Consider the following 115,343-nt stretch of genomic DNA (forward strand, 5'->3'; position numbering starts at 1 on the left):
GCCGAGGGATTTTAAATCCCTTGTGTCTACCGATTTCACCACCCGGGCTCAAAACTTATTACGTAAGGTAATTCGCTTTGAATGCAGTGCATTTTACCTATCTTGAGATTTCAGTCAACATAAATTTTGGATTAATTGTTTAATTGCTCAATGTTTAGCTTATTGTTGGTTTAATATTGAGTTTTTGGGGATTGAGAAGTGTAATTTTGTGAACTTACATAAGATAACAAAATTACACTAAAACTAACGATTATCGACTTTCCGATAAATTATTCTTCATCTAACAAATCACTTTGTGCTATCCATAAATATTGGAACATGGACAATAAAGTTAGAACTGTAGCTAAGAAAAGCGCTGCCAGCCCCGCATAGATGACAAGATCGCATGGACGCCAAAGTAGCCAGGTTAGTGCAGTCATTTGGGCAATGGTCTTGATTTTACCTATCGATGAGACGGCAACGTTACTGCGTTTACCAATTTCAGCCATCCATTCACGTAAAGCGGATATAATAATTTCTCTGGAAACGATAATGATTGCCGGAATTGAGATCCACCAAGCTTGATAATATTGGGTAATGAGTACCAAAGCGATAGTGACCATAATTTTATCGGCAACAGGATCAAGAAAAGCACCAAATTTTGTCGTTTGTCCTAAACGACGAGCAAGATATCCATCTAACACATCAGTAACGGCAGCGATTAAAAATATTAATGCTGAAAAAAAACCAGACCAATCATGAGGAAAAAGGTAAAAAGCTAGCACAAAAAAAGGTATTAATATAACGCGAAACAGTGTTAAGAAAGTAGGGAAGTTGATTTTCATGTGACATAAGCTCTTTTTTTTGTTTTATTAATCAATAGAATAGCAATAATTAAAAAACAGTGATTCTTTATGATTATGTTGCCTGAAATATGTTAATTTTTCAATGTGCTATTGTTGTAAATTTAGATAAATTTTTTCAGCTAAAGATTTTGAAATACCTTGTACTTGAGCAATTTCATCAATACTTGCATTTTTCAACTCTCTTAATCCGCCAAAATGTTTAAGAAGAGCTTGTCGTCTTTTACCGCCTATGCCTTCAATATGCTCTAAAGCACTATCAGTTAGCTGCTTCACGCCTTTTTTGCGTTGCCCAACGATAGCATGATCGTGTGAAGCATTGCGAATTTGCTGGATAAGCAACAGAGCAGGGGAGTGATCATCAAGGTAATGACCTGTTCCATGTGCTTCAAAGAAAAGTGTCTCTAATCCCTCTTTGCGTTCCGCACCTTTGGCAACACCAATTAAAATAGGATGATTTTTATCCCAATTAACATTCAAGTTTTCAAAAACTTGTAATGCTTGATTGAGTTGTCCTTTTCCGCCGTCAATAAAAATGATGTCCGGAATTTTCTCTTCCGGTAAATCTTTTTTGTTATATCGACGAGTAAGAACTTGGTCCATAGCCGCATAATCATCGCCTGGCGTAATGCCGGTGATGTTATAACGGCGAAATTCTGATTTAACCGGGCCTTTATCATCAAACACGACACAAGATGCAATCGTATTTTTCCCCATAAAATGGCTGATATCAAAGCATTCCATACGCTTAATTTTTTCAATCCCTAAAAACGCTTTTAAGGCATCATATTTTTGCTTAATGGTCGAGTTTTCTAATAGCTTATTTTTCACTTCGGTTCGAGCGTTAACGGTGGCTATATTTAATAGCTTAAGATTGTCACCTTTTGGCTCATCAACCAGCTTAACTTGGTGTTCAGCGATAAGTGACAGGGTCTCTTCCATTGGCTGTTTATCAGACAATGAAAAATTAAGTAAGATCTTTTTCGGGATATTTCTATTTTGGTTACCCTGAAGATAGAATTGCCCTAAAAATGTTTCAATAACTTCTTCAAGCTCAGTGTTTGAAGGCACTTTAGGGAAATAAGAACGGTGACCAAAAGTTTGCCCGTTACGAATAAATAACACGTAAATACAAGCTAAACCCAACTCATAATGGAATCCAATCACATCGAGATTATCATTATTATTATAAATTGCTTGTTTTTCATTTATGTGCTTAATAGCTTGTAGCTGATCACGTAACACAGCTGCTTTTTCAAAATTTAGGTCACTGCTTGCCTTTTGCATATCTTCAGTAATTTTCTGCAAGATTTGCTCGGATTGCCCGGACAAGAACAGTCGGACATAGTTAACTTGTTCATTATAATCCTCATCACTGACCAATCCCGCTACACAAGGCCCAAGACAGCGTTTGATTTGATATTGCAGGCAAGGGCGAGTTCGATTTCGATAGGTCGTATTAAGGCATTGCCTTATTGGAAAGGTTTTTTGTAATAAGGCTAATATTTGTTTGACCGCATATCCACTAGGATAAGGGCCAAAAAATTCATCTTTTTTCCGATTAACTGCACCTCGATACAGCGATAGTTGTGGATGACGTTCCTTGCTTAATTTGATAAAAGGATAGCTTTTGTCATCTTTTAACAAAACATTATAACGAGGCTGATGTTTTTTAATATAAGTCTGTTCAAGCAGTAAGGCTTCGGTTTCGGTATTGGTAATAGTAAATTCAACCCGATTGATATGGCTTACTAGCATATCGGTTTTTAATGTTTTTTTACTGCTGTTAAAATAGCTTTTTAATCGGTTATTAAGATCTTTAGCTTTTCCCACATAAATAATCGTATCTTTATCATTAAACATCTGATAAATACCCGGTTTATGCGGGACTGTTTTTAGAAAAGATGCAGAATCAAATTGGCTCATATTAGTTTTCGAATGTGAGGGCTTTTTTCTCTATAATCCTCATAATGGTGCTTAAAATACCATTTATCAAGAGGTAGATTAATCCAGCGACAATAAAAATAGAGAAATCGTAATAATCTCCATTGAGCTCATTACTGTATCCCATAATATCCATTACCGGAATCATGGAAGCTAACGCAGTGCCTTTGACCACAAAAACCACTTCATTGGAATAGGTGGAAAGTGAACGTTTTAAAGCATATGGCATAACTATTTTTAAGCTTTGTAGCTTATTCATGCCTAACGCTTCACATGCTTGCCATTGTCCCTTAGGCACTGATTTTAGTGCACCGTAAAATATTTGGGTGGTATAAGCCGCACTATTTAAGGTTAATGCCAAATAAGCACAGAACCAAGGGGATGAGATGAATGCGTAAAAATTTGGCATTTTACTTAAAATATCACCAAATTGAGAAGGCCCGTAGTAAATTAAAAACAGTTGCACTAATAAAGGCGAACCGGTAAAGATGATAATGTAAGTTCGAATAACCTTAGTTAAAATTGACGAATTTAATGATAATAAGCAAGAAAAACAGATAGCTAAAAGTCCTGCCGATAATATCCCCAAAATTCCCAAACTCAATGTATCAGGAAGTCCTTTAAGAATAACGCTAAGATAATAGATAAAATTATCAGACATAATATGACCTTACTAACTATTTGTTGATGTTGGTTGTTCGAAATAAGTTGCTCGTTTTTCAATTCGTGTTATCACTTTCTGACTCAAAATCGAAATAATCAGATAGATAATCATTGCAATGAAATACCATAAAAACGGTTGATTAGTCCGGGCTATAATGGTTTTGGTTTGCATCATAAGATCATCGATTGCAATTGCCGATACTAAAGCGGTATCTTTTAATAAAATTAGCCATTGATTACTTAAACCAGGTATGGCATGGCGCCACATTTGCGGCATAATAATGCGAAAAAATGTCCTTGTTTTGCTAAGCCCTAAAACTTGAGCTGCTTGCTTCTGTCCGTTTGATATGGCTTTAAAAGCGCCACGAAGTGTTTGAGAAGCGTAAACTGCATAGAGTAGCGACAACGCTATAACACCACACAAAAATGGAGACGGTTGAGTGTTTTCAATGTGCATTTTTACAGTAAAAGAGGTAAAACCGAGTGAAACAGTGAAACCGTCATCTAATGCGATTAACAATAGAGGCAAACCGGTGTAGATAGCGACAACGATCAATAATTCCGGTAACGCTCTAATTGTCAAATTAAAAAGAGACATCAGCCATGCAACCGGTTTAACCGGTACCGATTCTAAAATGGTAAATATAAAGGCAAAAAACATTCCAATAATCAGCGACACAAAAGCCAATGATAATGTGATTGCTGTCGCTTGGGTAAGCGGCAATATATACCCATCCATTGAAGAGAGTATTGAGTCTATACCGTGTGCAAAAAAATCTGACATAAAAAAACCGTAGTTAAATTAAAAAATAAACTCGCCGCAGAATATGCGGCGAGATCACAATAAGACAGTAGCTAAGTGGTTAATAATTATTTATTAAACCATTTTTTATAAATCGCATCTAATTCGCCATTGGCTTTCAGTTTATCAATGGCGTTATTAAATTGCTCAAGTAATTGATCATTACCTTTTCGTAAGGCAATACCTAAGCCTTCACCAAAAAATTCATGGTCGGTGATTTTATCGCCTAATGCAACAATATCCGCATCTTTACCTAACCAGTCACCAGCAACAAAAGAGCTTGAAACAATAGCATCAATACGTTTGGCTTTTAAATCTAAGAAAGCAAATTGATAGCTATCGTAGCTTACAGCTTTAACATCCGGGAATTTTTCAGCTAAGTATTTTGAATAAGTTGTCCCTTTTTGAATACCAACACGTTTACCTTTTAATTGATCAAGGCTAGTTAATGTATCTTTTAACGTGATGAACTGGATCGAACTGTCATCATAATAAATTTTCGTGAAATCGACTTGTTTTTGACGCTCAGGAGTGATGTCTATGCCGGCAATTGCCGCATCAATACGACGGGTTTTTAAGCTTGGAATTAAACCGTCAAAAGATTGATTAACAATTTTGCAAGATACTTTCATTTCTTCACAAACTTTGTTAATTACATCAATATCAAATCCAACAATTTCATTTTTATCATTGGTAAATTCAAACGGCGCATAAGTTGCTTCTGTACCGATTGTTAAGTTTTCTGCTGCTTGAGCTGTCAATGCAGCACCGGCAAGAAAAATGGCTAGTAATGTTTTTTTCATATATCCACCCAAATTGATTATTATTAATGTGATAAATAAGCTTTAAATGCTTCGGTTTTTGGATGAGCAAAACATTCAAGTTGTCCTTGCTCAACAATTTTACCATGCTCCATGTAAATTACTTGTGATGCCACTTTGCGAGCAAAATCAACTTCATGCGTGACAATAATTTGAGTAATACCTGTTTGTGACAGCTCGTTAATAATTTCCGCAATTTGTGATGTAATTGCGGGATCTAAAGCCGCAGTAGGCTCATCAAATAATAAAATTTGTGGCTCCATCATTAATGCTCTAGCAATCGCAACTCGTTGTTGTTGTCCTCCGGAAAGGTGGAGAGGGTAGCGATCTGCCATTTCTGCTATCTGTAACCGATTTAAAATTGCCATCGCTTTATCACTTGCTTCTTTTTTTGAAAGCTTTAATACCTGACAAGGTGCTTCAATTAAGTTTTCAAGCACAGTTAAATGTGGCCATAAATTATAATTTTGAAAAACCATGCCGACATTTTTACGCAATGATCGAATCGCTGATTCGCTTATTTTTTTGGAAAAATCAAAATGTGAATCGGCAATTGTCATTTCGCCTGAGGTTGGTATTTCAAGCAAATTAAATACTTTTAATAACGAGCTTTTACCTGCACCACTTTGACCAAGTAATACGATCGTTTCACCTAATGGATAACACAGTGAGACATCATTCAATGCCTGATGATCACCATAAAAACAGTTAATATGGCTTAATTCAATATTCATTATTCGTTTAACATAAATTTCAATTGACTAAATATTACTTTTTTTTGCATAAAAATGCAATCTAAAATTTGAGACTCAATAAAATTTAAATTGGTTTTTATACTAAAACGTATATATTTTCTGAAAGTTCTTGACAGGATTTTTTGTTACTAGCAAGTGACGATTATTAATAATAGTAAAGGCATTGCCAGTTATTTTGATTGTTTAGGTATCATGGAGCTTTCAATTGATGTGTTAACCTCAGTTGCTAATTGTGAAATATGCATTAAATTCAGTCGTAGAACTTATAAAGCAGTCAACCGTTATCCTAAGATTCCTTAAACATAAGAGCTGGAAGTCAATTTTCAAGATTAAACCTTTTTAATTGCGATGATTTAATCATTTTTATACTTAAACGTATATATTTTCTGAAAGTTCTTGACAAGATTTTAACGTTCTAATTATTGATCATCAGTAATGATAGGCATGGCAGGTCCAAGGTATTTCGGTTGATTATCCAGTATGTACAGATCGATAAATGCTTTAACTCGCGCAAATATTTCACGGATTCGAACTAATTTCATGCTGCTTGGCGACGGAACAGCAAAACACTGTGCTTGAATCCCTTGAGCAAGGGCAATAAAGATTGCTCGTTCACAATGAAATTCTTGAGTGATAATAGTGAAATCATCAGCATTAAATACTTTATTGGCTCTTACCACTGAGTCTAAAGTTCGAAAACCGGCATAATCTAAAACAATCGATTCTTGAGGGATCCCGGCTTTTATTAAATCTTTTTTCATCGTAATTGGTTCATTATAACTTAGCAGGGCGTTATCACCGCTAAGAATTAAATAATCGACTTTTTTTTGCCAATAGAGATTGATCGCTCCCTCTATTCGGCTTCGATAAAAACCGTTAATACCGCCACCTTGAACATATTTTGACGTGCCGAGAACAACGCCGATTGCTCGATGAGGTAGTTTGTCTACATCATGATAGATGTATGGCGCTGTTTTATAGCTAATCCAGCGATCTAGGCCGATAATTATCACTATGATTAATATGCAAAACCCGACCAAACCGCCAATAAATTTTTTCAACGTCATACTAAAACCAATTAAAAATAAATACCATTATTGGAAATAAAAAAGGTGCTGTCAATGATGTCATGATACCGCAGAGAACTAATGACAAAGAGCTATAGGCACCTTCATTGTAATTTACCTCAATGCAACGAGCTGTACCAACAGCATGTGATACTGCACCTATTGATAAACCTCTTGCTGACGCTGATTTTATTTTCGCAAAATTGAGTATTTGATGTCCGAATATACCACCAAGCGTACCGACAAGTATTACGCACAATGCAGCAATAGACGGAACACCACCTTGATCACTTGCAATCGTCACGGCAATGGCAGTTGTCACTGATTTAGGTAAAACTGATGCCGCCACTTCATTATCTCCACCTAACCAAAATGCAATACAAACACCTGTAATCATTGAAGCAATGGAAGCCGTGAAGGTGATTATCATTATCGATTTCCAGCGAGCTTTGATTTGAGGTATTAACTCATACAATGGATAGGCTAAGGCAACTACGGAGTAAGGCAGCAAATCGTTGATAATTTTTACATTGCTCAGATATTGTGTATAGGTGGTTTGGGTTACAAGTAAAATTGGAATTAAAACAATGACCGAAATAACCAAAGGATTAAATAACGGTGTTTTAATTTTAAAAGCGATTTTACGGATAATAAGAAAAATAAATAGTGTAAGAGGTAACATCCATATCATGATTGTTTTTCCTCGTTTGGTGTTTGATGAAGTGATGATTTTTCTGGTTTATGTAAAAACTCAGTTAAATAAGCAGTTAAGAGCAATACTATAAATGAACCACCAACACTAGCAAAGATAATCGGTACCCAGTTTTTTAACAACAAAGCGTAATTATCCATGATGCCCATAGCTGCGGGAATAAAAAGCACTGTCATATAACGCATAAACAGATTACAACTGTTTTTAATCCAACATGTTGGGATCAATTGAAAAGCCAATAAGAAAAATAAAATTAATAAACCGATAATACTGCCGGGTATCATGATCGGTAACAGCTCAGAGAGAATATTCCCTGCCCACAAACAAAGGGTTAATATGATTAGACCTCGTCCGTAACTGAAAAGTGTATAGTATAAAGAATAAAGCCGATGTTTTACCGTGGCATGTTTGGCTAAAAAATGTTTCATAACGTCAATGCTATTATTTTTAAACTTTAATGATGATCATCATTCCGGTCGCTGTGAATGACACAAATATTTTTAGGCGTATGATACGCCCGTAAAATTGAATTATCCAACTAAATAATGGCAATAATGATAAAGTTGTTTAATTATTGCGATTTTATCTGGTTGTTGATAGCTAGCTTCTGCAAGCTGTTCGAGTGTTAATAGATAGTCTTGGACTTTTGCTGATGTGAGCTTGTCACGACAATGATCTCGCCAAATCATTTGTTCTTGTTCTGTTAAAGTTTGAGGATAATTTCTCGCTTTATACCTAAAAAATAGCTTACTCAGACGAGGATCATCAAAATCCAATGATAAACTTGTCAATAATTCAATAGGTGTTGTTCGAATGGTCTGGCACCGCAGTTTATCCTGACTATTTAAAAAACCGTTATAAATTTGGGCATCGACATCATCACTTATCGGGTAGTCCTGCTGAGTATCAAATAATGCGCGCATTTTGTCTTGCAGTACAATTTGATGTTGTAATAGTTTTTGTTGCTTTGCTAAGCACTGGTCAATATCGATATTAAATCGCTGAGCATTTTGTGGTAACAATGTTTTTAACGGTGCCACGATAGGGCATTTGTTGCTGTGTATTAATTTTAGCGGAATGCGAGATTCATTAAGTTCTAAATCTTCTGTTTTGGTATAAAGCTTTTCTTTAATTTGCTCAACGGGTAAATTGATGATTGAATCCACATCCCCGGTGAGATCACAAACAATAACGGCATTACTGTTACTTGGATGCCAGGCGATAGGGCAGACTAAAGACAGATTGCCTCGATAGCTGCCTAACATCCCTGAAACATGGACTATTGGTGTCATATTGATTACATCAATAAGTTCGGCAACTTTGTTTTTATGTCGCATTGAGAGAAAATATTGAAAAAGTTTTGGTTGTTTCTCTTTTATCAGTTTCGCCATGGCAATGGTGGCATAAACATCAGACATGGCATCATGCGCATGTTCGTGAGCAATATTATTGGCTTTTGTTAAATGTTCTAACCTAAAGCTGGGTAAACCTAAATCGTTAGTTGGCCAGTTAATTCCATCCGGTCTTAAGGCATAACAAGCTCGAACAACATCAAGAAGATCCCATCTGGAATTGCCATTTTGCCAACTATACGCATAGGGATCATAAAAATTACGGTATAAAATATTACGAGTAACTTCATCATCAAAGCGAATATTGTTATAACCTAAAATACAGGTATTAGCTTTGCTAAACGCTTGATAAATTAATTGGGTAAATTCAGCTTCGCACACACCTTTTTGATTGGCAATTTGTGGTGTAATACCAGTAATTAGTGCAGCTTCTGGATTGGGTAAATAGTCTGGCGCTAATTGACAGTAAATGACCAAAGGCTCTTCAATTATATTAAAATCACAATCGGTTCTAACGCCGGCAAATTGAGCGGGGCGGTCTAAAGCAGGGTTGATACCAAAAGTTTCATAATCATGAAAATAAAATGTTGGCTGTTCTGAATTGTTTTTCATTGTGTAACTTTGCCCGTGATTGTTATTTTTATTTAAATTTTATTAGATATAATCTGTTTAGCACATTTTTGTTTTTTGGCTGTTTAACTGTTTTTATCTGTTCACTTGCAAATGTGTACAAATTGAGTTCCGAACTATCTTTTTAATACCCGATAAAAACTGAAAGTCTATGGTATAACATGATAGCTATTTGACTTAATAATGAATAAGCGTGTTTCGCCGTCTTCTCAGAATAGAATTCTAGTTATCCATTCACGCTAAGCATAGCATAAAATGTCACAATTGCCTTTCAAATTTGTCATTAGAAGAGTTTGAGTGCCGATAAATAGCCAGATTAAATCCCTTTGCTATCAAAAAAAGCCCTCATTAACGAGGGCAAAAAGGATGTAGTATATCGCTGTCTTTCCAGCTGTCAGATTTTTCAAGCTATTTTGGAAGGATAGCTTTTATCGGAATGAAACTCGTTTTGATTTCAGAAATGACTAACGAAAAGCGAATAATAAAGAATAACTAATTAACTGATTTTGTTTTTCTTTCATTTTTCACTTTAAGTAAACCTATCTAAAATTCAAAACGAGTTGTCTATTTAAGACATCTAAAATTAAATGTCAATAATAAATTTAAGATTTCTAAATTTAATTAACATTTTTATCAAATTTGAAAAATAAATAAGGGATTTTTATAAAAAAAATTTTAAAAGTATAAAACGCTGTTTGAAATTGAACGGAATTAAATACGATTTTTTAAATAATTATCTAAAATGATAAGCACATAACTCCCAGTTTTGTTGGAGTTATGATCTATACTTTTTAGTGTTGGTTATTTGAAGTGATTTGTTGGTATGGGGTATGTTTTTGATTTGATGTCTTTATCATTAAACTATACCGATTATCTGTTTTGGTGTAATAAAAAAATTTTTATCTTTTTCTTCTAAATATTCTATGCTCAACCATTGTGCCAACAATACTAATTTGTTGTTTTTTATTGCTCATTGCCGTGTAATCGCGATTAAGTGGCATAATTTCAAACAGCATTTTTTCGTCGCTATCCTGACCTAATTCACGATATTTTCGAAAAGTGGCTTGCCACTCCGGAATAATTGCTACGATAAATTCGCCGGGGGTAGGTTGTATATCGGGATCAATGATAACAACATCACCTTCTTTAAATTCTGGCTCCATTGAATCGCCAACTATTTCAATGGCAAATGCTTTATTGGATAATTTCAATGATGTCATAATATGAGTTAAAACAGTGACATTTTTCTGTTCTTTTGAATCTATCCATATTCTAACTTGGGAGTAATCGATAAGCGGGACTTTATGGGATTTGAATGAAGCAGGAATCACGCTTGATTCTTCACCACCATTAAGTAACCACACAAAATCGCATTCTAATGCTTTAGATAAATCATATAAATTTTTGGCACTTGGTGATGTTGTATCTGATTCCCATTGAGATATAGAACCATGAGTTGCGTCATTTAATGTTTTTGCTAAGTTTTTTTGAGTTAAATTTAAAGCTTTTCTTCGTTTACGTATTCGTTGACCTATTGTTTCTGTTGCCATATGACACCTCATTTAATATTTGAGATATCTTAAATCATGTTGACTTAAGATTTCTAATAATATGATTTTTAAGAAAACTAAAATGAAAGTACTGAAAATGTCACATAAACCAGCGTTTATTTGTTTTCAGAGAGTTGAAAATAATGATGTTCACATGATTCGAAATAGGGTCACTTTTATGTATTAATGGCAATAGTTAAAATTATCTGATTTTAACCATATTATATCGTCTCAGATTATTGGTATCTCCTCTCTTTATTATTGATAAAATTTATTGTGGTGGCTTATCTGATCAGTAAATGATCAAATATTTATAATTTTTTTTATATGTTTTATTTCAGCCAAATGGTAAGTTTTCAAAATTAATTGATTTAACAAAAGCAGACAGATAATCAAGATCAAAAATCATTAATCTTCGTTAAAACACCTAAGAAAAATAACCTTTAGTTTATGAGTATAGGGTGTTAAAAAACTATTTAAATCGTTAAATAGAAAAGGGGAGTTTTGTGTCAAATAGCCCCCAATAACTGAGGGCAATATATTAATGGGTTGGCGAGGTTTGGATAATATCTGCTAGTTTTTCAAGCGTGAGCCTTAAGAATTTAGGCATTGCTTCGAGTTCAATAGAATCCATTAGGTTTTTCACATATAACCCTAATTCAGTGTCTCCTTCAACAATTAATCGGCGTTGAAAGAAAAGGGTATCCGGGTCTTGGCGTCGGGTGGCTATCATGATTAAATCATTAGCATTACCGATAAAAGAGACATCTGCAATTTCTTCCCGACTGACTACCAATTTGTTTTCAATAAGGCTAACAAACCAAATAAGATCTAAATCGGTCACTTGAATTTTCAACCAACGATCTTCTAAAAAATCAAGGTCACCATCTTCAAGCGATTGTTTAAATTGCAACTGTAATAATTGCTCAATAGTGCGTTTTTTAACTTCAAAAGGCACGCATTTGAGTGTAAGCCCCAGCATTTGAGGGGCTTTATCGACAAATTGTGAATGGATTTTGCTTAGAAATTGATGCTTGTTTCCAATCATTTAGGCATCTCCGGAAATCATTTTTTCATAAATATCTAAGTCAGTATTTAAATGTTCAAATGTTTCTTCACTTACTTCATTACGAACTTTCATTTGTAATAAAGCTGTACGCTCAGCGCCGATAGCAACTAAACGCATACGTCTTTCTAAGTTTTCTGCTTCTAACGCCTTTTGTTCTAAATCTTTAAGGCCTGTTCTTCGTCTTAATGAACCAATAACACGTGAACCAACTTCATGGATAATTTCTTGATCCAGACCTGCTTCAGAAGTTTCTTGCAGTAAATTGCTTTGCATCTTTTCCAGACTAACAATCGCTTCTTCTGCCATTTGGCCTTTAACGGTTAAAATTTCATTATCTTGTTCTGAATTATCTAAAATCACACTACCACGTAATAAAATAGGTAATACAATGACCGCTACAATCAATGAAACTAAGATAATACCCGTTGCAATAAAGACTAACTGGTAACGGCCACCAATAGTCATCGGAATGGATAAAACACCAGCCAATGTAATGGCACCGCGCACACCAGCAAAGGTTGAAACTAAAAGATCTCTTGTCGTGTATGATCTAAATGCAAGAGGGCGTTTTGTACCAAATGGCATCGTCGGCATGTGTTTCATTGCCCATAACCAGGCAAATCTGGTGGACATTAACACAATAAATACAAACAACACAATTAAGCATAATTGCCATAATTCAATTGAGGCATCAGTTTGGTTTTCAGCAAAAGTATTATCTAAAATACTCGGTAACTGAATGCCTAATAAAATAAACACAAAGCCATTAAAGACAAAGGTTAACATAGACCAAGTGCTATCGGATTGTAACCGAGCAGTTAATGGAGCATTTCGCATCATATTGGAGTGGTTAACTGTCATACCGGCACTCACTGCGGCTAAAATGCCTGAACAATGGCACTCTTCAGCGATGATATAAGCGGCAAAAGGGAGTAAGAATAATAGAACAATTTGAATTGCCGGGTCATTGTGAGTGAGCTGATTAATTTTACGTAAAATACGTGCATATAACCAGGTAAATAATACACCGACAGCCAAACCACCAATAGCAACAATAAAGAATGTAATACTAATTTGAATTAAATTAAATTGTAAAACTCCAGCGGCAATGGCAATAGCAAATTTTAACGATACCAAGCCTGAAGCATCATTCATTAACGCTTCACCTTCAATGATTTCCATTTTTTCTTTATCAATGCGGCCTTTACCCACAATACCACTTAATGCGACCGCATCGGTTGGGGATAATACTGCTGCTAAAGCTAAAGCTGCCGCTAATTGTACGTTTGGTAACATCCAATATAAAAAATAGCCTAAAGCGATAATCGATATAACAACTAATACAAGTGCTAGTCCAACAATCTCTCTAAAATTGTACACAAAGTCTTTAACTGAAGTTTTTCGACCATCAGCAAAAAGTAATGGTGGAATAAATAAGACAAGGAATAGTTCCGGATCAAATTTCAAATAAACACCAAAAGCAGCTAACATACAACCTAATAGGATTTGCATTAGCGGTAGTGGAATTTGTATTGGTAGCATTTTTATAACGACACCGGAAAGTGATACAATTAATACAAGAAGTAAGATTGTTGAAAATAGTTCCATAGTTTTTAATTTTTCTTTTAGTTATCCCATAATTAGTTATTGATTATATCGGATTTTCAGCAGAAGTTCAGTTGAAAATTTCATAAAATTACTCAAATTTTGGTCAGATACTATTTTTAATTAAATAAACTAGGTAATTAAAAGGTTTTTTGAATGGAAAATTGGCAAAGAGCATTTGTGCTACATACAAGAACTTATAGCGAAAGCAGCTTATTGGTTGACTTGTTTGTAGAAAATGTCGGGAAAATTACCATATTGGCAAAAGGTGCAAGGCGAAAAAAATCGTCTCTTAAAGGCATATTACAACCTTTTACGCCATTAATTGTGCAGTATTCTGGGCACGGTGAAATCAAAAACTTACGTCAGGTTGAGGCGATTTCGCTCACGCTACCTTTGGTCTCGATTTGGCTATATAGCGCTTTTTATCTAAATGAATTATTACACCGGGTGTTAGTCGCTGAAACCGAAATGACAACCCTGTTTGATAATTATCTTAAAAGTATCCAACAATTGGCTCAACAAACCCCTGCCGAAAAGGTATTAAGAGTTTTTGAATTAGCATTATTAGAGAATCTGGGTTATCACGTTGATTTTTTCCATTGCAGTGTAACCGGCGATGAAATTGTTGAATCAATGTCCTATCAATATCAATCAGAAAAAGGATTTATCAGTAGCTTAATGCAAAATAGTACCAGTTTTACAGGTAAACAAGTATTAGCATTAGGTCATAGGCAGTTTGATGATGAAGATACCCTCAAAGCGGCCAAACGATTTACCCGTATGGCGATGAAACCTTATGTCGGTTCAAAGCCGTTCAAAAGTAGAGAATTATTTTTAAAAATTTAGCTGTTTTAATCGAATGTTTTTTAAACCTGACTGTAAAAGCTGCTTATTGTGGTGACACTGTCACTTTATGTTTAACATGATTATCACATATTTGCTGCATATCGGTATTTTTATTAAAAGCCGATATCAATACGGGCGATATTAAGTTCCACTTGATGCCCGAATCACTAATTCTCCATTGACATAGATCGTACGAATCGGTAGTGCCGGGTTATTGACTCGCTGAATTAACGTTTCAACCGCCGTTAAGGCAATACTTGCCAACGGTTGCCTGTATGTTGAAAGTGGGGTAGCAAGATGACAAGCGTAATCTGCATCATCAAAGCTGATGGTAAATAATTTATGTTTTGGATTGATTCTCTGATTTAATGAAATTAATTGCATTGCGGTGAAGTCGTTACCACAAACAACATGCTTAATATTTAATTTTGCTAATTGATTTATTACTTTTTCATCTATTTGTGGAATTTGAATAATCCAATCTTTGGTAATTCCTGCATCAACCAGCGCTTGTTTATAGCCGATAATTCTTAATGCAATAGTATTGGCTGAATCACTTTTGGAAACGAAAGCAATTTGCTTATGATTCTGTTCAAGAAAATGCTGAGTAACAATATATCCGGCAGCAATATTGTCAATACTGACTAAGTCGGCCATGCCTCGATGAGGAAACCGACAATAATCACGCTCAAGCAATATACAAGGTATCTCATATTGATTAAGGAGATCGATAATTTTTTGATTAATAACGCTTGCATAAGGATGAAATTCTAAAGGTGTAAAAAAGATGCCATGGATATTATTTTTGGTGTAATTAATGATAACCTTCTCTACATCATTCAAAATAGATTGAATATCTTGGCTTTTAGTTAGCATACCCGCCCATAAAAGAGAAAACTGATAATCATTTGCTAAACTAGCGATTTGAGAATATAAACTATCAAGAATCATGCGACTTTCATCTTGTTCTAGCCTTGGTGCTAAGATGCCAAAAATATATTTTGTTACTTGTTCATTTTCCGGTTGTCTAACATAAAACTTTCCGCCTTGTTTGCCTTCAATGTAGCCTTCATTTTTTAACTTTGAAAATACTTTGCTTATTGTTGGTCGAGATGTTTTATAAACCAGACTTAAATCGGATGAAGAGGGCAGAGCACTATGACAATCTAAAACGCCACTTTTGATTTGCAACAATATTTCTTGATATATCTGCTCACTTTTATTTGCCATAGTAATCCCTAATCAATTTTGAATAATATATATAGTATGACATAACCGCTAAACTTGATAAATTACATTTTACAAGTTTTTAAAAAAAGTGACTTTGATATCATAAATAATAAAAAAGTAAAGATTAATATTGTCAAGATCATCTCGGGTAATTAGGCTGGATTTGCTCAAAATATTTCAGCATTATTTTAATGCTTTAACTTTATGAGTAAATTTTGTTTATAAATCATTTGATTATCCGAGGTGGCTTTATGAAAAAATTCATAACAACATGCTTAACAATTTTAATTGTATTTTTTACAGGTTGTTTTCAACTTGTAAATGCTGATGATAATAAGCCGATCAAGTTTGCTTTTATCACTTCAACTTTGAACAACTCATTTTTTACTGCTATCTCCGATACTTTTTCTGAAATAGCTAAACAAAATAATGATCAATATATTCTGATTGACCCTCAATATGACCAAGCCAAACAGATATCTATGATGGAAGATGTTATCAACCAAAAAGTAGACATCATTTATTTAATTGCTGTCGATTCAGAAGGAATCAGACAAGGCTTACTGGCAGCTAAACAAAAACAAATTCCTGTTGTCGTTATTGATAACCCGATTAGTGATGATGACTTAGTTGTCAGTACTGTAGCGTCAGATAATTTCCTGGCAGGTAAAATTAATGGTGAACAAATGGCCAAAGATTTTCCAAATGGTGCAAAAATTGCAGTAATTGATTGCCCATTTAACCGTGCCAGTGTGTTAAGAGCGGATGGTTTTTATGCCGGCTTAGGTGATAATAAAAGTAAATTTGAGGTTGTATCTCAACAAAATGGAAAATGTGCTTTAGAAGTAACTATGCCAATTGCTGAAGATATTATTCAAGCTCACCCCGATTTACAGGCTTTCTTTGCCGTAAATGATCCTTCTGCATTAGGTGTCGTTGTTGCTTTAAAAGCATCTAATAAACTAAAAAATGTCAAAGTTTACACAGTTGATGGCTCACCCGACGGTAAAAAAGCGTTCAGCGATGGTGATTTAACATTAACGGTTGCACAAGCGCCAATTCAGTTGGCTAAAGAGACATATAAAATCGGCAAGCAAGTCTTAGCAGGAGAGCCTGTAGCTAAAGAGATCTTAGTACCAACTTTTCCTATCACCAAAGAGATGATTGAAAAAAATGGCGTAAAAGTTTGGCAGTAGCAATCTGCTTAAGCCTTTTCCAGCGATTGCTATCAATAAGGTGATATTACTATGGAACAAGTTGTATTACGACTATCTCATATCGAAAAGAAGTTTGCTGGTGTTCATGCATTAAAAGACATGCATTTTAATTTAAAACAATGTGAAGTGCATGGATTATTAGGCGAAAATGGTGCCGGCAAATCAACATTAATCAAAATTATCGGCGGCATCTATAAACCCGATGCCGGTGAAATTATGATTTACAGTAAAACCGAAATAATTAATGGTATTAAAGATGCACAATCAAGAGGAATTAATGTCATTCATCAAGAAATTGTATTAGTTCCTTATATTAGTGTATATGAAAACATCTTTTTAGGGCGTGAGCCTAGGACTAAATTAGGTTTTAAAGATCATCGTCAAATGATCGCCAAAGCACAAATCATGATGCAAAGCATGGGGTTAACCATTGATGTATTGCGTCCTGTTCATGAATTAACCATTGCACAACAACAACTTATCGAAATCATTAAAGCCATTTCATTTAATGTGCGCATACTGATTATGGATGAGCCTACTTCTTCTTTAACCGATAAAGAAGTCGCACAGCTTTTTGTAATGATTAAAAAGTTAACCGAACATAACGTTAGTATCATCTATATTTCACACCGTATGGATGAGTTATTTGCTATCACTGACCGAATTACTGTTATACGTGACGGAAGTTATGTCGATACAGTCAATACCAATGAAACCAATATTGATGAATTGGTCAAAATGATGGTCGGTCGTCATTTAAATAATTACTATCAACGACATTATCAATCAAATGGTCAATGCCTATTAGAGGTAAAGAATTTCACTAAGAAAGGGTTTTTTAGTGATGTCAATTTCAAATTGAAGAAAGGAGAAATTCTAGGCTTTTCTGGCCTTATGGGTGCAGGAAGAAGTGAAATCATGCAGGCCATTTTTGGTGCAGACAAATATGATAGTGGAGAAATTTATTTTGATAATAAGCTGGTTAAGATCAATTCTCCTCAAGATGCGATTGATATTGGTATCGCATTAATACCTGAAGATAGGAAAAAACAGGGGCTGATATTATCTCATAGTATAGCATTTAATCTCACACTCACGGTATTGAAACAATTTATGCATGGTTGCTTTGTTAATCAACACAAGCAGAAGGAGATGATTCAATACTATATTAAAAAACTCAATATAAAAACGCCAAGTGCTGACAAAATAGTTGGCCAATTAAGTGGTGGTAATCAACAAAAAGTGGTCATAGCTAAATGGTTAGCCACTCACCCTAAAGTCATCATTTTAGACGAGCCGACTCGCGGAATAGATATTGGCGCTAAAGCCGAAATCTATCAAATCATCGATGAACTTTGTTCAAACGGTATAGCCATTATTATGATTTCATCAGAACTACCCGAGATTATCAATATGTGTGACAGAGTTTATGTGGTCGCTAATGGCCAAATCCAAGGTGAACTATCTCATGATGAACTTACACAGGAAAAGATTATGAAATTAGCAACAGGGAGAGCTTAAAAATGGCTAGCCAATCTATCAAACAATCAGATGATACGCTCTATCATCGATCGGTAATAACCAATAATTTTATTATCAGAAGTTTTAAAAATTTCATTACGCATAATATAGGGATATTAATTGCGCTTTTATTGATTAGTGTCATTTTAACTTTTGCAAGCCCTGTATTTCTGACTCAAGAAAATATGTTATCTGTGTTACGACAAGTATCTACCAATATGTGCTTAGCATTAGGAATGACGTTGATCATCATATTAGGTGGAATCGATTTATCGGTGGGGTCTATTGTTGCAATGGCTGGCACGCTGACGGTTGGATTTATCTCAATAGGCGAAATGGGCATCATTCCGGCAATTTTCTTAGGCTTGCTTATCGGTACGCTTTGTGGTGCAGCTAACGGCGTTGCTATTGCTTATACCGGTATTCCGCCCTTTATCGTTACTTTAGCGATGATGATGATCGCACGTGGTGTTGGTTACATTTATAGTGGCGGTCAATCCATTCGCATTTTTGATGAGAGTTTTACTCGCATTGGTACGGGTTATTTGGGAATAATTCCATACCCGGTAATTTATATGTTGGTATTTATTGTCATTATGTTAGTTCTGGTAAATCGTACTCGTTTAGGCACCTATATTTACGCGTTGGGTGGTAATCGTGAAGCAGCAAGATTATCTGGTATTGCTATTAAACGGATTGAAATCGTTGTTTATACCATTGCCGGTTTTTTAGCAGCTTTCGCCGGAATCGTTCTTGCTGCTCGAATGTATTCCGGGCAACCTTCAGTGGCACAAGGATATGAAATGGATGCAATAGCCGCTTGTGTACTTGGCGGCATATCTATGTCAGGCGGTATAGGTCGTATTAGTGGCACCATTTTAGGTGTCATTGTTATCGGCATTATTAATAATGGCTTGAATCTATTAGGTGTCAATTCATTTTGGCAATTGGTTGCCAAAGGCGTAATTATCTTCTTAGCGGTATATGTCGATATGTTAAAACGAAAAAGATCTCAATAAGCCATAAAAAATTGATTTCTTTGCTTATGTGAATAATACCCAATTTAATTAATAGGACAATAAAATGAAAAAATGTACGTTGATGTTAAACAATCCGGACGGTATCTGTCGACATAATGAACCTGTCATTACCCGCCTTTTTTTTAAGCAACAGCCAGTTGATCCTGCTCAAATGAAACTTATCAATGAGCAAGGAGAGGTTGTACCACATCAATTATTCGATATGGTTTATGATCAAACGAATAAATTTATTACGGCTTGTTCCATTGCTTTTATCGTAACTAATTTAAAACAATTGGTTGAAAACTATACGTTGTATTTAGATGCAAACACGCAATCAAATACTTTTACAGGAATAAAACAATTAGCGCCTACATTAGCAGACGGAATTAAAAGGTTGGATACCGGGCATTATATTTTAGAATTATGTCGTGGCACGGCTGATGGTACATCATATGGAAAATGGGGGATTCGCTATTTTGCAGCGAAAGCTCAAGGACTCAATTTGATTAAAGATTGCTCTAATGCTATTGGTGGATTTTATGGACCATTTTTTACACCTGCAAATGGCTTAATCAATCCGCCAGAACATACGGTCGTTGAGTGTGAGACAGAAGTTGAAGGTGCGATTTATTGTCGTTATCGATTTAATGGTCAAATACCTAATGGATTAGATCCCGCTTTACGCAATAAATCATTCTCAATTGTCTGGGAATTTTTATATCAATCACCCTGGTTTAGACGTACTTATTATGTTGATGACTTTGAAACCTATGTTGATGGCATGCCGGTCATAAATAAGATCACTGTGGGCGATGAGTATGAAAGTGGTCAAAATAATTTGGTATTTTCTCGTTTTGCTAGTTACGGCGGCACTTATTATCGACAAGGAGATCGTTATGCCAATATTTTAGCCGATGAAGTTAACCGAATTTTATCCCAACCTCTTGATAAACTTTCTCCAAATGCGAGAAGTTATCGACAGTCAATTGGTGATAACATTAATGCCGTATCGTGGGATTACTTCTGGCGGCTATTTTGTGTGAAAGAGGGTATTTTAAGTGATGCAGAAATAAAAGCGCATGTTGAGACTATTTTGCGTAAAGCACATCATGTTGTTCATAACAGTGAACGTAATAAAGAAGTATTATTTGCCAAAGAAATTGATGTCAATCATGTACCAGATCAAACGATTTTTCCTCTAGCTGCAAATAAAACGGCTGAAATTAATCCGGAAACAGGGTATTGTATGGTTTGGTATACAAGCAATATTGTTGGGCGTTATCAAATTGTTCAGCGTAAAGATTCCGGTTGGGTGAATTGGGGGACCAATGGTGAAAATGAATACCCAGAATTACCAACTGGATCGACTATATATACTGCATATGATCAATTTGATGATTGGCAAAAGCAAGCCGACAGTATGGAAAAAAACATTGATGTCAAACAAGGACTAATTGAAGATGAATGATGTAAAAGTTGTCGCAATAGGTGAGTTTTTATGGGATTGTTTACCAAATGGCAAAAAAATTGGCGGAGCGGCTGCCAATTTTTGTTACCATGCTAAATCAGCTGGGGCAAATCCTATATTAGTTTCTGCTATTGGAAATGATGAAAACGGTAAAGAATTAAGTAATGAGCTTGAGAAGCTAAAAATTCCACATCAACTCCAAATATCAAACAGTTATCCAACAGGAACGGTATTAGTTGAATTAGATTCAGCAGGGAAACCGACTTATGACATAGTTAATCCTGTTGCGTGGGACGATATCGCCTTAACCGAGCAATTATTAGCGCTTATCAAACAAAATGATTTAGATGCAATTTATTTCGGTAGTTTAATTCAACGTAATCCACACAATCATGAATTACTAAAAAAAATTATTGCGCATCTATCGCCACAAACCAAAATTATTGTTGATATCAATCTACGACAAAATCATTATAATCCTTCAACATTACTTTTGTGTATTGAGCATGCCAATATCTTAAAGTTAAATGATGAAGAATTACCTATTATTTGCCAATTGTTGAAAATAAAATCTGATCCAAAAGAGCTGTTTAATTACCTTAACCAGCATTATCAATTAAGGTTATTAATTTATACTTGTGGCAGTGAGGGCAGTCATCTCATCACCCAAAGTGAGCAAAATTATCAGCCGGCTGAAAAAATCACAGCGATTGATACTGTTGGTGCCGGTGATTCATTTATGGCAATAAGTAGTATTTTATATTTGAAAGGTAAAGCGTTGCAGGAAATTAACAGTAAAGCAAATCATATAGCTGCTTACGTTTGTACGCAAAGTGGTCCAATGCCAATTTTGCCTGAAGCCTATTTATCTGAATTATAATTTATTATCACGCCTGGCTTTTTTCCCAAATGATTAAAGCTAGGCAATTTCACTTCTACTATGTCTTTTCACTTTATACTTATACGATAAGTTAAAAATCTATTTTTAAATCAAGTTTAAGCCTATTTAAAATGATTATGATAAGTGATAGTATACACGGTCTATTTATTTATGTACGCATGTGCGCTTTCGTGTGGCGCACCACTGTTATAAGGATTTATTATGCCAATTATTACTCTTCCTGACGGAAGCCAACGTCAATTTGATAAACCCGTAACTGTTTTAGAGGTTGCCCAAAGTATTGGTGCCGGACTGGCTAAAGCGTGTATTGCAGGTCGTGTTAATGGTGAACGTAAAGATGCTTGTGATGTTATTGATCATGATGCAACGGTAGCGATTATTACGGCTAAAGATGAAGACGGACTTGAAATCATCCGCCATTCATGTGCGCATTTATTAGGGCATGCTATCAAACAATTATGGCCAGATACTCAAATGGCTATTGGTCCAACAATTGACAATGGCTTTTATTATGATGTCGATTTAGATCACTCTTTAACTCAGGAAGATCTTGATGCATTAGAAAAACGAATGCATGAACTGGCTAAGAAAAATTATGATGTCATAAAAGAAGTCGTGAGCTGGGAACGAGCAAGAGAAGTCTTTTGGGAACGCCGTGAACCGTATAAAATCGCTATTTTAGATGAAAATATTCCAAAAGATTCAACCCCTGCGCTTTATCATCATGAAGAATATATTGATATGTGCCGTGGTCCACATGTACCAAATATGCGTTTTTGCCACCATTTTAAACTACAAAAAGTAGCCGGTGCCTATTGGCGTGGTAATAGCGAAAACAAAATGTTACAACGTATTTATGGTACTGCATGGGCTGATAAAAAACAGCTTGAAAGCTATTTACAGTTTTTAGAAGAAGCGGCAAAACGAGATCACCGTAAAATAGGTAAACAACTAGACCTTTATCATATGCAAGAAGAAGCGCCAGGCATGGTGTTTTGGCATAACGATGGTTGGATTATTTTCCGCGAACTTGAAGTATTTGTGCGTACCAAATTAAAAGAGTATGACTATCAAGAAGTTAAAGGTCCATTTATGATGGATCGGGTTTTATGGGAAAAAACAGGCCATTGGGGTAACTATAAAGAGTTAATGTTTGTTACGTCATCTGAAAATCGTGAATATTGTATCAAACCGATGAACTGTCCTGGACATGTTCAAATTTTCAATCAAGGTTTAAAATCTTATCGCGATTTACCACTAAGAATGGCTGAGTTTGGTAGTTGTCACCGAAACGAACCGTCAGGCTCATTACATGGTTTAATGCGTGTTCGTGGTTTTACTCAGGATGATGCACATATTTTCTGTACTGAAAATCAGATCCGCAGTGAAGTCAATAGCTGTATCAAAATGGTTTATGATACATATAGTACATTTGGCTTTACCGACATAACTGTTAAATTATCAACTCGACCAGAAAAACGAATTGGTAAAGATGAAACATGGGATCTGGCTGAAAAAGATTTAGCTGAGTGCCTAACGGAAAACGGAATTGAATTTGAATATTTACCGGGTGAAGGTGCATTTTATGGTCCAAAAATTGAATTTACCTTACATGATTGCTTAGGCCGTGCATGGCAATGTGGTACTGTTCAACTAGACTTTATGTTACCCGAACGCTTAGATGCGACCTATGTAGGTGAAGATAACGAACGCCATACCCCTGTTATGATCCACCGAGCTATTTTAGGTTCAATGGAACGCTTTATGGGGATTTTAATCGAAGACTGTGCCGGATTCTTCCCAACATGGCTTGCACCGTTACAAGTATCGGTTATGAATATCACCGATAAACAAGCTGATTATGCTAAACAATTAGCCGAGGAATTGCAAAAAGTTGGAATTAGAGCAAAAGCAGACTTGAGAAATGAGAAAATTGGGTTTAAAATTCGTGAGCATACTCTAAAACGTGTTCCATATATGTTTGTCTGTGGTGACAAAGAGATGGAATCTGGTACGATTTCAGTTCGAACTCGTCAAGGTAAAGATCTTGGTAGCTTTGAAGTGAAACATGTTATAGAATTGTTGCTTAACGAAATTCATACTCGTTCATTAGAACAAATGAATTAAAGATAAACTACTTTGGAGGAATGAGATATTAAAGTCAGTAAACGAATTCAGTCAACACGCGCGCATAAAATTAATGATGAAATAACTGCTCGCGAGGTGAGGTTAACCGGCGTTGACGGTGAACAGCTCGGTATTGTTAGCTTAGATGAAGCTTTAAAACAAGCTGAAGAAGCAACATTAGATTTAGTTGAAATAAGCCCTAATGCAGAGCCGCCTGTTTGTCGAATTATGGATTATGGCAAGTTCCTCTATGAAAAGAGTAAAGCAACAAAAGAACAGAAGAAGAAGCAAAAGGTTGTTCAGGTTAAGGAAATTAAATTCCGACCTGGTACAGATGAAGGCGACTATCAGGTAAAACTCCGCAGCCTGATTCGCTTTCTTGAAGATGGCGATAAAGCCAAAGTCACGTTACGTTTTCGTGGACGTGAAATGGCTCACCAACAGTTAGGAACTGAAATGCTTGATCGCATTAAAGAAGACTTAGCTGATTTGGCAATCATTGAATCTTATCCAACTAAGATCGAAGGTCGTCAAATGATTATGGTGCTAGCGCCGAAGAAGAAATAGTGGTTCAACAAGCTAATTTTTAGTTTACTAATCATTACACCATTATTTTATTTTTATTAACAATGCGAAGTGGAAATTATTAAAATGCCTAAAATTAAAACTGTAAAAGGCGCAGCAAAGCGCTTTAAAAAAACAGCTTCTGGTGGCTTCAAGCATAAACAAGCGAACAAAAGCCATATCCTAACTAAAAAATCAACTAAGCGTAAACGTCATTTACGTGGTTTGACTACTGTGTCAAAAGGCGATTTAGGTTTAGTTGTTGCGTGTGTTCCATACGCTTAATTTATTGGTTAATTATTTAGAGGATATAGTTTATGGCTCGTGTTAAACGTGGTGTTATTGCTCGTGCACGTCACAAGAAAATTTTAAAACAAGCAAAAGGTTATTATGGTGCTCGTTCACGTGTATATCGTGTTGCTTTCCAAGCAGTAATCAAAGCAGGACAATATGCTTACCGTGACCGCCGTCAACGTAAACGTCAATTCCGTCAATTATGGATTGTGCGTATCAATGCAGCTGCACGTCAATGTGGTCTTTCTTACAGCCGTTTTATTAATGGATTAAAGAAAGCATCTATTGAAATCGATCGTAAGATCCTTGCAGATATCGCTGTATTTGATAAAAATGCATTCGCTGCATTAGTTGAAAAAGCAAAAGCTGCACTTTAATAGCATTATAAGAGCCGAGTTATCTCGGCTTTTATGTTTATATTTAGAGTAAAATATTTTATTAAGAGTAGATTAAACATGAAATTAGTTATTTTTCGTTTCTTTTTTAGCTTTGTTAACAATCATCGTTCGTGAGGCATAAATAAAAAACGAAAAATAATTATAAAAGCCTCAGAAGAGGCTTTTTTTATGTAATGAACAATAAGCAGGAGAACTGTATGTCTCAATTAGTTGAACTGGTAAACAACGCCAAATCCGCTATTGAAAGTGCTAATGACATTAATACTATCGAACAGATTCGGGTGGAATATTTTGGTAAAAAAGGCTATTTTACAATGCAAATGGCTTCATTACGTGATGTTCCTGCTGATCAGCGCCCGGCTGTCGGTCAAAAAATTAATGATGCCAAACAAGAAGTCGTTGAAATATTAAATCAAAAACGCAGCTTTCTAGAGCGTCAAGCCCTTGATGCAAAATTAGCTAATGAAACAATCGATATCACCTTACCGGGTAAAACGCTTGAATTAGGTGGATTACATCCAGTTACTAAAACAATAAATCGTTTAGTTGAGTTTTTTGGCGAATTGGGATTTGCTGTTGAAACCGGTCCAGAAATTGAAGATGATTATCACAACTTTGATGCATTAAATATTCCTGCTCATCATCCTGCACGTGCCGATCACGATACATTTTGGTTTGATGCAAAACGTTTATTACGTACTCAAACTTCAACGGTACAAATTCGAACAATGGAAAGTCAAAAACCACCAATTCGAATTATTGCACCAGGAAGAACTTACCGTAATGATTATGATCAAACCCATACTCCAATGTTTCATCAAATGGAAGGGCTATTAGTTGATAAAGATATCAGCTTCACACACTTAAAAGGCCTTTTACATGATTTCCTCCATTGCTTTTTTGAAGAAGATATGGAAATACGTTTTAGACCGGGATACTTTCCGTTTACTGAACCGTCTGCCGAAGTCGATATTAAGGCTAAAAATGGTAAATGGCTAGAAGTGCTTGGTTGTGGAATGGTACATCCAAATGTCTTACGTAATGTGGGTATCGACCCAGACGTATATAGTGGTTTTGCCTTTGGTATGGGTATTGAACGGTTAACTATGTTACGTTACGGTGTCACTGATTTACGTTCTTTCTTTGAAAATGATTTACGTTTTTTAAAACAATTTAATTAATTCTGGAGATCAAAACATGAAATTTAGTGAAAGTTGGCTACGTGAATGGATCAATCCAGAAATTAGTAGCGAGATGTTAGCCGATCAATTAACCATGGCAGGATTGGAAGTCGATGATGTTGAAAAAGTTGCCGGTGATTTTTCGGGTGTCGTTGTTGGAAGGGTAGTTGAATGTAAACAACATCCTAACGCCGATAAACTACGGGTAACGAAAGTTGATATTGGCAAACCTGAATTACTGGATATTGTTTGTGGTGCACCAAATTGTCGTCAAGGTTTAACTGTTGCTTGTGCAACCATTGGAGCGGTGCTACCGGGTGATTTTAAAATTAAAGCGGCCAAATTACGTGGCGAACCTTCAGAAGGTATGCTTTGTTCATATTCAGAATTAGGTATTTCTGAAGATCACAATGGTATTATTGAACTGCCTGATGATGCACCTTTAGGACAAGATATCCGTGAATATCTAAACCTTAATGATGTTATGATCGATATTAGCGTTACGCCTAATCGGGCTGATTGTTTTGGTATCATTGGTGTTGCCCGAGATATCTCCGCAGTTAACAATATTCCAATGAAACAGCTTAATATTGAAAGTGTTCCAGCTACAATTGCTGATACATTACCAATTAACATCAATGAACCTAAAGCCGCTCCACGTTATCTTGGCCGAATAATAAAAAACATTGATGTTACTGCAACAACGCCACTTTGGATGAAAGAGAAATTACGTCGTGGTGGCATTCGCTCAATTGATGCGGTTGTTGATATTACTAATTATGTATTATTAGAGCTAGGTCACCCGATGCACGCATTTGATTTGGCACAAATTGATACAGGCGTTATTGTACGTTATGCTCAGCAAGGTGAAAAACTTGTTTTATTAAACGGTAACGAAGTAAAACTAAATGATAAAACACTCGTTATTGCCGATCATCAGAAAGTATTAGCAATGGCCGGTATTATGGGTGGCGATAAATCGGGTGTAACAAACTCAACCAAAGATATCTTCCTTGAATCAGCATTTTTTGCACCATTGGCAATAACCGGTAAAGCTCGTGAATATGGTTTACACACTGAAGCTTCACATCGTTATGAACGTGGGGTTGACCCGTATTTACAACATGCTGCAATGGAGCGAGCAACTCAGTTGCTTATCGAGATTTGTGGTGGTGAAGTGGCACCTATTGTTGATGTTACTAATCAAAATGAACTACCAACACAAGCAACCATAAAACTGCGTCGAGAAAAAATAGATCGCATTATTGGTTATGCAATTGAAACGCAAAAAATTACAGATATTTTAGTAAGATTAGGCTGCATTGTTGAATATACCAATGATCTTTGGACAGTTACTTCACCGAGTTGGCGTTTTGATTTACAGATTGAAGAAGATCTTGTTGAAGAAGTTGCTCGTATCTATGGATATAACAATATTCCGAATGAGCACATGAAAACTGAATCTGTCATGAAACCGAAACCGGAAAGCCAAATTTCATTGCGTCGAGTGAAAGATTTACTCGTAGATATGGGCTATCAAGAAGCAGTGACCTATAGTTTTGTCGATCCTAAAGTTCAACGAACGCTACACCCGGCTCAGCAAGACATAGTTTTACCTAACCCAATCTCAAGTGAAATGTCAGTAATGCGTTTATCATTATGGTCAGGATTATTAGACGCAGTAGCATATAATCAAAATCGTCAACAATCACGTATTCGTTTATTCGAAACGGGCTTGCGTTTTATACCGGATGAAAAATGTGAGTTTGGTGTTCGTCAAGAATTAATGTTATCCGGTGTTGTAACCGGTAATTTATATGATGAACATTGGGCATTACCTAAACAAAATGTTGATTTTTTTGATGTAAAAGGGGACTTAGAATCTATCTTTTCATTATTAGGTTGTACCGAAGAGATTGAGTTTAAGAAATCTGATCTTGAAGCACTACATCCGGGACAAAGTGCAGCAATTTACATAAACAACGAACTTATCGGACATTTAGGGGTTTTACATCCAGAAATCGAAAAAAAATTATCTTTAAATAGTAAATCGCTTGTTTTTGAAATAAATTTAGCTAAAATTAATGGTAAAGAAGTACCTGTTGCTCAAGACCTTTCTAAGTATCCGTCAAATAAGCGAGATATTGCTATTGTAGTTTCTAACAAAGTTCCAGCAGCAGATATTATTGCTGAGTGTAAGCGTGCCGGTGGCGAGCAACTTATCAAAGTTAGTTTATTTGATGTATATCAAGGTGATAATATCAAAGCTGATCAAAAGAGCCTTGCTATCAGTTTGATTTTACAAGACAAATCACGTACACTTGAAGAAGAAGATATAACAAACATTGTAAGCAAATGCGTTATTGCTTTACAAAATCGTTTCAAAGCCATATTAAGAGAATAATCATATGACATTAACTAAAGCTGATATAGCAGATCGTCTTGCCGAGAAATTTGATATCGATCGTCAAGAAGCTAAAGTCCTTGTTGAACTTTTTTTTGAAGAGATTCGAGTCGCTTTAGAAAAAGGCGAGCCAGTTAAATTATCAGGTTTCGGTAATTTTGCCATACGTGATAAAAATTCACGTCCTGGACGTAATCCTAAAACAGGTGAAAGTGTTGATATTTCAGCTCGTCGAGTGGTTACATTCAGACCTGGCATTAAATTTAGAGAGCGTATAGAAAAAAATCTAACAATTTAATATTGTTGAATTAATTCTATAAGCATTCTTGCAAATAATCGCCTTTCTTTTGTTTAAGGCTTAAGAAAGGCCGATTAGTCTTTTTATTCAAAAAAATAGTTGTAAAATTTCAAATATTCAAGCATAATACTGCCTCTTCTATGGAGGCTCTATGGGTCCTCTTGCAACATTTCTTTGCTCATCAGGTCAGGTCCGGAAGGAAGCAGCCAAAGTAAAAAATATGTGTGTGGGATGTGGCTGATAGAGTCTCCACCCAACCTATTTAATTTTGAATTTATTTCCTTCTTCATACACCTAATCATCATTGCATAATAAATCCGCAAATAATTAATTATATTTAAATTTGAAATTAAATCAGTTGTCGCTTTTGACCTTTTTTGAGATCATATAAAAAGCTAATTTAATATATTAATAACAACAATTATTGAGGATATGTTTATGATGCGAGTTGGATTATTTATTCTAACTAACTTAGCTGTTATGTTTGTATTTGGTATCATTTTAAGTTTATTACATGTTGATGCCCATAGTACCTTAGGATTGCTTATCTTTGCTGGCATTTTTGGTTTTGGTGGCTCTTTTATTTCTTTACTATTATCCAAAAAAATTGCTTTAAGTTCTGTTGGGGGGAAAATCATTACTCAGCCAAGAACGGCTCAAGAACAATGGTTAATTGATGTTGTGCGCCGTCAATCATCTGAGCTTAAGCTTAATATGCCCGATGTTGCTATTTACAATGCCTCTGATATCAATGCTTTTGCAACCGGTGCAACCAAAAATAACTCGCTTGTTGCGGTCAGTTCCGGACTATTAAATTCAATGACACAAGATGAAGCCGAGGCAGTAATTGGTCATGAAATGAGCCATATAGCCAATGGTGATATGGTAACAATGACTTTGTTACAAGGTGTGCTTAATACTTTTGTGATTTTTATCTCTCGCTTATTATCTTTTGCTGTTTCTCAAGCGCTTAATGAACGTGACAGCAAAGTTCCTTCTCATTTAGTTTATTTCCTAATTGTTATGGTATTTGAAACCATTTTTGGTATTTTAGCGAGTCTTATCGTAATGTGGTTTTCACGTTACAGAGAGTTTAAGGCTGATGCCGGGTCAGCGAAGTTAGTCGGCGCAACAAAAATGATCGCTGCTCTTGAAAAATTGAAAGTCAGCCATGAACCAACTGAACAAGCTTCAATCCTCGCATTTTGTATTAATGGTGCTAAAAAGATCAAATTTTCAGAACTGTTTATGTCACATCCACCTTTAGATAAACGTATTGATGCTTTACGTAATCAATCATTTATCGGTTAGTTTTTTACTTAAACGTATATGTTTTCTGAAACTTCTTGGCAAACATCGGTAATGTTCCCAATGTTTGCCAAATTGTATCTGTCCATTATTTACCATTCATGAGACGTAACTATGTTGCATCCTAAAAACGCTACGAATACATTAGAACTACTTAGCCCGGCTAAAAATATCGAAATTGCCAAACAAGCCATTTTACATGGTGCAGATGCTGTATATATTGGTGGGCCTAATTTTGGTGCACGCCATAACGCCGGTAATTCAGTTAGAGATATTGCGCAATTAGTCGAGTTTGCTCATCAGTATTACGCTAAAGTATTTGTCACTTTAAACACCATATTACATGACAATGAGCTAGAGCCGGCAAGGAAACTAATTTGGCAACTATATGATGCAGGCATTGATGCGTTAATTGTACAAGATATGGGGATTTTAAATTTAGATATTCCACCAATCGATTTACATGCCAGTACGCAAATGGATATCCGAACACCGGAGAAAGCAAAATTTTTATCGGATGTTGGTTTTTCTCAAATCGTTTTAGCCAGAGAGCTTAACTTAACCGAAATAGCAACCATTCATCAGCAAATCGATGCCAATATCGAGTTTTTTATTCATGGCGCACTTTGCGTGGCTTTTTCCGGTCAGTGTTATATTTCCCATGCACAAACAGGGCGGAGTGCAAATCGTGGTGATTGTTCTCAAGCATGTCGATTACCTTTCACTTTAAAAGATGATCAAGGGCGAATTGTCGCTTATGAAAAACATCTTTTATCAATGAAAGATAATAATCAGTCAAATAATTTAAAACAGCTTATAGAAGCAGGCGTAAGATCGTTCAAAATAGAAGGGCGGTATAAAGATGTAAGTTACGTCAAAAATATTACGTCATTTTATCGGCAAAAATTAGATGATATCTTATCTAATTCATCTGATTTTCGTCCAGCATCAAGTGGAAAAACTGAACACTTTTTCACCCCCGATCCTGATCGAACATTCCATAGAGGCAGTACCGATTACTTTGTTCGTGGCCGACAGCCAGATATAGGAGCATTTGATTCTCCAAAATTTGTCGGATTACAAATTGGTGAAATTATTAAAGTAACAAAGCAAAGTATCGACATCAGCACCAGCAAAAACTTAACCAATGGTGACGGGCTTAATGTACTGATTAAGCGTGAAAATTTTGGTTTTCGAGCCGATCGCGTGGAAAAACTATCAACTAATCTTTATCGAGTATTTCCTAATGAAATCCCAAAACCTCTTTTTTCGGTTAAATTGCCCTATGTCATCAATCGTAATTTAGATCACCTATGGCAACAAAATCTACTTAAAGATTCCAGCCAACGCCGTATAGGCTTAACCTTTACATTACGTAATTGCGATAAAGGTATCCAATTAGTCGCTAAAAGTGAAGAGGGGATAAGCGTTCAATTAGAGCTCCATGGCGAATTTGATCTTGCCCAACAACCTGAGAAAGCGATTAAAAATATTAAGGATAATTTATCCAAACTTGGACAGACTATTTATTATTTATCGCATTTAGAGATTGAACTTGAAACGGTCTATTTCATTCCTAGTAGCCAACTTAATCAACTAAGACGAGATATTATTACTAATCTCACTACAGCACGATTAGCAAATTATCAACCGAAAAAACGTAAACCCGAAATTCAACCAGCGCCAATATATCCGGAAAATCAGTTAACTTTTTTGGCCAATGTTTACAATCATAAAGCCAGAGAATTTTATAATCAGCATGGCGTGACATTGATTGAAAGTGCTTATGAAGCGCATCAAGTTAAAGATGATGCACCGTTGATGATTACCAAACATTGTTTACGATTTGCGTTCAATTTATGTCCAAAACAAGCCAAAGGAATTCAGGGCGTTAAAACCAAAGTTACGCCAATGAAATTAGTTCAAAATAACGAAGAATTGATTCTAAAATTCAATTGTAAAGCTTGTGAAATGCAGGTTTGGGGCAAAATCAAAAAGCATATTTTAAAAATGCCATTGCCTGGTAGTGAAGTTATTTTACTGACAAGTAATGATTAACATATTGATAATTATCGGATTATTATTTATTCGATAATTATTATAACCAATCATCTATATAAGAATTTTAACGATAAATAGCGAATATAAAAGGTGTTATTTTAGTTCGTAATAATGTTATTATTTAACATAATATACATTATTTGAATTTTAACTATTTGATTTAATTATAATTATTAAATTAAGTGCGTAATAATGGAAAATAGGGGACTTACTAACGTTTTTTTAAAAGAAAACACGCTAAAGAAATTTCTATTCATCTGCGAATTTAATTTATTTTTTCAATATGTATTGCTTCTTTCAAATTATCATTTAGCTGAATTATTTGATAACGATTCAAGATTTAATGTTATTAGTTCCCCACATTTAAGAGTGACTAGTGGTAATCAAGCTCGATTTAGTGTTGGTTCTGATGTTCCTGTTTTGGCTTCTGTAACTCATACAGATAACAACAAGTCAGTTCAATCGATAGAATATCGCTCATCAGGTGTAATATTTACTGTTAAACCATTGATTACAGAAAATATTATCACTTTAGATATTAATCAACAGTTATCTAATTTTGTTAAAACTGAAACAGGTGTAAATAATTCTCCGACTTTGATAAAAAGAGAAGTTAATACTAATATTAATTTAAATGACGGTGATATTGTTGTGCTTGGTGGTTTAACTGATAGTAAAGATTCAAATGCAAAAACTGGATTAAGTTTTTTACCAATTTTTAATAGTAAATCAAATGAAAAAAATAAAACCGATATTCTAGTTGCATTATCAGTATCAAGAATAAAATAATAGTTAATGCTTATACTGTGAAATTTAGTATAATCTATAGTTGGTTATAGACGAACAAATTTATAAAATGGAAAAAAGGCATTTATATATTTATTTTAAATATTTGGTTGATAATAAAAAGAGTTTATCAAATCTTACTTATTTTCAAATACAATTTATGTTTAATTTAATTTAATTTCAATTCTCGATGAGAATTATTGTTCACCCAATCTACTCTTCAAAAGTTCTTCTGTTAATTTTTTAGCCTTTAAATGCCAAACACATCCCATTAAAATTATTGAACTATTAAAAAAAATATCCGAGAAAGGTTTTTTAATTCAATGTTATCCGCAGTTTGGTTATTACTATACACTTCCTATAAGAAAGATATCTAAGTATTATTATAATCGATTAAAGAGAGATAAATCATTTAGTCATATTGTACATAACTCTGAAATTATTCATGATTTACTTCTTGACATAAGATTAGACTAAATGAGTAGTTTAATTAGTTCGCATAATGTATATTATGTTAAATAATGAAATTAGAAGTTAAATAATATCATTTCGTTTTAATCGATACTATCTTCGCAATCTGTTACATCATTTAGTTAAATAAACATGAGCGAACAAATTTCGTTTTATCTCAAAATATGGTAACCTTATCACCAAATTTAGAAACCACTCCCCTTAAGGATTGTATGCAAACTATAAATAAGACATTACGTTCAAAAAGTTGTGCTGTACCATGCGAGTTATGCAGTATGGGAGCATTTTGTATTCCAATGTTGCTTAATAATACGTTGGACAGTGTTTTAAAACGTAAGCAATCTTATTTAAAAAATGAAATTCTTATTAAAGCCAAAACACCTTTTACTAAATTCTTTATCATTCATTCCGGTGCATTAAAAACATTTGTTGTAACACCTGAAGGAAATGAACAAATTAATGGCTTTTATTTACCCGGCGATATTGTTGGCTTAGATGCTATTTCAACTAAGGTATATAACAACAATATTCAAGCTTTGAGTAATACTTTGGTTTGTGAACTCAATTATGATGAATTAATGTCGCTATTCCATACTCACAAAAATGTTAGAGATATGGTTTTAAACTTATTGAGTGCTGATATTCATAATTTTCAGAAATTAGTGCTATGTTATTCTCAGAAAAAATCTGATGAACGACTGGCGACTTTTATATACTCTCTTTACACACGTTACGAACAACGAGGCCATTCATCTTTAAACATTAAATTGTCGATGAGTCGTGCTGATATTGCTAATTATTTAGGATTAACCATCGAAACTGTTAGCCGTAATCTATCAAAATTTCAAGAGCAGAATATTTTATCGGCGAAAGGAAAATATATATTTATCAATAACCTAAATGCTCTAATGGATTTGGCTAAATAAATTTTTATTTTTATGCTAAAATTATCAACATATTTATTGTAAGGTCTTTATTTATGACAAGTTTAAAGAAAACATTTATTGCTGCTACACTCGCACTAGTCCCTATCTCTTCGTTTGCTGCCCAGCAACTAAATGAAGAACAAGCAAATAGCATGCAATCATTTAAAAGTATCACTATTCGTGGTGCATTTTATACAGATAGTGATTATATAATGGCTATGTCTAAAGCAGCTGATAAAGAAGGAGCCGCTTCTTTCTATATCACTACAACAAATATAAGCCCTTCAAATGATACATTACGTATAGTTTACGCCAAATTATATAAAGCAGATGCACCTAAAGCGATTGAGAAAGAAGAAAGTCTTCGTCAATTTGAAGGTGTGTATGAATATCCTAAATCAAAAGCTATTCGATTAGAACCTTTTGATATTGTCCGTATTCGTGGCTACTTCCCTACTGATTATGACATCAACCAAGCTATAGCTAAAGAAGCTGCAAGTCATGGCGCTTATGCCTTTTATATCGACTCACGATCAGAATTAGGAAGTAATTTACAAGTTGCAGCTTACTTATTTAAGAAAGATGCGCCGGAGCGTAAACTACAACCGGAAAATGCAATTCCTTATGATTCTGAAGCTGGTCAACAAGCATTAGCTCAAGGTGGTGAAGCTGCTATGCAGGTTGAAAAACCGGGCTATTACTCACCATCATCATTTAATGAAAAATTCTATGCTGAAAAATTCAATAATAAAGTTATTGATAAAACAACAACCACTCAAACAGCGACAACCTCGACTTCAACTCAAACTGCTTCAGCAGTTCCGGTTGAACCGCAACGCGTAAATCGTTACACTGTCACTCTTCCTGATGGTCGTAAAATTCAAGAGCTTAACGATGCTACAGCAGCTAAAATGGTGGCATTTAATACGATCAAGTTCAGAGGATACTATGTGACTGATCAAGAAATTTCTTATCAAGCAGGTAAACGAGCGATTGATGCTGGTGCTAAATATTACCATATAGCGCGAGTTGCTCACGATTCGAATGGACCAAATATCACTGTTTTTGTCGATCTATATCGATAATATCAAAACAAAAATGGGCGCCTGTGCGCCCTACTTTTTCTAACTTAATTTAATATCACCCACGGCTTTTAAAGCTCCGATTTGACCTGCTCAATCTGTTGTTTAATTCTTTTGGCTGAGATAGGATAAGGTGTACCAAGTTGTTGAGCAAATAAATTGACTCTTAATTCTTCAATCATCCATCTTATATTTACTACTTGCTGTTGTAATCGTTGATTTTCAGTCAAACTATTTAGCCAATTTTCATATAGATTTTTGACCTCTTCCACTGTATTCATCGCTTGCCTATCTTTTGACGCATTTTGCATTAATTTTTCAATACGCTTTTCAATGGCTAATAAGTAACGATGAATATCATTAAGTCGATGATAGCCCGATTTTGCGACAAATCCTTTATATATCAGATTATTTATTTGTTGTTTGATATCAGATAAAGCAAAAGCTAATGATAAATCAACTCGTCCTTTTAACTTTTTATTGATATTAAAGTGGAGAGTTAAAATAGATTCTACTTGTTTAGCAATATCCACGACGGTTTCATTAATGTGAGCCTTAGTATAATCTAAAAGCTGCTGATATTGTTCCTGATTCTCAATGGTTTGATTATTTTTTTCAATCAGATAATCAACAGCACAAGCTATACAATCATCAATTAGCGATAGCACTGTACCAAATGAATTAAAATATAATCCTAATTTTGATTTATTCGGCAATTTTTCATGCAAATATTTGATTGGCGAAGGAATATTTAATATAAGAAGACGCCTTAACCCCAATTTAGTTAAGCGTTGTTGCTCTTGTTTTGAATCAACCAATTTAATACTGACAGAGTTTTGATTATCTATAATAGTTGGATAAGCTTTAACGACATAATTTTTCTGCTTCGCTTCGTAGATGTGCGGTAGAGTACCAAAGTTCCAGTCAGTTAAATTATCTTGCTCTAATGATATCGATTTTTTTTCGGTTAATGAAGATAATGCTTGTTGTACTTGAGTTTTTAACTGTTCTTTAAGTTTATCTAAATCTTTGCAGAAAGCAATTTCCTTATTGTTATCAACAATACTGAAACTCATTTTTAAATAATCCGGGATTTGATCTAGTTGCCAATCTTCATTGGTAATTTTCACTCCAGTCATTTTCCTAAATTCAGTTTCTAAAGTTTCCAGTAATGGTTGATCAGTAGCCCCTACCCGATTTAAAAAAGCTTGAGCATAATTTGGTGCGGGTACCAGATTTTTTCTTAATGATTTAGGTAATGATTTGATTAAAGCTATTACTAGATCTTCTCGAAAACCAGGAACTTGCCAATCGAAACCTCGATTTTTAACTTGATTTAAAATATTAATGGGAATCGTTATTGTGACACCGTCACGTTTATCGCCGATTTCAAATTGATAACTTAGCGGTAATTTTAATTGGTCTTGATACCAAAAATCAGGAAAATCATTTAAGTTAACGGATTGAGCTGATTGATTTATCAGCATATTCTTCTCAAAATTAAGAAAATCCGGATCCGTTTTTTGCTTAGTTTTCCACCATGAATCAAAATGTTTTGCTGATATCACCGACTTATCAATACGCTGATCATAAAAATTAAATAGCTCATTATCATCAATTAAAATATCTTGACGTCGTGACTTATGTTCAAGATCTTCAACCTCTTCTATTAATTTCTGATTTTGTTTATAAAATTTATGATTAGTTAACCAATCCCCTTCAACAAGAGCATGTCGAATAAACAGGCTACGACTTAAAACCGGATCGATTTTGCTATAATTGACTATTCGGCTTGCAACAATAGGTAGACCAAACAAAGTGACCTTTTCATTAGCAATTGTCGTTCCTTGCTTTTTAGACCACCTTGGTTCACTGTAACTATATTTCACCAAATGTTTAGCGACAGGTTCAATCCATTCCGCTTCGATCTTGGCCGCCGTTCTTCCCCATAAGCGGCTGGTCTCAACTAATTCACTGGCAATGCACCATTTAGGCTGATTTTTGAAAATTGCCGAATTGGGAAAAATAGCAAACTTGATATTACGTGCGCCAATGTATTCATGTTTTTCCAGCTCTTTCATTCCAACATGTGAAAGTAATCCACATAATAAAGCAACATGCAGCGAGCGATAATCAGCTAACTGGCTATTTATCGGAAAAGCTAACTGTTTAATAGTTTGCCTAATTTGAGTGTAGACATCTTGCCATTCTCGAATTCGCAGATAATTTAAAAATTCTTTTTGACAAAGTCGCCTAAATTGATTTCCCGATAATTCTTGCTGTTGAGTTTTAATATAATTCCATAAATTAATATATGAAATGAAATCAGACTGTTTATCAGCAAAGCGGCGATGCTTCTCATCAGAAGCTTGTTGTTTATCAAATGGCCGTTCTCTTGGATCTTGAATAGACAAAGCTGCGGTGATAATCATGATCTCTTTAGTACAACCCAACCTTCTTGCTTCAACTAACATTCTGGCTAATCGAGGATCAATGGGTAATTGCGCTAAAATTTTACCGATATCAGTAAGATGATATCGATGATGTTTAGTATAAAGGGCACCAAGTTCTTCTAATAAACGAATACCGTCACGAATATATTTAGAATCCGGCGCCTGAACAAAAGGAAAAGCCGCTATATCGCCCAAACCTAAAGCAGTCATTTGTAAAATAACCGAAGCAAGATTAGTTCGAAGAATTTCCGGCTCTGTAAATTCCGGTCGTGATAGGAAATCTTGTTCATCATATAAACGTATACAGATCCCATCCGATGTTCGACCACAACGCCCCTTTCGTTGATTTGCTGAGGCTTGTGAAATTGGTTCAATAGGTAGACGTTGTACTTTTGTGCGGTAACTATATCGACTAATTCTAGCAAGTCCGGGATCAATCACATATTTAATACCCGGAACCGTCAATGATGTTTCAGCAACATTGGTGGCAAGCACGATTCGTCTTTTCGTATGAGATTGAAATATTCGATTCTGCTCAGAGTTTGACAGCCTTGCATATAGTGGTAATACATCAGTGTGACGAAGTTGCAACTTGTTAAGCGTATCGGCAAGATCTCGAATCTCACGTTCACCGGTTAGAAATATTAAAATATCGCCGTTACTTTCTGCAGAAAGTTCGTCAATAGCATCGATAATTGGCTGAAAATCACTATTTTTTTCAACTTCACTATCGTTATTGTCAAAAATTGGCGGTCTATATCTGACTTCTACCGGGTAGGTTCTACCTGATACTTCAACAACCGGAGCATGATTAAAGTGGTTTGAAAATCGCTCAACATCAATGGTTGCCGAGGTAATAATGACTTTTAAATCGGGTCGCTTAGGTAGTAATTGTTTTAAATAACCTAAGATAAAATCGATATTTAAACTTCTTTCATGTGCTTCATCGATGATAATAGTATCATACTGCAATAAAAGTTTATCTTTTTGAATTTCAGCCAATAAAATGCCGTCAGTCATTAATTTAATTAATGTTGTATCACTTACCTGATCAGAAAATCTTACTTTATAGCCGACTAGCTGCCCTATTTCTGTATGTAACTCTTCAGCAATCCGATTAGCGACAGAGCGTGCTGCCAATCGTCGAGGTTGTGTATGACCTATAAACCCTTTAACACCTAAACCTAACTCTAAACATATTTTGGGAATTTGAGTGGTTTTACCCGATCCGGTTTCGCCGGCAATAATAACAACTTGATTATCTCTTATCGCATTAAAGATATCCTGTCTTTTTTCGACAACCGGTAAATTTTCCGGAAAAACAATCTGTTTTGGTAACGTTTTAAGCCTTGTTTGGTAATGCAAAACAGCTTGATCAATAAGCGAATCAATTTCTGCCGTATTTTGATTATGTTTGGCCAGTTTAGAGATTTTAAATTTATCTAAGAAAGTCATCGATTCTAAGAATTTTAATTGCTGCTGAGATAACATAAGGAGTAAAATATAAGAATTATTTTTAATTAAACTAATTATAACAAATTTTATTTATCATTAGGAGTCAATATGAAAAAGACCTTATTGCTAATTACTTGTGCATTAATCATGTCAGGCTGTGGTGAATCAACAAAAGTTAAAGCCGAAGATTTACAACATCACCGTTTTATATTGGTCAAAGCAAATGGTGAAAGTATCACCCCGGAAAATCCTGCCGAAATCGTATTTGGCGAAAATATGCATATTATGGGTAACATGTGTAATCGTTTTGTTGCTAATGCAACTTTTGAAAATCAAATCCTTAAAGCTCCAGGCCTGGCCATGACAAAAATGCTATGTCCCGATACAAAACTTAATGAACTCGATGCAACCATTGAAGCGTTATTTACTGAAGGTGCCAATGTCGAATTAAATAAAGACACTTTAACCTTAAAAAATAAGAATAATGAATTAGTCTACCAATTAAAAGATTTGATGTAATTAAAAGTCAAACTTACCCTGTAACTTTTGCCAAAATGATTGAGTTGGCTGTATTTGGTAATATTGTGTTAAGAAATAATTAATGATAAAAAACTTTATTTAAAATAGAGTTAAGACTATAATGGCAAAAGTTTTTTTAGGATCCACATTTTGATGAAAATGACCAATTCTTCAAATATTTTAATTATGTTGAATAACTACTTATCAGTTATTTATAACCTCTTATATACCATTCATACCAATGCAAAGACATTGGTTTTTTTTTGTACAAAACCGATTTATATAAAATTTAAACATTAACCTTAACAACTAGTAGATAATATTATGAAAAAGACAAAAATAGTTTGTACCATTGGCCCTAAATCAGAATCAAAAGAGATGTTAGCAAAATTATTAAATGCAGGCATGAATGTCATGCGTTTAAACTTCTCTCATGGGGATTATGAAGAGCATGGTAATCGTATTAAAAATTTACGTGAAGTAATGCAAGAAACTGGCTTAAAAGCCGCTATTATGTTAGATACTAAAGGGCCTGAAATTCGGACTATCAAATTAGAAGGTGGTAATGACGTATCGCTTGTTGCAGGGCAAACTTTCACATTTACAACGGATGAAACTGTGGTCGGTAATTCAGAGCGTGTGGCTGTAACTTATAAAGGTTTTGCGCATGATCTTAAACCAGGCAACCGAGTTTTAGTCGATGACGGTTTGATCGCTATGGATGTTCAAGAAGTTAAAGGTAATGAAGTAATTTGTAAAGTATTGAACAACGGTGATTTAGGTGAAAATAAAGGTATCAACTTACCGGGTGTTTCAATCAAATTACCTGCCCTTGCTGAAAAAGATAAAAACGATCTTATTTTTGGTTGTGAACAAGGCGTAGACTTTATTGCTGCTTCTTTTATTCGTAAACGTTCTGATGTTGAAGATATCCGTGCTCATCTTAAAGCCCACGGTGGTGAAGATATCAAAATTATATCAAAAATTGAAAACCAAGAAGGTCTGGATAATTTTGATGAAATCCTTGAAGCATCTGACGGTATCATGGTTGCTCGTGGTGACTTAGGTGTTGAAATCGCTGTTGAAGAAGTTATTTTTGCACAAAAAATGATGATTAAAAAATGTAATAAAGCTTCTAAACCAGTGATCACTGCAACACAAATGCTAGATTCAATGATTAAAAACCCACGCCCAACTCGTGCCGAAGCTGGTGATGTGGCTAATGCGATCATCGACGGTACCGATGCAGTAATGTTATCTGGCGAAAGCGCTAAAGGTAAGTATCCGCTTGAAACGGTAAATGTAATGGCAACCATTTGTAAGCGTACCGATATCACCATTCCTGCTTCGTTAGAGTTAACAGCCAAAGAAGAAAAATTGCGCATCACTGCAGCTGTTTGTTGTGGTGCAGTTGAAATTGCTGAACGATTAAATGTACCACTCATTGTGGTTGCAACTCGCAGTGGTAAATCAGCACGCGAACTCCGTCACTATTTCCCTAAAGCTAAAATTTTAGCGCTATCTTCTAGCCAAAAAACAGTTAACCAATTAGCCTTATCTAAAGGTGTGCAACCAATCTTAATCGATGCCATTAATTCGACTGATGATTTTTATCGTTTAGGTAAAGAAATGGCCGTTAAGGTTTGTGGTTTACAACAAGGTGATACTATCGTTATGGTATCTGGTGCTTTAGTACCAAGTGGCACAACTAACACAACATCAGTACACCGTATCTAATTTTTGTTAAATAAATAATAAAAAGCTAGCGTATTGCTAGCTTTTTTTTTCACTTAAGTTATTCTGTAATACATCAAATAATTGTATGGTAAGAGATAACAAATGATAGAAGAAACAGTATATTTACCAAAAGAACTAAGTTGGTTATCATTTAATCAACGCGTATTACAAGAAGCTGCTGATGAAAGTAACCCGCTTATTGAACGTGTTCGATTTTTAGGAATATACTCAAGTAATCTTGATGAGTTTTATAAAGTACAATTTGCTAATTTAAAAAAGTATGTCTTAATTGAGCAAGAACAAGTTCAATCTTCCTCCACAGCAAAAAATTTATTACGTCAAGTTAATCAAAAAGTCATTCAGCTTGAATTACAATTCGATCAGCTTTATAACGAGCTGTTATTAGAAATGGCAAGAAATCAGATTTTTTTGATTAACGAAAGGCAACTCACCTCTTATCAAGAAAATTGGATAAAAAATTATTACAAACAAAACTTAAGGCAATACATCACCCCTATTCTACTCGATAGCCATACTGAACTCATTCAATTTTTAAAAGATGACCATGCCTATTTAGCTGTTGAAATCATATGTGAAGATAGCATTAGTTATGCCTTGCTTGAATTACCGACTGATAATGCACCACGTTTTGTATTGTTACCGTCTGAATTCTCAACCAAAAACAAATCAATTATCTTTCTTGATAATATTTTACGTTATTGTTTATCCGATATATTCAAAGTTTTTTTTGATGCTGTAGAATTAAACGCCTATTCAATCAATATAAATCGAGACGCCGAATACGAGTTGAATACGGAATTAGATAGCCTGCTTGAATTAATGTCACAAGGATTAAAACAACGATTAACCGCCCAGCCGGTTCGTTTTACTTATCAAAAAGATATGCCCAAAGCGCTTTTTGAATTACTCATTAATAAATTAAGATTAACTGAGCAAGATGCCATGCCCGGTGGGCGTTATCCAAATTTTAAAGATCTTGCTAATTTTCCGGATCTGGGCGTTAAACATCTGCTCAATAAACGTTTACCTAGTCTTGCCTATAATCGTTTTAAACAATTTAGAAATGCATTTGCCACAATCAACGATCGTGATGTTTTACTGTATTATCCTTATTACTCTTTTGGTCATGTTCTGGAAATAATGCGACAAGCATCTTTTGATCCGGCTGTTACGCATATTCGAATGAACATCTACCGTGTTGCTAAAGATTCAAGATTTATTCATGCTGCGATTAATGCGGCAAATAATGGTAAAAAAGTGACGGTTGTGGTTGAGTTACAAGCACGTTTTGATGAAGAAGCAAATATCAAATGGGCAAAACGATTAATTAGTAGCGGAATTAAAGTTATCTATTCTCAGCCAAAATTAAAAATTCATGCAAAACTATTTTTGATCGACCGAAAAGAAGACGACAGAATAGTAAGATATGCCCACATTGGTTCGGGAAATTTCAATGAAAAAACCGCAAGAGTTTATACCGATTTTTCGTTACTAACGGCAGATCCGGCAATTACGGGTGAAGTGCTAAAAGTATTTAACTTTATTGAAAACCCATTTAAGCCGGTAACTTTTCACCATTTATTAGTTTCGCCACAAAATACACGATTACGCTTTCATGAATTTATTGAAAGAGAAATCAATAATGCCAAAGCTGGGAAACCTTCAGGCATTTATCTCAAACTCAATGCAATAACTGATAAAGAGATGATAAATCAACTCTATAAAGCTTCATGTGCTGGCGTGAAAATACGCATGATTGTGCGAGGTACCTGTATACTCGTTCCTCAAATTCCTAATTTAAGTGAAAATATCTATGTAACCAGTATTGTTGACCAGTATCTCGAACATGCTCGAGTTTATATATTCGAAAATGACGGTAATAAAGATACCTACATATCATCTGCCGATTGGATGCCTAGAAATCTTGATAACCGGATTGAGGTCGGAGTAAAAATATTTGATCTGACATTAAAATCCACTATTCATAATATTTTCAATATTCAGTGTAATGACAATGTCAAAGCTCGAATTATCGATAAAGATAATATGAACAATTATGTCCAAAGAGGTAATAAAAAGAAAGTGCGAGCACAGCGGGCAATTTATGATTATCTAAAACAATTAGAATCGGCAAGTTAAGGATTTGAATGTGAATAAATTTGATGAATATGCAGTTATTGATCTCGGCTCGAATAGTTTTCATATGGTCATTGCACGTTGTATAGATGGTGCTACACAAATTATTTACAAAAATAAAAAGAATATTCATTTAGCTACCGGTTTAAATGAATTCTATGAGCTAAGTGAGTCAAGTATTAAAAGAGGTATTGAGTGCCTTGCGCTCTTTGCTGAACGGCTAAATGGATTTCCTCCGGAAAATGTTCGAATTGTTGCTACTTATACGCTGCGCATTGCCAGCAATCGGCATCAATTTCTAGCCGAAGCGGCTAAGGTTCTACCCTACCCGATTGAAATTATCTCTGGACAAGAAGAAGCCCGTTTAATCTATTTAGGTACCATGACAGCTGAAGCAACCGCCGAAGATGATACCAAATTTGTTATTGATATTGGTGGTGGATCGACTGAAATTGCCATTGGTCGAGGAAACGATCTCAAACCATTTATTGTGGCAAGTCGACCAATGGGCTGTGTGACTTACACTAAGCAATTTTTTCCACAAAAGACCATTGACCGATATTCATTTTTAAGAGCTAAACTGGCAGCTGAACAACAAATTGAAAATCTTATTACCACAATAAAAAGACAAAATATCAGTGCCGCATTTGGCACTTCCGGCACAATTAAAAGTATTTACAAAATATTATTAGATTTAGGTGTCAGCGACGGTATCATTACGCCTAAACGTTTGGATGATTTAATCAGTTATATCTTAGAATTCAAGTCTTTTCATGAAATTGACTATCCATCACTTTCGGAAGAAAGAAAAAACGTTTTCGTCAGCGGGTTAGCAATATTTAGTGGCGTTTTTAACGCATTAGGCCTACAAGAGCTTCAATTTAGCCCATGCGCATTACGTGAAGGGGTTTTGTATGAACTGATCGACGGTCCAAATTATCGGGATATAAGACAAACAACAGCTGAATCACTCTCTCAGCATTACAACATTGATGAGCGTCATGCTAAACAAGTGGTAAAAACGGCAAAGTATCTTTTTTCACAATGGAAAGCGCAAACTTCGACTAATATTCCGCAACATTTAGAATCTATCCTCTATTGGGCAGCGCAGCTCCATGAAGTGGGACTGAAAATAAATTTTTCATCAATACACAAACATTCGAGTTATATTCTGTTAAATAGTAACTTACCCGGATTCAATGAAGAACAACAACTTTTATTGTCTACCCTTGTTCGTTATCACCGAAAGTCAATTAACATTGATGAACTGCCCTATTTTAGTTTATTCGAATACAAACATATCATCTCGTTATTGCAGATTTTGCGGCTTGCCGTTTTATTTAATAACCAGCGTAATAACGATCTGGATCTCACTGCATTTAGATTAAAATTAAACAGTGATAAATTGAGCAAACTGACGATAGAACTCAACGAAAAGTTTGTTGAAAATAATAAATTAATCTTGCTTGATTTAGAGCAGGAGCAGAAATATTGGAAATCGGTTAACGATTGGAAATTATCGATTGAAATGTTTTAATCACTCAAAAAAACCGCCAGTTTAACTGGCGGTGATAAGCTAAGCTTTTAGCCTAATCCAATGATTTTCCACCATAAAATACCAATAGTGAAAACAATAATTAAATTTACTACGCTACAAATGAAACCGACTTTCCACCATGTTTTAACCGGTACAAAGCCTTCAGCAAACAGTAACGGGTTACGGGCATTAGCGAATTGGGTAATCGAACCAAAATAGTTAGTACAAATAACTAATGCAAAAATGGCAATCATTTGCGGCACGCCGAGTGCTAAAGCAACCGTTAAAAATACCGGGAATAAAGCAGCAATATGCGCATTACCACTCGCAAAGAAGTAATGGAGATAAACATAAGCTACACACAAAATCACAATGACTAAAACCCAGCTACTATCCCCTAAGTGACCTTTAACCGCATTACCAATTGTATCGCCTAGCCATTTAGTTACGCCAAGTTTATTCACTTGCCCCGCCATCATCAATAATGCAGCAAACCAAATCAAAGTATCCCAAGCGGCCTTTTCACCCTTGATGTCCTCCCAACTAAGTACGCCGGTTAAAATTAAAATTGTTAAACCGATAAATGCAGTAGTGGTTGAGTCAATACCGAAATTTTTACCAAAAATCCACAAGCCTAACAGTAATACAACTGTTGTACCCATAATAATTTCTTTAAAGGTCACATAACCCATTTTTTCAAGTTCTTCGGCGGCTAGTTTAGGCGCTTCTGGTGTCTTTTTAAGTTCAGGATTGGTTAAAAAGTAGATAACTAAAGGAATAACAATAAATGAGACTAAACAAGGTACGATAGCCGCCATAAACCATTGTCCCCAGCCTAAAGTAATACCAAGTTGACTTGTTACTAATTTGGCTGCCAGCAAATTGCCGGTAAAGGCAGTTAAAAACATTGCCGATGTAATATCATTTACATGACTAATGGTTAACATTAAGAAAGTGCCAATACGATTTCTTGATTCATCTTTTGGACTCGAATTAAAATTAATCGCTAACGCTTCAGCGATAGGATATATTACCCCACCTGCACGAGCAGTCGTACTAGGAATCGCTGGAGCTAATGCCATATCTGTTACTGACAGGCCATAAGCTAAACCTAACGTATTTTTACCTAAAATTTTAACCAGATAATAAGCTATACGCCTACTTAATCCTGTTTTGATAAAACCACGTGCAATCATAAAAGCAATAACAATAAGCCAAATAAGGCTACTGTTTAATTCGCTTAATGAAATTTTAATCGCATCTGTTGCTGTTGCCGCTCCTGACGGTCTTAAAACCGCAAATACTGTTATCGCTAATAGTCCAATTGCACCAATTGGCATAATTTCAGCGACAATACAGGCAATAGTAGCAACAAAGATGATACTGGTGTGCCAACCTTCAATACTAATTCCTTCTGGCGGAGAAACAAATTGCCATAATATTGCTGAAATAGCGGCAATAATTATGAGCGGTAACCATTTGACAGGTGGTTTTTTCACTGTGTTCATAGTATTTTCCTTTTTAATTAAAAATGACTTAATTTAATTCATTATAAAAACGATCCAGTTTGATATAAATTTTTTCGTTTCCAACAAAATGTTAAGGTAAAACATATTGTTGGCTAACTAGTTGAAAAGCAAAATTATCAGTATTAACTAGTTCGATTGTTTTATTTTTTAAAACAAATATGGCTGATAAATTCGGATGTTCAATCAAATAGTTACCCGCTTTTTTAACCCCTAATCCATAGAGAATAGTCGAAAAAATATCACCTTCAAGCGACGTATCTGAAATTACCGTTACACTTTCTAATTCATTATCCAAAGGATAACCGGTTGAAGGGTCAAAGATGTGATGATAGCGGTGATTATTTAAGGTAAAGTAACGCTCATAAATCCCTGATGTAACCACAGATTTATCGTTGACTTGAATAATCCCAACCAGTTCATTGTTGAGTGAAAATGGCTCTTTCAAACCTATTTGCCAATTGCCGTTCTTATCTAAAGGTGATTTGCCTAAAGTTAAGACGTTACCACCTAAATTGATAATAGCTTGATGTATGTTATTTTGCTGTAGAACAACTTTAACCACATCGGCTATATAGCCTTTGGCTATAGCACCTAAATCAATTTCCATTCCCTTTTTTTTCAAAAAAACTGCACAAGTTTTAGGATCAAGCTCAATTTCGTTAGGATCGGTTAATAATAGTTGATCATGAATTTGCTGTGGGGAGGGAACTTGCTGGCCTTGAAAACCGATTTTCCATAATTTGACTAAAGGACCAATAGCAAAATTGAAACAACTATTGGGCATTAAACTGACTTTATAAGCTTGCTCTATAAGCGAAAACACAGCACGGCTAACGATAACCGGATGTTTACCCGCAGCAGCGTTAATCGACATAACTTCTGAATGACGGCGGTTAACGGTCAATTTATCTTCAAGTAATTTTATGGTGTGAAACACCCTATGAACTACGGTTTCATTAGGCTCATAAAGCGTTAATGAAACCGTGGTACCCATTAATACTTGAGTATATTCATGGCTTGAATTAAGCATTTTAAACAAGCTTAAGTCATATTAGTCAATTAATGATTAATGTAATCAGTGGCTTTTCTACCTGCCTGCATACCAAATATAATGATATCAGCAACAGCGTTTCCACCGATACGATTGGCACCATGAACACCACCGACCACTTCGCCAGCAGCAAATACGCCTTGTATTACATGTTTATCCGTATCTAAAACTTGAGTTTCGGTATTAATCGTTACCCCACCCATAGTATGATGCACACCCGGTGCAATTTTAATCGCATAAAATGGTCCTTTGTTTATAGGATGTCGCATACCGGTTGTTCTTCCGAAGTCTTCGTCACGTTTTGTTTCAGCGAACTGATTATAACGCTCAATAGTTTGGGATAGAGTATTGCTGTCAATTGAGAGTTTATCAGCAAGATCTTTAATCGTATCAGCTTGAACGACTAAATCATGCGATACATATTCTTCAACAGCTTTGTTTTCATTACGCACTTGTTGATCAAATAGAATATACGCATAATGCTCTGGTAAATTAATAATTTCTGCTGAAACTTTATCACGGGTATCTAACTCATTGACAAAGCGCTGTCCTTTTTGGGAGACCAGTATCGCCCCGCCACCACGAATTGATTCGGAAATCAAATACGAAGTTGTTTGCTCTACAGTTGGATGAATCTGAATTTCTTTCATATCCACTGTGCCTGCGCCCAGTTTTTCTAAAATCATAATTCCGGAACCGGTTGCACCTTTATGGTTAGTGGTAACAAATCCTTTCAGATCAGGACGATATTTTTCAACCATTTCACGATTTGCACTAAATCCACCAGTAGCAATAATAACCGCTTTGGCTTTAATCGTTTGAACGGAACCGTCTTCTTCACTGACTTTAACACCGACAACTTTATGATTTTCCGTTAAAATTTCAGTTACATTGGTATCAAGCATAACTTCAATACCACGTCGGTTGATATTTTTTTGCAATCCACTAATTAAAAATCCGCCAACAGCCGCGCCACTTGCCGGACGATGCGTACGGTCAATGCTCATGCCACCCGTTGTTGTGATACCACTTAGTTCGATACCATTATTATCTAACCAGTCAATGGCATCAGGTGCATTTTCAACAAAATAACGAAGTAATTCAGGATTATTTTTGTTTTTACCACCTGTTAACGTTTCTTTATAGAACAGATCTTTACTGTCCACAATGCCTTTAAGTTTTTGGAATTTGGTTTCGGCCGCATTCATACCAGCGGAAGCTTTATTTGTATTGCCACCAATAACCGGCATTTTTTCAACCACAACCACACTTGCCCCTAAATCATGTGCTTGAATAGCGGCTGACAGTCCAGCGCCACCACTACCAACCACCACCACATCATAAGCTTTATCATTAGGATCTCCACCCTCAGCAAGGATAGCTTCTTTATTTGATTTCGCCATAGCTTTGGTTACCGCTTTTTTGAACGCTTCACATTGTGATGTCGCGCCAGAAATTGCATCGACGTGTGGGCTATTAGAGTCAATAATACGATGTTTGATTTCAGAAAAGTTGTTAACTACTTCACTATCAAAATCATTAGCATTAAGCAATTGCATGTCTTTAACGAAGTCTTTACCTAATTCAACATTAATTAAGTATTCATAAGACTCATCATTAACCTTTTCTTGATAATTGCCCGGCTTGAATTTTTTTACATTAAGATTCACATCACGAATCAAGCTTTCAACTAATGAAAAGTGCCAAAGTGGCTCAGGTATATTGAGTTCTTCACGTTTATCACTATTGATGAAAAGTTCAAGTTTTTCCCCTTTTTCGACTCGACTAAGCCAATCAGGGTAAGCAATACATGCCCGACCTACTGCAACCAGATCAAAGCCGTTATCCATAGCGGCTTCGACATCACTTATATTAACCACATTACCGACGCCAACAACCGGAATTTTAGCTAATGTCTGTGATCGCATTGCCACATATTTATTAATTAAAGGCGTTGGATCATTAGTTTCAACAATAGATGGTCTTAAGATAGCCCCCATAGAGAAGTGAACATAATCAAGACCTTTCTCAGCCAATTTTTCAAGTAAGTACATCGAATCATCAAAACGAATACCCGGTATTTCTAATTCTTCCGGTGAAAAACGATAACCAACAATAAAATCAGGGCTGGCGTATTTTTTAACCATATTATGAGTAATATCTAAAACAGCCAATGGGAATCGAGCTCGATTATCACGGCTACCACCCCATTTATCAGTTCGTTGATTTGAGTTAGGTGAGTAAAATTGTTGAATTAAGTAGGTATTAGCACCATGAATTTCGACCCCGTCAAATCCAGCTTGGATCGCTCGACGAACTGCTTGCCCAAACTTGTCAATCATCTCATCGACTTCATCTGCAGTTAATTCAATTGGGGTTGCTGCGCCCGGACGTGGTGCAGCGATCGCACTTGGCCCAACTGGGGATTGTCCACCAATGAGTTTAGGCTCAACCATACGGCCACCATGATAAACTTGGATAACGGCTTTGGAGCCTTTCTCTTTAATGGCTTTAGCGATCTTCGCTAATCCCTCTATTTTATCATCGTGATCTAAACCAATCGCTCCGGGAAAGGCTAAACCTTTATTGTCAACAAATCCACATTCAACAATAATAGTGCCTATTTCACCCGCTCTTGCTCGGTAATATTCAATTAAATCATGCGTGACAGAACCTTCATAAAATCCGGAACAAGTTGTCATCGGCGCCATCATTATTCGATTTTTTAATTCTACGCCGTTTGGTAAAGCTAATGGTTTAAAAATATTATCATTTCTCATTTTTCATTACCCAGTAATTTTCAAAATTGTTTTTTGTTACCGGTAATAATAACATTAGTTACTGGTATTCTCCACTTACATTAGTTTCATTAATAACCTTAGTATCAATTTTTGGACAATTTTTTCTGAATGTTTTTAATCAATTAGCTTTTTATGACTGAATTTGTTGGTTAGATTTTGCCTATTTTTGAATTTGATGCTTCAAATCAGCGTAGTGATAGGTGGTCAAAGTCTAAAAAAAAACACTGTAACTATTTCATTTACTTACATATTTTTTGAATATTATTCTTGAACTTTATTTTTATTCAGCTAGAATGTCTGACAGTTTGGATAAAAGAGAATTTGACCATGATTGTGGCATTTATACAACAAATCAAAACAACACCACATAATCGCTCTTTTTTCATTTCCTATATAAATCCTCCTTTATGGAGGATTTTTTATTTCTACCCCTTTGTATTTTTACCTCAATTTAATCAACAACACCATTTCAAGAATATTCATAAACAGGAGATAGCATGAAACCTTTGATCCCTTTTTATAATCCAAGTATTAGTTATGAAGATAATTATGCTCAAGGGCCTTTTGGACTTTTCGCGCAATTAGATAAAGCACAACAAGTACCAACCAAACCAACTCAATTTTTAAATATTGATGTCAACCTCCCTTTTGGCATGCCAGCAGGTCCATTATTAAATGCTAATTATATCAAGGCCGCTTTTGCTTATGGATTTGATTTATGTGTGTATAAAACAGTTAGAACTAAACTTCATAAATGCCACCCATTACCTAATGTACTATCTGTCCACCCAAATGGTAAATTATCCCCGAATCTTGATACCGTATTAGCTGATACAAACTATACTCAACCTTTGTCAATTACTAACTCTTTTGGTGTTCCGTCTTTTGCTCCGGATATTTGGCAACCCGATATGGCTGACGCCGTAAAATCAGCTGGCCATGGACAATGTGTTATCGGCAGTTTTCAAGGCACCCAAGGTAATGGCGAAATCGAAAAAGATTATGCGCTAGCGGCTAAATTAGTCAGAGAAACCAATGCCCCTATTTTAGAAGCAAACTTAAGCTGTCCAAATGAAGGTGCGAGCAAATTACTCTGTTTCGACATTGATCGCGTTGAACGTATTGTAAATGCTATTAAAACAGCCGTACCTGATCGCCCATTGATCTTAAAACTGGCTTATTTTCCTGATGATGAAAGAATTATTTCGTTATTAACTCGAGTCGGTTCGATAATTGACGGCTTAAGCGCAATAAATACACTATCAGCTAAACCTGTCGATGCTAACGGTAAACCGGCATTAGGTGAAAATAGAAAAGAAGGCGGGATTTGCGGTGAAGCGATTCGTTGGGCTGGTCTGGATATGGTTAGTCGATTAGCCAAATACCGTCAACAAATGGACTTAAAATTTGCTATTGTTGGTGTTGGTGGTGTGAGTAATAGTGAACATTATCATCAATTTATCAAAAGTGGAGCCGATGCGGTGATGAGTGCAACAGGTGCAATGTGGAATCCATTACTTGCTATTGAAATTAAAAAAAGTTTGAAATAATCCGAATAATAAATATCACTTCGCAATCAAACGCCATTATTTTTGTTACAGGGTAACTTATTTACCCTGTCCTCGCCTACTTTCAGCCGTGATGTAAATCACTTTTTATTAAAATAATAGTAGCCAAAAACAAGATGTGCTAAAAATACAATGGCTAAAATGATTCTTACATGTAAAGAATCAAAAATAATAAAAGGAATAAGAAGCACAACAAACACCATTGCCAACATCTTATATAAACTGGACTTGGTTGCTTTCTTTTCAATTAGCATTTTTTGGATATAAGTTTGATAGTAACTAGTTTGAGTAAAATAGTTATAAAGGCGCTCAGAACTATTTAACCATAGATATGCAGTTAAAAGATAAAAAGGTACGGTAGGTAATAATGGAACAAAAATGCCAATCGTTCCTAATGCAAATGAAATTCCACCCAGAACAACAAATATCGATTTTTTTAGCATGTCTGAATCAATTTAAGTAATATTTAGAGGCTATCGAAGATAACACAATTATATTAAACAAGGAAAGCATTAATAGGATAAGAATTGGCGGAACGGACGGGGCTCGAACCCGCGACCCCCTGCGTGACAGGCAGGTATTCTAACCAACTGAACTACCGCTCCGCTTTGTTTGATAGTTTTAATGTTAGAACATTAAAGTAGGCGTGATGTTAAAGATTATTTTTAATTACGTCAATATAAATTTTAAAATTAACGTCTGATTGAATATAAAACAATCATTAACGGTTATTCCACAACGCCCCGCCGCTTTTCTTATCAATTTTTGCTAAAATATCATCATGCTCAGTTAACTCTGATTGTGACGCTTTAATCACTTTTAAAGGTGTACCACTGCGAGTAATCTTTTTTATTGTTTGGCTTTGTGTTGAAGATGAAAGATTCTCATCAGAACTAAAAGATAGCGTTGTTTGCCCACCGGTCATCGCTAAATAGACTTCAGCTAAGATCTCGGCATCCAATAAAGCGCCATGAAGTGTTCGATGTGAATTATCAATTTGATAGCGTTCACAAAGTACATCTAAGTTATTTCGCTTACCCGGGAATAAGCGTCTTGCCATAGCCAATGTATCGGTAATGATACAGTGATCCGCAGTTTTAAAATCTAATCCACACAGGCGAAATTCATAGTCCATAAAGCCGACGTCGAACGATGCGTTATGGATAACTAACTCAGCACCGTCGATAAACTTAATAAAATCGTGAGCAATATTTTTAAAAATGGGTTTATCTTTAACAAATTCATCACTAATACCATGAACTCGAAACGCTTCTTCATCGATTAGACGCTCAGGATTAATATAAACATGAAAATGATTCCCCGTTAAACGGCGATTAATAATTTCAACAGCACCAATTTCAATAATCTTATGACCTTCATAATGATTATTACCACCTTGGTTCATACCGGTTGTTTCGGTATCTAAGACGATCTGACGAGTAGAATTAGTTATCACAATGCTCTCTTTTTGTTAGTAATTGGGAAATAAACAAATTAATGATATAGTCTATCACCAAAATACTTTAATGTTGATACCTACACGATTTAAACCCAATGAGCCACTTAGCAAAAAAAGGCTAAAATTAGGTTATATATTTCAGGTTAATCTTATGGATAACATTTTAATGACTCGGTAAAAAGTTTAATAAAATGCTAAAAAAAATTGAAATCTATACGGACGGCTCTTGTCTTGGTAATCCCGGACCCGGCGGCTATGCAGCTATTTTAAAATATAAACAGACAGAAAAAGTCTTATCAGAAGGCTACTTTAACACCACCAACAATCGCATGGAACTATTAGCGGCCATTGTCGCTTTAGAACAATTAAAACAATCTTGCCAAATTGAACTCTATTCAGACAGCCAATATCTACGTAATGGTATATCCAATTGGATACATGGTTGGAAAAAAAACGGCTGGCGTACATCGAATAAAAAGTCGGTTAAAAATGTTGATCTATGGAAACGTCTGGATCAATTAGTCCAGCACCATAAAATCAACTGGATATGGGTTAAAGGACATGCAGGACATATTGAAAATGAACGTTGTGATATATTAGCGAAAACGCAAGCCCAATCGCCTACTTTAACCGATACTGGATTTGAACAATCTATATCAGATCAGCAAATTGATAATTTAGATCTATTTTAAACATCGACTTTATTATCCTTAAACTTCTATCAAAGACTTATTACTAGCACTATATAGGAGTAAAAATTTTATGTTTCAATTGCATATTATTCCGATTTTGAAAGATAACTATGTTTGGTTATTAGAAAATAATGATAAACAAGTTGTTATCATTGATCCCGGTGAAGCAGAACCTGTCCTTGAATATCTAAAAAAACATCACTTAACCCCCCTTGCAATTTTATTAACTCACCACCATATCGATCACGTTGGTGGTGTACCTAAGTTACATCAAATTTATCCCGATATTGAAATTTACGGGCCAAGTGAAATAGATTTGCCAATTCACTATCTGAATGATAAGGAAATAGTATCTATTGCTGATTTTCAATTTGAGGTTATTTCAGTACCAGGGCATACTTTAGGTCATTTAGCTTATTATATTAAGCCGTACGTTTTTTGTGGTGACACACTATTTTCTGCTGGTTGTGGTAGAGTTGTTGACAATGCTTATCAACAGATGCTCAATTCTCTCAATAAGTTAAAGCAATTACCTGATGATACGTTAATTTGTGCAGGACATGAATACACTTTAGCTAATCTAAATTTTGCGCAAAAAATGGTGCCTAACGATAAACAAATCGTTAAGTATTTCGATAGTATTTGTAAAAAATCAATTACTTTGCCTTCTATTTTAACCAAAGAGAAACAAATTAACTTATTTTTAAGATGTAATGAAAAATCTTTACAAGATAAATTTAATTTTAACAATGAGTTAGACCTGTTCACTTATTTTAGGAGCCAAAAAGACATTTTTTAGGTATAATAACACGCTTAAATTGATGTCTAAACTTGAAAACTAATGAAAAAATTATTAATATTCACAATGTTATGTTCTTTTTTAGCTGCGTGTCAAAATCAAACTCCTCGACAAACTGTAAGTAGCAGCTATAAAAATTCAAACACGAAATCAATAGTTACTTCTAGTATTAAAAGTGGTGGTGTTAATTATGCATCGGTCACGCAAAATCCTTGGAAATTTATGTTAACCAAAATAAACGTAAATGTTCCGGAAAATAACCGTATTAAAGCGGAAAGAGAGCGTATTTTACGCAATCCTCAAGCGTTTGAAACAATCACGTTGCGTTCAGAGCCTTATGTTTATTACATCATCAACCAACTAAGAAAAAATAACTTACCGGTTGAATTAGCTTTAATTCCATTAATTGAAAGTGCCTATGACCCTTTAGCAACTTCGCCAGCTCAAGCCGCTGGTTTATGGCAATTTGTGCCGATTACAGCTAAAGAGTATGGATTAAAACAAAGTAGTCATTTTGATGAGCGTCGTGATCTTATTGCGTCAACAACGACTGCTATTAATCTTTTACAAAATTTAAATAGCCGTTTTGATGGCGATTGGTTATTAACTTTAGCTGCTTATAATGCCGGTGAAGGTAGAATAAGAAAAGCGATTGAGAAAAACCAAGCAAAGGGTTTACCAACCAACTATTGGTCACTTGATTTACCTGCTGAAACCATGCATTACGTTCCTAAAATTTTAGCGATCATCGATATTGTTAAAAATAGTAAACGTTATGGCATAAAATTGCCTGATTGTAACTATCAAAATTCGCTTGTAAGGATTGATATGTCTAAAAACGTTTCATTAACGAAAATTGCCCAATACACAGGGTTGTCGCTTAATGATTTGATGACATATAATGCTGGTTATGTTAAGCAAACAGTGAATGGCCCTTTCCATTTGCTTGTTCCTTATTCACATGCAGAATCTTTATTTAAAAAGTTAAAAGCAGAAAAGCTGGTTTCTAATCAAATCACTGAGCTTTTACAAGATGTACCACATAACACGATGCCATTTGAAGTGAAATCGACGACGATTCAATATAGTGGTATAAATAACAACATGAATTCGGTACTTACTGCCAACAAAAATCAGATAACCTATCAAGTTAAAGCGGGTGATAATCTTTACTCTATTGCGCAAAATTATCGGGTAAAAATCACCGATATTTTAGAGTGGAATAAGTTGAAAAACCCACGAGTAAAAGAAGGTGACGTTCTTAAAATTAAGCTAGTAAAAGCTAAATAATTTTAAAATTCACCAATAAAGGATTATGATCTGATGCGGCTGTGTTAATTATTTGCGCCGCATCAAGCTTTAACCCACGATAAAATACAAAATCTAATGGCCTACCCAAAAATGTTTTGCGAATATCATTAGTGAAGTTCACTGGTTTAAGTTCAATTGAACGAACTAAATGATAAAGTAAATTCACTCGCTGTCGACTCCATGCATTAAAATCTCCAGCTAAAATAACCGGTCCTTGATGTGTTTTAATGCGATTTAATAACATATGGATTTGTTGCCGATAAACTTTAATACCAATACTAAAATTTATCGCATGAACATTGGCAACTAAGAGTTGTTCTGACGAATTTTCAATAGGATAAAGCGTGATTAGCGCCGACTTAGGTACACGTATAAGCGGCTCTTTTTCACGAAACGACCACAAAGCACTTGGCAATGAATCGGAAATCGTCATGACACCTGCATAAATATCATTCAAACAATAGGCGGGGACATGGTCAGCGATTTTATTGTGCTGACTGATAAAGTTAAGCAGCAAAGGGGTATTTTGCGCTTCTTGTAACAATATCAATTTAGCCTTGCTGGCATACAGTTCAAGGATATGGATACAGTCAGCTCTTTTTTGCTTGAAAATATTCCACACTAAAACTGAAAACGACATCTGGTTAACCAATGGTGTGTTAACCATAATTTGATGATTGGGCAATATTAATTCAATATCACTATCACTTTGATATCGTAGTGTATAGTCACGCTGTTTAAACATTTTATATCGTCATTTTTTGTTTTAAATAATCATCAAATGATATTTTGTCACTTTGCTCGATCATCACCTGTTTTTCAAGCGATAAATTGCGTTGTTGAATAAAATCACTATCTGTAAGCAAGCTTAATGGTTCAGTGATAAGCTGTTTTTTATATTGAGTCGCTAAAGCTAAGCCAAATTTAGCCGTGCCTAAATCGCTGATAGCCTCAAGCGTTCTTGCAGAAAGCGTTAATTCAGGTTGATCAAACATCAAATCAAGCCGTTCGCAAACTTTACGATAATGTTGTTTATCATCTTGATGATCCAATACATCAGCAACACGGAGCAAATCTTTAAATAATTCGTGGCCGACTTTTGATAATGGCTCACGATAGCTATCACAGCCGATACCAATTTCAAGACCAGGTTTACGCCCTTCCATAATAACCCGATTCCAATTTAATTTTGTACACTCAAGCTCCTCACTACTCATTTCTGGGGCTGGCGCTAGCGCACACCATATTAAAAACAGATCAATAAAGCGAATCTGTTCTTCGGTAATGCCTATCGGTGAAAACGGATTAACATCGAGCGCTCGTACTTCAATATACTCTATTCCACCACGTAGTAAGGCATCAGAAGGTAACTCCCCTGCTCTAGGCACACGTTTAGGGCGAATTGGTGCATAAAACTCATTTTCAATCTGTAATACATTATCATTTAACTGCCGATAATGACCATCAACTTTAATGCCTAACTTTTTAAACGCTTCTGATTTAGTTTGAGTAGCACGTTTTAATCCTTCTACATAAGTATCAAGATGATTAAACGTAATACCCAGTTGTTTCTGAGCATTGTTGGTATAGCCGATATCACTTAATCTTAATGAAGTTGCATAAGGCAAGAAGCAGTTACCATTGGTTTGTTCAATAAAGGCCTTAGCTTTTTGCTTATCTTGTATAAATGAAGAGCACATGGAAGGCGATGCACCAAACAGGTAAGGAATCACCCAACCAAATCGATAATAATTACGTATTAAAGTAAAATAACCTTCAGAAATGACAGCCTTGCCTTCTTCGGCGTTTTTTACTCCAAATCGGGCTTGCCAAAATGCCATAGGCAAAGAGAAGTTATAATGCACGCCGGATATGGTTTGCATCATGGCGCCATAACGATTTTTCAATCCTTCCCGATAAACCGTTTTAAAACGCCCTTCATTTGAGCTGCCATATTGCGCCAAAATAATATCGTCTTCATTTGCCACAAAACAAGGCATACTTAATGGCCACATCATCTCATCGCCGATACTGACACTGGCATAACGATGTAAATCACGCAAAAACGTCAGCATATAATCAATATTTGTATTAACCGGAGTAATAAATTCAAGCATCGATTCGGCAAAATCGGTTGTTATCCAAGGGTGAGTTAAAGCTGAACCAATTTTATTAGGAAAAGGGGTTTTTGCTAAAGAGCCGTCTGGTAAAATACGAAGTGTTTCACGTTCAACACCCCGTTGAATTCCTTGTAAAATAGTATAGTGCTTTTCCAACCAATTGAGCGCTTTAGAAACGTCAGGAATCATAATATCTCATTTCCTAAATTCAGTTTAAATTGGCTTAATTTTAGCATAGTTTAAGGGTTTAGATAGGCTGTTTTGTGACTATCAAAAAGAAAATAGAAATCTATCAATCGACAAAATTATTTAGATTATTTGAAAATCGCCAACAATAAACCATTACCTATAAAATAGATAATGGTAAGTATCTTTGCGAGTAATTTAGCTTAGTTACTGGCTTGTTGGCTTTTTTGATTAGCGACATAATCTTCATCAACCGGTGTGATAAGATTATTTTGATGATCAACAATATAGGTTTTTCCAAAACCTAACACTAATCTACCGGCTGTCGGTGTGATTTTAAATAAATTAAAATCTTTCATTTCCGCTAACATATAGACCATTTTACTCACCCTTTTAGCAAGCTGGTCAATAATGTTATCAAATAGCTCAGTTTCTCTTTCAACAATGCTTGTTTTTGCATGGAAAGATAGTCGTCTACGAGCATAGATATTCTTAGTATTACTTTCATCATCAATGATTAAAAAAGAGATATTTGAATTATCTTTCATATTCTGACTATGAGGCGCTAAATCTGATATTAAAATATAATAATCATTACCGTCAAAATAATAAGGCGAATAACTCGTATCTACCTCTCCGTTTTTAGTCATTGTTGATAAGATGACTGTGCGGGTTGTTTCATGTAAATTTTCTATTGTCTTTTCAACAACATCATTTTTGGACTCAGCCATAATTACTCCTTGTTATTGTCAATATTGAGTTAATTCATCTAACTACATTGTTATAAATTCAATTGGTAGCATTTATCAAAATAGTTCGAAATATCAGTATGAGAAATTATAATAAAACTACTGTTCGGTAGGTTTGTCTTTAACAATTTCAGCAATTGTTTTTCGGACTGCTTATCTAATGCATTGGTTGTTTCATCCATAAAAATCCAATCAGGTTTATGCATTAAAATTCTTGCAATCATTAGACGTTGCTTTTCACCACCGGAAAGTGTTTTTAAATTATCACTGAGTAAATTTCTATCGATAAATTCTGTAGAAAAACCCACTTCTAATAGAAGTTGCTTAATCAAACTTAAATCTTTTTCAAACAACGGCTGCGGATAGCTTATTGCATGAGCTAATCCCCCAACCGGAAAATAGGTATTTTGCGATAAAAATAATGTCTTTAATTTTGGCACTTTAATCTTCCCCTCAAAATTGGGATAAAGGCCAGAAATTACTTTGAAAAATGTTGATTTACCTATACCCGATGCACCAGATATAACAACCGAATCGCCTTTATTAAGATAAAGATTGGGTAGTGTTAATAACACAGCGCCATCCGGTTTTTTTATAGTTAAATCGTCAATCGAAAATGCATCTTGATTTATCTCTAATTGGCTAGCTGATTGGTATTGACGAGCGGCTTGATTAGCTTTTTCAAAAAACTGGGTTAAACGATAACTACACGCAATAAGTTCAGCAAGTTTATGATAATTGAAAATAAACCAAGACAAGTTAGTCACAACATTACTAAATGATTTACTAATTTGCATTAAAGAACCTAAGCTAACTTTACCAATTAAATAGATAGGCAGAGAAAAGAAAATAGGCACACTTAACACCGTTAAATAATATGGCCGAGTAAAACAGCCTAAAATAAGTTGTCGTTTAATTAATAAATACCAATTTTTGATAATATGATTGAAATGCTGTTCAAATTGTTGTTTCTCCACTTTTTCACCATTGGCTAACGCGATTGGCTCTTTCGATTCACGAAATCGAGTTAAGGCAAAGCGATAATTTGCCTCTAAGTGTTGTTGTTCAATCAATAAGTTTTTTAATGGGCGCCCGAGCATGTGAGCGATGCAAGAAGTGAATAATACATAGATTGGTGCCAGCCAAATTAAATAATGAGAAATACTTATATCAATATTAAATAGACTAAAATTTAAAACAAAATTATCAGTAATTTGCCACAAAAGCATAAAATAGGAAAACAGACCAATACATTGAGTAATTAGCGAAAAGCCTTCATTAGTTAATCGCTCAATAAATAGCAGACAGTCTTCGGAAATACGCTGATCAGGATTATCAATTTCGTCTTGATGGTTATTTAAATACCAATATGCTTTGTTATTGAGCCACTTATCAAGTATCGAATCATTTAAAACCTTGCGCCATGTAATCACTAAAGTTTTTCTTAAAAACTCAATTATTAAGTAAGTTATTGCCCCCGAAATTGTTAACAACACAAAAACGATTAATTGGGTAATAACGCCTTGCATGTCATATTTTTCTAATGCATTAAAAAAGTTTTTATTCCAATTAATCATTTCAAGACTAATTTTAATTAAAACAATATTTAAACAAATAATAATTAAAGCATAACAGTAACCATATTTACCTTGTCTTGATTTGAAGCAAAGCTTCATAAGTAAGATTATATTTTTCAATGTTTGCACAACTTATACTCTCAAAACTGCTTTTTTCTACATCAACTCCTGCCAAAAATGTTTTATCAATTTGACAGAAGTATTTAACTTTAATGATTAAAAATTAATAACCGCACTAACGGCAAAAGTTCTTCCCGGTGCGGTTTGAAGCTCGATAGGATTTGTCACTTTTACATTATTTTGTGCATTTTTATAATAACTACTAAACATCGGCCATTTAAAATAACGGCGATCAAATATATTTAATACCGATCCCCGAATAGTAATATTTTTGCTAGGGTGCCAATTTAAATAGGCATCATAGATTGCATAACCGCTTGGTTTAAATATTTCATCTGATGACGATTTGTCTTTAGAAACGTGTGATACAGCCTTAGAAAAAGTCCCGACGACTTCAGTATCAAAATTAAAATCGGGAACATTCCATTTCAAACCGATATTACCTTGCAGTGGCATGGCTTCATTAAAATAAGTTTTTTTATCACCGGGAGAATCTTGTTTTTTTCCATATTGATATGAGCTTGAAGCATTCAAAGTCCAATTGGGCGCAAAATGCCACTCGCCCGATGCTTCAATTCCCCATAAATTGACGTTGGATAAATTTTTGTAGGTATAATCTTTCGGCCCAACCCGAATAAAATTCTTAATATAGTTACTATAATTAGCTTTGAATAAACCTACACTAAACCAACCTTCTGAAAAATCGCCTCTAATGCCGGTCTCATAAGATTTCACTTTTTCAGGTTTTAGTTTAGGGTTAGGAATCAGATTCATCGTTACCGAAGGCAATGACGTATAAAGCTGTTGAGCCGTTGGCATTTTGAATCCTTCAGCATAACGGGCATAAGCAGAGTATTGATCAGTGATGTTATATAATATGCCTAATTGCGGAATAAGGCGATGTGAACTCAAATCACGAGGCTCTTTGCCTTTAACCACCGCATAATGGCTATCGGTATTGGGTTTAATTTTATAGGTTGCGTATCGTAAACCCGGTTTAATTTTTAAATTTTCAGAGATAAAGTGAAATTCATCTTGAAGATAGATATCTGCACGTTGCGTTTTAGCATTAGCAAAATTAAAGCCACCACCTATGGTTTTTACGCCATTTTTGGTGCTCTCATTACGATAATAGCTATGGGTAATATCCCCTTGAAAACCATAAGTTAAATCATGCGTTATATTGAAAAAATCCACGTTCGAATTTAACTGAAGATCCAACTGCCAAAACTTTTCTTTATAATCATTAGTGGTATAGGTATTAATCGGATTTTGTCGTTTATCTTTTTGTTGACGATACGATTTTAAATAACGTTCTTGCGGCGAGTAAGAGAACATGGTTTTGATTTGATCGATAAACGATATTGGGGGCGTCCAACTGTCATCAATAGCATACCTTTTACGAGTTTGTATTTGCGTTCTTCGATAATCGCCATTAAATGTTCCGTTAGCTTGTAAACCATAATCATTCATCTGTTTAACAAATGAGTTAGACCGGAAATTTTCAAATGTTAACTTTGTTTCTCGCGTATCATTATGATAAACCAATTTGGTTAACATATTTTCTGCTTTGGCATCTAACGGATTGAGTTTATTACATCTAATGGCATCTTCGCCACGTGGACAGCCCCAAATACCGCCATTCGCTTTAGCTTTAGATAACTTGGCTTCTTGGTAATCTCTTCGGCTAAAGCTTATCAGCCCTTCTAAATTAGGCAGCAATTCAAGCGCTAACATGCTTGTTTTAGTATTTTGTTTATTCAAACTATCATAACCACCACTTAATCGCACTGCATAAGATTTACCTTTCAGCAAATCACTGGGATCTAAAGTTTTAAATGCAACTACCCCACCAACGGCATCAGCGCCCCATAATACCGATCCCGGTCCACGAATAACTTCAACAGCTTTTATGTTGGCTAAATCAATAAAATTTCTATTGCCGTCTTGGATACTTTCAATCACTCTTGCACCGTCGACTTGCATTTGAATACGATTACCTGCCATACCACGTATTCTAATACCGCCTAAATTACCAAAAGGGTCAGTACCTGAAGTTTGTCTGTTAACTGAGATTCCCGGTAAATATCTGACTAAATCTTCCATTGTTGACATTTGATGATCATCAATGTTCTTGCTAGTGATAACATCAACGGTTTCCGGAATAGCTAATTTGGCTCTCTTTTGTCTGGTAGCCGTAACCGTCATAGTTTCCAATTCATCATCAGCTGCAAAAACTGATAGTGGTAATGAAGCAGCTAAAACGGTTAAAAATATTTTACTTATTTTCATTTTTCACCATAAACTTATGTTATTGAACTGCTCGCATTAAATTTCCAATTTTTGATAATTATCATTTTTTCGTAAATCTATCAAAAATAATAAATAAGATCAACAATAATGATAACCATTACCATTTGCTAATAATTATCATTAACATTAAAACAAAAAACATAAAAATATTCGTAAGTTAGAGACGTGTTTGAAGATTAATTGATATCAAAGCGGCAAAGTTTAAGAGGTAAAATGAGGAAATTGATGATTAATACTGATTAATCATCAATTAATAAAAACTCGCCTAAATGTTTAAAAAGTTATTGAGATTTTTCCAATAAAACCAACACTTCCATATGTGAAGTATGAGGGAACATATCAAACAGTTGTACTTTACTAATTTGATAATCCGATAACAAGCGAACATCAGCAACTAACGATGATAAGTTACAGCTTGAATATAAGATAAAGTTGGGTGACATCTGTTGTAAATACTGTATCAATTGGCTCCCTGCCCCACGTCTGGGTGGATTAAGTAAGACTAAATCCGCTACAGCTTGCTCGGCAATTGCATATTGGGTTGCATCCAATGATTTAAATGTCAAATTATTAAATCCTAGTTGTTTGGCCGATTGGGTTGCGCAATCGATAGCATCGGCACTTATTTCAATACCCGTCAATTGAATCTGTTTATCCATTGCTTGAACACAATGCAAACCAAATCCACCGACACCACAAAATAGATCCCAAATGGACTTAATATCTAAATCAGCAATCCACTCACTTGCTGTCTTATACAGGTTTTGAGCAATATAAGTATTGGTTTGAAAAAAGCTTTTCGATTTAATAAAAAGCGGAATTTGATTTATCGTCATGGGTAAATAAGGATTATTAGTCAAAACTAACTCTTCTTCCCCTTCTAAAATCGCGGCATGATTCGGCTGAATATTAATTGAAACGACTTGCAAATTTTGAATTGTCGCTTGTAGTTGGTGAAAAGAGTTTTTAATTTTACTCACCAATTTATGTGATTTTAAAACAAATCGTAACATAAAGCCGCTTGATTGAGACATTGAGCTTTGGGTAATGATCACATATTTTAATTCGCCTTTTCGTTTATTGATATTATAGGGCACCAGACCTTGTTTACGAATATAACTACGCACTATTTTCAATATACTTTGCATACCAGCGCTATATAACGGACAATCACATAAATCGACAGCTTGATCACCATTTTCAATCCCTAGTATCGGCTTTTCAACGGTACCTAATACCGCCATTTTCGCTTTATTTCGAAAAGCAGAATCAGGGCTAGCAAACGGCGCCATAACTTCTTTGGGTTGTAAGGTAGCTAGCTGCTTTAATAACTCATGTTGTTTGTCTTCGAGTTGCTTTGGGTAAGGACGATTAATCCACTGGCAAGATAAACATTTCTTTTGTTGATAATAGTGACATTGCATTACGATAAAACCTTTTTTTATAATTGGTAATTATATACTTAAAAGTCGTTTTACCAGTATTACTTTTCATTTTTATACTCAAACATAGGTAAAATCTGAAACTTCTTTACAGAATATTGATTAACTCTTGATAACCTGTCGCATAATAGCCTCGCTATAATTTGACGAAAAAATGGTATATGGTAGGATATTGTCATCAATATTACAGGAATATTTGAATGTCTATTAAGTTAAAAACCCCAGAACAAATTGAAAAAATGCGTATTGCAGGAAAGCTTGCAGCAGAAGTATTAGAAATGATTGAGCCTTATGTCAAACCAGGCATTAGTACCGGTGAGCTAGATAAAATTTGTTATGATTATATCGTCAATGTCCAAAAAGCAATTCCGGCTAATATTGGCTATAGTGGATATCAACATACCAGTTGTATTTCAATTAATGACGTAGTATGTCACGGCATCCCGAGCTTTGAAAAAAAATTAAAAGACGGGGATATTTTAAACATCGATGTGACTGTCATCAAAGACGGTTATCATGGCGATACCTCTCGCATGTACATTGCTGGCAAACCAACAGTTGCGGGCGAAAAACTTTGCCAAGTCACTCAACAAAGCTTGTATGAAGCAATCAAAATTATTAAACCGGGTATTCGTTTAAGAGAGATCGGTAAAACCATCCAAAAATATGTCGATAAATTTGGTTTTTCATCGGTACGTGAATATTGCGGGCACGGCATTGGCGAAGTCTATCATGATGAGCCGCAAGTACTCCATTATGATGCTGATGACGGCGGTGTTATTTTAAAAGCCGGCATGACATTTACTATCGAACCGATGATAAATACCGGCGACTGGCGAACTCGTACCATGAAAGATGGTTGGACAGTGAAAACAAAAGACCATGGTCTTTCAGCGCAATACGAACACACGATTTTAGTGACCGAAAATGGCGTTGAGGTTTTAACGCTTCGAAAAGACGAAGACTTCCCTAGAATCATAGAACACTAAAAAACAAAAGATTCAATAATTTAACATTGTTGAATCTCCGCTTATTTTATTCTTCTATTATCATCGTAACGTTCACTTGTTGTTAATCTGTCAAACTTCAGATCGAAAACCAACAAGTGACCTCATCAAAACCGACTAACAATTAATAAAGTAAAGTATAGAGTTTACGACGATAAGTTCCGGCTAACGAATTACTGGTACCTAAGGCCGCGAGCAGATCCAGTAAGGTCTTTTTAATGCGCCCTTCCCCTGCATTGAGATCTTTGGTAAGCGGTTTATAGAGCAATTCTAAAGCCTCTTCATGTCGACCAACCTGCATTAATTGTGAGGATAGTTGAATCATTAAATCGATATTATCCGGTTGTTCAGCTAATTGTGCTTGTAGTAACTGCAATTGAGGTGAGTTTGCCGCTTGCTCAAGTAATTCAATCTCAGCTTGTAAACCATGGAAAACCGAATCTTGATCTTGCAATGGTATCGTTGCCAGTACCTCTTTAGCATCAGCCAGTTGCTTTAATTCGATTTGCGCTTTTGCCAACATCAACGCAATATCAGATCGTGGTTTCCCTAAATGGTCAGTAAGATTTTGCCAGGCTTGTTTTAATAAAGGTAATGCTTGTTCATATTTCCCTTCATTATATAAATTTTGTGCTTCAACAAGTTTTAATTCATCTTCATTTGGCAACACTTTAGCTAAAAATTGTTTAATCACTTCTTCAGTCTGTGGACCTTGAAAACCATCAACCGGTTGACCATTTTGAAAAAGATAGACGGTAGGAATAGCACGAAGACCGAATTGGGCAGCTAACATTTGCTGTTCATCACAATTGATACTCGCCAAAATAAATTGACCATGATGCTCATTAGTGAGTTTGGTCAATGTTTGAGTCATTGCCTCGTAATTGGGACTTCTTGCAGACCAGAAATAGAATAGCACTGGCAATCGAGAAGATTGCTCGATGATCTGTTGAATATTTTGTTCATTGACATCAAAAATAAATTGCTGTTGCATATCGTGTCCTATCAATAATATGGTTAGGTATTATTTATTTTGTAAAATTTTATCCATTAATCTATCCGGAAGCAAACGTTTAGCTATTGCTGCCAACTTCGTTACCATGGTGACCCTGTAACGTATTTTCGGTCTAGCATGCTCTAACGCATGTATCAAATAGGGTAAAATGGCTTGCGCTGGTAAGGTAAAGCGTTTAGCTATAGGCGGATTTTTGACAATTTTATCCTTGTCGGTTTGATTAACATTGGCTGAAAAGTCGGTTTTCAATGGCCCGGGTTCAATCAAGCAGACTTTAATATTGGTTTTAGCTAACTCCAATCTTAACACATCAGACCACGCTTCTAACGCATATTTACTGGCTGAATAAGCACCTCGACCGGGGGTGGCGACAACACCGACAATTGAACTGGTTTGAATAATTCGCCCTTCGTTGTGCGCTAACATAGCCGGCAAAAGTAACTGGGTTAATTGATGAACACCAAAAAAGTTTGTCGAAAATTGAGATTCTAACTGTTCACGGCTAATCGTATTTAAGCGCCCATAAACACCAAATCCGGCATTATTAAAAAGTGCATACAATTTACCATTGGTTAAATTTAAAACCTCGTTAGCCGCCTGCGTGACCGATTGCGGATCATCCAGATCCAGTAGCACGGTTTCAAATCCTTGATCAATTAATTTTTGTTGGTCTGATATTTTTCGGCAAGAAGCAATAACACGATAACCCCGTTGCTTTAATGTCAAAGCTGAGATTAGCCCGATACCACTAGAACAACCTGTTATAAAAATTGTGCGCAAAGTTCAACTCCATTAGTTTGATATATTGTCAAGTTTGAAGACTGCAATTATGATAGCATATTTATCCTAATATTATGCCCGTTAGCTAAGAGGAAATTATGAAAATTGCTATCATCGCTGCAATGGAAGAAGAAGTTGCTATCTTAAAAAGTAAAATCACTAATTATCATATCGAACACCATTTAGGTTGCGATTTTCATGTTGGTCAAATAGCCGGATGTGATATTGTATTACTTCAATCGGGAATTGGTAAAGTAGCAGCCGCCTCCGGCACCACACTTTTACTTAATCATTATCAGGCTGAAGCGGTGATTAATACCGGTTCAGCCGGTGGGCTATCTAGCGCATTAAACATTGGTGATATTGTTGTATCGAAAGATGTTTTTTACCATGATGTCGATTTAACTGCTTTTGGTTATCAACCGGGACAAATGTCGGGTTGTCCGGTAACATTCGCCGCCGATTCAAAATATCAAGCGTTAGCAAAATCTTGCATCAAAAAACAGGGCGTTAATGCGGTTGAAGGATCAATTGGTAGTGGTGATGCATTTATCAATGGTAAAGAAAATCTGCAAAGAATCAAACAAACCTTCCCAGATGCAATCGCCGTTGAAATGGAAGCCGCTGCAATTGGCCATGTTTGTTGGTTATTTAAGACCCCATTTGTTGTGGTACGAGCGATTTCAGATAATGGTGACAGTGAATCAGCGGTTGATTTTCAATCATTTTTAAAACTGGCCGCCGCCCACTCCTCAGCGATTGTCGAGTCAATGCTTGCTGAACTGGCGTAAATCAGACTAATTTGGGTGACCAATCAAGAAAAAATCGATTTTATTTTGATAAGCTGTTTTGATAATAATAAAGCTTACCCATTGCCAGTTTCTCGCCCTTGGGTTTAATTACATCAGCAGGTATGACCTGCTGACTTTTAAATACCAAACTTTTCAAATAAAGGTTTACGCCAACCCTGTAATATTTCAGGCTCAGTACTGGTTTTATCCGCTTGCCATTTTACATATTGATTAATCAACCGCCTTGAAAGCAATAAATCCGGATTAAGCCCGGTTTGAGAAGCAATGGCTTGTGCCGCATTTTTCAATTGTTCACAGATATCTTTGTAATTAGGATAACGGTTAACCCGGCAAATTGGTGCAATATCCGGCGTCGGCTGAGCTAAAATATCTAAAATCATCTGACCATACAGGCGTATTTCTTTCCCTTTCATGCCTAATTGACTCAGCTCACTGAGCGATGAAGGTAAAAAACGGGCTATTTTAAATAAGACCTCTTCATGCACCACAAAATTTAGCGCAATATCTTGCTCTTTCGCTATCAGATATCGAAAACGGGCTAATTTATACAATTGCCCTAAATTTTTTCCTTTTAATTGCCAACTATTTTTAATATTGAGATACGCATCATCAGGATTCATTACCTCACACTTACGGCTAATCACCATTTGACACTCTTGATACGCAGCGGATAAATAATGATTGTCCGCTAACAGTGATTTTAATTTATTCATCAATGGCAAAAGATACAGTACATCATTGATAGCATATTGGCATTGTTTATCGGTTAAAGGTCGTTTAAGCCAATCAGTTCGTGTTTCACTTTTATCCAGTTCTACCGCTAAATATTTATTAACTAAACTGGCATAGCCACTACTGAGTGGGTTATCCAAAAACGAAGCGAGAATTTGACTATCAATGATTGGCGTTGGTACGCAACCAAAGTGATGTAAAAACACTTCAATATCTTCAGAACAAGAGTGAAAATACTTTTCAATTTTTGGATTATTTAACACCGCCAAAAAATCTTGCCAGTCAGTTATCGCTATGGGATCAATCAATGCTGCATGCTCGCCATTAAATACTTGTAACAAGCCTAAATGAGGGAAAAACGTACGAGTACGTACAAATTCTGTATCTAATGCTAAAGCTGAACTGTTTTGAATGTTCAAACAAAATTCAGCTAGCTGGTCATTATGGGTAATAAGCTTATAAGACAAATTAAGATTCCTATTGAGACAAGTTTACGGTTTAGTGTTAAAAGTCACATCAATCACCCCAATTTCACCCCGTGTCATTAAGCGAATAGGAGGACTACCAAAACCAAATCCGCTACTAACAATACTGGTAAAATGGTGTATGGTATCTTGATATAAACCATAGGGATTTTTATACATTATATCAACAACTAAATTAATTGGGAAAATTTGCCCGCCATGGGTATGCCCCGATAGCATCAGATCGACACCTAAATTAGCGGCTTTATCAAGATTGCTGGGCTGATGATCAAGTAAGATAATAGGTGTATTGCTATCACTAAACATCATCAAATCAGCAAGTGACGCTCGTTTAGCATGATAACGGTAGGACGAAAGGTCATCACGGCCGATTAATGTTATGCCAACATCATCCAGATAAATAACATCATCTTTTAATACTTTCATATTGGCTTGCTCAAAAGCATCAATAATATCTTGCTCATGATTGTCGGCGTGTTTGGAATGGTAATATTCATGATTACCAAAAATTACAAAAGTACCATATTTCGACTTCAATTGTTGAAACTGTTTAGCAAAACCTCGTTGAGTAAACGGCGCTAAGCGCCTATCTAATGTATCACCGGTGATCACAATAAAATCGGCCTGTTGTTGATTTACCTCTTCCACCATTTGTTCAATTCTTTTCGGTGATGTTAATTCACTTAGATGAATATCGCTTAGATGCACAAAACGTAGATGATCGACATTTGCCGACTTATTAATATTGACATGATAATGCACAATTGTTGGATTAACAGCCATACTATATCCATAAAAACACAACGAAATAACCGCAACCACATAGCAGATTTTAAACCACAGCTTCGGTTTAAACCGCTTTTTACTCGCCAAATAAATGGCATCCGCCAGTAAAATTAATAAACTTGCGCAAATCACGACAGATGCCAGACAATTAAAAAATAGCACTAGGTGTGGAACAGCAAAATTATTCGCTAATCGAGCAATTATCAAAGAGTAAATCGCAATAGCCACCAATGACCAATACATTAATCGATAACAACCGGTTAACTTGATATCAAACCAAAACTGCCACCTTTTTCCTAAATAAAACGTTGCTAAGCCGCTAACAAAAATAGCGATTAAAGGAGTGAAAAGATCTACAAAAGCCATAATAAACCAAACAATTTTTCGCAAAAAAGTGATATGATAACAAAATTAATTTTTCCAGTACCAATAACTTTTATGAGTATCAAAAAAGACCAATTATTCATGGCGCCAATTGAAAAGCTAGGCGATTGGACGTTTGATGAAAAAGTCGCTGAAGTTTTCCCCGATATGGTGCAACGTTCTGTCCCGGGTTATTCAAATATTATTTCAATGATTGGTATGCTTGCAAAGCGATTTGTCCAGCCAAACTCTGTGATTTATGACTTAGGTTGTTCATTAGGTGCCGCTACCCTTTCAATTCGTCGTCATGTTAATCAGCCTAACTGTAAAATTATTGCGGTTGATAACTCTTTACCGATGATTGAACGGTGCAAACGCCACATAGAGTCTTATAAAGCAACAACGCCAGTCGAAGTGATTTGCGATGATATTTGTAATATTGATATGCAAAATGCTTCAATGGTCGTGCTTAATTTCACCTTGCAATTTTTAACGCCTGAAAATCGTCAACAAGTGTTAAATCGCATCTATCAAGCGCTTAATCCTAACGGAATATTAGTCTTATCAGAAAAGTTTAGCTTTACCGATCCCATTATTGATGAGTTGCTATTTAACATGCATCATGATTTTAAACGCGCTAACGGCTATAGCGAGCTGGAAATTAGCCAAAAGCGCAATATGTTAGAAAACGTCATGTTAACTGACAGTATCGAAACACATAAACAACGTTTATCACAAGCCGGATTTGCGCATATTGATACCTGGTTTCAATGTTTCAATTTTGGCTCCATTATTGCCATTAAATAGCCCGCTTTTTTTAGTGTAATTAATAAGGAAAATAGCATGATTGATTTTGGTGATTTTTACCAGATTATTGCAAAAAATAAGCTCAGCCATTGGCTTGAAGTGTTACCGGCACAATTAGCCCATTGGCAAAAACACAATATTGATAATCGTTTTAATCAATGGCTAAATAGCATAAAACATTTACCGACAATCACGCCCTATTACATTGACCTATTACACAGTGTAACGGCCAAAACCGAGCATCCGCTAAGCGCAGGCGAGAAACAACGAATTGAACAACTATTGAAAACCATGATGCCGTGGCGTAAAGGCCCTTTTCATTTGTATGATATTGAGATTGATACTGAATGGCGCTCTGATTGGAAATGGGAACGATTGATTAACCACATTGATTGTCTTGAAGGCAAAACGGTATTAGACGTAGGTTGTAATAGTGGCTATCATTTATGGCGAATGGTCGGAGCAGGCGCAAAACTTGCAGTGGGAATCGATCCTATGGCGCTTTACCTTTGTCAATTTGAAGCAATTCGAAAACTATTAGGTAATGATAAGCGAGCACATCTATTACCATTAGGGATTGAACAGCTTCCAAAACTTAATGCTTTTGATACGGTATTTTCCATGGGCGTTTTATATCATCGCCGTTCACCACTCGATCATCTTTACCAACTAAAAGATCAACTTGTTAACGGTGGACAGTTAATACTTGAAACACTGGTTATCGAAGGTGAATTGCATCAAGCACTAATGCCGGGAGAACGTTATGCACAAATGCGTAATGTCTATTTTATACCGTCTGTACCTACCATGATCAATTGGTTACAAAAATGTGGCTTTAGTGAAGTAAAATTGGTGGATATTTCGCAAACTAGCTTAGATGAGCAACGCAAAACGCCGTGGATGACATCAGATTCATTAGCTGACTTTTTAGATCCTAACGATAGCTCAAAAACGATTGAGGGTTATCCCGCCCCAACTAGAGCTGTATTTGTTGCCAGAAAATAAAACTTAATAAATCAGAGCGAATCAATAAAACATTAACACTGATAGGCATCAAAATTGGATTTAGACCAATATGGTAGGTTATTCAATTTTTGATTGCCAATCAAATGTTACATCCCCTATCATCACAATATTAATTAACCTATTATTGTGTTTAAAAACGCCGCCCAAACACGCTGCTTGATAAGCCGAAAACTTGCCCAAAAATAGTAATGATTGCGCTCCCAAAATCTGATCAATTCTAAATATTTTTGATTGTCAATCACCACCTTTATCCAAAACGTATGATTGAATGGTTTTAACCAATTTCATTTAAGATAATTCACAAACATAATCGCATGAAATATCGCCAGAAAAAGACTGTTTTTTGCCATTTTTTTCTATCTTATTTTTACATAAAGATGTATAATTCTTTACAATTTCTTTTCAAAGTCTATTTACAGGGATTTGTTTTAAAAAACACTTGTAAAGAAGTTTCAGAAATACCATACGTTTCAGTATAAATACAATAATTTTTATCAAATCTATCTATAAGGAATAAGTATACAATGGGGTTACTTCGATCTATTCTTGAATTGCCTTTTTACCTATTACAAAAAGGTTGGGAAATAATACGCTATTTTATTATTTTCTTATTTTACTTAATCAAAGGAATCTTCTGGCTATTTACCCCAATAATTGGTGAGATAAATTGCCATTGGTCTTTACCCAACTGGTTAGCAAAAATAAAAACTTCCTATGATTCAATTGGCATGGCGCTTAATAAAAGAAAGCTGTTGATCGGTTCAACAATTATCGTCACTGCAATTGCGATAATTTCTATCAACTATCTATATCATTGGAATCTAAACCGCCCTAAACCAGTAGAAGCAGCCACCAATGTTAAGAACACTTATACTGTCAGAATAGATCCGCCTACTTTCAAAGATTATCGATTGAAAGTTAACTTTTTGGGATCGTCTCACTCGCCAGCCCCATTAGAACTAATCAATAAAGAAATTACTCAAGGGATTTCTATTTCGCCTAAAATAGAAGGTACTTGGGTATGGGCTAATGACAATACCATAATATTCGAACCGCTCACAAAGTCGTGGCCACTAGGAGAAACATATCAAGTAAACTTAGATGATAAAAAACTGTTAGCCGATAATAATTTTTTAAAAAAAAATTCTGTATACCACACGTTTATTTCACCTGAATTTGACTACAAATTAAATCCAACAGGCAAACTTTTTTACGATCCGACACAAGATTACGCGCTCAAAGTCATCAATTCAATTACCTTTAATTATCCTGTAGATAAACAAACTTTAGAAAAAAACATAAAACTTTCACTTTATGAAATAATTGATGACAAAGATAAAGATGATAAATTTTTAGAAAATATCGATTTTACTCTTGCTTATAATGAAGATAATACTGTTGCCTATATCACTAGTAGTGCGCTTCCAATACTGAAAAATCCTGGTTATCTCAAAATAGAGATAGATAAAGGTGTCACTTCCTCACTTGGTGGTGCTCCGGTTTTCACAACAGTTGCTTCAACTATCAACCTACCGGGTAAATATAATCTTGAAATCATTGACAGTGAACTAGATATTGTTTCAGGCACTAATAATGACCTAAAACAAGTATTAAATATTTCTTTATCTCAAGTAGTCAACGATGAAGAATTAGCTAAAATGATTAAAGTTTGGCAACTACCTGAAGATAACAATAAAAATAATAACGATGAAGAAAAAAAATATGATGATGATGATGATGATGATGATGATTATAATTATAGTTTTGAGAGATATTTTGAACAAAGCTCTATTTACGTCGATGAGAAATTACTCGCACAAGCTAAACCTGTTGAATTAAAACTAAGAAAAGGTGAAGACAATGATAATAAGGTAGTGAGTTTTGACTTACAAGCTGATCAGAAATCTAAGCTTTATATTGTTATCGACCGAAATTTAGTTGCGCAAAATGGTTATATTCTTGGCGAAGAATATAAAAAAGTTTTAACCGTACCAAAATATTCGAAATTTGCTAGCTTTACTTCATCAGGTTCTTTGTTATCGCTTTCTGGTGAGAAGAAAATACTATTGGTTTCTCGAAACATTAAACATTTGAAACTTCAAATTGATCGTGTTATCCCTTCTCAGCTTCATCATTTACCTTCATTTAATAGAGGTTATTCTTTGGAAGATATGGACTTTGGACGTAATTCTAATGACCATTTTGTCGATAGATTTGTATTTACTAAAGAAATAACGGGTCCAGCTCAATCAGTTCAAGAGACCGCCTTCGATCTAACCAGTTACTTAACTAAAAATACCAATGATGTTAAAAATCGAGGCGTCTTTATACTCTCCGTTTATGGTAATGATGGTCTTAATGATGATGGTAAACATCAAAAACCAAATAAAATCAAATATAATTTTATGCAATCACGTCTTATTGTCGTAACAGATTTGGGAATTATTGCCAAGAAATCTCTCGACAACTCTTATGATCTGTTTATCCAGTCAATAAATACAGGGGAACCGGTCAGCAACGCAAAAGTGACTGTCATGGGTATCAACGGTGTGACTATTACGTCACAAGTGACTGATGAAAGCGGACATGTCAAATTTTTACCGTTATCTGAATATGATCAAGGTGTAAAACCAGTTGTATTTATTGTTGAGAAAGATCAAGATTTATCGTTTCTGCCGATTGACAAAAGCTCGACAAATTTAGAATTTTCACGATTTGGGACATATGGTGAAGAAGAAACCGTTGACGGTGGTCAGTTACGCTCACATATCTTTACTGATCGTGGTATTTACCGCCCCGGCGATACTTTACATGTCGGTACCATTGTTAAAGCACAAAAATGGGCTAAATCATTAGCCGGCATAACGTTAGAAGCAGAAATCCATGATGCCAAATCTAATATAGCACTGAAAAAACCAATAGTGCTTGATAATTCAGGTTTTAATGAAATCAGTTATAAAACCAGTTATAGTTCCCCTACCGGTGAATGGTTTATCTATTTATATCTAAAAAATGACAATGAAAAGCAACGAATTTTATTAGGCATTGAATCATTTATTGTTCGTGAATTTGAACCGGATAAAACACAGGTATCACTAAAATTATTACCAGAAATTAAAGCAGGCTGGAGAAAACCTGAAACATTAAAAGCACAAATTACCGCTAAGAATTTGATTGGAACAGATGCAGCTAATCGCCGTGTAACAAATACATTAATTCTTCAGCCGTTTTCCACTCAATTTACAAAATATGAAGATTATTATTTTTATAGTTCTTCTTTAGTTAACGATCAAAGTTTCAAGGTAGAATTAGACGAACAAAATACCGATGAAAATGGTATTGTTAATGTCGATATTTATAAAAATCTCAATAGTTTTAAAGGCAATTACATACTCAAAATGCTAACCGAAGTCTTTGAACCTGATAGTGGGCGAAGTGTCGCTGCAACAGCAACAACATTAGTATCGCCTAATGATTACCTTGTTGGGGTTAAAAAAGACAATTATGATTGGAATTTTTTCAAAGATTCTAAAAATTATTTGGAATTTATTGCTATCAATCCATTACTGGAAAAAATTGATCTCAATGATTTGAAACTCTCAGTTTTTGAAGAGAAAAAAGTTTCTGTTTTGGTTAAGCAACCGTCTAATAACTATCAATATGAATCACGTTCAAAAGTCTCGCTAATATCACAGAAGCCTTTTGCGATCAGCAAAGATAAAACAATTTATCAGTTTGATACGCAAAACCCGGGTAATTTTATTATTGAAATCAGGGATAAGAATGATAATTTACTACACAAAATTCAGTACGAAGTTAAAGGGGATTCAAATTATGAACGTTCATTTTACCGTAATTCAGGGTTAGATCTTAAAATTGATAAAACCAATTATAATCCGGGAGATGAGATAGAAATCGCTATTAAAACCCCATATGTTGGTAGCGGTATAATCACTATCGAGCGGGATAAGGTTTATGCATGGAAATGGTTCCACACTGATACAACTAGCTCAATACAAAAGATCACAATACCGCAAGATATTGTCGGTAATGCTTATATTAATATACAGTTTATTCGAGATCCAAACTCTGAAGAAATATTCCTCAGTCCGCTTAGCTATGGTGTTGTACCATTTAGAATTAGTACTACCCAGTTTGACGATAAACTCACCTTGCAAGTACCAGAAAAAATAAAATCGGGTAATAAACTTCCTATTACCTTGCATAGTAATTCCCCGCAAAAAGCCATTATTTTTGCGGTTGATGAAGGTATCTTACAAATTACAAAATATAGGCTCGTAAATCCTTTAAACAGTTTCTTTGCTAAAAAGCAACTATCTGTTAAAACTTTACAAATTATGAATATGATTTTGCCAGAGTTTAGACACCTAATTTATAGTTCTGCACCAGGGGGAGATAACGGAAATAATATGGAATTTGCCGGTCATCTCAATCCATTTAAACGCAAAGGCGATGAGCCGATAGTTTATTGGTCAGGTATTATTGATGTAAACGGAGATAAAACCGTTGAATATCAAGTTCCTAACTATTTTAACGGTGAGTTAAGAATAATGGCTGTCTCAGTGGGTGAAAACACCATGGGGCGCACGCAAACATCAACAACAGTACATAATGATATTGTGTTGCAACCAAACGCGCCTTATTTTGCAACGCCAAATGATGAATTTGAAGTTAGCCTTAATCTGACAAATTTAATTGAAAATATGGGTGATAAAACTATTCCAATTAGTGTTAATGTCACAACTAGCCCACACCTCTCAATTATCGGTGAAAGCGAAAAAACAATCGAGCTGGCAACCGGTAAAAATGGCGTATTGAATTTTAACTTTAAAGTCAATTCTCAGCTTGGCAATGCTGATCTGCACTTCACTGCCGTAGCTGGTGATATTAAGGTAACAAGAGATATCAGTCTTTCTGTTCGACCGAGTAGCGAATATCGTCTCACCACGATGATGGGACGAATCGATGGTCACAAACAAGAGTTTACTGGCTTTAGGGATATGTACAGTGAATTTAGTAAACGTCAGGCATCGGCATCCTATTCACCATTTGTACTAAGTAAAGGATTGGGGACATATTTGCAAAATTATCCTCACAACTGCTCTGAGCAAATTATTAGTCGTGCTATCCCTGCTTTAGTCGCAAAGATATATGCTGAATTTGATTTAATTTCTCAAGAAGAAAATATTTCTCTATCAGATGTGTTCCAAATTCTGCAATCACGCCAAAATAGTTCAGGTGTTATTGGATTATGGTATCCAACCAATGAAGAGGATCCGTTTGTGACATTATATGCGGTTCACTTTATGCTTGACGCAAAAGATATGGGACAAGCTATTCCACAAAAAATGCTCGATAATGCTAATCACTATCTAGAATATTTAGTAAATCGTGTTGCTTTTGATTTAAATCAAGTACGTTCACGAGCTTACGCTATTTATTTATTGACCCGGCAAAATAAAATAATGACCAACTATCTAGCATCCCTTTTAACCGATTTAAATAGAAAATATGATGCTTCTGAATGGGAAACCGATATTATGGCTATGTATATCGCATCTTCTTACAAGATGCTCAAAATGGATAAACAAGCTGAAGAATTATTAAAACCTGTCTGGAAAAAAATGGAAAAAGCTTATGATAATGCATGGTGGACAAATAACTACTATGATCCATTAGTGGTAGATGCAAGCAAAATTTACCTAATTAACAAGCATTTCTCAGAAAAAGCACAAGATATTCCTGCCCAAGCGTTGGAAAATATGGTGTTAATGCTCAATAAGCAAAAATACACAACGCTATCAGCAGCAATGACAATAATGGCATTAAGCAATTATTCTTCAAATATTGTCAATGCTCAATTAACCAACGATTCACTACAAATTAGTACAGCATCAAGAGGTAGCGATAAACAAAAATTGATTGCCAATTTACAAGGTATACTGGCGAAAGCGAAATTTGCTGCTGAGGATAATACCCTATATGTAAATAACGTTACCGATTTACCTGCATGGTATATGATTTCACAGCAAGGCTATGATAAAAACATTTCAAACGAGCCGATTAAATCCGGACTTGAAATCTATCGTGAATTTACCGATAAAAATGGCAAACCTGTTGAACAAGTCGAACTGGGAGAGACAATTAATGTCACGATCAAAGTTCAAGCCCTATCTCAAGAAGGTGCGACCAACATTGCAGTTGTAGATCTATTGCCTGCCGGCTTTGAAGTGGTACAACAAGCCATGAACTCGGAGCAAAGTGATAATGAGGATGAAAATGGCGATGAGCAAAACGGTTGGCAATCACCGATAGCCATAAAACCCCATGGCTACACTTGGTATCCTGATTATACCGACGTCCGTGAAGATCGAGTCATTATCTATGGTTCTACTGACCAAGGCGCGGTAAAAGAATTCTCTTATCAAATAAAAGCCACCAATGTTGGAACTTATACCATTCCACCTTCATTTGCTGAAGCAATGTATAATCGTGATATTCAAGCGATATCAAAAGCAGGCAACAAAATTAAAGTGGTATCACCACCACAACAATGATTAAACAACTAGACATATCGATTTTAAAACGGGCTTATCGCCCGTTTTTTTTACCGAATATTTAATGGAGAATAAACAAATGATCGCATTAATGATCAACAAATAGCGAAACTATTAACTTCCTCTCAATAAACCCTATGAAAATACAATTACATATCGCCAGCGCATACCTAAAAAAGATCGTAAATTAAGATTTTTAATATCATGTTTTTACGCAAAGTAGTATAATTTATCACTTGTTTTATTAATTATATTTGTTGGTCTTTTCTAATCCTTGTCAAGAAGTTTCAGAAATACCCTACGTTTTAGTAAAAAATAATCATTATAAAGCTTTATTAGATCTGATCTGTCTATAAGCATTAAGGGATAAGTTAAAATGGAATTACTACGATCTATTCTGCAATTACCTTTTTACATTTTGCAAAAAGGTTGGGAAATAATACGCTATTTCATCGTATTTTTATTTTATTTGATTAAAGCTATTTTCTGGCTTTTTAGCCCAATTATTGGTGAAATTAATTGGTCTACACCGAGTTGGTTACCAAAGGCAAAAGCCATTTATAATGCAATTGGTAATGCATTGAATAAAAGAAAATTGTTGATAGGATCGACAATAATTCTTGGAACACTTACTTATATGGGTGCAAACTATGCTTACCATTGGTATTTAAACCGTCCACAACCTATCATACCTGCCCCAATTGTTAAACAAAATTACAGTGTGCGAATTACGCCGCCAAATAGATCTTATGATCAATTAACCCTCTATTTTGTTGGCGATATTCGCTCTCCTGCCCCTTTAGACAAAGTAAATAAAGAAATTACCGAAGGAATAACGATAACACCGCAAATTGAAGGAACGTGGAAATGGAGCGATGATAGAACGATTACTTTCAAGCCTAACGTTGCCTATTGGCCACTTGGCGCTGAGTATAACATTACCTTAGATGACTCTAAATTGTTAGCAGAAAACAGTTATCTACCGGGAGATTTACCCGGCATCACTTTCACCACACCTTCTTTCAATTACAGTTTAGGCTATCAAGGTAAACTCTACTCAGATCCGACTCAAGACAATGTGAGAAATGTTTTATATACAGTATATTTTTCCCACACAGTAGATAAGCCCACTTTTGAAAAAAACATAAAGCTTGCAATGTACGAAGATGGAGTAGATTATCACCAAGACAAATTTCTCAATAATATCGATTTTACTATCGCTTACGAACAAGATGACACCATTGCCCATATCAAAAGTAGCCCTGTCCCATTTTTAGAAAAACCGGGGTATGCGAAACTAACCATTATGGAAGGTGTAAGTTCCACTATGGGTGGCAAACCAGTTGAATCAATTGCCAATTCAAAAGTTGCCATTCCGGACAAATATAATCTTGGTATTATTAATGCTGATGTGAAACTTGTTGAAGAAAGCAATGAAAAGATACAACAAGTATTAATTGTCTCTTTAACACATCCGGTAAAATCGGAAGATCTCACTAAGGTGGTTAAAGTTTGGCAATTAAGTGAAAGCACAAGCAACTACGAACATCACTACTATTACGATGAAATAACACGTAGAAACCAAAGTATCTTTAAGGTACCAGAAAAAGAGCTAGAAAAAGCTAAACCGATTGAGATAAAACCAATCGCAACTGAACACGCTTATCAAACTGTACTGAGTTTCAAAATAGATGCAGATCAAAAATCAAAACTTTATATCGAAGTTAACCAACCTTTATCTGCTCAAAATGGTTATTTCTTAAAAAATAGTTATCGGCATATATTAACCGTTCCAGAATATCCAAAACTTGTCGATTTTGCCGCATCAGGATCGTTATTATCACTATCGGGTGAGAAAAAAATAGCACTCGTCTCCCGTAACTTTAGTAATTTAAGACTTGAAATCGATCGGGTTATCCCTTCTCAATTACAACATTTAATCTCATTTAACCAATCTTACGACTTTGAAGATATGGATTTTGGCGAAATGGATAATGATCACTTTGTTGAAAAATATACAGTCAGGAAAGAGGTAAAAGGCTCCCTTCAAGCCATTACACAAACAGAAGTTGATCTTTCTAAATATTTAACAGCCAATAATAAAGATAGGAAAAATCGAGGGGTATTTTTACTTAGAGCCTATGGCGATGATTATGATGGCGACCGTTTTATGAGTTCACGCTTTATGGTAGTGACCGACCTGGGAATTATTGCCAAAAAGTCGCTCGACAAATCTTATGACCTGTTTATCCAATCAATTGCAAGTGGTGCTCCGGTTAGTAATGCTAAAGTAACGGTTATGGGAATGAATGGCGTTGCCATTATTTCCAAAAAGACCGATCACACTGGACATGTTAAATTCTCAGCATTGTCAGAATACTATCGAGGTATTAAACCACTGTTATTTGTGGTTGAAAAAGATAGAGATTTATCTTTCTTACCTATCTCCAGCTATGATCGTGATCTTAACTTATCACGATTTGATATAGGTGGTATTGTTGAGACAATCAAAGGTGGTGAATTACGTTCCCATATCTTCTCAGATCGCGGCGTTTACCGTCCGGGTGACACGTTTCATATTGGAACCATTGTCAGAGCACAAAACTGGGCTAATTCATTGACTGGCATAACATTGGAAGCAGAAATTTATGATGCTCAATCTAATTTGGTATTAAAAAAACCCATTGTCCTTGATAAATCAGGATTCAATGAATTAAGTTATAAAACCAACTACAGCTCCCCAACGGGTGATTGGTATATCTATTTATATCTTAAAGACGATAACGAAGATGAACGAATCTTATTAGGCACAAGTTCGATTGTGATTCGTGAGTTTGAACCGGATAAAACGACCGTCTCGTTAAAATTATTACCGGACATTAAACAAGGTTGGGTGAAACCCGAACAGTTACAAGCTGAAATTACCGCTAAAAATTTAATCGGTACTGATGCCGCTGATCGCCGTGTAACAAATAGTGTAATCCTTGAACCTTCTTACCCGCACTTCAAAAAGTATGAAGATTATAGCTTTTATGAATCGATTTCAGCGCATCGAAAAAGCTTCAAAGTCGAATTAGATGAAGAAGAAACCGATGAAAATGGCCAAGTTAAAATCGACCTTCATAAAAATATGGAAAGCTTTGAAGGCAATTACATGCTTAAAATGCTAACCGAAGTATTTGAGCCGGATAGTGGCCGAAGTGTAGCTGCAACTGCAACAACATTTGTATCACCTAGTGATTATATTGTCGGTGCTAAATCTGACGGCAATTTATCTTACATTAATAAAGATTCAGATCGTTATTTAGATATTATTGCTATCAACCCAATTCTTGAAAAAATTGAACTGAGTGATTTAACACTGTCTGTCACCGAACAAAAATATGTTTCAATTTTGGTTAAGCAACCGTCAAATACTTATCAATTTGAGTCACGTTTGAAAGAGTCAGTTATCTCAGAGCAACCTTTTGCGATTAACAAAGATAAAACAATTTATCAATTAGATACGCAAAATCCGGGTAATTATATTATTCAAATTATGGATAAAGATAATCAGCTATTGTATAAAACTCGTTACACCGTTGTAGGTAATTCAAATGTGACACGTCAATTAGACCGCAATGCAGAGTTAGAACTTAAGATCAATAAAACCCAGTTTAATCCGGGCGATGAAATTGAGATCGCAATCAACGCGCCATATGTCGGTAGCGGTATTATCACTATCGAGCGGGATAAAGTTTATGCATGGAAATGGTTCCATACTAATACAACCAGTTCCGTCCAAAAAATCAAACTGCCTAAAAATATGAGTGGTAATGGCTACATTAATGTTCAATTTATTCGTGATCCAAATTCCGATGAAATATTTATGAGCCCGTTAAGCTACGGTGTTATACCATTTAAAATTACCAACAATCAGTTTGACGATAAATTGTCGCTACAAGCACCAGCAAAAATAAAATCGGGTGACAAACTCCCAATTACTTTGCATACCAACAGCCCGCAAAAAGTGGTGATTTTTGCGGTAGATGAAGGGATCTTACAAGTTTCGAATTATAAACTTAAAGATCCGTTAAACAGCTTTTTACGTAAAAAGGCGCTCTCAGTACGAACGTCACAAATTTTAGATCAGATATTGCCGGAGTTTCGTCATTTAATCACCCATTCAGCACCGGGAGGCGACGGCGATAATGATGATGTGCTATCCGGTCATCTTAATCCATTTAAACGTAAAATAGATGAACCTGTCGCTTATTGGTCGGGTATTATTGATGTTAACGGTAATAAAACCGTTGAATATCAAGTGCCTAATTATTTTAATGGGAAAATTCGAATCATGGCCGTTTCGGTAGGCGAGAAAACCATGGGTCATACCCAAATGTCAACCACGGTAAGTAATGATATTGTATTACAACCTAATGCCCCCTACTTTGCCGCACCAAATGATGAATTTGAAGTGGCGCTTAATGTGACTAATTTGATTGAAAATGCTGACGATAAAGCTAACGCAATTAATATCGATGTCACAACAACCCCACACCTTTCAATTATCGGTGAGAGCAAAAAAACGATTGAGCTGGCTAATGGCAAAAATGGAGTACTGAAGTTTAAGTTTAAAGCCAACACTCAATTTGGCAGCGCTGATCTGCATTTCTCCGCGACCGCAGGTAAAATTAAAGTAGAGCATGACGTAAGTCTTTCTGTTCGCCCACTTACTGAATATCGCTTAACCACCATGATGGGACGAATGGATGGACATAAACAAACCTTTACTGATTTAAGGGATATGTTTAATAGTTATAGTAAACGTGATGCATTGGTCTCTTTCTCGCCATTTGTGCTGAGCAAAGGTTTAGCGACCTATTTGCAGGACTATCCACACTACTGTTCAGAGCAAATTCTAAGTCGGGCGATTCCTGTTTTAGTTGGCGGCAGCTATCGTGAATTTAATTTAGCAGCCAAAGAAGGCATTACCCCTTTATCGGAATTGTTCCAAATTTTGCAATCACGTCAAAATAGTGAAGGCGCTATTGGATTATGGTATTCAACTTATAATGTTGATCCGTTTATTACATTATATGCGGTTAACTTTATGCTTGAAGCAAAAGATATGGGGCAAGCTGTTCCACAAAAAATGCTCGATAATGCCAATAAATATTTGGAAAAATTAGCTACATCTTATAAGAAAGATTTCTATAATTTACGGTTACGTGCTTATGCCAGTTATTTATTAACTCGACAAGATAGGATAACGACCAGCTATTTAGCATCCATTTTACAAGATCTCAATAATAACTATAATTCATCAGCATGGGAAACTGATATTATCGCTATGTACATTGCATCTTCTTACAAGATGCTCAAAATGGACAAAGAGGCAGATAAAATCTTAAAACCAATTTGGCAAGAAATGTCAAAAGCTTATAACAAAGCTTGGTGGACGCATAACTATTATGATCCATTAGTCATCAATGCCAGCAACATCCACTTTATCAGTAAACATTTCCCTGAAAAAGTGAAAGACATCCCTGCTCAAGCGTTGGAAAACATGGTTTTAATGCTCAATAAGCAAAAATACACAACCCAATCGGCGGCAATGACAATATTAGCCTTAAGCAGTTATTCATCAAGTATCGCCAATGCGCAATTAAAGCCTGATTCACTCCAGATTAGTGCGACATCAAAAGATACCGATAAACAAAGAATCATTGCTAATTTGAAAGGCATTTTAACCAAAGGACAATTTAGCGAAGCGGATAAAACCTTGAATGTGAAAAACAGTACCGATTACCCTGCATGGTATATGATTTCACAACAAGGTTATGATAAAAATATTCCAAGCGAGCCGATTAAGTCCGGGCTTGAAATCTATCGAGAATACACCGACCAAAATGGTGCGCCGATTGAGCAAGTCAAACTGGGAGATAAAATCAATGTAACGGTCAAAGTACGTGCCATAGCTGATCAAGGTGCGACCAATATTGCCATTGTTGATTTACTACCAGCCGGATTTGAAGTCGTACAACAAGCGATTAATCCGGAGCAAAAGGATGCTGACGAGGATGAAAATGAGTACGATGATCAATACGCCGAGGATGAAGGCTACGATTACAGTTGGCGATCACCGATAGCGTTAAAAACTGGTGGAAACACATGGTATCCTGAATATACTGATGTCCGTGAAGATCGGGTCATTATTTATGGCTCTACCTACAACAATAAGATTCAAGCATTCACTTATCAAATAAAAGCCACAAATATAGGTAGTTACCACGTTCCGCCTGCATTTGGTGAAGCAATGTATGATCGTGATATTCATGCGGTTTCTAAAGGTGGAAGCAAAATCATGGTTGTGCCACAACAATAATCATTTATCTTAATTGTTGGGTAATACAGTTTAAACGGGCTTATCGCCCGTTTTTTTATTTTAATTGCCGATATTCATCGCCTTGTAAGCAAATCGATACGGCTTTTATCAATCGATTTAAGATTGGCTTTCATATTGGAATTGAAATGGGCATAATGCCCAATTATTTACTGTTCAATCAGTTTTAAAGTGGCAATAACCGGAATATGATCACTCACTAAAGGCCATTTAATCCCGTTCCACTCTTCACCGTTATTTGGAATAATTAATTTTTCAACTTCCCATACCTGATTACGGCTAGTGAATATATGGTCAAGATCTAATCCGGGATTTCCGGCTGGCCATGTTCGGGTATCAACATTTTCTTGTTTAACTAAAGTCCAATATTTTTCAAACTCTTTAACAACTCGATCATTTTTAACCGAATTAAAATCACCCAATAAAATCATTATGCCGGAAGCAAGATTCGGAAACTCCTCGTCTAAATCCAGATCATCAAAAACGATGCTATTAATAAATCGTGCTTGTGACATTCTTACCTCATCTTCTTCATGCCAATCAAAGTGAGAGTTAAAAATATAGATAGGAGAATCAAAACCCGGCAGGTTGATTTTACTTAGCATCAATGCTCGTTGTTCATAATCGCCCGACGGCAACAAAAACACCTTTGTTTTTTCAATTGGATACTTAGATAATATTGCATTACCATAATTGCCGCCTTTCATATCGGTCGCTTTACCAAAGGCGTAATACATACCGGTTTTTTCGGCAATGATTTTGGCTTGATCTAAGCCGTTACTGCGTGTGGTATTTTGATCGACTTCTTCCAGTGTGACGATATCCGCATTCATCGATTTAATCGCTTTAGCGACTAAATCAAGATCAACGTTATGCTTTCTTAATCCACCCGCTATATTGTAATTTGCAACGGTAATTTGCGGTTGTTTATCTTTTTCATATACTTTGTTTGGCGAGCTATAATACTGCGACTGAACTAAATCTTGTGATGCATAAGCATGAGAAAACCAAGCCAATAATCCAACTAGCCCTAATACAAAAAATTGTTTTTTCATCTGTTTTTTCCTATAGCAAAATGTGCTTAAAAGTTTGAATTTTTTCAAACTTACCTATACTAAAATAGATATACGCTTTTAAATGCGATCTGTATCACAAGTTAAATTTTTATTATTAAATAAGTTATCATTGATTTTCTAACCACAATAAAAAAGCCATGAGATAACTGCATGGCTTTTTAGCGTATAAGACTAAATTATTTAGTATTTTTTATTATCATTTGCACCGGATAGTGATCGGAATAATTATCAGTAAATTCATCTTTCAAAACTTGAACATCCATGACATCATCTTTCAGTTTGGGTGACACATAAATATAATCATAGCGAAGTGGTGTGGATGCTTGATCATAAAATACTTTGGTTGGTGCAGTGGCAATAAAATCTTTATTCTTTATTTTTAATGCATCAATAAAGCCTGCATCAATAAGATTTTGTTGCACAGTATAACTGAGCTGACCGTTGACTAAGTTTTCTAAGATAGGTCTTTTTTTCTGTTTTTCTTTAATATCATTAAGTAAATTACTTGAGTCATACTCTTTCTTATCTGCCGGCGAGAATGAATTTAAGTCCCCTGCTATAATCCATTTACCGTTAGGATCACGACTGTATTTGATTGAATCGATAATTAAATTCATCTCATCAATTCTTTTAGCCGTCCAGAAAGGATTCAGATGGGTGACAACAAAATGGTAATTACCGATATCAGCATATAGCGCACCATGCCATAAATTATCGACAACTTTTTGCACATTAATTATCGGATATTTAGAAGTAATAGCTACCGGGAAAAACGCAGGATCATCAGGTGATTCTTTCAATAATACCGCATACTTATGCCCATAACTGGCGGCAAATTTTTCGAGCTTTTCACGGGTAAAAAAGTTCATCTCTTGCCAGGCGATTATATCGGCATCTTGTGCTTTCGCCCAATCAATAAACTTCTGTTTACCCTCTGATTCATCTAATTTCATGCCGTTATAGACATTATAACTAATCATCTTAAGCTCTTTAACATCTTCAATTGCAGCCAATGCGGTTGAAGTGCTGAAAATAAGACTACCAATCAGTGCGGCCATTTTTAATTTGCTTTTAATCATAAGATATTCCTTTCTATAATATTAATTGATATAACAAGTATCATATTGATTGCTATTTCTACAAAACGGTTTTTACAATTTATGTGACCTATGTCAATATTATTCATCTTTAACTCATTGACGAATATCATTAATCAATTTAGTTCGATAAGAATAAGGGGAAAATCTAAAGCTTTTTACAGACAGAACTTGGGTTAAAATTTTTTCATCAAACAGCTAGCCAAATTAAAAGCTTTATTAAAACTTTTTTAGTCATTTCAACTTATTTTAAAAAATCATTTAATCGGTTTTAAATTAGCTAAGCGTTTTTTCAATCTACTGGGTAAAGATAATCGGATAGAAAAAATATCCTAATTGTCTAATTAGGATATGTTAAACTCAGCAACGTAATAATGAATTAACCTTGAGGCCAAATAAAACGCCCTTTGGCTTCGGGATCTTCATTGATAAACTTTCTTAATGCTTCAGATTGATAAAGTTGTTTAACATCTTTTGCCCATTGGGTATTGAGATTCTCTTTTTTGACAACCACCATTAATTCCAGATTCGGTGATAATTTTTCCTGAAATAATACATTATCAGCCGGCACTTTGCTAAGCCATGCTACACCGCCCGGCATAATTGCATAATCCACTTCACCTAAGGTGCGAGGAATAATTTCAGATAATAAAAGTTTAAACTGCAAATTGTATTTATTTTCGGCAATATCATTCAGACTGGCGGTACCGGTTGGGGTATTTGGCTTAAGTTTGATCCAATTTAACTCTTGCAGTAATAACAGTGCCCGAGCAGTATTAGAAGGATCATTAGGAATAGCAATTGTTTGATTAGGGGCTATCTCATTGACAGAACGATGTGTTTGGGAAAACAGTGCTGCGGATATGGAAGGAATATGAACTAACGAAACCAAATCATTATTTGTCTCTTTATTGTAGACATCAAGATAAGCTTGATGCTGAGCGGCATTCATATCAATACTTCCTTCAACCAGCGCCGTATTAGCATCTCTTAATGAACTAAAATTAACTAATTTAACTGTGTAGCCCTTTTTTTCCAGTTCCGGTTTAACGACTTTTTCCATTAAAATGTTATGCATACTTGGTGGCAAACCTACCACGATTTCTTTTTTGTCAGCGCTATTGGCTTGCTCCGATTCTGATTTACGATCACAACCAATCAAAGACAGTCCTAACATCATAAACAATGGCAAATAGAGATATTTTTTCATTATTACTCCTTTTTATTCTATTGATTAAATGAATCGTTCAACTCATTTAGGAAAATGTGTATTACTTATCGTAATAACATTATAGATAGGTATGATAAAACGTGATAATACAGAAAAATTATATAGTTATTCTAATAAAGAATATATATTAATTAAAAATTAAATTGCTCTGATGTTTATGCTTAAGTGAAACAGAAACATCAAAGCGATTCATTAATAATAACAAAAAGGTATAAAGTCAAACAAAATTAAATAAGTTTTTAATCAAGTAAGGCGTGGTATTATTGAAAGGAGATTACAAATAATAACGCTATTTTATCGCACTATTGATAAATCTGTCCTAAATAACCGTCTAACCTGCATGTAAAATCTAATTAATTCGATTCATACTCTCTTTCACCCATTTAATAAATGCCCTTATTTTAGGATTACGCTGGTTACTTCCGGTAATAATATAGTAACGCTGTTTGCAAGTTGCAACCATATCCGGGAACGGGATAATCAATTCACCCGACTCAATGTATTTTTTAATGATATGATGCCGCCCCATTGCAATACCGGTATGATTCATAGCTGCGGTTAACGCCAAATCAGAACGGTCAAATAACATCATCGGAATTGAATAAAAATCATAATTTAGATTAAATTGTCGCTGCCATGTCTCCCATTCATCAAAGTTTGAATCATAACCCCATGCTTGATAATCGTGTAATAAAAAACAGTGTTTAAGGTTATCAAAGTGATCATTTAAATTATATCTCTCTGCATACTTTGCACTACAAACAGGGGTAATCGATTCATGCATTAAATGGTAACAATTTAAATCCTTATGTTCTAAATCATCATAATAGATCGCCAGATCAATGCGATGCTGGTTAAAATTAATCATTTCATTACCTGTTAAAATATTGACCGTGATATACGGGTGTTTGGTAATGAATTCTGAGATTCTAGGCACCAGCCAACCTTGAGCAAAAGTCGGTCTGGCATAAATCGTTAATTGGCCGGCTAACTCCTGACTTTTGATTTCTAAAATCTCTTTATTTAACTGAGCCAAAGATTTTTTTAGAATATTAAATAGATTTTCACCGTCATTGGTTAATTTAATACGCCGATGTGACCGAATAAACAGTTTAAAACCTAACTCCTCCTCCAGCTTATTAATTTGATGACTAACAGCACTCGGACTAATACATAACTCATCAGCTGCTTGAATAAAAGAACAGTAACGCGCGGCTGCTTCAAAAGTGTGAAACTTTGCTAATTGATAACGTGAAACCAATCGATTAGTTGTAAAAATGCGATCATCATCAAACATTACTCTCTCCTTTCTGAAAAATTCCGTTATTAAACTATAAATATTGCTGAAAACATATCCAATTGATCACAAATTATTAATTTCATGATACAAATCACATCTTTAACTGAAACTAGTTCATGCTAACGTGATTATTAATCATTTGTCAGTTTGGGATGCTTAAAATCTAATACTCACTCACTCTTTACTATACAAGGAAAACATGATGGATTCACAATTTTGGGTTTTAGGTGTTTTAGTAACAAGTATTTTGTTAATTGTAATTAGTATCGTCAAATGTAAACTTCATCCTTTTTTAGCCTTATTATTATCCAGTTTTTATGTGGGTGCTTTAATGGGAATGAAACCACTAACAATGATATCATCGATTCAAGATGGCATCGGTGGCACGCTGGGTTTTTTAGCTGCCGTCATCGGTTTAGGAACAATTTTAGGTAAAATGATGGAGATTTCCGGTGCCGCAGAGCGCATTGGGATCACCCTACAAAAATGCCGTTGGTTATCCCCTGATGTCATTATGGTGTTAGTCGGCTTGATCTGTGGTATCACTCTATTTGTTGAGGTTGGGGTTGTATTACTTATCCCGTTAGCATTCTCAATAGCTAAAAAAACCAAAACCTCGTTATTATTGTTAGCCATCCCTTTATGTACTGCGTTAATGGCAGTGCACTGCATTGTACCACCACACCCTGCTGCATTATATGTCACCAATGCATTAGGCGCGGATATTGGTAGTGTGATTATTTATGGTTTAATTATCGGATTAATTGCGTCATTAGCGGGCGGGCCGATTTTTTTACGAATGATTAAAAATAAAATTCCCTTCAAAGCTGTACCGGAACAATTTTCCGATTTAAAAGTGCGAACTGAAGAGGAGTTACCTTCATTAGGCGCAACCCTGTTTACCGTATTACTGCCTATTATTCTAATGTTGATTAAAACCACTGCTGAATTAAATATGGACAAAACCAGCACCGTCTACTCCATACTTGAATTTATCGGTAATCCAATTACCGCTATGTTTATTGCTGCATTTGTCGCCTATTATATTCTAGGTATTAAGCGCCATATGAGCATGGCAACATTATTGACAAAAACAGAAGATTGTTTTTCATCTATTGCCAATATTCTGTTAATTATTGGGGCTGGCGGCGCATTTAATGGTATCTTAAAAGCCAGCGGATTAAGTGATAGTTTAGCGGGCATCTTATCACATCTGGAGATGCACCCTATTTTATTAGCCTGGTTAGTCGCCATTATCTTACATGCCGCTGTAGGCTCAGCGACGGTTGCCATGATGGGGGCAACGGCTATTGTTTCGCCAATGATGTCGATGTATCCCGGTATCAGTCCGGAGATTATCACATTAGCTATTGGATCTGGCGCTATTGGTTGTACGATTGTCACTGACTCACTATTTTGGCTCGTCAAACAATATTGCGGAGCAACAATGAGCGAAATTTTCAAGTATTACACAACAGCCACCTTTATTGCATCAATTGTTGCACTAATAGGCACTTTCGTGTTATCTAATTTTATTTAATGATTCAACAACAAGGAGCGTATATGAGTCAAATCGATACGAAAGCACTAGTTAAAGATAAACCACTAGTAGATAAACTGATCAAACTTCAACCATGCAGTTGGTTCAATCCCAACATAACCACATTGGACATTGCCCTTCCTTACGTCGGGCTTGATAAATCGGATATTACCGATGCCAGCGAACGGCTAAAACGCTTTGCACCTTATCTTGCTTTAGCGTTTCCGGAAACTGCAGCAACACAAGGGATTATTGAATCGCCAGTTGTTGAAATTGCCAATATGAAAAAAGCAATGGAAGAGCGTTATAAAACCAATTTTGCCGGTCAGCTATTTTTAAAGAAAGACAGCCATTTACCTATTTCGGGGTCGATTAAAGCACGAGGGGGCATTTATGAAGTGTTAACCCATGCTGAAAAATTGGCAATAGAAAATGGTTTACTCACTAAAAACGATGACTATAGCAAGTTGTTCTCTGATGATTTCAAACAGTTTTTTAGTCAATACAGTATTGCAGTCGGTTCAACCGGTAATCTCGGCTTATCTATTGGTATTATGAGTGCCAAATTAGGGTTTAAAGTCAGTGTTCATATGTCAGCCGATGCCCGTGAATGGAAAAAACAGAAATTACGTTCACACGGGGTTAACGTTGTCGAATATGAACAAGATTATGGCGTAGCTGTTGAACAAGGGCGAAAAGCGGCACAATCCGATCCTAAATGTTTCTTTATTGATGATGAAAATTCAACAACACTATTTTTAGGCTATTCGGTTGCCGGAGAACGATTAAAACAACAGTTCGATCATATGGGTATTAAAGTCGATAAACAGCATCCGTTATTTGTCTATCTGCCTTGTGGCGTTGGTGGTGGACCGGGCGGTGTTGCTTTTGGGCTAAAAATGGCATTTGGTGATAATGTTCATTGTATTTTTGCCGAACCAACCCACTCGCCTTGTATGCTATTAGGTGTCTATACCGGTCTGCACGATGAAATCGCGGTACAAGATATCGGCATTGATAATCTTACAGCAGCGGACGGCTTAGCAGTTGGACGAGCTTCAGGATTTGTCGGTAGAGCAATGGAACGTCTGTTAGACGGCTATTATACGCTGTCAGATCAGGACATGTATGATCTATTGACATTACTTGATAAAACTGAACATATTCAACTTGAACCTTCAGCACTGGCCGGAATGTTAGGGCCAATTGTGGTAACAAGCGATGCGCCATACTTAGAGCGTATGCAATTTACCGCTGAACAGTTGCAAAATGCAACCCACCTAGTTTGGGCAACCGGCGGTGGAATGGTGCCAAGTGAAGAGATGCAAAAATATTTGCAAGCGGGAAGAAGTTAAAACTTCCCTTACTGACAAATATCACCTTGATATTTGTCAGTAAATCACAAATCTAAAACAAAAAATTAAAGTGCGCCGACAATTGGATGCGCTACATAAAGCTCTTCAAGATAGGTTATCTCGTCATCGGATAATGATACCGACAAAGCCCCGACAGCATCATCAAGATATTGTGTTTTTGTAGCACCAACAATTGGCGACGTCACTCCTTTGGCAAATTGCCATGCTAACGCAATTTGAGTCATAGTGACATGATGTTTTTCGGCAAGTTCCTGCACTCTTTGCACAATTTTTCTATCGGCGCTCTCCATTCCGTCATATTTGGCGATAGCGGTTTGATCTGTTTGGCTACGTAACGTATCGGTATGCCATTGCGAGCGTGCCAACCTACCCGCAGCTAAAGGACTATACGGCGTTAATGAGACATTAAATTGTTTACAAATCGGAATCAATTCACGCTCATCTTCACGATATAATAAATTATAGTGATTTTGCATCGACACAAACTTGGTCCAGCCGTTTTTTTCAGCGGCAAGTTGCAGATTAAAAAATTGATAGCCATACATGGCGGATGCGCCTAAAGCTCTTACTTTCCCGGCTTTAACCAGCTTGTGCAATGCTTCCATGGTCTCTTCAATTGGCGTACTATAGTCAAAACGGTGAATAATATACAAATCAATATAATCGGTACCTAGTCTTTTTAACGAGCCTTCAATCTCTTTTTCAATCGCGCCCTTAGATAAATGGCCTTCATTAAAATAGACTTTAGTGGCTAAAACCACCTTATCTCGCTGGATATTTCTCTTAATTGCTCGACCTACATATTCTTCACTGGTGCCGGCCGAGTAGGTATTTGCGGTATCAAAAAAATTAATGCCTAAATCAAGTGCATGCTTAATAATTGTTTCACTCTCATCCGGATTGAGCGTCCAAGCGTGCATTTTACTGGCTGGATCGCCAAAACTCATGCAACCCAAACAAAAACGTGAAACTTCAATATCGGTATTGCCTAGTTTTACATAATCCATAATATCCTCTCTTTAACTGCGACATGATGATCTAAAGACCTATTTTGCGATCGGCACATAGCCCTTAGCTGATAAAATCATTGTAATCACAATATTGATTGAGATAAATAAGTGATTGATTTATAGTATCATGAATAATATTCATCAATATACTGCATATGTATAACTTTAATGAGTTAAATTACTTTATCACAATCGCCAAAGCCGGGAGCTTTGTCAAAGCGGCAAAATCCCTAGGCGTCTCTTCCTCCGCCCTCTCCCATAGTATGCGGAGTCTTGAAAGTCGTTTAAATCTTCGTTTATTTAATCGAACAACAAGAAGTATGTCATTAACCGAAGCAGGCGATCAACTCTATAAGCAAATCGCCCCATTATTTCATTCCATTAATAACGAAGTTAACGCCTTATCTGACTTTCTAAGTACACCTTCGGGAACAATTAAAATTAATGCGTCCAGTCTGGCAACGCAAACAATTCTTTACCCCAAACTCCGCCATATTTTAAAACGTTATCCACAAGTTAAAATTGAAATTCAATCTGATAATAATTGGGCGGATATTGTTAAACAAGGATATGATATGGGGTGTCGGATCGGCAATGATCTGCCTAAAGAGATGATAGCAGTAAAAATCTCTGATCCATTAAAAATGGCACTGGTAGCAAGCCCGAGTTACCTCAAAAATAAAACATTACCGGAAAAAATAAGCGATTTAGATCATCACCAGCTAATCGGATTAAGAATCTCTGCCCAGCATGCTAGCGAATTGACCTGGGAATTTATCGAAAATGGTAAAATCGTCAATTATCAGCCAACCTCTCAATTCACCACCAATAATCATATACGCAAACAAGCAGTCTTAGATGCGCTAGGCATCACGTGGATCGGTCGCCTTGAAGTTGAAGAAGAACTCGCTAATGGAACCTTAATCGAACTCTTACCCAAATTTGCCATAACCTATGAACCTTTTTATATCTACTACCCAAGCCGTAAAGGTCACTCAAACGTTTTCAAATTGGTGGTAGAGGCATTAAAATCCCCCTGACCGGTAACCAATTTCAATCATTCTTCTAGTCTTTATTTTGGATAAAATTTTATTAAATCTAAAGAATATTTAACAATTGCTCCCTATTCGCTTTTGAGATAAGTACTTAAGATTGGGGTGTAAAAACTGAGTATTTGCTATTAGGTTTAATTATTACGAAGTGCGTTGTTTGGCTGTTCGATAAAAGAGAGATAATTTATTACATCGGTTTATTTGATGTTTAAGTGGTGCCAGTGGTCGGACTCGAACCGACACGCTTTTAAGGGCGGCGGATTTTGAATCCGCTGCGTCTACCAATTTCGCCACACTGGCATTAAGAAGTGTAAATAAGTAAACGTTGGCATTATACTAAGCTTTGCGATATCTGCAACAGATATTATCGTTAAGCCTTCTGGTTGCCTAAAATTTCAGCTACCATTTGCGTTTCCATGCCGGTAATTTTTTAAGAATGACATAAGCGGTCTGTTTTGCCACCGGATAAATGATATTGTGCTCTTTTGCATAACGTAATGTGACTTCCTGCCATTTTTCATCAAACGTTTTCATCGTCCCGTCTTGATGAGCGCAATGTTTACAATAATTTTTGGAGATATCGTGTAAAGGATAATCGCCGATTGATGTCATTGGCATACCGCAGGCAATACACATTTTCATAATTTAATCCCAATTCACCAAGTGAAAGAAACACATACGGATAACAAAATCCTACTCCGAGTTTAACAGGATTACAAGATGAGTTTAGCAGGATGATAACAGTTTAAAAGTTCAGCTCCATTTGTGGCGTCGTAGATGTGGAATGTTGCTGGCGTTGTTGCTGTATTAGCAAATAGCGACGCCTTAATGCTCGCTGTTTGCATAAACGTAACACGTCTTGTTTTTGACTATTAGATAGCTTTAACCAGTTAAACCGCTCTGCTCTTGATCGATAGCAAGTTAAACAATAGCCTTGCTTATCGGTCTCACAAACACGCTTACAAGGGCTTTGAATATCAAAAAACTCAATCTGATCCAATTTTTACCACATCCTTTTAGGGTGCTGTATAGATGCTTAATGCGCCTTTAACCCTAAAGCTTTACTGAGTACTTTAAAACAATCATCACAATCATGCGCAGCTGCGTGTAATAACGTTTGAGTTGGCGCATGAATCAGTTTATTGGTTAATCGATGCGAAAATTCGGCAAATACCTCATCGATATTCGCACCCTGTTTGATAGCGTTACGAGCCTTGAGTTCTAACTCTCGCTTAATATTTTCGGCATTACGTCGATACTGTACGATATAATCAACCGCTTCTCTGGCTTTTAACCATTCAAGAAAAATCTCCGCTTGCTGTTGAATAATAGCGTGGGCTTCTTGAGCGGCAATTGCACGTTGTTCAAGATTATTCTCAACCGTTTGTTGCAAATCATCAATAGTATAAAGATGAATAGGTTTGAGTTGATTGACTGTCGCTTCTATATCACGAGGCACCGCCAAATCGATAAATAGCATCTGCCGATAATCTCGAGCCTGTAATGCTTGTTTAACCATTGTTTGACTAATAATAGGTGATAAGCTCGCTGTCGAACTAATAACAATATCAACCTCGCTTAGCCGAGTTGCAATATCCGATAAAGCAATCATCTCAGCATCAACAATTGCGGTAAGTTTTAATGCATTTTCAACCGTGCGATTAGCAACAATGATATGATTAAAGTTGTGAGGTTTTAAATAACGGGCAATAAGCTCAATAGTTTCCCCTGCTCCAACCAGCATAATATTTAAGCTTGAGGTATCAGTAAATAACTGGCGAGCAACTAAACAGGCAGCATAAGCAACCGATGCGGTATTGGCTCCAATATTGGTTTGACTACGCACAATTTTGGCAACATGAAATATCGATTGAAACAGTTTAGTTAATTTGACCGATAAGCAATTTTGTTGCTGTGAATAGTGATAAGCTTGCTTAACCTGACCTAAAATCTGCGGCTCACCAATAATCATCGAATCGATACCACAGGCAACTGACATTAAATGTTCAACGGCTTGTTGCCCTTCATGCCAATAAAATGAATCTCGATAATGGCTGATATCAAAATGATGAAATTGCGCTAACCAGTTTTCAACAGACTGTTTAAGCCGTAAATAGTCAGTTTGATGCTCATAACTTAAGTAGATTTCAGTTCGGTTACAAGTCGATAAAATAACACAGCCTTCCACTAAAGGATGTTGGTAAAGACTAGATAACGCTTGTTCGACTAATTCATTAGGAAAAGCCAATTTTTCCCTTAAAGCTAGTGGCGCTGTTTTATGATTAACACCTAATATTGTAATTGACATTGCAATGCTTCTTATTTTAAATTTTTTATTAGAAATAATTATTTTATTAAGCGTTCTTTGGGTTGGTATTATACATAAAAAAAATATAAAGGTTAATTTACAGTTAGATTTTCTTATTCGCTCATTTATCAGTTATAATCATCCTACCCTAGCCTAAACTAACTAAAGAGCTGACTTATGTTTAATAAAATAAAATATCTGCTTGTTATAAGCTTGCCATTGCTAATTACAGCTTGTCAAACGACCAAATATCAAACTACGGCATCATCACAGCAACAATGGCAGATGCATCAACAAGAACTTAAACAAATTACCGCTTTTCAAGTTAAAGGTAGCATAGCCCATATCGGCGAAAAAAACCGCAGCTATGGACGTTTCTTAATCACACAACAATCACCTAATCGTTACGAAATTAGATTAACCACACCGATTGGTACCAATATTTTAACGCTCAGAGCCGAGCCTGATTATGCTCAACTGACTGATAGTGACGGTGGACGTTATGATGATAGAAACGTTGAAAGTTTAATGAGAAGAGTGACTAACGTGAACATTCCGCTTGAGTCATTACACAATTGGTTGAAAGGTTATTCTGATGATCCAAATGCCGATAAATTAGATAATTTGGGTAGATTAGCCGCCACTTCATTTATGCAAAACAATAATAAATGGGCGCTTAAAATTACCAATTATGATACCTATACCTATCACAACAAAAAGATTGATTTACCGGCAACAATTGAACTTACCCATAAAGAGGATCTTGTTCGCCTAAAAATCAGCAACTGGACTTTACAATAATGGATAAACCTAATGAAACACTGGTTGTCACCTGCTAAATTGAATTTATTTTTATATATCACTGGTCGTCGTGCTGATAATTACCATAATTTACAAACGCTGTTTCAATTTATTGATTATTGCGACAGCTTAACATTTAACGTTACGGCATGTGATGAGATCAAATTATTAACACCATTTGATCACGTCCCTGCCGATAAAAATTTAATTACCATTGCCGCACAGCGATTAAAAAATTATAGCAATCGGCAGGAATTAGGTGTCGAGATAAGTATTGATAAAAAAATACCAATGGGTGGCGGCCTTGGCGGTGCATCATCCAATGCAGCCACCGTGCTAGTTGCATTAAATCATTTATGGCAACTTAATCTATCAACACAAACATTAATGGAAATCGGGCGTCAAATTGGCGCTGATGTACCGATTTTCATTTATGGACATGCCGCATTTGCCGAAGGAATTGGCGATCAGTTCCAACGTGTTGATATTGCCGAACATTGGTATTTAGTCAGTTACCCAAATATTGAAGTGTCAACGATAGAGGTATTCAACGATCCTAAGCTGACTCGTGATACACCTTGTCGAACGATTGATGAGCTTCTTTCACTTCCCTTTGATAAACTCAGTAATGATTGTGAAAAAGTGGTACGTCAACGTTATCCCAACATTGATGAGTTAATCCATTACCTTTCACAATTTGCCCCTACCCGACTAACCGGCACAGGCGCATGTGTTTTTAGTCAATGCCAATCAAAAGATCATGCTTTGGCATTACAGGCTAAACTTAATAACACCATGTCGGTGAGTAGTTTTATTGCAAGGTCATTAAATCATTCGCCTTTATATCAATCATGAAATCTAACCTTAAGGCACTCAGTTAAAGCGGCTTAAGGTTTATCAAAATTGTTTGCAATTACTATGATTGATTAATTAACCGCATCGCTAGGAATTATAAATAGATGCCCGTTATAGTATTCAACACAGTATAGCCCTTCATAACTGTGATAACCTTGCTCAGCTAATTTCGCTTTTAGCCAATCTTCATCTTTTCCTAAATCTTTAAGTACATCATCTAACGGCTCTTCGTTTTCCAGCACGATTGATGCTATTCCTTTATCGCCTTTTTTAATGACCGACAGTTGCCCATTAGGCTCTAAAATCGCCTTTTCAACTTCGTGTATGGTAAATATGTTTTTCATCCTTAATAAAACGGCAAAACTCGACATGTCTAAATTAACCGCCGCAAATTCATTTAATTTAATTTTGCCTTTATCCATTAATACAATGGGATTACCGACAATAAAGGCTTTGGCATTTTGACTTTTCTTTTTTAAATAGTTGGAAACATACATAATCGTTGTCCACATCAGTAGCACAACCAAAAAATCAAATATCGTTAATTTAGGGTTGTAGATGATGCCGCCAGCAATACCACCCAAAATCATATTACCGATAAAATCAATGCTGGACATTTGAGATAACGATGTTTTACCGGTGATTTTAAGAAATAAAATGATACAGATAAACACGACAAATAATTTCACTGCAATAATTAAAAAATCGTAATAATTCATTTTAGTCTTACTCCAATAGTATTGATAAAACATCAAACAAGTTATAGGGTTATAAAAACAAATGAATAGAACTAAAAACAGCACAGCAGCGAAAGTGACGCTTTTAAGAAAAAATTGACACGATTAATGGTTTAAATGTATTTCGCCCATTTGCGAAATGCCAATCTTGAACACATTTAAAATACCACATAATCTGTTTATTCAATACCACCCGTATTCGGCTGGAGCTATTACAGATGATAGTTTAAAGCCAGCAGACTACAGTAACGAACAGCAACGAACCGCAACGCATAAAGAGCGTGACAAATCTAAACCGATCAAAACCGTTATCGCCTAGTACCGATAACCCAGTCCATGTGCGGTTTTGATTAAAGTTGGGTTGAGTGGATCGATTTCTATTTGCTTACGCAACTTAGAAATATGTTGATCTAACGTTCGGCTATTGGGTGAATAATCATAGCCCCATACATAATCAAACAACATATCGCGAGTGACAACCTGATTTTTATGTTGATATAAGCACTCTAAGATTTTTACTTCACGCAATGAAAGCTCAATAACTTGATCATTTCGTTTGGCACAAAGTTCGGTTGGGTAAATCCATAAATCACCAAAAATAAAAAATGGGCTGGATGTTTGATTAGAAGAGAGTTGAGATTTAAGATAACGTTTGGCAATGGCTTTGATTCTTGCTCTGAGTTCGTGGATACCAAAAGGCTTACTCATGTAATCATCGGCACCCAATTCTAGACCAATCACCCGATCAATCTCTTCATCTTTGGCCGATAAAAATAAAATGGGGACATCATCATTAGCTTTGCGAATCTCACGGCAAACAGAGTAACCGTCTAAGTCCGGCATCATAATATCTAAAATAACAAAATCGGGCGGGTTTTTACTAAATAGCTCAAGAGCGATTGTACCATTGGAAGCCTCAATAACGGTGTAGCCTTCCTGCTCTAAAAGATCGGTCATCCCCTTTCGGATATATTGATCATCTTCGACAATTAAAATTTTCATTTTGACTCCATTAAGATTAATGAAAACGCAACGCCTGGTTTCTCATTAGTCACTTTGATACTACCATTGAGCTGTTGGGCTAATTGATTTGCAATAGTTAAACCAATACCAGTGCCCGAAACGCCTTCGGTAATTGAAGAGTTAATTCGATAAAAAGGCTTAAAAATCTTTTTTAATTGATTATTAGCAATACCATTACCATAATCTCGAACGGTAATAATGGCTTTGTGATTTTGTTCAGTCAGAATTAAATCAACTTTTTGGCCATTTGAAGCATATTTCTCAGCGTTACTTAAAAAGTTGCTGATGATCTGTATCACGCTGTCTTGATCCGTATTCATCATAAAATCATAATGAACATCACAAATTAAATTCAGTTCTAAAGACTTGGTTTCCAAAACCGGCCTAAAGGTGAAATAAATTTGCTTTACAAGCTGAGTGATATTGACGGGTTTAATATTGAGTTTAGCTGGCTTATTAAAATTGAGCACATTTTGTACTAATCTTGTCAGCCGATTACTTTCACTGGTGATCACATCCAAATAATCCGGTACCGGTTGGACTTCATCAATTAATCGCTCTTTGAGCATTTCAGAATAGAGAGAGATATTGGTTAATGGTGTTTTAAATTCGTGAGACACTTGCCCGACAAAGCTAACTTGTTGTTTTGCCAAACGTAATGTTTGGGTATATTCACGATAACAATAGAGAGCAAGTCCTAAAATTATCAGAATAAATAAAACAATAACACTGACACCAAAAATATAGATATTGGTTAAATTTGCTGATTGATAATAATAAGTTAATTGCCAATTTTGTAACGGATAATCTAATGAGATCACAATTTCATTAGGGTACTTTTCCCCGTTATTATAAATCTGCTTTTCATCATTAGATAAATTAAAGCTATCGTTCATTGCCTTTTCATCTAACAGATTGATCACATCTAATGATAATTTAATATTAGAAAGTTCAAAACCGATAATGGTATCTGACTGGATTGACCAATAAACTAGGTAATTATAGGCTTGATACCAACCTGTGCTCGAACGGTGCTGTTCATTTTGAGTATTATGGTTAAATAAAATCGAGTTATCATATCCAATAGATTCAACTAATTGAGACCATTGTTTATCTGTATCATTGCTTAAATATTTAATAACACCATGGTCAATCACAAAAATATTTTTTACATCAGTTTGGATTTGTAACAATTTATCTATATTTGATTCATCATATAATAATATGTCAGACAGGCTATTAAAATAGGTCGATCGCTGGGTTAACAGCGATCCAATTAAAGACTTTATATTTTCTGCACGGCTTTGTGCTAACAACTTCTCCTGATTTTCGCGTTTTATTACTTCGTGTTCTAGCGTGCGCCAACCAAGATAGCTAAAAGCCATAATAAATATACAAAGAGATAGGATCGCTGTTAATTTTTTCATAAGTTATTTTTCGATTTTATTTTGTCTCGATTGAAATTGTTTTTCGACCATTTTCTTACGAGCAACTTTTGCATCATCCTTCTCGATTGCATCAGCTAAAGCCTGATTAATATCCATTTGTGCTTTCATCTTTTCGCTAGCTTCGGGAGCGATACCCATGTATCGCATTGATTCTTCTGAAAGCTTCTCTGCAGAAACAGTTAATAGTGATTTAGCTTCTTCCGTTTTTCCTTGATTATACAGTGCCACCGCTTCGTCATTTGCCAGAATAACTTTTTGTATTTCACTTTCAGCAATAATATTTGGATCAACCGCTTTATCTACCACATCTTGCTTATTGGTATAAGCAATATTGACGGTCTGATTTTCTTTTTCTACTTTCTTATTAAGTAAGTCATTATACGAAAATTCGATATTTGCTAAAGTTTTATTTTCGCCAGCTTTTCCTTTTGGTGGAATAACTTCTAATAATACATACCTTTCTTGATTTGCATATAGCTGGTTCATTTTAATAATCACTTTATTACCTTTAATGATACCATCTCGACCCATTAAACGAACAGGTTTTGTGCCATCTTTAAGATTAATGGTAATAACAATATCTTGCGCTACAGTGGACATGACATCTTTAAATTCCCGAACAAATACATTTTCAAGTTTGGAAGTATCATCAACAAATACATGATTACCGTCGCTGTAACTGGCAATTGAAGACATCAGTTGTTCATTATAGTCATCGCCAATACCAAAAGTACTAATGGCAATATTCTTTTTAGCCGCTACAATCGCCAATTCGGATAATTCCGATACAGAAGATGGCCCTATATTAGCTTGTCCGTCCGAAAGGAGGATGATACGGTTAACATTATCCCGTGAAAGTTGTTTAGAAACCTGATTTATCCCTTTACTTACACCAGCAAATAAGGCTGTACCGCCATTTGCAACCAGATTTTTTTCAATTAAACTTATTATTTTTTGTTTATTTTTGACTTTGGTTGAAGACAGAATAACTTCAGCATTAGTATTATAAGCAATAATTGATAAAGTATCGTCCTCATTTAACATATTGACAGCTAAAATAGCGGCTTCTTTCGCTTTTTTGATACGTTCGCCTGACATCGAGCCTGAACGATCAATAACAATTGCCAAATTGATAGGTACACGTCCAGTCGGTTCATTTTTTTCACCAATTAACGATATTCTCAGATAATTCTTTTCTTCACCATTTTCCAGAATAATTGGCTGAGCAAGTTCAGACTGAACTTGAATTCGAGGTTTAACCAAATCGGTAGCCTGACTCATAAAGCTCAATAGGGTAAATCCTACAGCAGTTATTAGTTTAATCATTTTCATTGTTTCATCCCTTTGTGAAAAGTTTATTTAATTATCCAACTTTTGCCAATCAAAATGTCTAATGCATGTATTTATATGTAAAAGTATGTAAAAACAATTACGAGTTTGAAAATAGACCTTTAAACAGGATTGAGGAATAGAATTCCTTTAAAATTTACAGGTTAATATAACAGCAATTGCCTTATTTAACCAACATGTCATTTTTTGTTTATTGCCAGCTTAAAGAGCAAAGGTATATAATAAAAAATTAGCAACTCTTATAGAGAACATATAGAGAATCTTGAATATGACTCAGTTACAAGAAAAACTTGAACTTATCAGAAACAGCATCATCACTATTCCCGATTATCCTAAACCAGGGATTTTATTTCGTGATATTACCAGCTTACTTGAAGACCCTATTGCATTTAAAACCGCTGTTGAATTACTGATTGACCACTATCGAGATAAAAAAATCGATAAAGTTGTCGGCACCGAAGCCCGTGGATTTATCTTTGCCGCCCCTATCGCCTTAGCATTAGGCGTAGGATTTGTACCAGTTAGAAAACCGCATAAGTTACCGCGTCACGTATTTAGCGAAGCGTACCAACTGGAATACGGCACTGATACCCTCGAAATGCATTGCGATGCTATCAAACCTAACGAACGAGTATTAATCATTGATGATCTGCTAGCAACCGGTGGGACTGTTGCTGCAACCGCCAAACTAATTGAAAAAGCAGGTGGCATTGCTCAAGATGCGGCTTTTGTGATTAATTTACCGGATCTGCATGGTAAAACAAAATTAACCGATTTAGGTATTAACTGTTTTACTCTCATCGACTTTCATGGTGAATAACCGACTAAACGGGGGTGAAGCTATCGCCCTCGCACCACCAAAATCAGCATAAAAGCCATGGATAAGGCTTTACTCATAACTAACGAAATTACTACCATTTTTTAACAGTTCATTAACATATTGCCCTTTCCTTTTCTTTTTTCAAAAGATAATCATCACTTTATCGCTGACTCCAAATCATACATACGCAATCCCCGCATCACAATATAAATGCATAAAAAAGCATATTAATGCTTGATTAAGCCAATAAACTGAATTATTATGCAAAATCAAAGCATAATTATTTATAAAGAAAGGAAATGTAAATAGATGAAAAAATTTAGTCATATTATTGCCCGAACACCTGCTAAATCATTGGTTGACGGATTAACTTCAGCAAATTTAGGTAAGCCCGATTATCAAAAAGCCTTAGATCAACATAACAACTATATTCGAGCCTTACAGCAATGTGATGTTGATATTACCATTTTACCCGCCGATGAGCGCTTCCCCGATTCAGTGTTTGTCGAAGATGTCACGCTGTGCACACCGCATTGCGCAATTATCACTCGCCCCGGCGCACCTAGCCGCCGTGAAGAGACTGAAATTATGATCGACACGATTGAACGATTCTACCCAAATAAAGTAGAACGCATTACCGCGCCGGGAACGGTTGAAGCTGGTGATATTATGATGGTTGGTGATCATTACTACATTGGTTTATCTGCCCGCACTAATCAAGAAGGTGCAGATCAAATGATCGCTATTTTGCAAAAATATGGCTTAACTGGTTCGGTTGTCACTTTAGAAAAAGTGCTACATCTAAAAACCGGCCTTGCTTACCTTGAAAACAATAACTTACTTGCCGCCGGCGAGTTTATTACTAAACCGGAATTTCAACATCTTAATATTATTACCATACCGGAACAAGAAAGTTATGCCGCCAACTGTATATGGGTTAATGGGCGGGTCATTATGCCTTCAGGTTACCCGATAACTAAAGCAAAAATTGAAGCATTAGGTTATATCGTTCTTGAAGTCGATACCTCGGAATACCGTAAAATTGACGGTGGTGTAAGTTGTATGTCATTACGATTCTAAACCATTGTTAAACGAGAAATAATAGTTAGACGAGAAACAATAATTATACGAGCCTATTTCAATTTAATTGACCAAAAAGAAAACACAATGAATACACCAGTAAGAAAAAAACTCGGCATCCTACCGCTTACCCTTTTGGTGGTGGGTAGTATTGTTGGCAGCGGGATTTTTAGTTTACCGCAAAATATGGCTGAAGGCGCTGGCGCCGGCGCTATTTTAATTGCATGGGTCATTACCCTATTTGGCATGTTAATGCTAACGAGAATATTTCAATATCTCTCAATCCGTTTTTATAAAATTAACGACGGTTTATACGGCTATGTACGTGAAGGCTTTGGCGATTACATCGGCTTTAATGCTGCATGGGGATACTGGATATCAGCATGGATGGCCTGTGCCAGTTATTTAGTGATTCTTTTTAGTGCGATAGGCTCGTTTGATTGTTTTAATTATTTTGGCGACGGAACGACCTTGCCGTCAGTAATTGCCGGACTGATTTTTTTATGGATAGTCCATTTTTTTGTCTTAAAAGGCATCTATCGGGCATTTTTACTTAACTGTTTAGTTACTCTGGCCAAAATCATCCCCATTGGGCTATTTATTATTTGTGTCATTTTGGCATTTAAGGTAAATACCTTTAAGATCGATTTTTGGGGCTCACCACAGCTTGGCACAATCATCGAGCAGATCGAGCACACCATGCTTTACACGGTTTGGGTCTATTTAGGTATTGAAAGTGCGACCGTCTATGCTGCTCGAGCCAAAAATATGATCAGCATTAGTCGAGCAACATTTTTTGGCTTTGCCATCACCAGTCTGTTATTGGTTTGTGTTTCGGTCTTATCGTTGGGCGTTGTGCCACAAAATGAACTTGCCGAAATGAAAAACCCGTCTATGGCGTTAGTGATTGAGCGAGTCGTCGGCAGTTGGGGCGCGACCTTTATTAATCTGGGTTTGATTGTGTCAGTCAGTGGCGGCTTATTATCATGGCTGATGTTAGCGGCTGAAATGCTCTTTCTCACCGGACAAGGTGAAAAGCACACCGTACCAAAATGCTTTGGTAAACTTAATAAAAACGGCACCCCGGCCAATGCGTTATGGTTAACTACGTGTTTGGTTACCATTTTAATTATTCTGGCGCACTTTCATCAATCCGGTTACAACACCTTGATTCAGTTATCGACATCAATGGTACTTATCCCCTATTTATTAGCGGCGCTGTTTGTGTTTAAACTCGCTTTAAATCGTGGTAAAGCTTATCTGATATTGATTGGCTCAGCCGGATCTATCTACGGATTTTGGCTGATTTATGCAGGCGGCATGTCCTATTTACTGTTATCGATGATTTTATATAGTGTGGGGCTGGTTTTTTATCTTTATGCCCGCAAACAGCGAAACTTACCTGCATTTAGCTATCTGCATGATAAACTTTATGCGATAGCAATCATTACACTGGCAATCATTGCTATCATCTATTTTTATATCCTGCCAAGTTAATATCAGTAAATGGCGTTATTTTCTGAACAGATAAAAGTCAGTCAATAGCGCTCTGAACGCTTTTGAGTACCGCCCGTCAACATCACGCATACAAAGTTGCTGGGTTAAAACATTGTGCGTTGGCTCAAAAGCAAACGCCATTAGTGACAACGAATAGTCTTTATCTGCATTATAGTTAACATTCATCTGCTGGTGTAAATAGAGCTGATTTGACTCACATAACATCTTAAACTGATCGGCTAAGTGATAAGGCAGGACTAAACAAAAAAGCCCGTTTAACGACAACAGTCGTTTAACTGAGGCAATAAGCTCTGTAAAGCTTAACGTTTCAGTATAACGTGCAAACTGCCGCCTTGTAGTTCGGCAGGCAACGGCTGAGGCAAAATAAGGCGGATTGGTCACAATCAGATCATAACAATGGGCTTGATTTAATTGAAACTGATTAAGATCGGCAGTCATCGCATTAATCGATTGAAAATCGGCTTGCAAACTATTTTGCTGGCACTGTTTCACCGCTTGCTCATCAATATCAATCGCATCGATTTGACAATCGGTACCTGCTAAACGTTGCGCTAGCATTAACGCAATAACACCACAACCGCAACCAATATCCAACACCTTTTTGGGCATCGGTTCCAGTGGCGTCCAAGCACCTAATAAGCAGCTATCGGTCGTCACTTTCATTGGGCTGTTATCGTGGGCGACAAAAAAGCGCTTAAAGGTAAATCCGCCTTTTTTTAATGCTGTTTGATCAGTTGTCATGGCAAAATTTCTTAAATAAAGGTTTATTGGACGCAACCGCATCCGCCCAGCGTGTCGGCTCCGGTAAGCGATATCCCCGTAAACATAAGTTCACCCATTTGAGCGCACCATCGAAACTAACACGATGACCGGGTGAGATAAATAATGGATTACAGTTATTTTTGCTTTGTAGAACCCAACCAATTTGCGCCTGTTTATCAATTAACGCAGTGACATTACCGGCGACTTTGGCAATCGGCTGAAATTGACCGCAAAGGCGCTTTTTAGCCACACCGATAGTTGGCATATCCAATAACAACCCAAGATGGCTGGCGATGCCTAAGCGGCGAGGATGGGCAATGCCTTGACCGTCAACAAAAAGCAAATCCGGTTTATGTTCAACTTGTTGCCAGGCGGCAAGTAAAGCCGGATACTCACGGAAAGAGAGATAGCCGGGAATATAGGGAAAGGTCGTCTCTATACGAGCGATATGATGCTCAACCAGCACCAATTGCGGGTAAGTTAAAATCACAATGGCTGCTCGGGTAATTCGACCGTCATCTTCAAAACCCACATCGGTTCCACCAATTAATTTCACCGATGAGCTAAACTCATCAGTTAATTTAACCTGCCCGGCTAATTGTTGTTGTGATTGTTTTAATTGTTCTAAATTGATAGACATTTCTATTTCGCTGAGTATGATCTATGGCAATAAATCGATTTTACCAGAATTAGTATGCCATATACATTAGCAAAACCGACCCAATTTATCGAAGAGATCAAAAAAAGCCGCTTTATTGTTAATGCGGCGCCGGTGGTAAATCCCCAGCAAGCCGGAGAGTTTATTGACCAAATCAGTGATCCAAATGCCACCCACAACTGCTGGGCGTGGAAGATTGGGCAACAGTATCGCTTTAATGATGACGGCGAACCGACCAGCACCGCCGGGCGCCCTATTTTATCGGCCATTGAAGGGCAAGATTGTGATCAAGTCGTGGTGGTGGTTACCCGTTATTTTGGTGGTATAAAACTGGGTACCGGTGGCTTGATACGAGCCTATGGCGGCAGTGCCAGCCACTGTTTACAACAAGCAGAACTGATTGAGCTTATCACACGCATACCGGTCGAATTTCACTGCTATTACAGTGAATGGCCTATCATTGAAAATCGACTTAAAGAGCTTGATGCGATTATTGAAAATCAAGATTTTGATGCACAAGGCGTCAATGTTAGTTTGGCAATCACTGAAGATAAAACCGCAATACTACAAAAAAACATCAGCGACATAACCCGTGGGCGAGTGATTATCCAATTACCCTAACAACGTGAGTAAGACAATAATACCGTTACTCAACAAGCTGTATAACAAATCAAAACGAAATTGACTTAAATGGCTTGACAAGAAGTTTCAGAAAACACCTATGTTTTAGTAAAAAACGTTTTTAAAAAGATGAATCAATGATGTGCTTAAAACTATTTCTGTCGGAGTAAATACCCTATCCTTAGCGTTACTTTGAAACAGATACAGGCATTTAAATAAATTAGATTAACACTCAATCTGCCTGAAAAGCTTGACAAGAACTTTCAGAAAACACCTATGTTTCAGTATAAAAACGTTTTTAAAAAAATAGACAAATGATATGTATAAAACCATTTCTGCCAGATTTAATACCCTCCCCTTAAGCAATACTAACATTTAGATAAAGCAGATTAACACTCAATCTACCTAAATAAGCTTGACAAGAAGTTTCAGAAAACACCTACGTTTCAGTATAAAAACGTTTTTAAAAAGATAGACAAATGATATGTATAAAACCATTTTTGCCAGATTAAATACCTTATCCTAAACGTGACTTTGGAACTGATACAAACATTTAAATAAATTAGATTAACACTTAATCTACTTAAAAAGCTTGTCAAGAAGTTTCAGAAAATACCTATGTTTCAGTAAAAAACGTTTTTAAAAAAATAAATCAACGATGTGCTTAAAACCATTTCTGCCAGATTAAATACCCTTTCCTTAGCGTTACTTTGAAACAGATACAGGCATTTAGAAAATCAGATTAATACTTAATCGCCTCAAAATAGCCTGTCAAAAACTTTCAGAAAATACCTATGTTTTAGTATAAAAGCTTATATAAAAAAATAAATCAACGATGTGCTTAAAACCATTTCTGTCGGATTAAATACCCTATCCTTAGCGTTACTTTGAAACAGATACAGGCATTTAGAAAATTAGATTAATACTTAATCGCCTCAAAATAGCCTGTCAAAAACTTTCAGATAATACCTATGTTTCAGTATAAAACCGTTTTCAAAATAGCCATTGATATTTCAATGCAAGTTTATGGCTTTGGGTCGAGTAACGAGATTTGTCCCGGGCGTTTAATACACTCAATATCACTTACCTAAAGTTGTTAAAGCCAATCAGACAAATTCGGCAAGTAGATTGCTTTATATTCTCGGTTGCTTGCCTGTGATAATCAAATTACAATAAATCACACTGTCCAAATTTTAGATTCATTATGATTACATACTGTGATGCCACTTTAGATGATTTAGCCTTTATTGTTGATGTGTATAATTCAACCATTGCCAGTCGTTCGGTAACGGCTGATATCAATCCGGTTACTGTTGAAAGTCGGCTCGATTGGTTTAACCAGCACAATCCTCAACATCGCCCCCTTTGGCTAATCAAATATCACAACCAACCTTGTGGCTGGGTGAGTTTGTCATCATTTTATGGTCGGCCGGCTTATGATAAAACTGTTGAGATCAGCCTCTATCTTCATCAGGATTTTAGAGGTAAAAAAATCGGACAAATAATGGTGGCAAAGATTGAAGCATTTGCTCAGCAAGCAGGCATAAAGACTATTCTTAGCTTTGTTTTTGGACACAACACCGCCAGTGTCAATTTATTTAAAAAAATGCACTATCAACAATGGGGATTATTGCCAAATGTTGCCGAACTTGACGGTATTTCACGTGATTTAGTCATTTTTGGTAAGCCGCTAAATTAACCGTTTATTGACTGACAATGATATCGCTTTATTCTACTGATTTATCTGAAAGGATTATTTCGTTATGAGTTTATTAAAACAGACACTTTTTTTAGCCAAACAAACCAAAATTACCAGCTCACTTGTGGTAATAAATGTTGCCTATTTTATTATATCCCGAATGCTTGATAGTCGAGGACTTACCACTCATGATAACGCGTTTTTGATTGACTGGGGGGCGGATGTTGCGCAATTGACTTTCTCCGGTCAATATTGGCGCATGTTTACCAATCTTTTTGTACATATTAGCGTTACCCACTTAGCGATGAATATGCTTGCCTTATGGAGTGTCGGCAGCATTTTAGAAAGAGTCATCCCACCTTTTGCTTTTTTAGGTATCTATTTTCTGTCCGGACTTTATGGCAGTTTAGCCAGTGATATTGCCACAATAAATGTGGTTGTGATTAGCTGTGGGGCATCGGGAGCGATTTTAGGTATTATTACGGCTTTCCTGGCGTTTTCACTTGTTAATCACGTTGATATGGAGCAGCTGCCAATAAAATCAATTATTGTCAGTTTAGTGCTTACCGCCGCAATCGGCTTGCTACCGTCTATCGATAATATGGCGCATATTGGCGGTGCCGTAACCGGATTTATTCTCGGTGGGATAGTTTCGGCATGTCTACGAAAGTTTAAATACTCTAGCAGTTTATTAAATATCATTATTGGGATAATTTTTATAATAGCGGCCGTAGGTTTATATCTAGCTTATCTAGATTATCAATTTCCTGCTAACTATCGCTACTATTATTAAACTAAAAAAAGGCGTTATATACCTCAATATAACGCCTTTTTTTAAAATCAATCAGACGATTAAAAGCTATTTAAAATACGTGCCGGATCGATTTTACACGCTCGTCGGGCTGGATAATAACTGGCAATCAAACTTAACAGCATCGCGGTTACAAAGACAATTAACACATCAAGAAAATGAATTTCGGACGGTAAAAAATCGATAAAGTAGATATTACTGTTCAAAATTTTATGCCCCATTAATGACTCAACCCCTTTCATTATGTTTGAAAGTTGCCAAGACATTAGCACCCCTAAAATCACCCCAATGATACTGCCGATCAAGCCTGAGATAACCCCATACCAAATAAAGATATGTCTAATTAGGCGGTTGGTTGCACCAAGGGTTTTTAAAATCGCAATATCTCGTTGTTTATCTTTTACCGCTATAACTAAGGTTGAGACAATATTAAAACAGGCAACGCCAATCACGACAATCATTGCCAGATACATAATTTGCCTGATCATTTGGATATCACGATACATAAAACCGAAACTGTTTTCCCAACTGTTGAAGGTCATATTTTCGTTAAGATTTAATGCCGCCAGGCCGATGATCTGATTGGCTTGATAAAGATTATTCACATTGATCATTAAACCCGTGACGCTGTCACCCATATCTAGCAGATTTTGCGCATCACTCAACGGCACTAAAGCGATATTATTACTTAAACTGCCACTTAATTCTAAAATACCTTGCACTTGTAAACGTACCCTTCTCGGGGATTTAAGCTGATTCGGTTCGCTTGATACCGGAATTAATAACGATACCCAATCTCCTTCGCTCACCGCTAAACTTTTGGCTAACCCAGATCCAAGGATAATTTGTTGCTGGTCTGCCTTAAACGATGACCATTTATCATTTAAAACATAATTAGGTAAAGCGCTGATTTGTTGCTCTTGCACCGGATCAACTCCTTGCACCTCGACCGCACCGAGCTTACTCCCGTTTTCAACCAAACCGGTAAAACTGACAAAAGGAGCGCTTGAAACTATGTTTGGGCTATTATCTTTTAGCTCTTGTTGGATATCTCGCCAATTATCTAAGTTACCGATTTCCGGATATAATTGACCGTGCGGCACGACCGATAAAACCCGATTATGCAGTTCACGCTCAAAGCCATTCATGGCACTCAAACCAATAATTAGCGCCGCTATACCTATAGCAATACTGAAGGTTGAAACAATTGAAATTAACGACACCATGCCACTTTTACGGCGCCCTCGGCGAAATCTAATGGCGGTAAAGAGAGATAAAATCATATTAATTACCCATTAAACTTGTGTTGGCTGCACTGCTTTCAGTTAATCGCCCGTCACTCATAATTAACTGTTTATCAAGTTTGTTTGCTAATGCTAAATCATGGGTGACCACTAAAAAGGCGGTACCATGTTCACGGTTTAACTTGATAAGCAGATCAAAAATCGCATCGGCTGTTGATTTATCGAGATTACCGGTTGGCTCATCAGCCATAACTAAAGCCGGATTATTAATTAACGCGCGCCCAATTGCCACTCGCTGACGCTCACCGCCAGAGAGCTCAGACGGGCGATGATTGGCTCGTTTAACTAAATTAACCGATTCAAGCATCGCCATAGCCCGTTGTTTGGCTTCGTTTGGTTTTACTCCGCCAATTAGAAGCGGCATAGCGACATTTTCCAGCGCCGTAAAATCGGGTAAAAGGTGATGAAATTGATAAACAAATCCAATTTGTTGATTACGCAGTTGCGCCTTTTCCTGCTCGGATAACCGATTAAGTTGTTGCGACTTAAACAAAATTTCACCCGATGTCGGCTGATCTAATCCGCCAAGCAGATGCAACAAGGTACTTTTACCTGAGCCGGAACTACCAATAATTGCCATTAATGATTTTGGATAGATATCAAACGTGACATCTTTTAACACCTCTGTCACCATTTTGCCTTCTTGATAGGTTTTACACAGATTTTTAGCTGACAGTAGTTTTTCTGAATTATTCATAACGTAAAGCCTCGGCAGGTTGAATATTAGCGGCACGGTAGGCAGGATAAATAGTTGAAATTAACGATAACATAAGCAATCCAAAAATAATTAATATAATTTGTGTCGGTTCAATCAAAGACGGCAACAAAATACCGGCGAACGATAAGCCTAAAACTTGCATGATTTCATTGAGATAAAGCGCAATCAACAATCCTATCGTACTGCCTAACAAGGTACCAATAATGCCCGATGTCGCACCTTGAATAATAAAAATAAGCATGATTTTTAATCGTGACAGCCCTTGCGTTTTCAAAATGGCAACTTCGCCTTGTTTTTCCATAACTAATAAGCTCAGCGAGGTGATAATATTAAATGCCGCCACAATAACAATTAAGCTAATGAGTAACCCCATAACATTTTTTTCCATTTTAACCGCTTGAAATAGCTCGCCTCGCTTAGCTCGCCAATCATTAAAGACTAATCCGTCCGGTAATGGTGCGCTGACCACTGAAGCAATATCTAATGGTTTATCTAAAAACAGCCGCCAACTGGTAATGTCGTTGCCACGATAACGTAATAAATTTTTGGCATCGGTTTGATTAACATAAATTAATGCTTGATTGATATCATGATTGACGGCAAACAGCCCAACAACATTAAATAACCGCTGTGAAGGAATACGACCAATTGGCGTAATTTGGCTGGCGTCAGTCACCATTAAGCGAATTTTATCACCCAATCCCACGCCTAGTTGATTAGCTAAGCTCTGTCCTAAAATCACATTATATTGTCCGGCTTTAAGTGCGGAAATCTCGCCCATGTAGATATAGTGCGTAATCGGGTCGTTATCTTCAGCATTAATCCCCATTAAGGTACTAACCGTGATGCTATGCTCACTTTGTAAAATCACATCACC

90 protein-coding genes, 2 tRNA genes, 1 other RNA gene and 1 pseudogene (1 of these 94 running past the window's edge) are annotated in these 115,343 nt (G+C 35.8%); 45 read left to right on the forward strand and 49 right to left on the reverse strand.

Going from position 1 to position 115,343, the window contains the following annotated elements:
- Positions 1–269: 269 nt before the first annotated feature.
- From pgsA to J3U42_RS08485, 13 genes are all read right to left on the reverse strand, one after another.
- Positions 270–824, reverse strand: a complete 555-nt coding sequence (gene pgsA, locus J3U42_RS08425; protein WP_267336195.1) for a CDP-diacylglycerol--glycerol-3-phosphate 3-phosphatidyltransferase — start codon at positions 822–824, stop codon at positions 270–272.
- A gap of 108 nt (positions 825–932) precedes the next feature.
- Positions 933–2,768, reverse strand: a complete 1,836-nt coding sequence (uvrC, locus tag J3U42_RS08430; RefSeq protein WP_267336196.1) for an excinuclease ABC subunit UvrC — start codon at positions 2,766–2,768, stop codon at positions 933–935.
- 1 nt (position 2,769) lies between these two features.
- Positions 2,770–3,447: an arginine ABC transporter permease ArtM gene (artM, locus tag J3U42_RS08435; RefSeq protein ID WP_220217357.1), complete on the reverse strand. Its 678-nt coding sequence runs from the start codon at positions 3,445–3,447 to the stop codon at positions 2,770–2,772.
- A gap of 12 nt (positions 3,448–3,459) precedes the next feature.
- On the reverse strand, positions 3,460–4,188 hold the full coding sequence (artQ, locus tag J3U42_RS08440) for an arginine ABC transporter permease ArtQ (protein ID WP_366518659.1): 729 nt from the start codon (positions 4,186–4,188) through the stop codon (positions 3,460–3,462).
- A 131-nt stretch (positions 4,189–4,319) separates the two neighbouring features.
- Positions 4,320–5,054: a transporter substrate-binding domain-containing protein gene (locus J3U42_RS08445; protein WP_220217355.1), complete on the reverse strand. Its 735-nt coding sequence runs from the start codon at positions 5,052–5,054 to the stop codon at positions 4,320–4,322.
- A 23-nt stretch (positions 5,055–5,077) separates the two neighbouring features.
- On the reverse strand, positions 5,078–5,806 hold the full coding sequence (gene artP, locus J3U42_RS08450; protein WP_220217354.1) for an arginine ABC transporter ATP-binding protein ArtP: 729 nt from the start codon (positions 5,804–5,806) through the stop codon (positions 5,078–5,080).
- A gap of 440 nt (positions 5,807–6,246) precedes the next feature.
- Complete coding sequence (locus tag J3U42_RS08455) at positions 6,247–6,894, reverse strand: ElyC/SanA/YdcF family protein (protein WP_267336197.1); 648 nt, start codon at positions 6,892–6,894, stop codon at positions 6,247–6,249.
- A gap of 1 nt (position 6,895) precedes the next feature.
- Positions 6,896–7,585 carry a CidB/LrgB family autolysis modulator gene (locus tag J3U42_RS08460; RefSeq protein WP_220217352.1) on the reverse strand — a complete coding sequence of 230 codons (690 nt, stop codon included), beginning with the start codon at positions 7,583–7,585 and terminating at the stop codon, positions 6,896–6,898.
- Positions 7,582–8,034 carry a CidA/LrgA family protein gene (locus J3U42_RS08465; RefSeq protein WP_220217351.1) on the reverse strand — a complete coding sequence of 151 codons (453 nt, stop codon included), beginning with the start codon at positions 8,032–8,034 and terminating at the stop codon, positions 7,582–7,584. The genes J3U42_RS08460 and J3U42_RS08465 overlap by 4 nt, the downstream gene beginning before the upstream one ends.
- 102 nt (positions 8,035–8,136) lie before the next feature.
- A complete protein-coding gene (gene sbcB, locus J3U42_RS08470; protein WP_220217350.1) occupies positions 8,137–9,570 on the reverse strand; it encodes an exodeoxyribonuclease I in 1,434 nt (477 codons plus the stop codon).
- A 917-nt stretch (positions 9,571–10,487) separates the two neighbouring features.
- Positions 10,488–11,138 carry a S24 family peptidase gene (locus tag J3U42_RS08475; protein ID WP_220217349.1) on the reverse strand — a complete coding sequence of 217 codons (651 nt, stop codon included), beginning with the start codon at positions 11,136–11,138 and terminating at the stop codon, positions 10,488–10,490.
- 541 nt (positions 11,139–11,679) lie between these two features.
- On the reverse strand, positions 11,680–12,186 hold the full coding sequence (ubiT, locus tag J3U42_RS08480) for a ubiquinone anaerobic biosynthesis accessory factor UbiT (protein ID WP_267336198.1): 507 nt from the start codon (positions 12,184–12,186) through the stop codon (positions 11,680–11,682).
- Positions 12,187–13,815 carry a Na+/H+ antiporter gene (locus J3U42_RS08485; protein ID WP_220217347.1) on the reverse strand — a complete coding sequence of 543 codons (1,629 nt, stop codon included), beginning with the start codon at positions 13,813–13,815 and terminating at the stop codon, positions 12,187–12,189.
- 153 nt (positions 13,816–13,968) lie between these two features.
- Between J3U42_RS08485 and recO the strand changes: the two genes are divergently transcribed.
- The gene (recO, locus tag J3U42_RS08490) at positions 13,969–14,661 is read left to right on the forward strand and encodes a DNA repair protein RecO (protein WP_267336199.1); all 693 of its coding nucleotides are present in this window, start codon (positions 13,969–13,971) and stop codon (positions 14,659–14,661) included.
- Positions 14,662–14,802: 141 nt separating this feature from the next.
- On the opposite strand, the gene J3U42_RS08495 is transcribed toward recO, so the two are convergent.
- Positions 14,803–15,891, reverse strand: coding sequence for a GntR family transcriptional regulator (locus J3U42_RS08495; RefSeq protein ID WP_267329677.1), 1,089 nt, complete (start codon positions 15,889–15,891; stop codon positions 14,803–14,805).
- 251 nt (positions 15,892–16,142) lie between these two features.
- Here J3U42_RS08495 and J3U42_RS08500 point away from each other — a divergent pair, with 251 nt between their 5' ends.
- The 18 genes and pseudogenes from J3U42_RS08500 (at position 16,143) to J3U42_RS08585 (ending at position 35,923) form a co-directional block, all read left to right on the forward strand.
- The gene (locus J3U42_RS08500; RefSeq protein WP_220219596.1) at positions 16,143–17,087 is read left to right on the forward strand and encodes a sugar ABC transporter substrate-binding protein; all 945 of its coding nucleotides are present in this window, start codon (positions 16,143–16,145) and stop codon (positions 17,085–17,087) included.
- A gap of 51 nt (positions 17,088–17,138) precedes the next feature.
- The gene (locus J3U42_RS08505; protein ID WP_267336200.1) at positions 17,139–18,629 is read left to right on the forward strand and encodes a sugar ABC transporter ATP-binding protein; all 1,491 of its coding nucleotides are present in this window, start codon (positions 17,139–17,141) and stop codon (positions 18,627–18,629) included.
- 2 nt (positions 18,630–18,631) lie between these two features.
- The gene (locus J3U42_RS08510; protein ID WP_267336201.1) at positions 18,632–19,648 is read left to right on the forward strand and encodes an ABC transporter permease; all 1,017 of its coding nucleotides are present in this window, start codon (positions 18,632–18,634) and stop codon (positions 19,646–19,648) included.
- Between the two features lie 64 nt (positions 19,649–19,712).
- Positions 19,713–21,119 carry a hypothetical protein gene (locus J3U42_RS08515; protein ID WP_267336202.1) on the forward strand — a complete coding sequence of 469 codons (1,407 nt, stop codon included), beginning with the start codon at positions 19,713–19,715 and terminating at the stop codon, positions 21,117–21,119.
- A complete protein-coding gene (locus J3U42_RS08520) occupies positions 21,112–21,999 on the forward strand; it encodes a carbohydrate kinase family protein (protein ID WP_267336203.1) in 888 nt (295 codons plus the stop codon). Before J3U42_RS08515 ends, J3U42_RS08520 begins: the two co-directional genes overlap by 8 nt.
- A gap of 222 nt (positions 22,000–22,221) precedes the next feature.
- Positions 22,222–24,147, forward strand: a complete 1,926-nt coding sequence (gene thrS / locus J3U42_RS08525) for a threonine--tRNA ligase (protein WP_220219591.1) — start codon at positions 22,222–22,224, stop codon at positions 24,145–24,147.
- Positions 24,148–24,174: 27 nt separating this feature from the next.
- Positions 24,175–24,714, forward strand: a complete 540-nt coding sequence (gene infC, locus J3U42_RS08530) for a translation initiation factor IF-3 (RefSeq protein ID WP_065612958.1) — start codon at positions 24,175–24,177, stop codon at positions 24,712–24,714.
- Between the two features lie 84 nt (positions 24,715–24,798).
- Positions 24,799–24,996, forward strand: a complete 198-nt coding sequence (gene rpmI, locus J3U42_RS08535) for a 50S ribosomal protein L35 (protein WP_065557738.1) — start codon at positions 24,799–24,801, stop codon at positions 24,994–24,996.
- A gap of 32 nt (positions 24,997–25,028) precedes the next feature.
- A complete protein-coding gene (gene rplT, locus J3U42_RS08540) occupies positions 25,029–25,382 on the forward strand; it encodes a 50S ribosomal protein L20 (RefSeq protein ID WP_024496189.1) in 354 nt (117 codons plus the stop codon).
- A gap of 218 nt (positions 25,383–25,600) precedes the next feature.
- A complete protein-coding gene (gene pheS, locus J3U42_RS08545) occupies positions 25,601–26,584 on the forward strand; it encodes a phenylalanine--tRNA ligase subunit alpha (protein WP_220219590.1) in 984 nt (327 codons plus the stop codon).
- A gap of 16 nt (positions 26,585–26,600) precedes the next feature.
- On the forward strand, positions 26,601–28,988 hold the full coding sequence (gene pheT, locus J3U42_RS08550; protein ID WP_267336204.1) for a phenylalanine--tRNA ligase subunit beta: 2,388 nt from the start codon (positions 26,601–26,603) through the stop codon (positions 28,986–28,988).
- Between the two features lie 4 nt (positions 28,989–28,992).
- The gene (locus J3U42_RS08555; protein WP_220219588.1) at positions 28,993–29,286 is read left to right on the forward strand and encodes an integration host factor subunit alpha; all 294 of its coding nucleotides are present in this window, start codon (positions 28,993–28,995) and stop codon (positions 29,284–29,286) included.
- A 150-nt stretch (positions 29,287–29,436) separates the two neighbouring features.
- Positions 29,437–29,532, forward strand: an RNA gene (gene ffs, locus J3U42_RS08560) — signal recognition particle sRNA small type.
- A gap of 192 nt (positions 29,533–29,724) precedes the next feature.
- On the forward strand, positions 29,725–30,597 hold the full coding sequence (gene htpX / locus J3U42_RS08565) for a protease HtpX (protein WP_220219587.1): 873 nt from the start codon (positions 29,725–29,727) through the stop codon (positions 30,595–30,597).
- Positions 30,598–30,708: 111 nt separating this feature from the next.
- Positions 30,709–32,652 (forward strand): peptidase U32 family protein, encoded by a 1,944-nt coding sequence (locus tag J3U42_RS08570; RefSeq protein WP_267336205.1) that lies wholly within the window; start codon positions 30,709–30,711, stop codon positions 32,650–32,652.
- Between the two features lie 312 nt (positions 32,653–32,964).
- A pseudogene (locus J3U42_RS08575) lies at positions 32,965–33,444 on the forward strand (type II secretion system protein GspD); the annotation flags it as partial.
- A gap of 680 nt (positions 33,445–34,124) precedes the next feature.
- A complete protein-coding gene (gene fnr / locus J3U42_RS08580; RefSeq protein ID WP_220219584.1) occupies positions 34,125–34,838 on the forward strand; it encodes a fumarate/nitrate reduction transcriptional regulator Fnr in 714 nt (237 codons plus the stop codon).
- Positions 34,839–34,891: 53 nt separating this feature from the next.
- Positions 34,892–35,923 (forward strand): YdgH/BhsA/McbA-like domain containing protein, encoded by a 1,032-nt coding sequence (locus J3U42_RS08585; RefSeq protein ID WP_220219583.1) that lies wholly within the window; start codon positions 34,892–34,894, stop codon positions 35,921–35,923.
- A gap of 68 nt (positions 35,924–35,991) precedes the next feature.
- Here the strand turns inward: J3U42_RS08585 and hrpA are convergent, their stop codons facing one another.
- Complete coding sequence (gene hrpA / locus J3U42_RS08590) at positions 35,992–39,864, reverse strand: ATP-dependent RNA helicase HrpA (RefSeq protein ID WP_267336207.1); 3,873 nt, start codon at positions 39,862–39,864, stop codon at positions 35,992–35,994.
- Between the two features lie 72 nt (positions 39,865–39,936).
- Here hrpA and J3U42_RS08595 point away from each other — a divergent pair, with 72 nt between their 5' ends.
- From J3U42_RS08595 to J3U42_RS08610, 4 genes are all read left to right on the forward strand, one after another.
- The gene (locus tag J3U42_RS08595) at positions 39,937–40,347 is read left to right on the forward strand and encodes an META domain-containing protein (RefSeq protein WP_220219581.1); all 411 of its coding nucleotides are present in this window, start codon (positions 39,937–39,939) and stop codon (positions 40,345–40,347) included.
- A gap of 324 nt (positions 40,348–40,671) precedes the next feature.
- Positions 40,672–42,084: a pyruvate kinase PykF gene (gene pykF / locus J3U42_RS08600; RefSeq protein WP_220219580.1), complete on the forward strand. Its 1,413-nt coding sequence runs from the start codon at positions 40,672–40,674 to the stop codon at positions 42,082–42,084.
- A 102-nt stretch (positions 42,085–42,186) separates the two neighbouring features.
- The gene (ppk1, locus tag J3U42_RS08605) at positions 42,187–44,244 is read left to right on the forward strand and encodes a polyphosphate kinase 1 (protein ID WP_267329667.1); all 2,058 of its coding nucleotides are present in this window, start codon (positions 42,187–42,189) and stop codon (positions 44,242–44,244) included.
- Between the two features lie 64 nt (positions 44,245–44,308).
- On the forward strand, positions 44,309–45,778 hold the full coding sequence (locus tag J3U42_RS08610) for an exopolyphosphatase (RefSeq protein ID WP_416380453.1): 1,470 nt from the start codon (positions 44,309–44,311) through the stop codon (positions 45,776–45,778).
- Positions 45,779–45,825: 47 nt separating this feature from the next.
- On the opposite strand, the gene J3U42_RS08615 is transcribed toward J3U42_RS08610, so the two are convergent.
- The 3 genes from J3U42_RS08615 to J3U42_RS08625 all read right to left on the reverse strand — a co-directional run bounded on the left by J3U42_RS08615 (position 45,826) and on the right by J3U42_RS08625 (position 51,138).
- Complete coding sequence (locus J3U42_RS08615; protein ID WP_220219577.1) at positions 45,826–47,286, reverse strand: DASS family sodium-coupled anion symporter; 1,461 nt, start codon at positions 47,284–47,286, stop codon at positions 45,826–45,828.
- Between the two features lie 91 nt (positions 47,287–47,377).
- On the reverse strand, positions 47,378–48,337 hold the full coding sequence (locus J3U42_RS08620; protein ID WP_267336209.1) for an FAD:protein FMN transferase: 960 nt from the start codon (positions 48,335–48,337) through the stop codon (positions 47,378–47,380).
- Between the two features lie 29 nt (positions 48,338–48,366).
- Positions 48,367–51,138 (reverse strand): flavocytochrome c, encoded by a 2,772-nt coding sequence (locus J3U42_RS08625; RefSeq protein WP_220219575.1) that lies wholly within the window; start codon positions 51,136–51,138, stop codon positions 48,367–48,369.
- Positions 51,139–51,656: 518 nt separating this feature from the next.
- Between J3U42_RS08625 and J3U42_RS08630 the strand changes: the two genes are divergently transcribed.
- The gene (locus J3U42_RS08630) at positions 51,657–52,709 is read left to right on the forward strand and encodes a hypothetical protein (RefSeq protein ID WP_267336210.1); all 1,053 of its coding nucleotides are present in this window, start codon (positions 51,657–51,659) and stop codon (positions 52,707–52,709) included.
- A 98-nt stretch (positions 52,710–52,807) separates the two neighbouring features.
- Here the strand turns inward: J3U42_RS08630 and J3U42_RS08635 are convergent, their stop codons facing one another.
- The 3 genes from J3U42_RS08635 to dnaQ all read right to left on the reverse strand — a co-directional run bounded on the left by J3U42_RS08635 (position 52,808) and on the right by dnaQ (position 54,183).
- Positions 52,808–53,170: a YbaN family protein gene (locus tag J3U42_RS08635; protein WP_267336211.1), complete on the reverse strand. Its 363-nt coding sequence runs from the start codon at positions 53,168–53,170 to the stop codon at positions 52,808–52,810.
- A gap of 85 nt (positions 53,171–53,255) precedes the next feature.
- A tRNA-Asp gene (locus J3U42_RS08640) sits at positions 53,256–53,332 on the reverse strand.
- Positions 53,333–53,448: 116 nt separating this feature from the next.
- On the reverse strand, positions 53,449–54,183 hold the full coding sequence (gene dnaQ / locus J3U42_RS08645; RefSeq protein ID WP_267336212.1) for a DNA polymerase III subunit epsilon: 735 nt from the start codon (positions 54,181–54,183) through the stop codon (positions 53,449–53,451).
- Positions 54,184–54,377: 194 nt separating this feature from the next.
- Here dnaQ and rnhA point away from each other — a divergent pair, with 194 nt between their 5' ends.
- The 3 genes from rnhA (at position 54,378) to J3U42_RS08660 (ending at position 56,967) form a co-directional block, all read left to right on the forward strand.
- Entirely contained in the window at positions 54,378–54,878 is a 501-nt protein-coding gene (gene rnhA, locus J3U42_RS08650; protein ID WP_267336213.1) for a ribonuclease HI, read from the forward strand.
- A gap of 70 nt (positions 54,879–54,948) precedes the next feature.
- The gene (gloB, locus tag J3U42_RS08655) at positions 54,949–55,677 is read left to right on the forward strand and encodes a hydroxyacylglutathione hydrolase (protein WP_267336214.1); all 729 of its coding nucleotides are present in this window, start codon (positions 54,949–54,951) and stop codon (positions 55,675–55,677) included.
- Positions 55,678–55,899: 222 nt separating this feature from the next.
- Positions 55,900–56,967 (forward strand): transglycosylase SLT domain-containing protein, encoded by a 1,068-nt coding sequence (locus J3U42_RS08660; RefSeq protein WP_220219570.1) that lies wholly within the window; start codon positions 55,900–55,902, stop codon positions 56,965–56,967.
- On the opposite strand, the gene J3U42_RS08665 is transcribed toward J3U42_RS08660, so the two are convergent.
- The 6 genes from J3U42_RS08665 to rlmC all read right to left on the reverse strand — a co-directional run bounded on the left by J3U42_RS08665 (position 56,960) and on the right by rlmC (position 65,477).
- Complete coding sequence (locus J3U42_RS08665; RefSeq protein WP_220219569.1) at positions 56,960–57,733, reverse strand: endonuclease/exonuclease/phosphatase family protein; 774 nt, start codon at positions 57,731–57,733, stop codon at positions 56,960–56,962. The genes J3U42_RS08660 and J3U42_RS08665 overlap by 8 nt on opposite strands.
- Position 57,734: 1 nt before the next feature.
- A complete protein-coding gene (gene gshA, locus J3U42_RS08670; protein WP_267329657.1) occupies positions 57,735–59,297 on the reverse strand; it encodes a glutamate--cysteine ligase in 1,563 nt (520 codons plus the stop codon).
- Between the two features lie 200 nt (positions 59,298–59,497).
- Positions 59,498–60,025 carry a HugZ family protein gene (locus J3U42_RS08675; RefSeq protein ID WP_267336215.1) on the reverse strand — a complete coding sequence of 176 codons (528 nt, stop codon included), beginning with the start codon at positions 60,023–60,025 and terminating at the stop codon, positions 59,498–59,500.
- A gap of 50 nt (positions 60,026–60,075) precedes the next feature.
- Positions 60,076–61,740 (reverse strand): ABC transporter ATP-binding protein/permease, encoded by a 1,665-nt coding sequence (locus tag J3U42_RS08680; RefSeq protein ID WP_267336216.1) that lies wholly within the window; start codon positions 61,738–61,740, stop codon positions 60,076–60,078.
- Between the two features lie 96 nt (positions 61,741–61,836).
- Complete coding sequence (locus J3U42_RS08685; RefSeq protein ID WP_267336217.1) at positions 61,837–64,032, reverse strand: TonB-dependent hemoglobin/transferrin/lactoferrin family receptor; 2,196 nt, start codon at positions 64,030–64,032, stop codon at positions 61,837–61,839.
- 302 nt (positions 64,033–64,334) lie between these two features.
- A complete protein-coding gene (rlmC, locus tag J3U42_RS08690) occupies positions 64,335–65,477 on the reverse strand; it encodes a 23S rRNA (uracil(747)-C(5))-methyltransferase RlmC (RefSeq protein WP_267329655.1) in 1,143 nt (380 codons plus the stop codon).
- 218 nt (positions 65,478–65,695) lie between these two features.
- On the opposite strand from rlmC, the gene map reads away from it, so the two are divergent.
- The gene (map, locus tag J3U42_RS08695) at positions 65,696–66,484 is read left to right on the forward strand and encodes a type I methionyl aminopeptidase (protein WP_267336218.1); all 789 of its coding nucleotides are present in this window, start codon (positions 65,696–65,698) and stop codon (positions 66,482–66,484) included.
- Between the two features lie 142 nt (positions 66,485–66,626).
- Here the strand turns inward: map and J3U42_RS08700 are convergent, their stop codons facing one another.
- The gene (locus J3U42_RS08700; protein ID WP_220219562.1) at positions 66,627–67,496 is read right to left on the reverse strand and encodes a co-chaperone YbbN; all 870 of its coding nucleotides are present in this window, start codon (positions 67,494–67,496) and stop codon (positions 66,627–66,629) included.
- Between the two features lie 30 nt (positions 67,497–67,526).
- Positions 67,527–68,297 (reverse strand): SDR family oxidoreductase, encoded by a 771-nt coding sequence (locus J3U42_RS08705; RefSeq protein ID WP_267336219.1) that lies wholly within the window; start codon positions 68,295–68,297, stop codon positions 67,527–67,529.
- A 98-nt stretch (positions 68,298–68,395) separates the two neighbouring features.
- Between J3U42_RS08705 and mtnN the strand changes: the two genes are divergently transcribed.
- Complete coding sequence (gene mtnN / locus J3U42_RS08710; RefSeq protein ID WP_220219560.1) at positions 68,396–69,088, forward strand: 5'-methylthioadenosine/S-adenosylhomocysteine nucleosidase; 693 nt, start codon at positions 68,396–68,398, stop codon at positions 69,086–69,088.
- A gap of 137 nt (positions 69,089–69,225) precedes the next feature.
- On the opposite strand, the gene rnd is transcribed toward mtnN, so the two are convergent.
- Complete coding sequence (gene rnd, locus J3U42_RS08715; protein ID WP_267336220.1) at positions 69,226–70,308, reverse strand: ribonuclease D; 1,083 nt, start codon at positions 70,306–70,308, stop codon at positions 69,226–69,228.
- Between the two features lie 24 nt (positions 70,309–70,332).
- Complete coding sequence (locus J3U42_RS08720) at positions 70,333–71,478, reverse strand: metallophosphoesterase (protein ID WP_267336221.1); 1,146 nt, start codon at positions 71,476–71,478, stop codon at positions 70,333–70,335.
- Between the two features lie 72 nt (positions 71,479–71,550).
- Here J3U42_RS08720 and cmoA point away from each other — a divergent pair, with 72 nt between their 5' ends.
- The 4 genes from cmoA (at position 71,551) to J3U42_RS08740 (ending at position 86,253) form a co-directional block, all read left to right on the forward strand.
- Entirely contained in the window at positions 71,551–72,282 is a 732-nt protein-coding gene (gene cmoA / locus J3U42_RS08725; RefSeq protein ID WP_267336222.1) for a carboxy-S-adenosyl-L-methionine synthase CmoA, read from the forward strand.
- 36 nt (positions 72,283–72,318) lie between these two features.
- A complete protein-coding gene (gene cmoB, locus J3U42_RS08730; protein WP_267336223.1) occupies positions 72,319–73,287 on the forward strand; it encodes a tRNA 5-methoxyuridine(34)/uridine 5-oxyacetic acid(34) synthase CmoB in 969 nt (322 codons plus the stop codon).
- Positions 73,288–73,832: 545 nt separating this feature from the next.
- Positions 73,833–79,886 (forward strand): alpha-2-macroglobulin family protein, encoded by a 6,054-nt coding sequence (locus J3U42_RS08735; protein ID WP_267336224.1) that lies wholly within the window; start codon positions 73,833–73,835, stop codon positions 79,884–79,886.
- A gap of 376 nt (positions 79,887–80,262) precedes the next feature.
- Complete coding sequence (locus J3U42_RS08740; protein WP_267336225.1) at positions 80,263–86,253, forward strand: alpha-2-macroglobulin family protein; 5,991 nt, start codon at positions 80,263–80,265, stop codon at positions 86,251–86,253.
- A gap of 167 nt (positions 86,254–86,420) precedes the next feature.
- Here the strand turns inward: J3U42_RS08740 and J3U42_RS08745 are convergent, their stop codons facing one another.
- The 4 genes from J3U42_RS08745 to dsdC all read right to left on the reverse strand — a co-directional run bounded on the left by J3U42_RS08745 (position 86,421) and on the right by dsdC (position 90,972).
- Positions 86,421–87,326, reverse strand: coding sequence for an endonuclease/exonuclease/phosphatase family protein (locus tag J3U42_RS08745; RefSeq protein WP_267336226.1), 906 nt, complete (start codon positions 87,324–87,326; stop codon positions 86,421–86,423).
- 197 nt (positions 87,327–87,523) lie between these two features.
- Positions 87,524–88,426 (reverse strand): endonuclease/exonuclease/phosphatase family protein, encoded by a 903-nt coding sequence (locus J3U42_RS08750; RefSeq protein WP_267336227.1) that lies wholly within the window; start codon positions 88,424–88,426, stop codon positions 87,524–87,526.
- 397 nt (positions 88,427–88,823) lie between these two features.
- Complete coding sequence (locus J3U42_RS08755; RefSeq protein ID WP_267336228.1) at positions 88,824–89,654, reverse strand: MetQ/NlpA family ABC transporter substrate-binding protein; 831 nt, start codon at positions 89,652–89,654, stop codon at positions 88,824–88,826.
- A gap of 370 nt (positions 89,655–90,024) precedes the next feature.
- Complete coding sequence (gene dsdC / locus J3U42_RS08760; RefSeq protein WP_220219550.1) at positions 90,025–90,972, reverse strand: DNA-binding transcriptional regulator DsdC; 948 nt, start codon at positions 90,970–90,972, stop codon at positions 90,025–90,027.
- 205 nt (positions 90,973–91,177) lie between these two features.
- Between dsdC and dsdX the strand changes: the two genes are divergently transcribed.
- Both dsdX and dsdA read left to right on the forward strand, forming a co-directional pair.
- On the forward strand, positions 91,178–92,515 hold the full coding sequence (dsdX, locus tag J3U42_RS08765; protein WP_416380454.1) for a D-serine transporter DsdX: 1,338 nt from the start codon (positions 91,178–91,180) through the stop codon (positions 92,513–92,515).
- Between the two features lie 23 nt (positions 92,516–92,538).
- A complete protein-coding gene (dsdA, locus tag J3U42_RS08770) occupies positions 92,539–93,870 on the forward strand; it encodes a D-serine ammonia-lyase (RefSeq protein ID WP_267336230.1) in 1,332 nt (443 codons plus the stop codon).
- Between the two features lie 65 nt (positions 93,871–93,935).
- On the opposite strand, the gene J3U42_RS08775 is transcribed toward dsdA, so the two are convergent.
- Positions 93,936–94,898, reverse strand: a complete 963-nt coding sequence (locus tag J3U42_RS08775) for an aldo/keto reductase (RefSeq protein ID WP_267336231.1) — start codon at positions 94,896–94,898, stop codon at positions 93,936–93,938.
- Positions 94,899–95,056: 158 nt separating this feature from the next.
- Between J3U42_RS08775 and J3U42_RS08780 the strand changes: the two genes are divergently transcribed.
- Positions 95,057–95,941, forward strand: a complete 885-nt coding sequence (locus J3U42_RS08780) for a LysR family transcriptional regulator (RefSeq protein WP_267336232.1) — start codon at positions 95,057–95,059, stop codon at positions 95,939–95,941.
- Positions 95,942–96,166: 225 nt separating this feature from the next.
- Here the strand turns inward: J3U42_RS08780 and J3U42_RS08785 are convergent.
- The 4 genes from J3U42_RS08785 to hemA all read right to left on the reverse strand — a co-directional run bounded on the left by J3U42_RS08785 (position 96,167) and on the right by hemA (position 98,261).
- Positions 96,167–96,253, reverse strand: a tRNA-Leu gene (locus tag J3U42_RS08785).
- Between the two features lie 99 nt (positions 96,254–96,352).
- Positions 96,353–96,595 carry a zinc ribbon domain-containing protein gene (locus J3U42_RS08790; RefSeq protein ID WP_220219543.1) on the reverse strand — a complete coding sequence of 81 codons (243 nt, stop codon included), beginning with the start codon at positions 96,593–96,595 and terminating at the stop codon, positions 96,353–96,355.
- 103 nt (positions 96,596–96,698) lie between these two features.
- Positions 96,699–96,953: a DUF1289 domain-containing protein gene (locus J3U42_RS08795; RefSeq protein ID WP_267336233.1), complete on the reverse strand. Its 255-nt coding sequence runs from the start codon at positions 96,951–96,953 to the stop codon at positions 96,699–96,701.
- Positions 96,954–96,989: 36 nt separating this feature from the next.
- Positions 96,990–98,261, reverse strand: coding sequence for a glutamyl-tRNA reductase (hemA, locus tag J3U42_RS08800; protein ID WP_267336234.1), 1,272 nt, complete (start codon positions 98,259–98,261; stop codon positions 96,990–96,992).
- A 177-nt stretch (positions 98,262–98,438) separates the two neighbouring features.
- On the opposite strand from hemA, the gene lolB reads away from it, so the two are divergent.
- Entirely contained in the window at positions 98,439–99,062 is a 624-nt protein-coding gene (gene lolB, locus J3U42_RS08805) for a lipoprotein insertase outer membrane protein LolB (protein WP_267336235.1), read from the forward strand.
- 12 nt (positions 99,063–99,074) lie between these two features.
- Positions 99,075–99,917, forward strand: a complete 843-nt coding sequence (gene ispE / locus J3U42_RS08810; protein ID WP_267336236.1) for a 4-(cytidine 5'-diphospho)-2-C-methyl-D-erythritol kinase — start codon at positions 99,075–99,077, stop codon at positions 99,915–99,917.
- A 71-nt stretch (positions 99,918–99,988) separates the two neighbouring features.
- Here ispE and J3U42_RS08815 read toward each other — a convergent pair whose 3' ends face one another.
- Positions 99,989–100,636, reverse strand: a complete 648-nt coding sequence (locus J3U42_RS08815; RefSeq protein WP_220219538.1) for a DUF421 domain-containing protein — start codon at positions 100,634–100,636, stop codon at positions 99,989–99,991.
- Positions 100,637–100,802: 166 nt separating this feature from the next.
- Between J3U42_RS08815 and J3U42_RS08820 the strand changes: the two genes are divergently transcribed.
- Entirely contained in the window at positions 100,803–100,973 is a 171-nt protein-coding gene (locus J3U42_RS08820; protein WP_267336237.1) for a hypothetical protein, read from the forward strand.
- Here J3U42_RS08820 and J3U42_RS08825 read toward each other — a convergent pair.
- The 3 genes from J3U42_RS08825 to J3U42_RS08835 are packed head-to-tail and all read right to left on the reverse strand — an operon-like array spanning position 100,970 to position 104,457.
- Positions 100,970–101,656, reverse strand: a complete 687-nt coding sequence (locus J3U42_RS08825; RefSeq protein ID WP_267336238.1) for a response regulator transcription factor — start codon at positions 101,654–101,656, stop codon at positions 100,970–100,972. The genes J3U42_RS08820 and J3U42_RS08825 overlap by 4 nt on opposite strands.
- Positions 101,653–103,104 (reverse strand): sensor histidine kinase, encoded by a 1,452-nt coding sequence (locus J3U42_RS08830; RefSeq protein WP_267329367.1) that lies wholly within the window; start codon positions 103,102–103,104, stop codon positions 101,653–101,655. Before J3U42_RS08830 ends, J3U42_RS08825 begins: the two co-directional genes overlap by 4 nt.
- A 3-nt stretch (positions 103,105–103,107) precedes the next feature.
- A complete protein-coding gene (locus J3U42_RS08835) occupies positions 103,108–104,457 on the reverse strand; it encodes a vWA domain-containing protein (RefSeq protein ID WP_267329368.1) in 1,350 nt (449 codons plus the stop codon).
- Between the two features lie 286 nt (positions 104,458–104,743).
- On the opposite strand from J3U42_RS08835, the gene apt reads away from it, so the two are divergent.
- From apt to J3U42_RS08850, 3 genes are all read left to right on the forward strand, one after another.
- On the forward strand, positions 104,744–105,295 hold the full coding sequence (gene apt, locus J3U42_RS08840; RefSeq protein WP_220219534.1) for an adenine phosphoribosyltransferase: 552 nt from the start codon (positions 104,744–104,746) through the stop codon (positions 105,293–105,295).
- A gap of 309 nt (positions 105,296–105,604) precedes the next feature.
- Positions 105,605–106,375, forward strand: a complete 771-nt coding sequence (gene ddaH, locus J3U42_RS08845; protein ID WP_267336239.1) for a dimethylargininase — start codon at positions 105,605–105,607, stop codon at positions 106,373–106,375.
- Positions 106,376–106,462: 87 nt separating this feature from the next.
- Positions 106,463–107,872, forward strand: coding sequence for a basic amino acid/polyamine antiporter (locus tag J3U42_RS08850; RefSeq protein WP_220219532.1), 1,410 nt, complete (start codon positions 106,463–106,465; stop codon positions 107,870–107,872).
- A gap of 15 nt (positions 107,873–107,887) precedes the next feature.
- On the opposite strand, the gene J3U42_RS08855 is transcribed toward J3U42_RS08850, so the two are convergent.
- On the reverse strand, positions 107,888–108,634 hold the full coding sequence (locus J3U42_RS08855; protein WP_267336240.1) for a tRNA1(Val) (adenine(37)-N6)-methyltransferase: 747 nt from the start codon (positions 108,632–108,634) through the stop codon (positions 107,888–107,890).
- Entirely contained in the window at positions 108,624–109,295 is a 672-nt protein-coding gene (gene nfi, locus J3U42_RS08860) for a deoxyribonuclease V (RefSeq protein ID WP_267336241.1), read from the reverse strand. Before nfi ends, J3U42_RS08855 begins: the two co-directional genes overlap by 11 nt.
- Positions 109,296–109,349: 54 nt before the next feature.
- Between nfi and J3U42_RS08865 the strand changes: the two genes are divergently transcribed.
- From J3U42_RS08865 to J3U42_RS08875, 3 genes are all read left to right on the forward strand, one after another.
- The gene (locus tag J3U42_RS08865; RefSeq protein ID WP_267336242.1) at positions 109,350–109,934 is read left to right on the forward strand and encodes an IMPACT family protein; all 585 of its coding nucleotides are present in this window, start codon (positions 109,350–109,352) and stop codon (positions 109,932–109,934) included.
- Between the two features lie 1,204 nt (positions 109,935–111,138).
- On the forward strand, positions 111,139–111,633 hold the full coding sequence (locus J3U42_RS08870; RefSeq protein ID WP_267336243.1) for a GNAT family N-acetyltransferase: 495 nt from the start codon (positions 111,139–111,141) through the stop codon (positions 111,631–111,633).
- A gap of 64 nt (positions 111,634–111,697) precedes the next feature.
- Positions 111,698–112,426 carry a rhomboid family intramembrane serine protease gene (locus J3U42_RS08875; RefSeq protein ID WP_267336244.1) on the forward strand — a complete coding sequence of 243 codons (729 nt, stop codon included), beginning with the start codon at positions 111,698–111,700 and terminating at the stop codon, positions 112,424–112,426.
- Positions 112,427–112,485: 59 nt separating this feature from the next.
- On the opposite strand, the gene lolE is transcribed toward J3U42_RS08875, so the two are convergent.
- The 3 genes in view from lolE to lolC are tightly spaced (at most 1 nt apart) and all read right to left on the reverse strand, a layout consistent with a single transcriptional unit that may run on beyond the window.
- Positions 112,486–113,727, reverse strand: a complete 1,242-nt coding sequence (gene lolE, locus J3U42_RS08880) for a lipoprotein-releasing ABC transporter permease subunit LolE (protein ID WP_267336245.1) — start codon at positions 113,725–113,727, stop codon at positions 112,486–112,488.
- Position 113,728: 1 nt separating this feature from the next.
- On the reverse strand, positions 113,729–114,445 hold the full coding sequence (gene lolD, locus J3U42_RS08885; RefSeq protein WP_220219526.1) for a lipoprotein-releasing ABC transporter ATP-binding protein LolD: 717 nt from the start codon (positions 114,443–114,445) through the stop codon (positions 113,729–113,731).
- Positions 114,438–115,343: the 3' portion of a lipoprotein-releasing ABC transporter permease subunit LolC gene (gene lolC, locus J3U42_RS08890; RefSeq protein ID WP_366518661.1), read on the reverse strand. The gene runs 297 nt beyond the window's last position; 906 of the gene's 1,203 nt are visible here — the last part of the coding sequence; its start codon lies off the right edge, out of view; it ends in the stop codon at positions 114,438–114,440. The genes lolD and lolC overlap by 8 nt, the downstream gene beginning before the upstream one ends.

The organism is Gilliamella sp. B2923, from assembly GCF_026536565.1.
In the GTDB taxonomy this organism is placed as follows: Bacteria; Pseudomonadota; Gammaproteobacteria; order Enterobacterales; family Orbaceae; genus Gilliamella.

What these genes read in the sequence shown, in the direction of transcription:
- pgsA (WP_267336195.1), bottom strand. Translation starts at nt 824, where the DNA reads ATGAAAATCAACTTCCCTACTTTCTTAACACTGTTTCGCGTTATATTA.
- uvrC (WP_267336196.1), bottom strand. Translation starts at nt 2,768, where the DNA reads ATGAGCCAATTTGATTCTGCATCTTTTCTAAAAACAGTCCCGCATAAA.
- artM (WP_220217357.1), bottom strand. Translation starts at nt 3,447, where the DNA reads ATGTCTGATAATTTTATCTATTATCTTAGCGTTATTCTTAAAGGACTT.
- artQ (WP_366518659.1), bottom strand. Translation starts at nt 4,188, where the DNA reads ATGGATGGGTATATATTGCCGCTTACCCAAGCGACAGCAATCACATTA.
- J3U42_RS08445 (WP_220217355.1), bottom strand. Translation starts at nt 5,054, where the DNA reads ATGAAAAAAACATTACTAGCCATTTTTCTTGCCGGTGCTGCATTGACA.
- artP (WP_220217354.1), bottom strand. Translation starts at nt 5,806, where the DNA reads ATGAATATTGAATTAAGCCATATTAACTGTTTTTATGGTGATCATCAG.
- J3U42_RS08455 (WP_267336197.1), bottom strand. Translation starts at nt 6,894, where the DNA reads ATGACGTTGAAAAAATTTATTGGCGGTTTGGTCGGGTTTTGCATATTA.
- J3U42_RS08460 (WP_220217352.1), bottom strand. Translation starts at nt 7,585, where the DNA reads ATGATATGGATGTTACCTCTTACACTATTTATTTTTCTTATTATCCGT.
- J3U42_RS08465 (WP_220217351.1), bottom strand. Translation starts at nt 8,034, where the DNA reads ATGAAACATTTTTTAGCCAAACATGCCACGGTAAAACATCGGCTTTAT.
- sbcB (WP_220217350.1), bottom strand. Translation starts at nt 9,570, where the DNA reads ATGAAAAACAATTCAGAACAGCCAACATTTTATTTTCATGATTATGAA.
- J3U42_RS08475 (WP_220217349.1), bottom strand. Translation starts at nt 11,138, where the DNA reads ATGGCAACAGAAACAATAGGTCAACGAATACGTAAACGAAGAAAAGCT.
- ubiT (WP_267336198.1), bottom strand. Translation starts at nt 12,186, where the DNA reads ATGATTGGAAACAAGCATCAATTTCTAAGCAAAATCCATTCACAATTT.
- J3U42_RS08485 (WP_220217347.1), bottom strand. Translation starts at nt 13,815, where the DNA reads ATGGAACTATTTTCAACAATCTTACTTCTTGTATTAATTGTATCACTT.
- recO (WP_267336199.1), top strand. Translation starts at nt 13,969, where the DNA reads ATGGAAAATTGGCAAAGAGCATTTGTGCTACATACAAGAACTTATAGC.
- J3U42_RS08495 (WP_267329677.1), bottom strand. Translation starts at nt 15,891, where the DNA reads ATGGCAAATAAAAGTGAGCAGATATATCAAGAAATATTGTTGCAAATC.
- J3U42_RS08500 (WP_220219596.1), top strand. Translation starts at nt 16,143, where the DNA reads ATGAAAAAATTCATAACAACATGCTTAACAATTTTAATTGTATTTTTT.
- J3U42_RS08505 (WP_267336200.1), top strand. Translation starts at nt 17,139, where the DNA reads ATGGAACAAGTTGTATTACGACTATCTCATATCGAAAAGAAGTTTGCT.
- J3U42_RS08510 (WP_267336201.1), top strand. Translation starts at nt 18,632, where the DNA reads ATGGCTAGCCAATCTATCAAACAATCAGATGATACGCTCTATCATCGA.
- J3U42_RS08515 (WP_267336202.1), top strand. Translation starts at nt 19,713, where the DNA reads ATGAAAAAATGTACGTTGATGTTAAACAATCCGGACGGTATCTGTCGA.
- J3U42_RS08520 (WP_267336203.1), top strand. Translation starts at nt 21,112, where the DNA reads ATGAATGATGTAAAAGTTGTCGCAATAGGTGAGTTTTTATGGGATTGT.
- thrS (WP_220219591.1), top strand. Translation starts at nt 22,222, where the DNA reads ATGCCAATTATTACTCTTCCTGACGGAAGCCAACGTCAATTTGATAAA.
- rpmI (WP_065557738.1), top strand. Translation starts at nt 24,799, where the DNA reads ATGCCTAAAATTAAAACTGTAAAAGGCGCAGCAAAGCGCTTTAAAAAA.
- rplT (WP_024496189.1), top strand. Translation starts at nt 25,029, where the DNA reads ATGGCTCGTGTTAAACGTGGTGTTATTGCTCGTGCACGTCACAAGAAA.
- pheS (WP_220219590.1), top strand. Translation starts at nt 25,601, where the DNA reads ATGTCTCAATTAGTTGAACTGGTAAACAACGCCAAATCCGCTATTGAA.
- pheT (WP_267336204.1), top strand. Translation starts at nt 26,601, where the DNA reads ATGAAATTTAGTGAAAGTTGGCTACGTGAATGGATCAATCCAGAAATT.
- J3U42_RS08555 (WP_220219588.1), top strand. Translation starts at nt 28,993, where the DNA reads ATGACATTAACTAAAGCTGATATAGCAGATCGTCTTGCCGAGAAATTT.
- htpX (WP_220219587.1), top strand. Translation starts at nt 29,725, where the DNA reads ATGATGCGAGTTGGATTATTTATTCTAACTAACTTAGCTGTTATGTTT.
- J3U42_RS08570 (WP_267336205.1), top strand. Translation starts at nt 30,709, where the DNA reads ATGTTGCATCCTAAAAACGCTACGAATACATTAGAACTACTTAGCCCG.
- fnr (WP_220219584.1), top strand. Translation starts at nt 34,125, where the DNA reads ATGCAAACTATAAATAAGACATTACGTTCAAAAAGTTGTGCTGTACCA.
- J3U42_RS08585 (WP_220219583.1), top strand. Translation starts at nt 34,892, where the DNA reads ATGACAAGTTTAAAGAAAACATTTATTGCTGCTACACTCGCACTAGTC.
- hrpA (WP_267336207.1), bottom strand. Translation starts at nt 39,864, where the DNA reads ATGTTATCTCAGCAGCAATTAAAATTCTTAGAATCGATGACTTTCTTA.
- J3U42_RS08595 (WP_220219581.1), top strand. Translation starts at nt 39,937, where the DNA reads ATGAAAAAGACCTTATTGCTAATTACTTGTGCATTAATCATGTCAGGC.
- pykF (WP_220219580.1), top strand. Translation starts at nt 40,672, where the DNA reads ATGAAAAAGACAAAAATAGTTTGTACCATTGGCCCTAAATCAGAATCA.
- ppk1 (WP_267329667.1), top strand. Translation starts at nt 42,187, where the DNA reads ATGATAGAAGAAACAGTATATTTACCAAAAGAACTAAGTTGGTTATCA.
- J3U42_RS08610 (WP_416380453.1), top strand. Translation starts at nt 44,309, where the DNA reads ATGGTCATTGCACGTTGTATAGATGGTGCTACACAAATTATTTACAAA.
- J3U42_RS08615 (WP_220219577.1), bottom strand. Translation starts at nt 47,286, where the DNA reads ATGAACACAGTGAAAAAACCACCTGTCAAATGGTTACCGCTCATAATT.
- J3U42_RS08620 (WP_267336209.1), bottom strand. Translation starts at nt 48,337, where the DNA reads ATGCTTAATTCAAGCCATGAATATACTCAAGTATTAATGGGTACCACG.
- J3U42_RS08625 (WP_220219575.1), bottom strand. Translation starts at nt 51,138, where the DNA reads ATGAGAAATGATAATATTTTTAAACCATTAGCTTTACCAAACGGCGTA.
- J3U42_RS08630 (WP_267336210.1), top strand. Translation starts at nt 51,657, where the DNA reads ATGAAACCTTTGATCCCTTTTTATAATCCAAGTATTAGTTATGAAGAT.
- J3U42_RS08635 (WP_267336211.1), bottom strand. Translation starts at nt 53,170, where the DNA reads ATGCTAAAAAAATCGATATTTGTTGTTCTGGGTGGAATTTCATTTGCA.
- rnhA (WP_267336213.1), top strand. Translation starts at nt 54,378, where the DNA reads ATGCTAAAAAAAATTGAAATCTATACGGACGGCTCTTGTCTTGGTAAT.
- gloB (WP_267336214.1), top strand. Translation starts at nt 54,949, where the DNA reads ATGTTTCAATTGCATATTATTCCGATTTTGAAAGATAACTATGTTTGG.
- J3U42_RS08660 (WP_220219570.1), top strand. Translation starts at nt 55,900, where the DNA reads ATGTTAACCAAAATAAACGTAAATGTTCCGGAAAATAACCGTATTAAA.
- J3U42_RS08665 (WP_220219569.1), bottom strand. Translation starts at nt 57,733, where the DNA reads ATGTTTAAACAGCGTGACTATACACTACGATATCAAAGTGATAGTGAT.
- gshA (WP_267329657.1), bottom strand. Translation starts at nt 59,297, where the DNA reads ATGATTCCTGACGTTTCTAAAGCGCTCAATTGGTTGGAAAAGCACTAT.
- J3U42_RS08675 (WP_267336215.1), bottom strand. Translation starts at nt 60,025, where the DNA reads ATGGCTGAGTCCAAAAATGATGTTGTTGAAAAGACAATAGAAAATTTA.
- J3U42_RS08685 (WP_267336217.1), bottom strand. Translation starts at nt 64,032, where the DNA reads ATGAAAATAAGTAAAATATTTTTAACCGTTTTAGCTGCTTCATTACCA.
- rlmC (WP_267329655.1), bottom strand. Translation starts at nt 65,477, where the DNA reads ATGCAATGTCACTATTATCAACAAAAGAAATGTTTATCTTGCCAGTGG.
- map (WP_267336218.1), top strand. Translation starts at nt 65,696, where the DNA reads ATGTCTATTAAGTTAAAAACCCCAGAACAAATTGAAAAAATGCGTATT.
- J3U42_RS08700 (WP_220219562.1), bottom strand. Translation starts at nt 67,496, where the DNA reads ATGCAACAGCAATTTATTTTTGATGTCAATGAACAAAATATTCAACAG.
- mtnN (WP_220219560.1), top strand. Translation starts at nt 68,396, where the DNA reads ATGAAAATTGCTATCATCGCTGCAATGGAAGAAGAAGTTGCTATCTTA.
- J3U42_RS08720 (WP_267336221.1), bottom strand. Translation starts at nt 71,478, where the DNA reads ATGGCTTTTGTAGATCTTTTCACTCCTTTAATCGCTATTTTTGTTAGC.
- cmoA (WP_267336222.1), top strand. Translation starts at nt 71,551, where the DNA reads ATGAGTATCAAAAAAGACCAATTATTCATGGCGCCAATTGAAAAGCTA.
- cmoB (WP_267336223.1), top strand. Translation starts at nt 72,319, where the DNA reads ATGATTGATTTTGGTGATTTTTACCAGATTATTGCAAAAAATAAGCTC.
- J3U42_RS08735 (WP_267336224.1), top strand. Translation starts at nt 73,833, where the DNA reads ATGGGGTTACTTCGATCTATTCTTGAATTGCCTTTTTACCTATTACAA.
- J3U42_RS08740 (WP_267336225.1), top strand. Translation starts at nt 80,263, where the DNA reads ATGGAATTACTACGATCTATTCTGCAATTACCTTTTTACATTTTGCAA.
- J3U42_RS08745 (WP_267336226.1), bottom strand. Translation starts at nt 87,326, where the DNA reads ATGAAAAAACAATTTTTTGTATTAGGGCTAGTTGGATTATTGGCTTGG.
- J3U42_RS08750 (WP_267336227.1), bottom strand. Translation starts at nt 88,426, where the DNA reads ATGATTAAAAGCAAATTAAAAATGGCCGCACTGATTGGTAGTCTTATT.
- J3U42_RS08755 (WP_267336228.1), bottom strand. Translation starts at nt 89,654, where the DNA reads ATGAAAAAATATCTCTATTTGCCATTGTTTATGATGTTAGGACTGTCT.
- dsdC (WP_220219550.1), bottom strand. Translation starts at nt 90,972, where the DNA reads ATGTTTGATGATGATCGCATTTTTACAACTAATCGATTGGTTTCACGT.
- dsdX (WP_416380454.1), top strand. Translation starts at nt 91,178, where the DNA reads ATGGATTCACAATTTTGGGTTTTAGGTGTTTTAGTAACAAGTATTTTG.
- dsdA (WP_267336230.1), top strand. Translation starts at nt 92,539, where the DNA reads ATGAGTCAAATCGATACGAAAGCACTAGTTAAAGATAAACCACTAGTA.
- J3U42_RS08775 (WP_267336231.1), bottom strand. Translation starts at nt 94,898, where the DNA reads ATGGATTATGTAAAACTAGGCAATACCGATATTGAAGTTTCACGTTTT.
- J3U42_RS08780 (WP_267336232.1), top strand. Translation starts at nt 95,057, where the DNA reads ATGTATAACTTTAATGAGTTAAATTACTTTATCACAATCGCCAAAGCC.
- J3U42_RS08790 (WP_220219543.1), bottom strand. Translation starts at nt 96,595, where the DNA reads ATGAAAATGTGTATTGCCTGCGGTATGCCAATGACATCAATCGGCGAT.
- hemA (WP_267336234.1), bottom strand. Translation starts at nt 98,261, where the DNA reads ATGTCAATTACAATATTAGGTGTTAATCATAAAACAGCGCCACTAGCT.
- lolB (WP_267336235.1), top strand. Translation starts at nt 98,439, where the DNA reads ATGTTTAATAAAATAAAATATCTGCTTGTTATAAGCTTGCCATTGCTA.
- ispE (WP_267336236.1), top strand. Translation starts at nt 99,075, where the DNA reads ATGAAACACTGGTTGTCACCTGCTAAATTGAATTTATTTTTATATATC.
- J3U42_RS08815 (WP_220219538.1), bottom strand. Translation starts at nt 100,636, where the DNA reads ATGAATTATTACGATTTTTTAATTATTGCAGTGAAATTATTTGTCGTG.
- J3U42_RS08825 (WP_267336238.1), bottom strand. Translation starts at nt 101,656, where the DNA reads ATGAAAATTTTAATTGTCGAAGATGATCAATATATCCGAAAGGGGATG.
- J3U42_RS08830 (WP_267329367.1), bottom strand. Translation starts at nt 103,104, where the DNA reads ATGAAAAAATTAACAGCGATCCTATCTCTTTGTATATTTATTATGGCT.
- J3U42_RS08835 (WP_267329368.1), bottom strand. Translation starts at nt 104,457, where the DNA reads ATGAAAATGATTAAACTAATAACTGCTGTAGGATTTACCCTATTGAGC.
- apt (WP_220219534.1), top strand. Translation starts at nt 104,744, where the DNA reads ATGACTCAGTTACAAGAAAAACTTGAACTTATCAGAAACAGCATCATC.
- ddaH (WP_267336239.1), top strand. Translation starts at nt 105,605, where the DNA reads ATGAAAAAATTTAGTCATATTATTGCCCGAACACCTGCTAAATCATTG.
- J3U42_RS08850 (WP_220219532.1), top strand. Translation starts at nt 106,463, where the DNA reads ATGAATACACCAGTAAGAAAAAAACTCGGCATCCTACCGCTTACCCTT.
- J3U42_RS08855 (WP_267336240.1), bottom strand. Translation starts at nt 108,634, where the DNA reads ATGACAACTGATCAAACAGCATTAAAAAAAGGCGGATTTACCTTTAAG.
- nfi (WP_267336241.1), bottom strand. Translation starts at nt 109,295, where the DNA reads ATGTCTATCAATTTAGAACAATTAAAACAATCACAACAACAATTAGCC.
- J3U42_RS08865 (WP_267336242.1), top strand. Translation starts at nt 109,350, where the DNA reads ATGCCATATACATTAGCAAAACCGACCCAATTTATCGAAGAGATCAAA.
- J3U42_RS08870 (WP_267336243.1), top strand. Translation starts at nt 111,139, where the DNA reads ATGATTACATACTGTGATGCCACTTTAGATGATTTAGCCTTTATTGTT.
- J3U42_RS08875 (WP_267336244.1), top strand. Translation starts at nt 111,698, where the DNA reads ATGAGTTTATTAAAACAGACACTTTTTTTAGCCAAACAAACCAAAATT.
- lolE (WP_267336245.1), bottom strand. Translation starts at nt 113,727, where the DNA reads ATGATTTTATCTCTCTTTACCGCCATTAGATTTCGCCGAGGGCGCCGT.
- lolD (WP_220219526.1), bottom strand. Translation starts at nt 114,445, where the DNA reads ATGAATAATTCAGAAAAACTACTGTCAGCTAAAAATCTGTGTAAAACC.